Origin of the sequence: Kitasatospora sp. NPDC059795, assembly GCF_042732175.1 — a bacterium.
Taxonomy (GTDB): domain Bacteria; phylum Actinomycetota; class Actinomycetes; order Streptomycetales; family Streptomycetaceae; genus Kitasatospora.
On record NZ_JBHWID010000016.1, the window covers coordinates 57,672 to 167,718 of the forward strand.

115 protein-coding genes and 2 pseudogenes (2 of these 117 only partly in view) are annotated in these 110,047 nt (G+C 73.4%); 51 read left to right on the plus strand and 66 right to left on the minus strand.

Annotation, left to right across the window (positions count from 1 at the left end):
* The 4 genes in view from ACFV4P_RS28245 to ACFV4P_RS28260 are tightly spaced (each overlapping or abutting the next) and all read left to right on the plus strand, a layout consistent with a single transcriptional unit that may run on beyond the window.
* Positions 1–805: the 3' portion of an ABC transporter permease gene (locus ACFV4P_RS28245; RefSeq protein ID WP_380475768.1), read on the plus strand. The gene continues 155 nt to the left of window position 1, outside the view; only the last 805 of its 960 coding nucleotides appear in the window; the start codon falls outside the window, past its left edge; the stop codon is at positions 803–805.
* Positions 792–1,652: an ABC transporter permease gene (locus ACFV4P_RS28250; RefSeq protein WP_380475771.1), complete on the plus strand. Its 861-nt coding sequence runs from the start codon at positions 792–794 to the stop codon at positions 1,650–1,652. Before ACFV4P_RS28245 ends, ACFV4P_RS28250 begins: the two co-directional genes overlap by 14 nt.
* The gene (locus tag ACFV4P_RS28255; RefSeq protein WP_380475773.1) at positions 1,649–2,671 is read left to right on the plus strand and encodes an ABC transporter ATP-binding protein; all 1,023 of its coding nucleotides are present in this window, start codon (positions 1,649–1,651) and stop codon (positions 2,669–2,671) included. The genes ACFV4P_RS28250 and ACFV4P_RS28255 overlap by 4 nt, the downstream gene beginning before the upstream one ends.
* The gene (locus ACFV4P_RS28260) at positions 2,668–3,669 is read left to right on the plus strand and encodes an ABC transporter ATP-binding protein (protein WP_380475776.1); all 1,002 of its coding nucleotides are present in this window, start codon (positions 2,668–2,670) and stop codon (positions 3,667–3,669) included. Before ACFV4P_RS28255 ends, ACFV4P_RS28260 begins: the two co-directional genes overlap by 4 nt.
* 7 nt (positions 3,670–3,676) lie before the next feature.
* Here the strand turns inward: ACFV4P_RS28260 and ACFV4P_RS28265 are convergent, their stop codons facing one another.
* From ACFV4P_RS28265 to ACFV4P_RS28310, 10 genes are all read right to left on the minus strand, one after another.
* Entirely contained in the window at positions 3,677–4,165 is a 489-nt protein-coding gene (locus ACFV4P_RS28265) for a DUF2231 domain-containing protein (protein WP_380475779.1), read from the minus strand.
* A gap of 128 nt (positions 4,166–4,293) precedes the next feature.
* Positions 4,294–5,070, minus strand: coding sequence for an ABC transporter ATP-binding protein (locus tag ACFV4P_RS28270; protein ID WP_380475782.1), 777 nt, complete (start codon positions 5,068–5,070; stop codon positions 4,294–4,296).
* The gene (locus tag ACFV4P_RS28275) at positions 5,067–6,119 is read right to left on the minus strand and encodes a FecCD family ABC transporter permease (protein WP_380475785.1); all 1,053 of its coding nucleotides are present in this window, start codon (positions 6,117–6,119) and stop codon (positions 5,067–5,069) included. Before ACFV4P_RS28275 ends, ACFV4P_RS28270 begins: the two co-directional genes overlap by 4 nt.
* A complete protein-coding gene (locus ACFV4P_RS28280; protein WP_380475788.1) occupies positions 6,119–7,174 on the minus strand; it encodes an ABC transporter substrate-binding protein in 1,056 nt (351 codons plus the stop codon). Before ACFV4P_RS28280 ends, ACFV4P_RS28275 begins: the two co-directional genes overlap by 1 nt.
* A 209-nt stretch (positions 7,175–7,383) precedes the next feature.
* Positions 7,384–7,662, minus strand: coding sequence for a heavy-metal-associated domain-containing protein (locus tag ACFV4P_RS28285; RefSeq protein ID WP_380475790.1), 279 nt, complete (start codon positions 7,660–7,662; stop codon positions 7,384–7,386).
* 229 nt (positions 7,663–7,891) lie between these two features.
* Positions 7,892–8,302 (minus strand): hypothetical protein, encoded by a 411-nt coding sequence (locus tag ACFV4P_RS28290; RefSeq protein WP_380475792.1) that lies wholly within the window; start codon positions 8,300–8,302, stop codon positions 7,892–7,894.
* Between the two features lie 144 nt (positions 8,303–8,446).
* Positions 8,447–9,070, minus strand: coding sequence for a sigma-70 family RNA polymerase sigma factor (locus tag ACFV4P_RS28295; RefSeq protein WP_380475795.1), 624 nt, complete (start codon positions 9,068–9,070; stop codon positions 8,447–8,449).
* A gap of 139 nt (positions 9,071–9,209) precedes the next feature.
* The gene (locus ACFV4P_RS28300) at positions 9,210–10,034 is read right to left on the minus strand and encodes a hypothetical protein (protein ID WP_380475798.1); all 825 of its coding nucleotides are present in this window, start codon (positions 10,032–10,034) and stop codon (positions 9,210–9,212) included.
* Between the two features lie 164 nt (positions 10,035–10,198).
* On the minus strand, positions 10,199–11,695 hold the full coding sequence (locus ACFV4P_RS28305) for an ATP-binding protein (protein WP_380475800.1): 1,497 nt from the start codon (positions 11,693–11,695) through the stop codon (positions 10,199–10,201).
* Positions 11,688–12,365: a response regulator transcription factor gene (locus ACFV4P_RS28310; protein ID WP_073810446.1), complete on the minus strand. Its 678-nt coding sequence runs from the start codon at positions 12,363–12,365 to the stop codon at positions 11,688–11,690. The genes ACFV4P_RS28305 and ACFV4P_RS28310 overlap by 8 nt, the downstream gene beginning before the upstream one ends.
* Positions 12,366–12,564: 199 nt before the next feature.
* Between ACFV4P_RS28310 and ACFV4P_RS28315 the strand changes: the two genes are divergently transcribed.
* Entirely contained in the window at positions 12,565–13,341 is a 777-nt protein-coding gene (locus tag ACFV4P_RS28315) for a hypothetical protein (RefSeq protein WP_380476072.1), read from the plus strand.
* Positions 13,342–13,463: 122 nt separating this feature from the next.
* Here ACFV4P_RS28315 and ACFV4P_RS28320 read toward each other — a convergent pair whose 3' ends face one another.
* The gene (locus tag ACFV4P_RS28320; protein WP_380475803.1) at positions 13,464–13,937 is read right to left on the minus strand and encodes a cysteine/serine endopeptidase inhibitor; all 474 of its coding nucleotides are present in this window, start codon (positions 13,935–13,937) and stop codon (positions 13,464–13,466) included.
* A 254-nt stretch (positions 13,938–14,191) separates the two neighbouring features.
* Positions 14,192–14,686 (minus strand): DUF4188 domain-containing protein, encoded by a 495-nt coding sequence (locus ACFV4P_RS28325; protein WP_073810442.1) that lies wholly within the window; start codon positions 14,684–14,686, stop codon positions 14,192–14,194.
* A 92-nt stretch (positions 14,687–14,778) separates the two neighbouring features.
* Between ACFV4P_RS28325 and ACFV4P_RS28330 the strand changes: the two genes are divergently transcribed.
* Positions 14,779–15,438, plus strand: a complete 660-nt coding sequence (locus tag ACFV4P_RS28330; RefSeq protein ID WP_380475806.1) for a MerR family transcriptional regulator — start codon at positions 14,779–14,781, stop codon at positions 15,436–15,438.
* A gap of 371 nt (positions 15,439–15,809) precedes the next feature.
* A complete protein-coding gene (locus tag ACFV4P_RS28335) occupies positions 15,810–16,262 on the plus strand; it encodes a hypothetical protein (protein WP_380475808.1) in 453 nt (150 codons plus the stop codon).
* Between the two features lie 134 nt (positions 16,263–16,396).
* On the opposite strand, the gene ACFV4P_RS28340 is transcribed toward ACFV4P_RS28335, so the two are convergent.
* Complete coding sequence (locus tag ACFV4P_RS28340) at positions 16,397–17,758, minus strand: collagenase (protein WP_380475811.1); 1,362 nt, start codon at positions 17,756–17,758, stop codon at positions 16,397–16,399.
* Between the two features lie 389 nt (positions 17,759–18,147).
* Positions 18,148–19,053 carry a LysR substrate-binding domain-containing protein gene (locus ACFV4P_RS28345; protein WP_380475813.1) on the minus strand — a complete coding sequence of 302 codons (906 nt, stop codon included), beginning with the start codon at positions 19,051–19,053 and terminating at the stop codon, positions 18,148–18,150.
* A gap of 158 nt (positions 19,054–19,211) precedes the next feature.
* Here ACFV4P_RS28345 and ACFV4P_RS28350 point away from each other — a divergent pair, with 158 nt between their 5' ends.
* The 5 genes from ACFV4P_RS28350 to ACFV4P_RS28370 all read left to right on the plus strand — a co-directional run bounded on the left by ACFV4P_RS28350 (position 19,212) and on the right by ACFV4P_RS28370 (position 22,857).
* On the plus strand, positions 19,212–19,505 hold the full coding sequence (locus ACFV4P_RS28350) for a DUF1330 domain-containing protein (RefSeq protein WP_380475814.1): 294 nt from the start codon (positions 19,212–19,214) through the stop codon (positions 19,503–19,505).
* Positions 19,506–20,008: 503 nt separating this feature from the next.
* Complete coding sequence (locus ACFV4P_RS28355) at positions 20,009–20,212, plus strand: hypothetical protein (RefSeq protein WP_380475817.1); 204 nt, start codon at positions 20,009–20,011, stop codon at positions 20,210–20,212.
* Between the two features lie 42 nt (positions 20,213–20,254).
* Positions 20,255–20,908, plus strand: coding sequence for a restriction endonuclease (locus tag ACFV4P_RS28360; protein WP_380475819.1), 654 nt, complete (start codon positions 20,255–20,257; stop codon positions 20,906–20,908).
* Between the two features lie 93 nt (positions 20,909–21,001).
* Positions 21,002–21,244, plus strand: coding sequence for a hypothetical protein (locus ACFV4P_RS28365; RefSeq protein ID WP_073810432.1), 243 nt, complete (start codon positions 21,002–21,004; stop codon positions 21,242–21,244).
* A 50-nt stretch (positions 21,245–21,294) separates the two neighbouring features.
* Entirely contained in the window at positions 21,295–22,857 is a 1,563-nt protein-coding gene (locus tag ACFV4P_RS28370; protein WP_380475821.1) for a protein kinase, read from the plus strand.
* A 19-nt stretch (positions 22,858–22,876) separates the two neighbouring features.
* Here the strand turns inward: ACFV4P_RS28370 and ACFV4P_RS28375 are convergent, their stop codons facing one another.
* From ACFV4P_RS28375 to ACFV4P_RS28400, 6 genes are all read right to left on the minus strand, one after another.
* The gene (locus ACFV4P_RS28375; RefSeq protein WP_380475824.1) at positions 22,877–23,209 is read right to left on the minus strand and encodes a hypothetical protein; all 333 of its coding nucleotides are present in this window, start codon (positions 23,207–23,209) and stop codon (positions 22,877–22,879) included.
* 521 nt (positions 23,210–23,730) lie between these two features.
* On the minus strand, positions 23,731–24,282 hold the full coding sequence (locus ACFV4P_RS28380) for a hypothetical protein (RefSeq protein WP_380475827.1): 552 nt from the start codon (positions 24,280–24,282) through the stop codon (positions 23,731–23,733).
* An 839-nt stretch (positions 24,283–25,121) separates the two neighbouring features.
* Complete coding sequence (locus ACFV4P_RS28385) at positions 25,122–25,592, minus strand: hypothetical protein (protein WP_380475830.1); 471 nt, start codon at positions 25,590–25,592, stop codon at positions 25,122–25,124.
* Between the two features lie 354 nt (positions 25,593–25,946).
* Positions 25,947–26,744 carry a MerR family transcriptional regulator gene (locus ACFV4P_RS28390; RefSeq protein WP_380475832.1) on the minus strand — a complete coding sequence of 266 codons (798 nt, stop codon included), beginning with the start codon at positions 26,742–26,744 and terminating at the stop codon, positions 25,947–25,949.
* 182 nt (positions 26,745–26,926) lie between these two features.
* Entirely contained in the window at positions 26,927–28,078 is a 1,152-nt protein-coding gene (locus tag ACFV4P_RS28395; protein ID WP_380475834.1) for a serine hydrolase domain-containing protein, read from the minus strand.
* A gap of 403 nt (positions 28,079–28,481) precedes the next feature.
* Complete coding sequence (locus ACFV4P_RS28400; RefSeq protein WP_380475836.1) at positions 28,482–29,711, minus strand: benzoate/H(+) symporter BenE family transporter; 1,230 nt, start codon at positions 29,709–29,711, stop codon at positions 28,482–28,484.
* 210 nt (positions 29,712–29,921) lie between these two features.
* Between ACFV4P_RS28400 and ACFV4P_RS28405 the strand changes: the two genes are divergently transcribed.
* Positions 29,922–31,115: a GDSL-type esterase/lipase family protein gene (locus ACFV4P_RS28405; protein WP_380475838.1), complete on the plus strand. Its 1,194-nt coding sequence runs from the start codon at positions 29,922–29,924 to the stop codon at positions 31,113–31,115.
* A gap of 2 nt (positions 31,116–31,117) precedes the next feature.
* Here the strand turns inward: ACFV4P_RS28405 and ACFV4P_RS28410 are convergent, their stop codons facing one another.
* From ACFV4P_RS28410 to ACFV4P_RS28420, 3 genes are all read right to left on the minus strand, one after another.
* Positions 31,118–31,735: a glyoxalase gene (locus ACFV4P_RS28410; protein WP_380475841.1), complete on the minus strand. Its 618-nt coding sequence runs from the start codon at positions 31,733–31,735 to the stop codon at positions 31,118–31,120.
* 149 nt (positions 31,736–31,884) lie between these two features.
* The gene (locus ACFV4P_RS28415; protein ID WP_380475844.1) at positions 31,885–32,565 is read right to left on the minus strand and encodes a response regulator; all 681 of its coding nucleotides are present in this window, start codon (positions 32,563–32,565) and stop codon (positions 31,885–31,887) included.
* Entirely contained in the window at positions 32,562–33,809 is a 1,248-nt protein-coding gene (locus tag ACFV4P_RS28420; protein ID WP_380475847.1) for a sensor histidine kinase, read from the minus strand. The genes ACFV4P_RS28415 and ACFV4P_RS28420 overlap by 4 nt, the downstream gene beginning before the upstream one ends.
* A gap of 388 nt (positions 33,810–34,197) precedes the next feature.
* Here ACFV4P_RS28420 and ACFV4P_RS28425 point away from each other — a divergent pair, with 388 nt between their 5' ends.
* The 6 genes from ACFV4P_RS28425 (at position 34,198) to tgmC (ending at position 40,919) form a co-directional block, all read left to right on the plus strand.
* Complete coding sequence (locus tag ACFV4P_RS28425; protein ID WP_380475850.1) at positions 34,198–36,432, plus strand: MMPL family transporter; 2,235 nt, start codon at positions 34,198–34,200, stop codon at positions 36,430–36,432.
* A 178-nt stretch (positions 36,433–36,610) separates the two neighbouring features.
* Positions 36,611–36,928 (plus strand): DUF6087 family protein, encoded by a 318-nt coding sequence (locus ACFV4P_RS28430; RefSeq protein ID WP_380475852.1) that lies wholly within the window; start codon positions 36,611–36,613, stop codon positions 36,926–36,928.
* A gap of 202 nt (positions 36,929–37,130) precedes the next feature.
* On the plus strand, positions 37,131–38,351 hold the full coding sequence (locus ACFV4P_RS28435; protein ID WP_380475855.1) for a helix-turn-helix domain-containing protein: 1,221 nt from the start codon (positions 37,131–37,133) through the stop codon (positions 38,349–38,351).
* A 227-nt stretch (positions 38,352–38,578) separates the two neighbouring features.
* Positions 38,579–38,842 (plus strand): putative ATP-grasp-modified RiPP, encoded by a 264-nt coding sequence (gene tgmA, locus ACFV4P_RS28440; protein ID WP_380475858.1) that lies wholly within the window; start codon positions 38,579–38,581, stop codon positions 38,840–38,842.
* A gap of 11 nt (positions 38,843–38,853) precedes the next feature.
* The gene (gene tgmB / locus ACFV4P_RS28445; RefSeq protein ID WP_380475860.1) at positions 38,854–39,807 is read left to right on the plus strand and encodes an ATP-grasp ribosomal peptide maturase; all 954 of its coding nucleotides are present in this window, start codon (positions 38,854–38,856) and stop codon (positions 39,805–39,807) included.
* A gap of 23 nt (positions 39,808–39,830) precedes the next feature.
* Positions 39,831–40,919 (plus strand): ATP-grasp peptide maturase system methyltransferase, encoded by a 1,089-nt coding sequence (tgmC, locus tag ACFV4P_RS28450; protein ID WP_380475863.1) that lies wholly within the window; start codon positions 39,831–39,833, stop codon positions 40,917–40,919.
* A 28-nt stretch (positions 40,920–40,947) separates the two neighbouring features.
* Here the strand turns inward: tgmC and ACFV4P_RS28455 are convergent, their stop codons facing one another.
* The 3 genes from ACFV4P_RS28455 to ACFV4P_RS28465 all read right to left on the minus strand — a co-directional run bounded on the left by ACFV4P_RS28455 (position 40,948) and on the right by ACFV4P_RS28465 (position 42,538).
* Complete coding sequence (locus ACFV4P_RS28455) at positions 40,948–41,322, minus strand: VOC family protein (protein ID WP_380475864.1); 375 nt, start codon at positions 41,320–41,322, stop codon at positions 40,948–40,950.
* A 76-nt stretch (positions 41,323–41,398) separates the two neighbouring features.
* Entirely contained in the window at positions 41,399–41,923 is a 525-nt protein-coding gene (locus ACFV4P_RS28460; protein ID WP_380475867.1) for a ricin-type beta-trefoil lectin domain protein, read from the minus strand.
* Between the two features lie 210 nt (positions 41,924–42,133).
* Positions 42,134–42,538, minus strand: a complete 405-nt coding sequence (locus ACFV4P_RS28465; protein ID WP_380475869.1) for an SsgA family sporulation/cell division regulator — start codon at positions 42,536–42,538, stop codon at positions 42,134–42,136.
* Between the two features lie 299 nt (positions 42,539–42,837).
* On the opposite strand from ACFV4P_RS28465, the gene ACFV4P_RS28470 reads away from it, so the two are divergent.
* Entirely contained in the window at positions 42,838–43,887 is a 1,050-nt protein-coding gene (locus tag ACFV4P_RS28470; RefSeq protein WP_380475871.1) for an aldo/keto reductase, read from the plus strand.
* Positions 43,888–44,031: 144 nt separating this feature from the next.
* On the opposite strand, the gene ACFV4P_RS28475 is transcribed toward ACFV4P_RS28470, so the two are convergent.
* Both ACFV4P_RS28475 and ACFV4P_RS28480 read right to left on the minus strand, forming a co-directional pair.
* On the minus strand, positions 44,032–45,114 hold the full coding sequence (locus tag ACFV4P_RS28475) for a hypothetical protein (RefSeq protein WP_380475873.1): 1,083 nt from the start codon (positions 45,112–45,114) through the stop codon (positions 44,032–44,034).
* Between the two features lie 1,049 nt (positions 45,115–46,163).
* On the minus strand, positions 46,164–47,270 hold the full coding sequence (locus tag ACFV4P_RS28480; RefSeq protein WP_380475876.1) for a PucR family transcriptional regulator: 1,107 nt from the start codon (positions 47,268–47,270) through the stop codon (positions 46,164–46,166).
* Positions 47,271–47,413: 143 nt separating this feature from the next.
* Between ACFV4P_RS28480 and ACFV4P_RS28485 the strand changes: the two genes are divergently transcribed.
* Genes ACFV4P_RS28485 through ACFV4P_RS28495 form a run of 3 tightly spaced genes read left to right on the plus strand, consistent with a single transcriptional unit; the run spans position 47,414 to position 49,880 of the window.
* Complete coding sequence (locus ACFV4P_RS28485; protein WP_380475878.1) at positions 47,414–48,136, plus strand: phosphatase PAP2 family protein; 723 nt, start codon at positions 47,414–47,416, stop codon at positions 48,134–48,136.
* Between the two features lie 29 nt (positions 48,137–48,165).
* Complete coding sequence (locus ACFV4P_RS28490; protein WP_073810366.1) at positions 48,166–49,251, plus strand: S-(hydroxymethyl)mycothiol dehydrogenase; 1,086 nt, start codon at positions 48,166–48,168, stop codon at positions 49,249–49,251.
* Positions 49,251–49,880, plus strand: coding sequence for an MBL fold metallo-hydrolase (locus ACFV4P_RS28495; protein WP_073810364.1), 630 nt, complete (start codon positions 49,251–49,253; stop codon positions 49,878–49,880). The genes ACFV4P_RS28490 and ACFV4P_RS28495 overlap by 1 nt, the downstream gene beginning before the upstream one ends.
* Here ACFV4P_RS28495 and ACFV4P_RS28500 read toward each other — a convergent pair.
* The 8 genes from ACFV4P_RS28500 to ACFV4P_RS28535 all read right to left on the minus strand — a co-directional run bounded on the left by ACFV4P_RS28500 (position 49,874) and on the right by ACFV4P_RS28535 (position 55,537).
* Complete coding sequence (locus ACFV4P_RS28500) at positions 49,874–50,464, minus strand: AAA family ATPase (protein ID WP_380475880.1); 591 nt, start codon at positions 50,462–50,464, stop codon at positions 49,874–49,876. The two genes, ACFV4P_RS28495 and ACFV4P_RS28500, sit on opposite strands and share 7 nt — an antisense overlap.
* Before the next feature lie 79 nt (positions 50,465–50,543).
* Positions 50,544–50,741 carry a ferredoxin gene (locus ACFV4P_RS28505; RefSeq protein ID WP_380475883.1) on the minus strand — a complete coding sequence of 66 codons (198 nt, stop codon included), beginning with the start codon at positions 50,739–50,741 and terminating at the stop codon, positions 50,544–50,546.
* A 47-nt stretch (positions 50,742–50,788) separates the two neighbouring features.
* Complete coding sequence (locus ACFV4P_RS28510) at positions 50,789–51,988, minus strand: cytochrome P450 (protein WP_380475885.1); 1,200 nt, start codon at positions 51,986–51,988, stop codon at positions 50,789–50,791.
* Between the two features lie 307 nt (positions 51,989–52,295).
* The gene (gene crcB / locus ACFV4P_RS28515) at positions 52,296–52,670 is read right to left on the minus strand and encodes a fluoride efflux transporter CrcB (protein ID WP_380475888.1); all 375 of its coding nucleotides are present in this window, start codon (positions 52,668–52,670) and stop codon (positions 52,296–52,298) included.
* Positions 52,667–53,017, minus strand: a complete 351-nt coding sequence (locus ACFV4P_RS28520) for a DUF190 domain-containing protein (RefSeq protein ID WP_380475890.1) — start codon at positions 53,015–53,017, stop codon at positions 52,667–52,669. Before ACFV4P_RS28520 ends, crcB (ACFV4P_RS28515) begins: the two co-directional genes overlap by 4 nt.
* Positions 53,014–53,463, minus strand: coding sequence for a fluoride efflux transporter CrcB (gene crcB / locus ACFV4P_RS28525; protein WP_380476073.1), 450 nt, complete (start codon positions 53,461–53,463; stop codon positions 53,014–53,016). The genes ACFV4P_RS28520 and crcB (ACFV4P_RS28525) overlap by 4 nt, the downstream gene beginning before the upstream one ends.
* An 89-nt stretch (positions 53,464–53,552) precedes the next feature.
* On the minus strand, positions 53,553–53,906 hold the full coding sequence (locus ACFV4P_RS28530; RefSeq protein WP_380475892.1) for a zinc ribbon domain-containing protein YjdM: 354 nt from the start codon (positions 53,904–53,906) through the stop codon (positions 53,553–53,555).
* A gap of 35 nt (positions 53,907–53,941) precedes the next feature.
* Positions 53,942–55,537 (minus strand): M4 family metallopeptidase, encoded by a 1,596-nt coding sequence (locus ACFV4P_RS28535; RefSeq protein ID WP_380475893.1) that lies wholly within the window; start codon positions 55,535–55,537, stop codon positions 53,942–53,944.
* 200 nt (positions 55,538–55,737) lie between these two features.
* On the opposite strand from ACFV4P_RS28535, the gene ACFV4P_RS28540 reads away from it, so the two are divergent.
* The 3 genes from ACFV4P_RS28540 to ACFV4P_RS28550 all read left to right on the plus strand — a co-directional run bounded on the left by ACFV4P_RS28540 (position 55,738) and on the right by ACFV4P_RS28550 (position 57,642).
* Positions 55,738–56,262, plus strand: a complete 525-nt coding sequence (locus ACFV4P_RS28540; protein WP_380475895.1) for a pyridoxamine 5'-phosphate oxidase family protein — start codon at positions 55,738–55,740, stop codon at positions 56,260–56,262.
* Positions 56,259–56,870: a CBS domain-containing protein gene (locus ACFV4P_RS28545; RefSeq protein ID WP_380475898.1), complete on the plus strand. Its 612-nt coding sequence runs from the start codon at positions 56,259–56,261 to the stop codon at positions 56,868–56,870. Before ACFV4P_RS28540 ends, ACFV4P_RS28545 begins: the two co-directional genes overlap by 4 nt.
* Before the next feature lie 370 nt (positions 56,871–57,240).
* Entirely contained in the window at positions 57,241–57,642 is a 402-nt protein-coding gene (locus ACFV4P_RS28550) for a hypothetical protein (protein ID WP_380475900.1), read from the plus strand.
* A gap of 18 nt (positions 57,643–57,660) precedes the next feature.
* Here ACFV4P_RS28550 and ACFV4P_RS28555 read toward each other — a convergent pair whose 3' ends face one another.
* Positions 57,661–57,864 carry a hypothetical protein gene (locus ACFV4P_RS28555; protein ID WP_380475901.1) on the minus strand — a complete coding sequence of 68 codons (204 nt, stop codon included), beginning with the start codon at positions 57,862–57,864 and terminating at the stop codon, positions 57,661–57,663.
* Between the two features lie 83 nt (positions 57,865–57,947).
* Entirely contained in the window at positions 57,948–59,933 is a 1,986-nt protein-coding gene (locus ACFV4P_RS28560; protein WP_380475904.1) for a VWA domain-containing protein, read from the minus strand.
* Between the two features lie 106 nt (positions 59,934–60,039).
* Between ACFV4P_RS28560 and ACFV4P_RS28565 the strand changes: the two genes are divergently transcribed.
* The 3 genes from ACFV4P_RS28565 (at position 60,040) to ACFV4P_RS28575 (ending at position 64,343) form a co-directional block, all read left to right on the plus strand.
* Positions 60,040–60,702 (plus strand): DedA family protein, encoded by a 663-nt coding sequence (locus ACFV4P_RS28565; protein WP_380475907.1) that lies wholly within the window; start codon positions 60,040–60,042, stop codon positions 60,700–60,702.
* A 212-nt stretch (positions 60,703–60,914) separates the two neighbouring features.
* Positions 60,915–61,685 carry a sigma 54 modulation/S30EA ribosomal C-terminal domain-containing protein gene (locus ACFV4P_RS28570; protein ID WP_380475909.1) on the plus strand — a complete coding sequence of 257 codons (771 nt, stop codon included), beginning with the start codon at positions 60,915–60,917 and terminating at the stop codon, positions 61,683–61,685.
* A gap of 456 nt (positions 61,686–62,141) precedes the next feature.
* The gene (locus tag ACFV4P_RS28575; RefSeq protein ID WP_380476075.1) at positions 62,142–64,343 is read left to right on the plus strand and encodes a M4 family metallopeptidase; all 2,202 of its coding nucleotides are present in this window, start codon (positions 62,142–62,144) and stop codon (positions 64,341–64,343) included.
* 144 nt (positions 64,344–64,487) lie between these two features.
* Here the strand turns inward: ACFV4P_RS28575 and ACFV4P_RS28580 are convergent, their stop codons facing one another.
* Together ACFV4P_RS28580 and ACFV4P_RS28585 are read right to left on the minus strand one after the other, a co-directional pair.
* Positions 64,488–65,354 carry a DMT family transporter gene (locus ACFV4P_RS28580; protein ID WP_073810336.1) on the minus strand — a complete coding sequence of 289 codons (867 nt, stop codon included), beginning with the start codon at positions 65,352–65,354 and terminating at the stop codon, positions 64,488–64,490.
* A gap of 40 nt (positions 65,355–65,394) precedes the next feature.
* Positions 65,395–67,095: an AMP-binding protein gene (locus ACFV4P_RS28585; RefSeq protein ID WP_380476077.1), complete on the minus strand. Its 1,701-nt coding sequence runs from the start codon at positions 67,093–67,095 to the stop codon at positions 65,395–65,397.
* A 200-nt stretch (positions 67,096–67,295) separates the two neighbouring features.
* Here ACFV4P_RS28585 and ACFV4P_RS28590 point away from each other — a divergent pair, with 200 nt between their 5' ends.
* Positions 67,296–70,793 (plus strand): right-handed parallel beta-helix repeat-containing protein, encoded by a 3,498-nt coding sequence (locus tag ACFV4P_RS28590; protein ID WP_380475911.1) that lies wholly within the window; start codon positions 67,296–67,298, stop codon positions 70,791–70,793.
* Positions 70,790–75,694 (plus strand): CHAT domain-containing protein, encoded by a 4,905-nt coding sequence (locus ACFV4P_RS28595; RefSeq protein ID WP_380475914.1) that lies wholly within the window; start codon positions 70,790–70,792, stop codon positions 75,692–75,694. Before ACFV4P_RS28590 ends, ACFV4P_RS28595 begins: the two co-directional genes overlap by 4 nt.
* A 12-nt stretch (positions 75,695–75,706) precedes the next feature.
* Here the strand turns inward: ACFV4P_RS28595 and ACFV4P_RS28600 are convergent, their stop codons facing one another.
* The 4 genes from ACFV4P_RS28600 to ACFV4P_RS28615 form a co-directional block, all read right to left on the minus strand.
* Positions 75,707–75,958 carry a hypothetical protein gene (locus tag ACFV4P_RS28600; protein WP_380475916.1) on the minus strand — a complete coding sequence of 84 codons (252 nt, stop codon included), beginning with the start codon at positions 75,956–75,958 and terminating at the stop codon, positions 75,707–75,709.
* Positions 75,894–76,616, minus strand: coding sequence for a DUF6338 family protein (locus tag ACFV4P_RS28605; RefSeq protein WP_380475919.1), 723 nt, complete (start codon positions 76,614–76,616; stop codon positions 75,894–75,896). The genes ACFV4P_RS28600 and ACFV4P_RS28605 overlap by 65 nt, the downstream gene beginning before the upstream one ends.
* 64 nt (positions 76,617–76,680) lie before the next feature.
* On the minus strand, positions 76,681–77,064 hold the full coding sequence (locus ACFV4P_RS28610; RefSeq protein ID WP_380475921.1) for a hypothetical protein: 384 nt from the start codon (positions 77,062–77,064) through the stop codon (positions 76,681–76,683).
* A 118-nt stretch (positions 77,065–77,182) separates the two neighbouring features.
* A complete protein-coding gene (locus tag ACFV4P_RS28615; RefSeq protein ID WP_380475923.1) occupies positions 77,183–77,740 on the minus strand; it encodes a hypothetical protein in 558 nt (185 codons plus the stop codon).
* Positions 77,741–77,824: 84 nt separating this feature from the next.
* Here ACFV4P_RS28615 and ACFV4P_RS28620 point away from each other — a divergent pair, with 84 nt between their 5' ends.
* Positions 77,825–78,394 (plus strand): histidine phosphatase family protein, encoded by a 570-nt coding sequence (locus ACFV4P_RS28620; protein ID WP_380475925.1) that lies wholly within the window; start codon positions 77,825–77,827, stop codon positions 78,392–78,394.
* Between the two features lie 34 nt (positions 78,395–78,428).
* Here ACFV4P_RS28620 and ACFV4P_RS28625 read toward each other — a convergent pair whose 3' ends face one another.
* Positions 78,429–79,829, minus strand: a complete 1,401-nt coding sequence (locus ACFV4P_RS28625; protein ID WP_380475928.1) for an NAD(P)/FAD-dependent oxidoreductase — start codon at positions 79,827–79,829, stop codon at positions 78,429–78,431.
* 239 nt (positions 79,830–80,068) lie between these two features.
* Between ACFV4P_RS28625 and ACFV4P_RS28630 the strand changes: the two genes are divergently transcribed.
* Positions 80,069–81,340: a ricin-type beta-trefoil lectin domain protein gene (locus ACFV4P_RS28630; RefSeq protein WP_380475930.1), complete on the plus strand. Its 1,272-nt coding sequence runs from the start codon at positions 80,069–80,071 to the stop codon at positions 81,338–81,340.
* 7 nt (positions 81,341–81,347) lie between these two features.
* Here the strand turns inward: ACFV4P_RS28630 and ACFV4P_RS28635 are convergent, their stop codons facing one another.
* The 7 genes from ACFV4P_RS28635 to ACFV4P_RS28665 form a co-directional block, all read right to left on the minus strand.
* On the minus strand, positions 81,348–82,004 hold the full coding sequence (locus ACFV4P_RS28635) for a hypothetical protein (protein ID WP_380475933.1): 657 nt from the start codon (positions 82,002–82,004) through the stop codon (positions 81,348–81,350).
* A gap of 66 nt (positions 82,005–82,070) precedes the next feature.
* Positions 82,071–82,502, minus strand: a complete 432-nt coding sequence (locus ACFV4P_RS28640; RefSeq protein ID WP_380475935.1) for a hypothetical protein — start codon at positions 82,500–82,502, stop codon at positions 82,071–82,073.
* Positions 82,503–82,577: 75 nt separating this feature from the next.
* On the minus strand, positions 82,578–84,044 hold the full coding sequence (locus ACFV4P_RS28645) for an MFS transporter (protein ID WP_380475938.1): 1,467 nt from the start codon (positions 84,042–84,044) through the stop codon (positions 82,578–82,580).
* A gap of 185 nt (positions 84,045–84,229) precedes the next feature.
* A complete protein-coding gene (locus ACFV4P_RS28650; protein WP_380475941.1) occupies positions 84,230–85,093 on the minus strand; it encodes a Rieske 2Fe-2S domain-containing protein in 864 nt (287 codons plus the stop codon).
* Between the two features lie 95 nt (positions 85,094–85,188).
* Positions 85,189–85,665 carry an ATP-binding protein gene (locus tag ACFV4P_RS28655; protein ID WP_380475944.1) on the minus strand — a complete coding sequence of 159 codons (477 nt, stop codon included), beginning with the start codon at positions 85,663–85,665 and terminating at the stop codon, positions 85,189–85,191.
* Positions 85,662–85,787 carry a hypothetical protein gene (locus tag ACFV4P_RS28660; RefSeq protein ID WP_380475946.1) on the minus strand — a complete coding sequence of 42 codons (126 nt, stop codon included), beginning with the start codon at positions 85,785–85,787 and terminating at the stop codon, positions 85,662–85,664. Before ACFV4P_RS28660 ends, ACFV4P_RS28655 begins: the two co-directional genes overlap by 4 nt.
* Positions 85,788–85,869: 82 nt before the next feature.
* The gene (locus tag ACFV4P_RS28665) at positions 85,870–86,829 is read right to left on the minus strand and encodes a SigB/SigF/SigG family RNA polymerase sigma factor (RefSeq protein ID WP_380476079.1); all 960 of its coding nucleotides are present in this window, start codon (positions 86,827–86,829) and stop codon (positions 85,870–85,872) included.
* 171 nt (positions 86,830–87,000) lie between these two features.
* Between ACFV4P_RS28665 and ACFV4P_RS28670 the strand changes: the two are divergent.
* Positions 87,001–87,072: pseudogene (locus ACFV4P_RS28670) on the plus strand (plasmid stabilization protein); the annotation flags it as partial.
* Between the two features lie 446 nt (positions 87,073–87,518).
* Complete coding sequence (locus ACFV4P_RS28675) at positions 87,519–87,830, plus strand: hypothetical protein (RefSeq protein ID WP_380475949.1); 312 nt, start codon at positions 87,519–87,521, stop codon at positions 87,828–87,830.
* Positions 87,831–87,878: 48 nt separating this feature from the next.
* Here the strand turns inward: ACFV4P_RS28675 and ACFV4P_RS28680 are convergent, their stop codons facing one another.
* The 3 genes from ACFV4P_RS28680 to ACFV4P_RS28690 all read right to left on the minus strand — a co-directional run bounded on the left by ACFV4P_RS28680 (position 87,879) and on the right by ACFV4P_RS28690 (position 90,753).
* Positions 87,879–89,066: an MFS transporter gene (locus ACFV4P_RS28680; RefSeq protein WP_380475952.1), complete on the minus strand. Its 1,188-nt coding sequence runs from the start codon at positions 89,064–89,066 to the stop codon at positions 87,879–87,881.
* A gap of 137 nt (positions 89,067–89,203) precedes the next feature.
* Positions 89,204–89,797 (minus strand): TetR/AcrR family transcriptional regulator, encoded by a 594-nt coding sequence (locus ACFV4P_RS28685; RefSeq protein ID WP_380475955.1) that lies wholly within the window; start codon positions 89,795–89,797, stop codon positions 89,204–89,206.
* Positions 89,798–89,847: 50 nt separating this feature from the next.
* The gene (locus tag ACFV4P_RS28690) at positions 89,848–90,753 is read right to left on the minus strand and encodes an alpha/beta fold hydrolase (protein WP_380475958.1); all 906 of its coding nucleotides are present in this window, start codon (positions 90,751–90,753) and stop codon (positions 89,848–89,850) included.
* A 68-nt stretch (positions 90,754–90,821) separates the two neighbouring features.
* Here ACFV4P_RS28690 and ACFV4P_RS28695 point away from each other — a divergent pair, with 68 nt between their 5' ends.
* The 6 genes from ACFV4P_RS28695 (at position 90,822) to ACFV4P_RS28720 (ending at position 95,288) form a co-directional block, all read left to right on the plus strand.
* Positions 90,822–91,421 carry a TetR/AcrR family transcriptional regulator gene (locus ACFV4P_RS28695; protein ID WP_380475961.1) on the plus strand — a complete coding sequence of 200 codons (600 nt, stop codon included), beginning with the start codon at positions 90,822–90,824 and terminating at the stop codon, positions 91,419–91,421.
* A gap of 55 nt (positions 91,422–91,476) precedes the next feature.
* Positions 91,477–92,169, plus strand: coding sequence for a class I SAM-dependent methyltransferase (locus ACFV4P_RS28700; protein WP_380475963.1), 693 nt, complete (start codon positions 91,477–91,479; stop codon positions 92,167–92,169).
* Positions 92,170–92,190: 21 nt separating this feature from the next.
* The gene (locus ACFV4P_RS28705; protein ID WP_380475965.1) at positions 92,191–93,915 is read left to right on the plus strand and encodes an FUSC family protein; all 1,725 of its coding nucleotides are present in this window, start codon (positions 92,191–92,193) and stop codon (positions 93,913–93,915) included.
* 110 nt (positions 93,916–94,025) lie between these two features.
* Positions 94,026–94,529, plus strand: coding sequence for a MarR family winged helix-turn-helix transcriptional regulator (locus tag ACFV4P_RS28710; RefSeq protein ID WP_380475968.1), 504 nt, complete (start codon positions 94,026–94,028; stop codon positions 94,527–94,529).
* Positions 94,530–94,695: 166 nt separating this feature from the next.
* A complete protein-coding gene (locus ACFV4P_RS28715; protein ID WP_380475970.1) occupies positions 94,696–95,055 on the plus strand; it encodes a hypothetical protein in 360 nt (119 codons plus the stop codon).
* A gap of 23 nt (positions 95,056–95,078) precedes the next feature.
* Positions 95,079–95,288: a CsbD family protein gene (locus ACFV4P_RS28720; protein ID WP_073810301.1), complete on the plus strand. Its 210-nt coding sequence runs from the start codon at positions 95,079–95,081 to the stop codon at positions 95,286–95,288.
* 244 nt (positions 95,289–95,532) lie between these two features.
* On the opposite strand, the gene ACFV4P_RS28725 is transcribed toward ACFV4P_RS28720, so the two are convergent.
* Positions 95,533–96,684 (minus strand): AI-2E family transporter, encoded by a 1,152-nt coding sequence (locus ACFV4P_RS28725; protein ID WP_380475972.1) that lies wholly within the window; start codon positions 96,682–96,684, stop codon positions 95,533–95,535.
* Positions 96,685–97,165: 481 nt separating this feature from the next.
* Here ACFV4P_RS28725 and ACFV4P_RS28730 point away from each other — a divergent pair, with 481 nt between their 5' ends.
* The 3 genes from ACFV4P_RS28730 to ACFV4P_RS28740 all read left to right on the plus strand — a co-directional run bounded on the left by ACFV4P_RS28730 (position 97,166) and on the right by ACFV4P_RS28740 (position 98,774).
* A complete protein-coding gene (locus ACFV4P_RS28730) occupies positions 97,166–97,393 on the plus strand; it encodes a DUF6213 family protein (protein WP_380475975.1) in 228 nt (75 codons plus the stop codon).
* 206 nt (positions 97,394–97,599) lie between these two features.
* Positions 97,600–98,061 carry a pyridoxamine 5'-phosphate oxidase family protein gene (locus ACFV4P_RS28735; protein ID WP_380475977.1) on the plus strand — a complete coding sequence of 154 codons (462 nt, stop codon included), beginning with the start codon at positions 97,600–97,602 and terminating at the stop codon, positions 98,059–98,061.
* Between the two features lie 143 nt (positions 98,062–98,204).
* Positions 98,205–98,774 (plus strand): dihydrofolate reductase family protein, encoded by a 570-nt coding sequence (locus tag ACFV4P_RS28740; RefSeq protein ID WP_380475978.1) that lies wholly within the window; start codon positions 98,205–98,207, stop codon positions 98,772–98,774.
* Positions 98,775–98,852: 78 nt separating this feature from the next.
* Here the strand turns inward: ACFV4P_RS28740 and ACFV4P_RS28745 are convergent, their stop codons facing one another.
* From ACFV4P_RS28745 to ACFV4P_RS28755, 3 genes are read right to left on the minus strand one after another with little or no spacing between them, the layout of a single operon-like run.
* A complete protein-coding gene (locus tag ACFV4P_RS28745) occupies positions 98,853–99,305 on the minus strand; it encodes a serine hydrolase (RefSeq protein ID WP_380475980.1) in 453 nt (150 codons plus the stop codon).
* A complete protein-coding gene (locus ACFV4P_RS28750; protein ID WP_380475983.1) occupies positions 99,242–99,709 on the minus strand; it encodes a serine hydrolase in 468 nt (155 codons plus the stop codon). The genes ACFV4P_RS28745 and ACFV4P_RS28750 overlap by 64 nt, the downstream gene beginning before the upstream one ends.
* Complete coding sequence (locus tag ACFV4P_RS28755) at positions 99,706–99,987, minus strand: serine hydrolase (protein ID WP_380475985.1); 282 nt, start codon at positions 99,985–99,987, stop codon at positions 99,706–99,708. Before ACFV4P_RS28755 ends, ACFV4P_RS28750 begins: the two co-directional genes overlap by 4 nt.
* 166 nt (positions 99,988–100,153) lie before the next feature.
* On the opposite strand from ACFV4P_RS28755, the gene ACFV4P_RS28760 reads away from it, so the two are divergent.
* Both ACFV4P_RS28760 and ACFV4P_RS28765 read left to right on the plus strand, forming a co-directional pair.
* The gene (locus ACFV4P_RS28760; RefSeq protein ID WP_380475988.1) at positions 100,154–101,002 is read left to right on the plus strand and encodes an LLM class F420-dependent oxidoreductase; all 849 of its coding nucleotides are present in this window, start codon (positions 100,154–100,156) and stop codon (positions 101,000–101,002) included.
* A 133-nt stretch (positions 101,003–101,135) separates the two neighbouring features.
* Positions 101,136–101,636 (plus strand): YfbM family protein, encoded by a 501-nt coding sequence (locus tag ACFV4P_RS28765; RefSeq protein WP_380475990.1) that lies wholly within the window; start codon positions 101,136–101,138, stop codon positions 101,634–101,636.
* Here the strand turns inward: ACFV4P_RS28765 and ACFV4P_RS28770 are convergent.
* Both ACFV4P_RS28770 and ACFV4P_RS28775 read right to left on the minus strand, forming a co-directional pair.
* On the minus strand, positions 101,541–102,203 hold the full coding sequence (locus ACFV4P_RS28770; protein WP_380475992.1) for a hypothetical protein: 663 nt from the start codon (positions 102,201–102,203) through the stop codon (positions 101,541–101,543). The two genes, ACFV4P_RS28765 and ACFV4P_RS28770, sit on opposite strands and share 96 nt — an antisense overlap.
* Positions 102,204–102,315: 112 nt before the next feature.
* Positions 102,316–102,714 (minus strand): DUF3788 family protein, encoded by a 399-nt coding sequence (locus ACFV4P_RS28775; RefSeq protein WP_380475995.1) that lies wholly within the window; start codon positions 102,712–102,714, stop codon positions 102,316–102,318.
* Between the two features lie 254 nt (positions 102,715–102,968).
* On the opposite strand from ACFV4P_RS28775, the gene ACFV4P_RS28780 reads away from it, so the two are divergent.
* On the plus strand, positions 102,969–103,544 hold the full coding sequence (locus ACFV4P_RS28780) for a hemerythrin domain-containing protein (protein WP_380475997.1): 576 nt from the start codon (positions 102,969–102,971) through the stop codon (positions 103,542–103,544).
* Between the two features lie 114 nt (positions 103,545–103,658).
* Here the strand turns inward: ACFV4P_RS28780 and ACFV4P_RS28785 are convergent, their stop codons facing one another.
* Complete coding sequence (locus ACFV4P_RS28785) at positions 103,659–104,375, minus strand: TetR/AcrR family transcriptional regulator (protein ID WP_380476000.1); 717 nt, start codon at positions 104,373–104,375, stop codon at positions 103,659–103,661.
* 97 nt (positions 104,376–104,472) lie between these two features.
* On the opposite strand from ACFV4P_RS28785, the gene ACFV4P_RS28790 reads away from it, so the two are divergent.
* From ACFV4P_RS28790 to ACFV4P_RS28800, 3 genes are all read left to right on the plus strand, one after another.
* A complete protein-coding gene (locus ACFV4P_RS28790; protein ID WP_380476002.1) occupies positions 104,473–105,363 on the plus strand; it encodes an alpha/beta fold hydrolase in 891 nt (296 codons plus the stop codon).
* A 210-nt stretch (positions 105,364–105,573) separates the two neighbouring features.
* Positions 105,574–105,729 carry a hypothetical protein gene (locus tag ACFV4P_RS28795; protein WP_380476005.1) on the plus strand — a complete coding sequence of 52 codons (156 nt, stop codon included), beginning with the start codon at positions 105,574–105,576 and terminating at the stop codon, positions 105,727–105,729.
* 86 nt (positions 105,730–105,815) lie between these two features.
* Positions 105,816–105,947 carry a hypothetical protein gene (locus ACFV4P_RS28800; protein ID WP_380476007.1) on the plus strand — a complete coding sequence of 44 codons (132 nt, stop codon included), beginning with the start codon at positions 105,816–105,818 and terminating at the stop codon, positions 105,945–105,947.
* Here ACFV4P_RS28800 and ACFV4P_RS28805 read toward each other — a convergent pair.
* Together ACFV4P_RS28805 and ACFV4P_RS28810 are read right to left on the minus strand one after the other, a co-directional pair.
* Positions 105,931–106,473, minus strand: a complete 543-nt coding sequence (locus tag ACFV4P_RS28805) for an AAA family ATPase (protein WP_380476009.1) — start codon at positions 106,471–106,473, stop codon at positions 105,931–105,933. The two genes, ACFV4P_RS28800 and ACFV4P_RS28805, sit on opposite strands and share 17 nt — an antisense overlap.
* Positions 106,474–106,527: 54 nt before the next feature.
* The gene (locus tag ACFV4P_RS28810; protein ID WP_380476081.1) at positions 106,528–106,968 is read right to left on the minus strand and encodes a phage tail protein; all 441 of its coding nucleotides are present in this window, start codon (positions 106,966–106,968) and stop codon (positions 106,528–106,530) included.
* A 321-nt stretch (positions 106,969–107,289) separates the two neighbouring features.
* On the opposite strand from ACFV4P_RS28810, the gene ACFV4P_RS28815 reads away from it, so the two are divergent.
* Positions 107,290–108,258, plus strand: coding sequence for a hypothetical protein (locus ACFV4P_RS28815; RefSeq protein ID WP_380476012.1), 969 nt, complete (start codon positions 107,290–107,292; stop codon positions 108,256–108,258).
* A 4-nt stretch (positions 108,259–108,262) separates the two neighbouring features.
* Here the strand turns inward: ACFV4P_RS28815 and ACFV4P_RS28820 are convergent.
* Positions 108,263–108,727 (minus strand): annotated as a pseudogene (locus ACFV4P_RS28820) (HD family hydrolase); the annotation flags it as partial.
* 276 nt (positions 108,728–109,003) lie between these two features.
* Positions 109,004–110,047, minus strand: partial view of a hypothetical protein gene (locus ACFV4P_RS28825; protein ID WP_380476014.1) — the 3' portion only. It continues 42 nt past the right edge of the window; 1,044 of the gene's 1,086 nt are visible here — the last part of the coding sequence; its start codon lies off the right edge, out of view; the stop codon is at positions 109,004–109,006.

Genomic DNA, 110,047 nt, shown 5'->3' on the forward strand with positions numbered 1-110,047 from the left:
CGCGTTCGAGGCCGGGCTCGGCCTGGACCGCAACGTGCTGGCCGCCACCTTCGACTGGATCGGCGCGGCGCTGCACGGCGACCTCGGGCACTCGCTCGCCAACGGCGCGGCCGTCACCACCGAGCTCGCGAACCGCATCCCCGTCACGCTCGAACTGTTCGTCGCCGCCCAGCTGGTGGCGCTTGCCGTCGCGGTGCCGGTCGCGCTGGTGTCGGCGTGGCGGCCGGGCGGCGTGGTCGACCGGATCGCCACCGCCGGGGCGTTCCTCTGGCTGGCGGTGCCCGGTTTCGTGCTCGGCCTGCTGCTGATCTGGCTCACCGCCGTGCAGCTGCGGCTGCTGCCCGCCACCGGCTGGGTGCCGTTCACCGAGGACCCGGTGGAGAACCTGCGCCACCTGCTGCTGCCCGCGCTCACCCTGGGCCTGCCGGAGGCCGCCGTGTTCACCCGCACCCTGCGCGGGCAACTGCTGGACACCCTCGACCAGACCCACGTCGCCGCCGCCCGCAGCCGCGGCATGGGCGCCGCGCGGCTGCTGCTGCGCCGGGCCCTGCGGCCCTCCTCGCTGCCGCTGGTCACCCTGATCGGGATCGGGATCGGCACCTCGCTGGGCGGCTCGGTCCTGGTGGAGTCGCTGTTCGCGGTGCCGGGGGTCGGCACACTCGCCTCCGGCGCCATCAACGGCCGCGACTTCCCCGTCATCCAGGCGGTGATGGTGGTCAGCGCCGTCGGCGTGGTGCTCGCCACGCTCACGGTGGACCTGCTGTACCGCACGCTCGACCCGAGGATCGCCCATGGCCACCGTTGAGACCACCGCCGCCCGCCCGGCGCGCACCGCCCGCCGCCGCCCGCCGGCGGGTGTGCTCGCCGCGGTCGCCTGGCTGGCCGTCGTGCTGCTCGCGGCGCTGCTGCTGCCGCTGCTGCCCGGGTTCGACCCGCTGCACGGCGACTTCTCCGCGCCGTCCGCGCCGCCCGGGCCCGGGCACTGGCTGGGCACCGACGCCGGCGGGCGGGACGTGCTGCAACGCACCGTCGCCGGGGCCCGCGCCTCGTTCGCCGTCGCCGGACTGACCGTCGCGGTCGGCCTGCTGGGGGGCGGGGTGCTGGGCCTGGCCGCGGGCTGGTTCCGCGGCCCGGTGGACAAGGCCATCGGGTTCGCCACCGATCTGCTGATGTCCGTGCCCACGCTGATCCTGGTGATGATCGCGGTGTCGCTGCGCGGCCCGAGCCTGACCGTGATCGGCGCCCTGATCGGCCTGTTCACCGTCCCGGCGTTCACCCGGGTGGTGCGGGCCGTGGTCCTGGCGCTCGGCGAGCGAGGCTTCGTGCAGGCCGCCCGGATGATCGGCACCGCGCCGCTGCGGATCCTGCGCCGCGAGGTGGTGCCGCACGTCGCGCCCGCCGCGCTGACCTTCGCGTTCACCGCGACCACCGTCGCCATCGTCGCCGAGGGCTCGCTCAGCTTCCTCGGCTTCGGGCTGCGCCCGCCGCAGCCGTCCTGGGGCGGGATCATCGCCGAGGGCCGCACCACCCTGGGCAGCGCGCCGTGGATCTCGCTGGCCCCGGCCGCCGTGCTGTGCCTGACCGTCCTCGCCCTCAACTACCTCGGCGAGCACCTGCGTTCGCCCTCCCGGAAGGCAACGGTGAACCGATGACCACCCCGGTCCTGGACGTCCGCTCCTTGAACACGGCGATCCACCCGCCCGACGGCCGGCGGCTGCACATCCTGCACGACGTCGACCTGCACATCGACGCCGGGGAGTGCCTCGGCGTGGTCGGCGAGTCCGGCTCCGGCAAGTCCGTGCTCGCCCGGACGGTGCTCGGCGTGCACGCCCGCACCGTCCGCGCCGAGTCCACCGGGCAGGTGCTGCTGAACGGCGAGGACCTGCTCACCGCCGCCCCCGCCCGCCGCGCCGAACTGCTCGGCACCGGCATCGCCATGGTCCACCAGGACCCGATGACCTCGCTCAACCCGGTGGTGCGGATCGCCGACCAGGTCACCGAGTCCCTCACCAACCGCCGCCGGATGCCGCGTCGCGAACGCCTGCGCACCGCCGCCGCACTGCTCGCCGCCGTCGACGTCCCCGACCCGGCCCGCCGGGCCCGCGGCTATCCGCACGAGCTCTCCGGCGGCCTGCGCCAGCGGGTCGGCATCGCCGCCGCGCTGGCCGGCGACCCCGTTCTGCTGCTCGCCGACGAGCCCACCACCGCCCTGGACGTCACCGTCCAACGGACCGTGCTCGACCTGTTGGACCGTCACCGCGCCACCCGCGGCCTGGCCACCCTGCTGATCACCCACGACATCGGCCTGCTGTACGGGCGGGCCCGCCGGATCGCCGTCATGTACGGCGGCCGGGTGGTCGAGACCGGCCCCACCGAGGAGGTCACCGAGCGCCCCGCCCACCCCTACACGGCCGCGCTGCTGCGCTCGGTGCCCCGCGTCACCGGCCCGCTGCGCCGGGAGCTGCCGGCCATTCCCGGCTCGCCCCCGGACCTGTCCCGGCCCGTCGCCGGCTGCCCGTTCGCGCCGCGCTGCGACCGCGCCGGGTCCGTCTGCGCCACCGTCGCCCCGCCCGTCCGTGCCGCCGGGCCGGCGCACACCGCGTCCTGCCACTTCCCGCTCACCGCCGAGGCCGCCCCGGCCTCGCCGACCTCCCTGGAGCGCACCCCGTGAGCGCCACGCCCGTCGAGACCGCCCCCTCCCCCGCCGTCCTGCGGGCGACCGGCCTGGAGGTCGTCCACCGCACCCGCTCCGGCCCGCTGCACGCCGTCAGCGGCATCGACCTGGTCCTGCACGAGCGGCGCACCCTGGCCCTGGTCGGCGAGTCCGGCTCCGGGAAGAGCAGCATCGCCAAGGCCCTGCTGCGGCTGCCCGCGCCCACGGCCGGCGCCGTCACCCTGGACGGAACCGACCTGGCGTCCCTGACGACCCGTCGACTCCGGTCGATGCGGCCAAGGTTGCAGATGGTGCCGCAGGACCCGATGTCCTCGCTCAACCCGCGCCGCACCGTCCGCGGCCTGGTCGCCGAACCCCTCGACGCCCACCCGGGCCTGCTGCGCGGACGCGACCGACGCGCCGTCGTCGACGAGCAGTTGACCGCCGTCGGACTGGCCCCGGAGCTGTTCGGCGACCGCAGGCCCGACCAGCTCTCCGGCGGACAGGCCCAACGGGTGGCCGTCGCCCGCGCACTGGCCGCCGAGCCGCGGGTGCTGATCGCCGACGAGGCGGTCTCCGCGCTCGACGTCTCCGCCCAGGCCACCGTGCTCAACCTGCTGCGCCGGCTGACCGAGGAACGCGGCCTGGCGAGCCTGTTCATCACCCACGACCTGGGCGTGGTGCGGGCCGTGAGCGACGACATCGCGGTGCTCCAGCTCGGCCGGCTGTGCGAACGCGGCCCCACGGAGGCGGTGCTGGCCGCGCCCGCGCACCCGTACACGGCCGCGCTGCTGGCCGCGGTGCCCGAACCGGGCCGCCCGCTGGGCGACACCGGCCTGCTTCCGGCCGACCCGCCCTCGCCGCTCGACCCGCCGTCGGGCTGCCGGTTCCGCACCCGCTGCCCGCTGGCCGACGAGCGCTGCGCCGCCGAGCCGCCCGCCGCCCGCCCGGTCGGCCCGGGCCGCACCGTCGCCTGCCACCGGCCACTGCTCCCGGTCCGGCCGGACGCCGCCTGAGCCCGGCTCAGTGCCCGTCGCCGCCCTCGGTGCTGCCGCCGGTCAGGGCGTCCTGCCAGGCGGCCTTCGCCCCGGAGTCGCCGATCCGGTACACGTCGACGACCGCGCCGACGGCGACCGCGGCGCACAGCACGCCGGCGCCGATCCGTACGGCGGTGGAGATCCGGCGGGTGTTGGCGGTGCGGGCGGACCACCAGACAGCGACGGCGAGCAGGAACAGTCCGCCCGCCCAGGGCAGCAGGCCGTCGCCGAGTTCGGCGTGCCGGCGCACCAGCTCGTCGGACCCGACCTTGCCTTCGAGCCATTCGCCGAAGTGGCTGGTCAGCGGAACGGTGGCCAGGGTGACGAAGGCGAGCACCGGCAGCAGCAGGCCCGCGCGGCGGGCGACGGCCGGGCTGAGCGCGCACACGATCAGCGCGAGTGCGGTCAGCGGGACGAACACCACCACCAGATGAACCAGCAGTATGTGCGTGGGCAGGCCGTTGATCGTGTTCACCGGTGCAGCTCCTTCCGGCCGGCGGGCCCGGCAGCCTCCCGAGCGGGAGGCCGCCGGGCGCGCACCATAGTGGCAGCCCAACCTCTCAGTTCCCCATGAACGTCAGTTCCCCTTGAACGGCCCGGCGTTCACGCCGCCGGCGCCCGGTGGTCGAAGGCGATCAGCGGATCGCCGGTGAGCGGGTGCGCCGTGACGGCGGCCCGCACGCCGAACACCTCGGCGAGCAGCTCCGGGGTGAGCACCTCGCGCGGCGGCCCGGAGGCGACCAGGACGCCGCCGGCCAGCACGTGCAGGCGGTCGCAGACGGACGCGGCGGCGTTCAGGTCGTGCAGCGCGACCAGGGTGGTGGCGCGTTGGGCGCGCAGCAGGGCGAGCAGTTCGACCTGGTGGCGGATGTCGAGGTGGTTGGTGGGTTCGTCCAGCACCAGGACGTCGGGCTGCTGGGCGAGCGCCCGGGCCAGCAGGACGCGTTGGCGCTCGCCGCCGGAGAGTTCCGCGAAGCGACGCCCGGCGTGCCCGGCCATGCCCACCCGGTCGAGGGCTGCGGCGGTCTGCGCCCGGTCCTCGGCGCTGTCGGCGGCGAACGCCCGCTGGTGCGGAATCCGCCCCAGCGCCACCATCTGACGGACCGTCAACTCGAAGGCCTCGCCGCGCTCCTGGGGCAGCGCCGCGAGGTGGCGGGCGGCCGCGGCGCGCGGCAGGGCGGTCAGGTCGCGGTCGTCGAGCAGGACCCGGCCGGCCTTCGGCGCGAGGTGCCGGTAGACGGCGCGCAGCAGGGTGGACTTGCCGCTGCCGTTGGGCCCGATCAGGCCGGCGATCTCCCCGGCCTCGGCGACCAGGTGGACGCCCGCCACCACGTCCCGTCCGGCGAGGGCGACGTGCAGATCGTCGAGGGCGAGTCTCACCGGTTCTCCTGGCGTCGGTCGAGCAGGAACAGCAGGACGGGCGCGCCGAGCAGCGCGGTGACCACGCCGATCGGCACCTCCTGGGCGTCGAGCGCGGTGCGGGCGACGGTGTCGACGGCGGTCAGCAGCACGGCGCCGGTGAGCGCGGACAGCGGCAGCAGCCGCCGGTGGTCGCCGCCGACGAGCAGCCGGCACAGGTGCGGCACCAGCAGGCCGACGAAGCCGATCGCCCCCGACACGGCGACCAGCACGCCCGTCAACAGGCTGGTGGCGACGAAGAGTTCGCGTCGCAGCCGGTCAGGGTCGAGGCCGAGTCCGGCGGCGGTCTCGTCGCCGAGGACGAGCGCGTTCAGCGCCCGGGCGCGGGCCTGGAGGGCGATCCCGCCGAGCGCCACCGCGGCGGCCGGGACGGCGAGTTGGCTCCAGGTCGCGCCGCCGAGGCTGCCCATCAGCCAGAACAGCACGCCGCGGGTCTGCTGTTCGTCGCCGGTCTGCAGCACCAGGTAGCTGCACAGCCCGCCGAGGAACTGGCCGACGGCGATGCCCGACAGCACCAGCCGCAGCGGGGAGAACCCGCCGCCGCGCCGGGCGACCAGCCACACCAGCGCGAACGACCCCAGCGCCCCGCCGAACGCCGCCGCGGAGACGGTCAGCCCGAGCGCCCCGCCGACGCCGATGCCCAGCACGATCGCCCCGAGCGCGCCGAGCGAGGCCCCCGAGGAGACGCCGAGCAGGTACGGGTCGGCCAGCGGGTTGCGCACCAGCGCCTGGACGGCGGTGCCGACCAGCCCGAGTCCGGCCCCGACCAGCGCGGCGAGCAGGGCGCGCGGGACGCGCAGCTGCCAGACGATCAGGTCATGGGTGCTCCCCGCCCCGCCGCCCGTCAGGTGGCGGCCGACGATGCTCCACACCTCGCGGGCCGGGACGTCGACGCTGCCGAGGCAGACCGCGAGGGTGAGCGCGACCCCCAACGCGAGCAGCAGCGCCGCCGTCAGAACTCCCGCCCGGGTACGGCGGGTTCGTATGCCTCCGCCCGTCAGGACCGCCATCACCGACCGCCCCCGACCAGCTCCGGGTGGACGGTGCGGGCGATCTGCTGCACGGTGTCGGCGTTGCGGACGCCGGCGGTGGTGGTCGCCTCGGAGCCGATCCGCACGAACCGGCCCTGCTGGACGGCGGCGAGGTTCCGGGTCGCCGGGTTGGTGCGCAGGAACTGCTCGGCCTCGTCGAACGCCTTGCGGTCGGCGTCCGCGCTGCCCCGGCTGCGGACGCCGAGCTGGATCCAGTCCGGGTTCCTGGCGATCACGTCCTCCCAGCCGACCTGCTTGAAGTCGGCGTCGCAGTCGGCGAAGACGTTGCGCGCCCCGGCGAGGGCGATGATCGCGTTGGCGATCTGCTTGCGGCAGACGGCGGTCGGCTGCTTGGCGCCGGCGTCGTAGTCGAAGAAGAAGTAGCCGGGCCGCTGCGCCTCGGGCAGCCGGCCGAGCCCGACGGCGACCTCGGCGAGCTTGCTGTCCATGGCGGCGACCAGCCGGTCGGCGGCGGGGAGGGTGCCGGTGACGGCGCCGAGGCGCTTGATGTCCTGCTGGACCTCGGCGAGGTCGGTCTGCTCGTTCTTCGCGCAGGCGGTGGACAGCAGGTACATGTGCTTGATGCCGGCGGCGGCGAACTCCTGCTCGCTCGGCGGCCCGCCGGTGCCGCCCGCCCCGGCCATGGCGGCGAAACTGTCGATGTACAGGTCCGCGCCGGACCCGAGCAGCTTCTCCTTGGCGATCACGGTCTCCCCGAGCACCGGTATCGCCGTTCCCCGCTCGGCCACCTCGGCGGGCAACTGCCCTGCCCCGGGCGGGAATCCGGTCCCGATCACCCGATCGCCTGCCCCCAGTTCGAGCAGCATCTCCAACGCCGCCGCGTTGCTGGTGACGATCCGCCCGGGCGCGGCGTCGAAGCTCGTCGCCCGCCGCTGACAGTCCATCACCTTCACCGGGAACCCGGCCGTCGTCACCGCCGCCACCGACCCCCCGGGCCCGTCGCCGCCGCTCGCACAACCGGACACCAACAGGGACACGCCGGCGGCCAGACCGCACAGGACGCGTGTTCGCATGGGCCAACTCTCCTGAATCTCGACACGGGTGGTGGGGAGGTGGGGTTCACCGGTGACCGGGCCCACGTCACTCGCCCGACGGCCCGCCGCACGCACCTGGGGTGTCGGTGCGGTGGGCGGGCCCGGGGCGCGGGTTGCGGTCACATGTCAGCAGTCGTGGCGCACCGGGCCCGGGTTCCCGCGATCTTCCGGGTTCCGCGTTCCGGCGGTCAGATCCGTCCGGTGAGGGTGAACCCGGCCTCGTCGACGGCCGTGCGGACCCGGTGTTCGTCGACGTCCCCGGCGGCGGTGACGGTGACGCGCCCGGCCTTGGCGTCGGCGGTGACGGCGGTGATGCCGGGCAGTGCGGAGAGTCCGGTGCTGACGGTCCGTTCGCAGTGGCCGCAGCTCATTCCCTCGACGGCGAAGACGGCGGTGACGGCGGTGCCGGCAGTGACGGTGGCGCTGGCGGTGTTGGCGGTGCTGGTGGTGCTGGCGGCGCTGGACATGCGTGCTCCCAGGGGTGTGATCGACGATGTGCCCCCACGACACCGCACCCCGGGGCCGCGCACACCGGGACACGCGGCCGAATGCCCCCTTCGGATGGACCCGGGAACCGCACGCCCCGCCCGACCGACCCCGCCCCGGGCAGGCCGAGCCCCGGGCCCCGGGCGGGCCGAGCCCTGACATGGCGAACCCCGGCCGGGCAGCCCTGCCCGGCCGGGGTCGTGTGTCGGGTCAGCCGCAGTGCGTCCAGCCGGAGGCCCAGCGGATGCCTTCCGCGGAGCCGCCCCAGGAGATGCAGGTGTTCGCGGCGCTGATCTTCACCGGGCCGGCGTAGTACTTGTAGAAGCCGCCGTCGGGCGCGACCACCAGGTCGCTCTTGCGCTCGATCTGGACCCGGAGGTCGTACGTCCGGGTGCCGTTCGGGCTCCGGACCCAGGTGACGGCGCAGTTCGACGAGCCGTTGTAGAACAGGTAGATGTCGGCGACCGAGCCGAGGGCGTGCTGGTCGATCAGGTAGTAGCCGCTGCCGCACGCGCCGCTCGGGGTGGAGGCCGCTTCGGCCGGTGCGGCGACGGTGACCATGCCCGCGGCCATGCCCAGGACGCTGAGCGCGAGGGCCGTCGCCCGCTGTCGGATACCCATGAATCTCCTTGTCGGACAAGCCTGTTCGGATTTGCCGCAGGCACGATAGCAGCGACCAAGATCGTTCGGCCATGGCTCCGACAACGCGAAGAGGAAGAACAGGGGCGCCGGACCACCCGGCCCGGCGCCCCTGCCCGGGCCCGCTCAGGCCGCGCAGCCGGCCAGCGGGCGGTCCGCCGCCTCCGCGTCGGCGAGCTTGCGGATCAGCACGGCGCGGGCCCGGTTGACCCGGGAGCGGACGGTGCCGACCGGGCAACCCGTCAGTTCGGCGACCTCCTCGTAGGGCAGGCCGAGCAGCGCGGTCAGCACGAAGGCGTCGCGGCGTTCGGCGGGCAGCGCGTCGAGCAGTTCACCGAGCGCGATGCCCTCGTCGAAGCCGGGCTGGTGGTGGCGCTGGACCTGTTCGGCGGCGCTCTGCCAGTCGTCGGTGTCGAGCAGCCGGGGCCGGCGGGCGGCGAAGCGGAAGCGGTCGACGACGGTCCGGCGGGCGATCGACAGCAGCCAGGTCCGGGCCGAGGAGCGGCCCTCGAAGCGCGGCAGGCTGCGCAGGGCCCGCAGGTAGGTCTCCTGCGTGAGGTCGTCGGCGGCCTGGGGTTCACCGCTCAGGTGGATGACGAACCGGCGGACGTCGGGGCGGGTGGCACGCACGAACCGTTCGACGGCGGCGGGGTCGCCGGCCCGGGCGGCCAGCGCCCAGGCGGTGACGGTGGGGTCGTCGACGCGTGTCCGCGCGGTGACGGAGCGTGGCGCGGGCGGGGCAGTGAGCATCTCCGGGTGTCCTTGCTCGGGAGACGGATGCGGCCGGGTCGGGCCGCGAGGCCGGCCGGGGGCGCGCGGACGGCGCCGTCCGCGCCCGGGCGGGCGTGGCGGCGGCGAGCAGGGAGGCGTCCCCGGATGTGACGGGCCGTCAGCGGGTGACGGCGGCCACCACCGGCGGTCCCCGCGTGGCGAGGGAGTGGACGAGCAGCCGCGACCGGGGTCGGCGGGCCGTACGGCGGGGCCGGCGCCGGCGCAGCGGCGGCCGGGCGGGCCGGACGGCGTCGAGCAGCAGCAGGACGGGCGCGAACAGGCGGGCGGCGACGGTGCGGGCCAGCCCGTGCACGGCGCGTTCGCCGGCCGCCAGCCACAGGCCGAGCAGCAGCGCGGCCAGCAGGTGGGCGGCGAGCATGCCGGTGCCGCCGTGCTGCCCGGACGCCATCGCCATCCCGTGGTGCGCCGTCCCGGGCATCCCCGGCATCCCGGCCATGCCGGCCATCGTGTGCATCCCGTGCATCGCCGCTGTCGCGGGCTGGTCGGCGAGCACCACGGTCAGCCCGTCGCCGGGGACGGTCCCCGGGTCGAGGCCGGCCGCTTCGACCAGCCTGGCGGCCTGTTCGTCGGTCAGCGGCCCGGCGTTGCACAGCAGCAGCCGGGCCCACCGGGCGGCAAGCCCGTCGGTGGCGAGCCCGGCGGTGGCGGATGCGGCGGTGGCGGCCGTCGCAGCCTGGCCGAGCGAGAACAGCGCGTGCAGCGCGGCCTGGACGCCGACGGTCAGCGCGGTGACCAGCAGCGGCCCGCGTTCCCGCCGGGCGGTGAACCAGCCGAGCAGGGCCGCGCCGCCGAGCGCGCCGGCCAGGACGGGAGTGCCGACGGAGCGGCCGGACATCAGGACGTGCGCGACGGCGGCGAGCAGCACGCACCCGGCCGCGAACACCGCGGCCCGGCCTGCCCGTACTGCGCGCCCTGACTCCATGACGGGCCCATCATCACACCCTTAACACCCGCCGTATGCCACCCTCCCGTCCCTTTCCACCCGCCGGCCGGGCATGACGAGCGTCACACCCGCCACCCGGGAACCCGACGGCCCCACCGGACGACCACTGGTACGCGGAAGCCCTGCCGGACGGCTTCACAGCCTCACGACGAGAGAGCAGCCGGCAGCCGGATGCGGAACGTGGCGCCGACGGCAGCCTCCTCGATGCGGAGGGTGCCGCCGTGCAGGGTGGCGATGTCGCGGGCGATCGGCAGGCCGAGGCCCGCGCCGCCGTCGTTGCGGCTGCGGGCGTCGTCGAGGCGGGTGAAGCGTTCGAAGACCCGGTCGCGGTCGGCGGGCGGGATGCCGGGGCCGTCGTCGGTGACGTCCACGACGGCCTCGCCGGTGGCGGCGTCGCTCCGCAGCCGGACGGAGATCCGGGCGGTGGCGTGCCGTTGCGCGTTGTCGAGGAGGTTGGTGAGCAGGCGGCCGAGCCACAGCGGGTTGCCGTCGACGGTGAACGTGCCGTCGGGGGCGTCGAGTTCGACGGGGTGCGGTTGCGGGCCGCGGCCGGCGACGGTGTCGCGCAGGAGCGCGGCGAGGTCGACGGGCCCGGCCGGTCCGGGTCCGCCGGTGGTGTCGAGGCGGGCGAGCAGCAGCAGGTCGGCGGCCAGGGCCTGGAGCCGGTCGGTGTCCTGGAGCGCACCGGCCACCAGGTCGGCGCGGACGGCGGGGTCGGGGTGGGTGTGGGCGACCTCCAGTTGGGTGCGCAGCACGGCCAGTGGGCTGCGCAGTTCGTGCGAGGCGTCGGCGATGAAGCGGCGCTGGCGGGTGCCGGCGGCCTCCAGGCGGTCGAGCATGGCGTTCATGGTGCGGGCGAGGTCGGCGATCTCGTCGTCGCCGCGGGGCGCGGGGACGCGGCGTTGCAGGCCGCCTTCGCCGATCGCGGCGACTTCGGCGCGGATCGCCTCGACGGGCCGCAGGGCGCGGCCGGTGGCCCGCCAGGTGAGCAGGCCGACGGTGGCGACGAGGACGGCGCTGAGCCCGGCGAGTCCGGCGGTGGTGAGGTCCTCGGCGGTGTCGGCGGTGTGCAGCGAGGCCCCGACCCGGACGGTGACGGGGCCGGCGGGCGTCCCGGCGGTGACGGTGGTGACGCGCTGGCGGTGCTGGAGTCCCCAGGCGGCCAGGTCGGTGCTGTCAGTACTGGCGGTGCTGTCGGTCCGGTCGGCGCTGTCGGTCCGGTCGGCGCTGTCGGTCCGGTCGCCGGTGCCGGGCAGCGCGGGTCGGCCGGGCAGCGCGGGTCGGCCGGCCAGGTTGGGGCTGGCGGCGAGGACCCGCCCGGCGGCGTCGGTGACCTGGACGAAGTCGGTGCCCTGGCCGAGCGTCACCTGCGCGGGCAGCCGGCCGTCCTCGGCGAGCCGGGCGACGGCGCGGGCCTGTTCGCGGGCCTCGGCCTCGACGGTGTGCTCCAGGTTGACCCGCAGGACCAGCAGCACGGCGGCGGAGGCGACGGCCATCACGACGGCGACGCCGACGCAGGCGGCGAGCGTGGTGCGGGTGCGGACGGTGCGCGGCGCGAGTCGGGCGGCGATCCGCCCGACCGGGCGCCCGACCCGCCGCACCGGACGCCGGCCGGCCACCGTCGGCCGCCCGTCAGCCACCGTCGGCCGCCAGCCGGTAGCCCGCGCCGCGCACGGTCTGCACGGCGGCCCGGCCGAACGGGGCGTCGATCTTCCGGCGCAGCGCGCTGATGTGCACCTCGACGGTGTTGGGGTCGCTGTCCGGTCCGCTGTCCCAGACCTGTTCGAGGATCTCCCGCTTGGAGACGGCGTCGCCGGGCCGCCGGGCGAGGTGGTCGAGCAGTGCGAACTCGCGGGGCGTCAGGGCGACGGCGGTGCCGGCCCGGGTGCAGGTGCGGGCGGCGGAGTCGACGACCAGGTCGCCTAGGACGGTGCGCTGCGGGGCGCGGCTGCCGATCCGGCGGGCGAGGGCGCGCAGGCGGGCGACCAGGACGACGAACGAGAACGGCTTCGACAGGTAGTCGTCGGCACCGGTGTCGAGCGCCTCGGCCTCGTCCCACTCGCCGTCCTTGGCGGTCAGCATCAGGATTCCGGCGTCGCTGCCGGCGGCCCGCAGCCGCGCGCAGACCCGGTAGCCGTTCAGGCCCGGCAGCATGATGTCGAGGATGATCACGTCGTAGGAGTGTTCGGTCGCCCGCGCCAGGCCGGTCAGGCCGTCGTGGACGATCTCGACGTCGAAGCCCTCGACCTCCAGGCCGTGCTTGATCGCCAGGGCGAGCCGCTGTTCGTCCTCCACCACCAGTACGCGCATGCCCCCAGCCTCGCAGGTCCGCCGGGCGCGAAGCTGAAGGGGTCTTCAGGTCTTCAGCAACCCTTCAGCTCGGCCCGGCCATGCTGCTGACCGGCCGCGCCGCCGACCGGCCGCGCGTGCCGTGCTGCTGCCGACAGAGAGGGGTGCCGCCGCTGTGGGCGCCACGACGACGACCGGGACCGAGCCGCTGGGCGGACCGTTGGGCGGGCCGCCGGGCGGGCCGTTGGGCGGGCCGCGCTCCGTGCAGCTGTGGAGCAAGGTGCCGCAGGTGACGGCCGGTTTCTGGGTGGTGAAGGTGCTGACCACCGGGATGGGCGAGACCACCTCCGACTACCTGGCGCGCACGCTCGGCCCGGTCCCGGCGGTGGCGGGTGCGACGGTGCTGCTCGCGGCGGCGCTGTTCGCGCAGGCCCGGGCGGGCCGCTACCGGCCCGCCGTGTACTGGGCGGCCGTGGTGATGGTCAGCGTGTTCGGCACGATGGCGGCCGACGTGGCGCACGTGGCGCTGGGCGTGCCGTACGCCGTGTCGGCCGGGGCGTTCACGCTGGCGCTGGCGGCGGTGTTCTGGGTGTGGCGCCGCACGGAGGGGACGCTCGCGGTGGAGACGGTGCGCGGCGGGCGCCGGGAGGTCTTCTACTGGGCGGCGGTGATGGCGACCTTCGCCCTGGGCACGGCCGTCGGCGACCTGACGGCGGCCACCCTCGGCTGGGGGTACCTGCCGTCGGGTCTGCTCTTCGCCGCCCTGATCGCGGTGCCCGCGCTCGGCCACCGGCTGCTGCGGCTGCCGCCGGTCCTGGCGTTCTGGTGGGCGTACGTGCTGACCCGGCCGCTCGGCGCGTGCTTCGCGGACTGGGCCGGCGTCGGCCGGGAGCGCGGCGGCCTGGACCTGGGCACTGGCCCGGTCAGCCTGGTGCTGGCCGGACTGATCGTGCTGGCGGTCCTCGCCCTGGCGGCCGGCGAGCGCAGGCGCGGCTGACGGGCCGTCACCCGCCGGCCCGGCCGGTGCCCGCGTCCGCCGTTCCGGACGACGGGCACCGGCCGGGCGGGTGCCGGGCGGGCAGCGGCGGGCCAACCGGTGACAGGCCAGCCGGTGACGGGTCAGCCGGTGACAGGCGCGCCGAGCGGGACGGTCTGGCCGGTGACGGTGGTCTGCACGAACTGCCAGGTGATGCCGTTGATGATGCCCTGGTCGAGCGGGGCGAACTTGGCGAAGGCGGGCTGGCTGAGGTCGAGGTGGGTGGAGGCGCAGGTCGGGCACTTGTCCTTGACCGGCACCGTCAGGGTCTTGCCCTGGTAGCTGACCTTGACCGAAATGCCCTTGCAGAGCGGGTCGTTGTTCGGGTTGGCGGTGGTCCACCAGCTGGCGGGGACGGCCACCAGCAGCTGGGTGCCGGCGTTGATCTGGGTGCCACAGGCGCCGTAGCCGGTGTCGTTGAAGTAGGTGGCCATGCCGGTCATCGGCTGGTTGATCGGTATCGCGGCGCTGGCGGAGCCGGCGCTCAGGGCGAGCAGGGCGGCCGCGGCGAGCGGGACGCCCGCCAGCAGCCTCGGGTTCCTTCGGGTGGCACGCATGGTTCCTCCGCTTCGGAGCACTCGGGCACTCGGGCACTCGGCGTAGCAGCGGCAAGTCGCCCAGCCCGAAGGGGAGTTCGGCGATCGCGCTGTCACCGGAAGGCACCGAAGCTACGGAAGCGGCCGTTCGTGGTCCACACTTTTGACGCGTTGTCATGGACACAAGTCGGTAAACTTTACCCGCCCTGCACCACCCGCCCTGCACCACCCGCCCCCGCACCGCCCTCCCCCGGAGCGGCTGCGACGGGGAGCCTTCAGCCCTTCTTGCGGTACGCCAGGCGCTGGCGGGCGGTGGCGCCGCGCCGCTCGATCGGGAGGGTTCCGGTGGCGGCGGCTAGGCCGTACGGGGGCATGTCGCCGTAGATGGTTTCGTACGAGCCGGGCGGGACGATGTACGTCTCGTGCCAAATACCCACGTGCTGGCGGGACTTCCGCTCGAATCGGTTGATCATCCCCCAGGCCTTGCGGTGCAGCTGCTGCGGCGCGGCCGCGTACGTCAGGAGCTTCTCCTCGGACTCCCAGTACTGGACCACGTAGTAGGTGCGCGGCGAGCCGCTGAGCAGTTGGTGGCCGAGCAGACCGCTCTCCGGGTCGCGGGAGAGTTCGCGCAGCATCCGCGGCATCGCGACGAACACCGGCAGCCAGTGGTGCACCGCCCAGAAGTGGTTGATCCGCATGCCGATGAGGAACAGGACGACCTTGTCCTCGGCGGCGGCGGTGGTTCGGCCAGGTATTGGCTTGGCGAACACGACGTCCCCCTTTCGTCGGGCCGTCCATGATTGGATAGCCCCACTCATCAATGCTTTGGATAGTGACACTCACCTACGGAGGGCACAAGGGGATGCGCTTGGCAGATCTCAGCGAACGGAGCGGCGTCTCCCCCGCCACCATCAAGTACTACCTGCGCGAGGGGCTGCTCCCGCCCGGCCGCCTGATCAACACCACCCAGGCCGAGTACGACGAGTCGCACCTGCGCCGGCTGCGGCTGGTACGGGCGATGATCCAGATCGGCCGCATCCCGGTGGCCACCGTCCGCGAGGTGCTCGGCCACGTCGACGACGACTCCCTCGGCCTCACCATCCGCCTCGGCGCGGCCCTCTGGGTCCTGCCCCACCCCGGCGAGCCCGCCCCCGACGCCCCCGACGCCTCCGACGACCCGTCGACCGACGTCGCCCGCAAGCGCGTCGACGACCTCCTCGCCCGCCTCGGCTGGACCACCGCCCGCGAGGTCGGCGACCTCTCCCCCGCCTACCGCGCCCTGGTCTCCACCCTCGCCACCCTCGACCGCCTCGGCCACTCCCTCGACGCCGACGACATGCTCCCCTACGCCCACTCCATGGAACAGGCCGCCACCTACGACCTCGACCGGATGGAAATCCTCCCCACCCCCGCCGAACAGACCGAGTACGCCGTCACCGCCGCCGTCCTCTTCGAGCCCATCCTCCTCAACCTCCGCCGCCTGGCCCAGTCCGAGGAATCCGCCCGCCGCTACGGCCTGTAGCCCGCTCCCCTCGGCACGGGCATGGGGACTTCGGACGTCGACATCCCACCCGTTAGCACTCCAGTGCGACTTCGCGATCATGTCGGCCTCCCGCCGATCCGACGAAGCGGGGGCCGCGAGCCGGGCGGCGGGGAGGTGGTTCACCCGGCGTTCGACGCGGGTTCGCCCGAGGTGGTGGCCGCATTGGCCCGGCCGGGCGGATTTACGTCACCCGGGATGCACTTTGAGACGAGCTTCCACTTCGAAGGCAGAAGTGAGCCGGAGCCTTGGAATCGCATGGCAGAGTTTGGGTCATGGCACACGTGAAATGTCACATGACTAAAAGTGCCTGCCTCCGAACGGTTTCTCACATCGCCTGAAGGATGAAGACCATGAACCGCATCACCCGCATCGCGATGGGCGCCGCCGGTGCCGCCGCCCTGCTCACGGCGCCCGTGCCGGCCTTCGCCGCCGCGACCGGCGCTGACACCGCCACCGCCACGGTCACGACCTGCAAGTACGCTCTCCAGGCCGGGTTGGCGACCTACGCCTGCGCAGACGTCACCGGAGACAGCGTCGTGATCTACGGGAGGATCGGCCTTGCCGGCCCGCCCGACGGGCCGGTGTCGTGGCAGACCCTGTACACCAACCTGTCGGCCGAGGTGGTCGGCGGCAACTCGCTCGGCTCCGTGAGCGGGAGCACGGCGTTCCACTCCACCGGGGTGCGGGTGGACGGCTTCACCGCCACCGTCCCGTGCGGTTCGACGGTGCGTGCGACCTTCTCGGTGCAGGGAAGCGGCCCGTTCGGCACTCGGCCGGTGGTGGAAGTTCCGGTGACTTGCTGACGCTTCATCAATGTGCGAGCTGAGCCCGGGAGTTGTCAGCATCCCGGGCTCGGCCGCCGTGGCGGCCTGCATGGACCTCGTCAGCCCGCAGAGGCCCGCAGAGGCCCACATGGATGCCCTGGCTCACGCGCCGGTCAGTACTGGGTGGTGACGGTGACGCCGCTGAAGGCGGTCTTGCCGTAGAGGGTGATGTAGCGGTAGCCGGCCGTGGTGTTGGAGACGGTCACGGTCTGGGTGGTGCCGCTGTTCGTGGAGGAGGCGGCGTAGTCCGTGGTGGAGGCCCAGCGGTCCGGGCTGTAGTAGAGGTAGGCGGTCCCGGCGCCGCCGGTGGTGGAGACGGTCAGCGTGGTGGTGCCGGCCGGCATGTAGATGTACATCTGGTCCGAGCTTCCGGCCTCGGCGGCGCGGCCGCTCCGGAAGCAGTTGTAGTCCAGCTTCCGGGCGTCGGGGGCGGTGCAGGCCGCCGGTGCGGCCGGCGCGGTGACGGTGACGGTCCGGGTCGTGGTGGCCGTCTTGCCGTTGCTGTCGGTGACGGTGAGGGCGACGGTGTAGGTGCCGGCAGCGCGGTAGGACTTCGACGGGGAGGCCGCGGTGCCGGTGGTGCCGTCGCCGAAGTTCCAGGCCCAGCCGGTGATGCTGCCCTTGCCGGCGGTCTCGGTGGAGCGGTCGGTCAGCTGGATGTTCAGGTCCCGCACCGCGACGTCGAAGGCCGCCTTCGGGGTGCCCGCGGTGAGGCAGGTGTCGGTGGCGCAGGTGTCGACCCACCTGGTGAAGTCGGCGTCGTAGGCGGTGCCGACGGAGTTGTAGTACGCGTAGGCGCGGGCGTAGTCGCCGGTGCGGAAGAGGCCGAGCATGGTCTGGACGGCGCCCGGGGAGCGCTCGATCATGTAGCGGGCGGCCAGGTAGCCCCAGTGGTAGGTGCGGACGACGTCGCTGTTCTGGTACGTGCTCTGGAGCAGGGTGCTGAGCCCGTAGGTGTGCTTGGGGGCCTGGTTCACCGCGTTGAGGTCGGTGACGCCGCGGTAGGTGTAGGAGACGTACTCGGCGCTGCCCTCGATCCACCACAGGTCGGGCACGCTGGTCTGCTGGAAGAAGTCGCCCTTCATGTTGTAGCGGGCGTCCAGGACGTGCGCGTACTCGTGGTTGAGGTTCCAGATCCGGGCGGTGAAGCCGTTCTCGTTCGGGTGCCGGTACATGAGGGAGACCGGCTGGTTGGCCGGGTCGCTCGGGGTCCCGGTCAGGGTGACCCCGCCGTTGTTGGTGTTCGCCTCGTACATCGCGCCGGCGTAGGTCTGGTAGTCGCCCTGGCTCGCGAAGACCACGAGCTGCACGGACGATTCGTACTGGCCGGGGATGGGGCCGTTGTCGCGGACGAGGTTGTGGAAGTACGCGTCCTCGCCCTTGAGGTCGGCGCAGACGGCGGCGAGTTCGGCCGCGGTGAGGTCCTGGGCCAGGACGGTGAGGGTGGCGTTGCAGGTCTGCCTCATCGGCAGCACGGCCTTGCAGCTCGCGGAGCACGCAGGCCACGCCCGCCCCGGACCGATGCAGCGGCAGCGGCGGACTGCCCGCTGGGATGTGGCCGAGGTGCGCGACGAGGTCCGCCGCTACGTCCTGGATCACCTCGGTACCGGTGACCACCGTCACCTGCTGATCCGCCGCAACCCCACCACCGGCGAACTCGCCTTCCACCTGTCCTGGTCACCCCGGATCGTCCCGCTGTCCGAACTCGTACGAGTCGCCGGCACCCGCTGGCGCATCGAAGAATGCTCCCAGGCGGCGGAGCCGCCTCACGCCTCAACCGGCCGTCCAGGAAGCCTCGTTGCTCACCCGCCCCGCCGAACTCGACCCGCCGAACTCGACCGGCCGCACGCGCTCGTCGAACGGGTCACGTCTCCGGCAGCCAGTGCAGCTCGTGCGCCAGGGCTTTGGCGACGGCAAGGATGCGGCGGTGCAGTGGCGACTGCTCGCGCGGGAGGACCAGATGGACCGTCAGGCTGGGCGCGCCCCGCAGCGGACGCCAGGTGAGACCGGCCGGTTGTACCGTGGCCGCGGCTTCGCCGGCCGGGGCGAGGGTGACCCCGTCGCGCAGGTCGCGCTGAGACATGTCGAAAGAGACTGCGGGCGTGTGGAACCGGGGGTGCGGTCGGATGTCCCGGAACAGTGCGGACAACTGATCGTGGATCACGGGATTGGCCGCGCGGTCCGGGAGCCGCAGCGGATACCCGGCCGCGTCGGCGATCTCGATCTCCGGGCGTTCGGCCAGCGGATGGTGCTGCGCCAACTGGACCCCGACGCGCTGACGCCGCAGCAGGAACCGGCGCACACCGCGGCCCGGTTGTTCACCGCGGGTGATCCCGGCATCGATGCGGCCGTCGGCGACCGCGGGGGAGATCTCCGGTGTCGCCATCGGGACCGCGCCGACCTCGAGTCCGCCGGTGCCGCGAATCAGCCTGTCCACCAGGGCCGGCGCCGTCTCCGCCCCGGCGCTGAGGCTGTATCCGATGCGCAGCGTGCCCAGTTCACCGGCCGCCGCGCTCCGGGCGGTGTCCCAGGCCCGGTCCAGCGCGGCCAGCGCGGGCGGTGCGGACTCCGCCAAAGCCGCGCCGGCCGTGGTCAGTTCGACGCTGCGCGTGTTGCGGATCAGGAGGGCCGTACCGAGTTCCGCCTCCAAGCGGCGCATCCGGGCGCTGAGTGCAGGCTGCGCGAGACCGATCCGTGCGGCCGCGCGGGTGAAGTTCAACTCCTGTGCCAGCACCAGGAAGTACCGCAGGCTCACCGTGTCCGGCGCCACGCGCCCTCCCCGCCGATTGATAACGATCCGTTCTGACTCTATCCCGCACCGGTCTTTCCCTCGGCCGCACATCCAGCCCTAACCTGCGGATGCCGGGATCGATCGATCCGAGCGCCGACTCGACGCCGGACGCAGCCGGCACCACACAGGAGATTTCCATGGCCAAGGGCTACTGGGTCAGTGTCTACCCCGCCATTTCCGCCCCCGAGAAGCTGACCGCCTACGACAATCTGGCCGGCCCGGCCGTCCGCGCTGCGGGCGGACGCCTCCTGTCCCGTGGCAGTCGAGTCGTCGCCCACGAGGCCGGAATCACGCAACGCACCGTCGTGGTCGAGTTCGACACCTTCGAACAGGCCGTCGCCGCATACGAGAGCGAGCCCTACCAGAACGCCCTGGTGGCCCTCCCCGACGGCTACCAGCGCGACTTCCGCATCATCGAGGGCACCGCCTGACCGACGGGCCCAACCACCGCTGAGCATCCGTCACCTGACAATCCTGGCCCGGCGATCAAGCTCTGGCCTGCCACAACGGCGATCCACCGACCCAGCAGGGTGGCGAGCCCTCCGAGGCTGATGACGACCGGCCCTGAGGGGATCGCCGAGGGCCTCTCCGCACGCGACATCACCGACGTCAAAGCGCTGGCCAGGTAACCCTGCCGGGTCCGGAATCCGCCAATCTGGTGTCGGGCCTTGGCCGTTCGCCGGGCCCGGGCCGTCGTCCCAGCTCGCCGCCGGTGGCCGCGGCGCGGCTTCACCTGTATACGACGGCCGGCCCCGGGATCGGGGCAGGTCGGGGCCGGGGTGTGCTGCGGCGTGCGCCCCCGGCGTGCGTGGCCTGATCATGGCCGTCGTCCCCTTCGAGTGCGGAGGATCGGCCGCTCGGCGTCGCTCTCCGCTGCTACACCAACGGTCAGGCAGGCGCAGCGGGCGCCGGGCCGACGAGTGGGAGGATCACCGTGGCGGGCAGCGGAGACCGGATCTGGGTACGCGGGCACTTCCGGCGCAGGGCGGGTGCGGGTGCCGGCAGCGCGAGGCGGTGGGGGCTGGGGACGGTCGTCGCGATCGGCGTGGTCCTGCTCTTCCTGAACAGCACCGTCAACGACTCGAAGCCGCCGCAGCCCGCCCCCACCGTCACCGTCACCCCGGCCGATCAGCGGTGAGCCGGGCAGGCCTTCCAACCCCCGGCACCGCTCGGAGCGGCGATGAGTGACGACGCGGTCAAGGCCGTGCTGGGGATACTCGCCCTCGGCGCTGCCGTCGTGGTGCTAAGGGCGGCCTGGGCCTGGGCCGCCGCGCACGTGCTGGTCCTGGGCCTCGGCCTCGGTGGGCTCGCCCTGCTGATCGTCGTCACGGTCGGTGTCGCCTCCGTCGGCCGGGCGGCGCCGCGCGGCGAGCTGTACGACTCCCCCGGGCAGGGGACCGTCGCGGCCGGGTGGGCCGGTGCCGCCGGCTGCACCCTCGACGACTTCACGGCCGCCTCGCCCCGCGGCTTCGAGGAGATGTGCCGGGCGCTGCTGGAGCGCGACGGGTTCTCCGACGCGCTGCGGGTCGGCGGTTCCGGCGATCTCGGGGCCGATGTGATCGCGTACGACGTGGACGGCCGGAAGGTCGTCGTCCAGTGCAAGCGCCACAGCCGTCCGGTGGGCAGCCGTGACCTGCAGACCTTCAACGGCACCGCCCGGCCGGTCCACCGGGCGAAGATCGCCGTGTTCGTCGGCCTGAACGGCTTCACCGCCCCCGCCGTGACGTTCGCCCGCCAGCAGCGCATCCACCTGGTCGACCGGGCCGCGCTGGAGCGCTGGGGTGCCGGTGAGCACCTGTACGACGTCCTCGACATCGCGGCGGCCGCCGCCTGACCGGGCCGGGCCCGACCGGGCGCGTGATTGGGAATCGTCCGGCCGGGCAGGCGCAGGGTGTACCCGTCCGACGGCGAGAAGGGAGCCGGGGCCATGGACGAGACGCCGCAGGGTGGTGCGGGCGGTGTGCCCACGCCGGAGCAGGACCGGGCGGAGCAGCGGGAGGCGCACCGGGCGGAGGGGCGGCCGCCGACCGTCGGGCACGACTGGCCGAACAGCGAGGACGTGCCCGTGAACGACGTGCGCGAGGTGCCCCGGGAGGCGCACCGGGCGGAGGGGCGACCGCCGACGGTCGCACACGACTGGCCGAGCGAGGAGAAGCACCGCCGGAGGTAGCGGGTCCTGCCGGTGCGGGGGTGTCCGCCGCTGCCCCTACGATGACCGCCATGATGACAGGGGGTCCGGGTGCCCAACTCGTTGACGGCCGTTTCGAGTTGCTGGGGCGGCTCGGCGGCGGGGGCATGGGTCTGGTGTGGCGGGCCCGGGACACCGTGCTGGAGCGCGAGGTCGCGCTGAAGGAGGTGCGGCCGCCGGACCCGGCGGTGCTCGCCGCCGACCCGGCGGCGGCGTTCGAGCTGCGCGAACGGGTGCTGCGCGAGGCCCGGGCGCTGGCCCGGCTCCAGCACCCGCACGTGGTGACCATCCACCACATCGTCGACACGCCCGAACTCCCGCACCCGTGGCTGGTGATGGAGCTGGTCGCCGGCGGCTCGCTGCAGGACCGCCTCGCCCGCGGCCCGCTCTCGCCGCAGGAGGCGGCCCGGGTCGGCCGCGGCGTCCTGGCCGCGCTGCGCGCCGCGCACGCCGCCGGCATCCAGCACCGGGACGTCAAACCCGCGAACGTCCTGCTGCGCGCCGACGGCACTCCGGTGCTGACCGACTTCGGCATCGCCGCGCTCAGCGAGTCGACCAGCCTGACCGCGACCGGCGCACTGATCGGCTCGCCCGAGTTCATCGCCCCCGAACGGATCCGCGGCCACGAGGGCGACCCGTCCTCCGACCTGTGGTCGCTCGGCATGACGCTGTACGTCGCCGTCGAGGGCCACCATCCGCTGCGCCGCGCGACCAGCCTCGCCACCCTGGCCGCCGTCCTGGACGAGCCGCTCCCGCCGCCGGTCCGCTCCGGACCGCTCGCCGCCACCCTCACCGCCCTGCTCGCCCGCGACCCGGCCGACCGCCCCGACGCCGACCGGCTCGACCGGCTCTTCGCCGCCGCCGAGCACGGCCACGACGGCACCCTGGGCGGCGGGACGTTCGCCCCCACCGAGGTGAACGCCGCGCCGTACTCCCCCACCGAGCCGAACGTCCCCGTCCCCCGCCGCCGCCGGCGACGACGCACCGGCCCGCTCCTCGCCACGACGGCGGCCGTCCTCGCGGTGGCCGGGCTGCTGGCCTGGTCACTCAACGGGGGGCTGCGCGCCGCCGGCTCCCCCAGGACCGTCGGCACCCCCGCATCCGCGTCCGCCCCCGCTTCCACCCCCGCTGGAGCCCCCGCTCCCGCTCCCGCGACGGACCTGCTGACCCCGGAGGGCGCCCGCAGCCTGGTCGACGCGATCGGCTCGGCGACCGGCAACGCCACCATCACCCAGCTGCTGATCTACCCCGAGTACGCCTCCGCCCGCGCCGTCACCAAGGACAACCCCAAGCACTACGACGACGTCACCTACCGCGACGGCAGGATCACCACCAAGCCCGGCGGCACCCTCGGCCCCAAGGACAAGCCCGTCGACCTCGCCAGGATCGACTGGACCCAGCTCCCCGCCGGCCTCACCAAGGCCCAGTCCGAACTGGGCGTCACCACCCCCAAGTCCCGCTACCTGCTGGTGGATTACGGCTGGTTCGCCGACGAGATCACCATCCGCTACTACCTGTCGAACGACTACGGCGGTGGCGGCTACCTCTCCACCGGCGCCACCGGCAAGGTCCTCAAGGTCGCCAAGTCCGGCTGAAGCCTGGGCAGTTCTCGGTTCAGTCGCCGATGAACCAGAGGTAGCTGCCCGGCGTCGCCGCGCACGCCTCCAGCATCGCGGCGAGGTCGAGCAGCGCCGACCGCTGGTGCTCGGTGGCGGCGTTCTCGATCAGCACCGCGACCTCGCGGCGGGCCACCTCGGCCTCCTGCTCGTTGATCACCGTGTCCCGGTACGGATCGACCCGCCCGAGCACCCCCGAGTTGTGCAGGTCGAGCCCGCTCAACGCCGACGCCAGCCCTTCGCCGTACTCGTACGACGACCGCAGCAGGGTGTCCCGCGCAGACTTCTTCCGCGTGGGCCGCCCCGAGTGCAACTCAAGCTCGATACCCATGGCCTCCACCTCCGTCGCCCCGACCGCCGTCGCCCCGGGCCCGCGTCAGCACCGGAACGCCGACCACCGCGACCGCACCCGCCCCGATCAGCAGCCCCGCCGTCCAGCGCATCCCCTCCCGCTTGCCGGGACACGCCGGATTGAACGCCGCCGAATACCCCGCCCCACCGAACCCGGCCCCGCAGTAGAGCGTGCTGTGCCCGTCGTTGCCGTACGGATTCGGGTACAGCCCCACCCCCGCCCCCACCAACACCGTCAGAACCCCGACCCCCACGACCCGCCGCATCCCGCGCCCCGTCCACTCCACCACCCACACGCCTCCCACACACCGACCACACACCGACCACACTCACAACGGCCCCATCAAGTCCCATGATCACGGACGACCACCCGCCCCGATCGGTTGCGGCAAGCTGCTCATCCGGAACGAGTGGTCCCGTTCGCCGGCTGTCAGTGTTGGACCGCTCCGATTCGGTATGACCGTCGACGAAGTGGTCGAGGCGGCCGAGGCCCTCGGCGCGTCACACGACTGTTTCTCCGCGGCGGCGCCTGTAGTACGCGTACGTCACGGCCAGGAGAAGGGGACCCCACACGGTCAGCGGGAGCGTGGCCACTGCGGCAAGCGCCTTCCACCAACCGCTGGAGTACTCGATCATGTGCACCCCACCGATGTGGAGAAAACCGAGAGGCAGGGGACCCCACAGCACGATCAGGGCCAGACCGCCCAACGTGGCCGGGACGATCGCAGCGAACGGGGGAATGCGCTTGCCGCCGATGACCGGGAGCCACGAGGGTGCCACTTCGCCCCACCGGGCCACCAGGCCGAAGGAGAGATAGGCCAGTCCCTCCGAGAGGAGGCTGAGTCCGCATACGTACAGGATCACCCACCAGTGCCATGTCTTGTGGACTGCGTAGACCTGGCCCATCTCGTAGTCGAGTGCGAACGGTAAACGCCACAGGCACGACGGGAGGACGACGAGGGGTATGAGTTGGGCGCAGCGGACGGCCCACCTCGGGACGGGCCGCGCGGTGTCGCCGACCGACGGGGAGGGATGAAGTGCCTTGATTCTCATGGGTCGATCCTCATTGCCCGGTGAACGTCACGGATCCGACTCAAGAGGTGTTCGGCGGTCATCCTCGCGGTGGGCACCGCGTCCCCCGCGCGAAGGACCTCGGGCGAACCGTTTCACATCACCGCTGGTCGCACGTGCGCCCCGCCGCCAGGTCGGAGAGCCGCCGCTTGTCGACACCCTCGACGGCATACTGAGGGGATGAACTTCGGGGCGGGGCCTGGTGGGAGCAACTGGGGCCGCGGGGTACTGCGGGAGCTGCTGAGGCACACGGCGGAGGGGCTCGGGCCTTCACGTTGACCCCGCTCGGCGCACCAGCTCGTCCGGCGCAGCGTCGCGCCGCGGCGGGCGTTCCTCATGCCGGCGTGCCCGCTCCGTAGTTGGCGGTCAGCTCGGCGGTGTACGCCACCGGTGTGGGCCGTCCGCGGACCATCGGCAGCCAGGGCTTCCCACGTATGCCACGTCGAAGGTCTTTCCGGCCAGGTCGCACCAGGTGCGGTGGGCGGTCAGGGTCGGGAAGCCTCGGACGACGGCGAGTTCCGGGTCGCGGTCGGCCCAGCAACCCCAGCGGCGGGAGGGGCCGGTGAGGGCGACGCGGTCGGCGACGGTGATGGACGCTGCGAACTCCCGCCCGCCGTCGTCAGGGTTCGGCCCGGCCCCCGTCCGCAGCGATCCAGGGGTTGTGGGCCTCCGCGACGAGGCCTCGTCCGGCGAGCCGCTCGCGCGGTCCGGCGTCCGGCGGGTGTACGCGGCGGCGGGCGGACCGTTCGTCAGCCGTGCGCGGGAGCCGGACCGGGCGGGGGCGGGGTGTCCCGGTGTGCGTGCCGGCGGATCGTGGTCGGTCAGCGGGTCGGCGTCCAGCGGAGTGCGGCGGCCAGGCGTGCGGCGCGGCGCGGTGGCGGGATCTCTCGCATCCAGGGCGGGGGTCGGACGCCCGTCGCCGCGCTCCAGGCCCGGCAGTAGGCGCGGGACGCGGGGCCGACGGACCGCCAGGCCGCTTCCAGGTCGAAGCCCTTGGTCCAGGCGTTCAGCAGGGTGTCGAGGAAGCCGACGGCGACGGCGTTGGATTCGTCGCCGTCCGCCGCCATGACGTGTTCCAGCAGCAGGAACATCCGCCGGGTCTGCTCGTCCGTGAACTCGCCGGCGCGGCGCGCGTACTGCGCGCCGAGGACGGCCAGTCGGAGCGTCAGGGGCGGCCCTTCGGGACGGCTGTGGCCGGACAGGTCATGCCAGTACTCGACCTCGGCACGGTCGGCCGCCGCCAGAATCTCGCTGACGCCGGTGAACTCGTCCCACCACTTCGGTGTCCCCACCTTCCGTCTCCTCGCAGGTCACAGGGGTTGTTGGAGGATTTGACCACGAACTGATGCCAGGTGGCGAGACTTTTCGACGGGCGATCGCCGAGGCGTGCGACACAGCGCGAAGCGCACGCGGGGGGCAGCAAGCAGGCAGGGTCGCCGAAACGGTGGTGCGCCCCGGGGATCATGGCGGATCGACCGCCCGCCGTCCACCGGAATGGCACGACCTGCCGACAGCTCAGGCCGACGGCCGCACGGATTCGTCAACTCCCGCCATCCGTCCGGGAGTCGGGACGGCCCAGAAGGCGTTACGGGGCCGGCCTGCCGCGTGGCGCAGCAGGTCCGCACCGGCGTGCCGCAAGGCCCCCGTCATCGGGGCGGGGCGGGTGGGGCGGGTACGCCTGCGGAGCGGAGCCTGGCCTCGGTGAGTGCGGTCAGGCGGGCTGCGACCGGGGCCTGGTCCCCGCGATGGTTGTCGATCAGCCGGTACTGGGCAGCGGCCCTTCTCCAGGCCCGCAGGCTGGCGGGGTCTCCCAGCAGTGCGGGGTTGGCGAGGTAGCGGTCGGCCATGGCGTTCGCGAGTTCCTCGATCCTCGGGTCGTCCGGCTCCCAGGTCTCGGCCTCCTGGCCGCGTTTGGCCAGCTCGATGTAGGCGGGATCGTCCAGTTGGTGTTCGAGTTGGGCCAGAAAGCCGTCGAAGCCCTCCGGCACCAGCACCCGGGCCAGCACCAGGGCCTCGCGCTGCGCGGCCACGTAGTCGGGGCCGAGGCCGAGGCCGGGCATCCGGCTGAGGACCGCACAGGCGCGCTCGGGCAGCAGGGCCCGGTCGCCCTCGGCGAGCCGGTGCAGCATGTCGAGGCGGGCGGACAGCTCCGCGATCCGTTCGGTGAGCTGCTGGGCAACACCCGCGAGGGCGTCGGCGAACCGGCCGGCGTCGGCGTCGAGCAGCGGCCCGATCTCGGCGAGTGGCACCCCGGCGACGGCCAGCGTCCGGACCTGCACCAGTCGGAGCAACTCCGGTGATCCGTAGCGCCGGTAGCCGGAGGTGTCGCGTTGTGGCTCGTCGACCAGCCCGTTCCGGTGGTAGTGCCGCACGGTCTTCACCGTGACGCCGACGAACGCCGCCGCCTGCCCGATCGTGACCCCGCCCGTGACTCCGCTCGCCATCCCCGCTCAGCCTGCCTCGTGCTCGGGCCCGGCCGCCACGCGGAGCACGGCCGGGCTGGTGAAGGAACCGCACCGAGCCGTCGGGCCCGGAGCGGCCCCGGTTCGCGTTCGGTCCGACGTACGGTCGGAACGGTCGGAACGGCCGGAACGGCCGGCCCTCGAAGCCTACGGGCCCCGGGAGTTCAGCCCGCCGACGGTGCCGTACCGGCCTGCCCCGCGCCGAAGACCGCGCCGAACACCGCGCCGACGAGCCGCTGCTGGGCGGTCCGGAACGCTGCCGCCACGGACATGTCGGCGTCGTCCACACACGTCAGCCCGGCAGTCAGGGTGGTGCTCCCGTCGGACGAGCTGTACATCAGCGCCGCCGAACCGATGGTGGCGCCGTTGTGGTGGTAGACGGTGCCGGTGCCGGTGCCGGTGCCGGCACCCGCGCCCAAGTCCTGCGCGAACACCCCCAGGCCGTAGCCGATGGTCGCCTCCGGGGTGCGCATCTCGGCCAGCAGTTCGGCCGGTAGCAGCCTGCCGCCCATCAGTGCGGAGAAGTAGGTGTGCAGGTCCTTGGTGGTCGAGATCATGTCACCGCCGGCCGCGACCCAGGAGGGGTTGTGGCGGGTGACATCGATCGTCTTCTCCTGCCCGGCGTCCTCGTAGCGGTAGTAGCCGTGGTTGTGAGGCTCGGGGACCTCCGGCGAGGCGCCCGGCGCGACGGTGCCGGTCATCCCCAGCGGCCGCAGGATCAGCCGCTGCAACTCCTCGGCGAACGACCGGCCGGTGACGCTCTCGATCACCAGCCGGGCCAGCACGTAGTTGGTGTTGGAGTAGCTCCAGCCCGACCCCGGGGCGAACCGGGCCGGCTTGGACAACGACAGCCGCACCAGTTCGTCGGGCAGGTAGGTGTGGAATCGCCGGTCCACCCACTCCTTGCCCCGCCACGGGACCCCGAGCACGATCGTCCCGTCCTCGTAGAGCTCGCCGGTGTGGCTGAAGACCCCGCTGGTGTGTTGCAGCAGCATCCGCACGGTGATCCGGCCGTCCAGCCCGAACCCGGGCAGGTGGTCGGCGGCCGGAGCGTCCAGGCCGATCCTGCCCTCGGCCACCAGCAGGAGCACCGCGGTCGCGATGAAGTTCTTGGTGCTGCTGCCGATGCGGAAGTACCCGTCGGTCAGCGGCTTTGCGCTCCGACCCAGCTCGCGCGCCCCGGCGCTGCCGACCCACTCGCCCCGCTCGTCGTTCACCCGCAGCTGCACTCCGAGCAGGCCGGACTCGACGATGTCGTCGAGCGCCTTCTGCAACTCCGGGCGGTCCTGATTCCGGTCGGCGAGGATGGTGGACATGGTTGCTCCTTCAGCTCTGCTCGCCCGCTTCGGCGTCGGGCCGTTGCAGCGAGCTTCCAGCCTGACCCGAGGTCAACCTCAACTGTGTTCCAGCTCACAGCCTGACGGTGTCCGGAAAGCTGCCTCACCCTCGATCTACGGTGGCCGGAGCCCCCCAGGGACCGCAGGCCCCCGGGGGGCTCCGGCCACTGTCTTCCCGCCGAGCCCGGCCACCTGATCGCTGATCAGGTTCAACCATGCGGTGCCGCCCCAGGTCCGCGCGAGCGGGATCGACCCCCGGACGGCGATCGAGTCAGCTTGATCAACCTCCATTGTTGATAGGGAAGTTCGGTAAAGCCGGAGGCGTTCCGGGCCCAGCACTGGCACGACCCGAACCCCGCCCCGCCCGCCCGCCCCTCGCCGGTCACGGCTTGCGGCGGTGCAGGGTGAGGATCGCGTGGGTGGCGAGGCCGAAGAGCAGGCCCCAGAAGGCGGAGCCGATGCCGAGGAGGGTGGCGCCGGAGGCGGTGGCGAGGAGGGTGACGAGGGCGGCGTCGCGGCCGGGTTCGGGGGTGAGGGCGGCGGCGAGGCTGTTCTGCAGGGAGGCGAGCAGGGCGACGCCGGCGATCACCGCGATCAGCTCCTTGGGCAGGCCGGTGAAGAGTCCGACCAGGACGCCGCCGAAGCTGCCGACCACGACGTACAGGACGCCGGAGGACATGCCCGCGATGTAGCGGCGACGCGGGTCCGGGTGGGCCTCGGGACCGGAGCAGATCGCGGCGGTGATGGCGGCCAGGTTGACGCCCGGCGACCCGAACGGGGCGAGCAGCACGGACGCGGCGCCGGTGGCGCCGATCAGCAGGCGGTCGTCGGCGCGGTAGCCGAACGCGCGCAGCACGCCGAGGCCGGGGGCGTTCTGCGAGGCGAGGGCGACGATGGTGAGCGGGAGGGCGAGGCCGACCAGCGCCGGCCAGGAGAACGCGGGGACGGTGAGGACCGGCACGGTGGGACCCCCGGCGCCGGGGTGCAGCGGGAGTCCGACGGTCGTCGCGGCGAGCAGTCCGCCGACGGCGAGAGCGATCACCACGGCGTAGCGCGGCGCGAGGCGCTTGGCGAGCAGGAACGCGGCGAAGCTGCCGACCACCAGGACGGGTGCGCCGTGCACGGCGCCGAAGATGCCCGCCCCGAAGGAGAACAGGATGCCGGCCAGCATGGCGTGCACGATGCCCTCGGGGACGGCGGCGATCAGGCGTCCGAACCAGCCGGTGACGCCGAGCAGGGTGACGGCGACGGAGCTCACCAGGAACGCGCCGACGGCCTCCCGGTAGGGGTAGTGGCCGAGGCTGGTGACCAGCAACGCCGCGCCGGGGGTGGACCAGGCGGTGACCACGGGGGTGCGGGTCCACCAGCTCAGTGCGAAGCCGGTGACGCCGCTGCCGATCGCCACCGCCCAGATCCACGACGCGGTGTGCGCGGCGTCCAGCCGTCCGGCGCCGGCAGCGGCGAGCACGACCACCAGCGGCCCGGAGAACGACACCGCGACGCACACCAGCCCGGCCAACAACGCGGGCCCGGACACATCACGGCGCAGGCTTCGCCGCACCGGGTCCTCGCCCACGGGAGCAGCTGGTCGGACCGTCAGATCGTCTGTCATTCGGGCAGTATCCCGACCCCCCGAACGGACCATGACGCCGGGTCAGCCCCACCCGACGCACCTACCTCACCCGACGCACCGGCCGCAGCCACCGCAGCCACCGCACCGGCCGTTTCCGACATCATCAAGCCCAATCCCATCACCCCACCCCCACTTGCCTAAACCACTTAGGAAACTGCATCATTCACGTAGGCAATCGAGGGAGACACCATGGCCGCCGAGACCGACCCCCACTGGACCACCACCCCCGTCACCGCCCAGCTGCTGCGCGGCCAGCTCGATCTGGAGGTGACGCCGCGCGGCCTGCTGCCGCACCGCTTGCCTGCCTGGGCGCGGCGGCAGGTCTCGGACGGGCAGTTGGCGATGGCGGAGGCGCAGCCGTCGGGGGTGCGGGTGGTGTTTCGGACGGCGGCGACCCGGATCGAGTTGGATGCGCTGCCGACCAGGCGGGCCTACCGGGGGCTCCCGTCGCCGGCGGACGGGGTGTACGACCTGCTGATCGACGGGCGGTTGGCGGCGCAGACGACGGTCCCGGGCGGCAACGTCCGCACGGTGACGGATCTGGTGTCGCAGACCGCCGAGTGGACGGAGGGCCCGGTCGGCACGGCGCGCTTCGCCGGTCTGCCCGCCAGGGCGAAGGACGTGGAGATCTGGCTGCCGCACGCCGAGCACACCGAGCTGGTCGCGCTGCGCACGGACGCTCCGGTCGAGCCGTTGCCGGAGCGCGGGAGGCCGGTGTGGCTGCATCACGGCAGTTCGATCAGCCACGGCTCGAACGCGACCAGCCCGACCGGGACGTGGCCGGCGGTCGCGGCGGCGAAGGGCCGCGTGGAGCTGGTCAATCTGGGCTTCGGCGGCGGCGCGCTGCTCGACCCGTTCACGGCCCGCGCGGTCCGTGACGCCCCGGCCGACCTGATCAGTCTGAAGATCGGCATCAACATCGTGAACACCGACGCGATGCGCCTGCGCGCCTTCGGCCCGGCGGTGCACGGGTTCCTGGACACCGTCCGCGAGGGCCATCCGCACACCCCGCTGCTGGTGGTCTCCCCGGTGCTGTGTCCGATGCACGAGGACACGCCGGGCCCGCTGATGCCGGACTTCTCCGACGGCACGCTGCGGTTCCGGGCCACCGGCGACCCGGCCGAGCGCGCCGCCGGCCGGTTGACGCTGACGGTGATCCGCGAGGAGCTGGCCCGGATCGTCGGGCTGCGGGCGGTGGACGACCCGCACCTGCACTACCTGGACGGCCGCGAGCTGTACGGCGAACGCGAGTTCGCCGAACTCCCGCTCCCGGACGGCCTCCACCCGGACGCGGCGGCGCACCGCCGGATCGGCGAACTCTTCGCCGGGCACGCGTTCGGCCCCGCCGGGCCGTTCAACCACGCCTCACTGCCGGTGGGTTGAGCTCAGGCCGCCGCGTCCCACCGGAACCCGTCGAGGTCGGTGAAGGCCGCCGTGCCGGTGCTGTTGACGGTGAGCCGGTGCGAGCCGTTGCCGTCGGGGGCGACGCCGAGGTCCTTGGCGAGGGCGCGGCGGCGGTAGAGGGCGAGCTTGACGGGGCCGGTCCCGGCGTCGAACTCGGCGTAGGTGCGGCCGAAGCTCTTGGCGACGGTGAGGCCCTGGTCGACGTAGAAGCGCTTGGTGGCGGCGAAGTCGGCGACGCCGAGCAGCAGCACGAAGTCGTCGATGCGGCGGGTGGCGGGGCCGGGGTCCTTCTTGGCGGAGGTGGCGATCTTCCAGATCGCGCCGTCGGGGGCCTGGACGACTGCGCCGTAGCCCCACAGCGACTTCGCGGCGGGCTTGAGCACGGTCGCGCCGGCGGCCGTCGCGGACGTCGCGAAGCTGTCCACGTCGGCGGGCCGGGGGACGGTGAGCGCCAGGGTGAAGCCGCGGAAGCCGGTGGACGGCTCGGTGGCGGCGCGCAGCCGCAGCCGGGTCTCGTCCAGGTCGAAGGCGTCGGCGTAGAAGCGGGCGGCGGCCTCGGGGTCGGCCACGTCGAGGGTGAGGGTGTCGATGGTTGCCATGCCCTCGACGGTAGGCGCGGCCGCCCGCCGAGGGCTTCTCGATTCCTGACCGAAGCCGAACCGGACCGAACCGCCCGCCGCCCGCCGCCCGCCGCCCGCCCGCGCTCGGACCGGCAGGCTCAGGACCGGCAGGCTCAGGACCGGCAGGCTCAGGACCGGCTGGGCGTGATCAGCCCAGTCTCGTAGGCGGCGATGACGGCCTGGGCGCGGTCGCGGACGTCGAGCTTGGCGAACAGTCCGGTGATGTGGTTCTTCACCGTGGACGGGCTGATCTCCATGGCGTCGGCGATCGCGGCATTGTCGAGGCCGGTGGCCATCAGCCGCCAGACCTCGCGTTCGCGCGGCGTGAGGTCGACGGCGGCCGGCGCGACGGCCGCCGCGGGGGCGGGCTGCGTGGCGCGGACGTGGGTGGCGATGAGGCGGGTGAGCAGGCGGGGCGCGACCACGGCCTCGCCGGCGTGCACGGTGCGGATCGCGGCGGCGAGGTCCTCCGGGGAGACGTCCTTGGGCAGAAAGCCGTGCGCGCCGGCCCGCAGCGCGGCGACCACGTACTCGTCCAGGTCGAAGGTGGACAGCGCCAGCACCCGGCAGTCGGGGAGGGTCGCGGCGAGCTGTTCGGTGGCGGCGACGCCGTCCAGGACGGGCATGCGGAGGTCCATCACCACCACGTCGGGCCGCAGGCGGTGGGCGAGGGCGACGGCCTGTTCGCCGTTCTCGGCCTCGCCGACCACCTCCAGGGACGGGTTCGGGGCGAGGATCAGCGTCAGTCCGCGGCGGACCAGGGGCTGGTCGTCGACGACGAGGACGCGGATCGCGGGGGTGGCGCTCATGCGGGTACCTCTCCGTGGTGGAGTTCGGCCTCGGCCGTCTCCTCGGCGGTCAGGGGGAGTTCGGCGAGGACGGCGAAGCCGCCGTCGGGGTGCGGGCCGCAGGTCAGGGTGCCGCCGTGCAGGGCGACGCGTTCGCGCATGCCGATCAGCCCGTGCCCCCCGCTGTCACCGCCCACGGAACCGGCCCCCGAACCGGCCCCCGAACCGCCCACCGAGCTCCCGCCGCCCGAGCCGCCCGCACCACCCCCGCCGCCCGAGCCGTCGTCGCGGACCGACACCACGACGGCGTCCGGCCCGTACGTCAGGCGGACGGTCGCGGTGGCCGCCGGGCCGGCGTACTTGCGGGCGTTGGTCAGGGCCTCCTGGACGATCCGGAAGACCGTCAGGCCGAGGGTCGGCGGCAGCGGGCGCGGGGCGCCGTGGACGGTGAGCCCGGTGGGCAGGCCGGCCCGGCGGGAGTCGTCGACCAGGCGGGCGAGGTCGTCCGTGCCGGGCTGGGGGGCGGGCGGCGCGGCGTCGGGTTCGTCGCCGGCCCGCAGGACGTCCAGGAGTTGGCGCATCTCGCGCAGCGCGAGCCGGCCGGAGGACTCCAGCGTGACCAGGGCCTCCCGGACGATGTCGGGGTCGGCGAGGTTGGCGCGGGCACCGCCGGCCATCAGCTGCATGGTGGTGATGTGGTGGGCCACGATGTCGTGCAACTCCCGGGCGATGCGCCGCCGTTCCTCGGCGACCGCCCGGTCGGCGAGGAGTTGGCGGTTGGCGGCGACCTCGCGCTGCCAGCGGGCGACCGCCAGTCCCGCGCCCGCGACCAGCACGCCGGAGGCCGGGGCGGCGACCACGGCGTCCCAGCCGGGCATCCTGAAGTGGCTCTGGGTCACCACCGTCACCACCGCGGTGACGAGGACGGCCACGGCGGTCACCCGGATCCGGCACTGCCGGGCGAGCGAGTACAGCGCCACCGTCAGGACGGCGCCGAAGTGGATGGCGACCGGCTCGGTCAGGTTGGCGCCCACCTGGAACACCAGGACGGCGGCGAACATCGCCACCGGGTGGGTGCGGCGTACCAGCAGCGGCAGCCCGGAGCACAGGGCGAACAGGAAGCCGAGCACACTGCTGCCGCCGTCGACGACCGCCGTGAACAGCAGGTGGCCGACCAGGTCCAGCAGGCCCGCACCGACGGCCACCAGGGCGTCGGCCTGGCTCCACGGCAGGCCGTCCGATCCGCGACGCCGAACCGCTCCCATGCCCGTGCCCGTGCCCGTGCCTCCCCGATCCGCGCCTTCCCGATCCGTGCCTTCCCGGTCGCCGCCCGTGGCCGCGTCTCCCCGGTGCCCGCCCATGTCCCGTCTCCCCGTTGCCCGGTCGGCCCCGGGTCGCTGATCAGCAGTGATGCCGCCATTCTCGCATCGCGCCGAGGGCCCGGACATGGTCCCCGGGGGCTGCGCGCACTGGGAGCAGGGTCCCGGGTCGGGGCGGGCGGCGGGAGCCGGGGCCCCGGTGCGGATCGTCCGCCGCCCCGACGCCCCGGCCCCTTCTCGCCTGATGAGCTGTGAGCAGGCCGGGAACTTCCGGCACCAGCATCGACGTTCGCGGCCGACGACGGCCCGGACGTCCGTCCGCGGGAGGGGTTTCGTGATCCGCGCACTGACCGGTTTCGCCACCAGACACGCCTGGAAGGTCATCGCCCTGTGGGCAGTGGTCGGGCTCGGGCTGACGGCGCTCGCCCCGATGATGTTCGCCCGGGTCACCCAGTCGCAGTCCGGCGACTTCCTGCCCCGCAGCTACGACTCGGCGGCCGCGCTGCGGATCGCCGAGGACCACTTCGGCCTGGACCCGAACGCCACCGTGGTCACCGTCCTGGTCGCCCGCACCGACGGGCGGGCGCTCTCCGAGGCCGACCAGCAGCGGGTCGAGGCGGGGGCGGCCCGGCTGGGCGAGACCCGCGTCGCCATGCCGAGGCTGCCCGACGAGCCGGCGTTCCTGGTGCCCGACCACTCGCAGACGCCGCGGGTCGCCCCGGCGATGCTCGCCCCCGACCGCAGCTTCGAGCTGCTGGCCGTGGAGATGACCGGCGACGCCGGCGACCAGGGCGTGCAGAAGGTCTACAAGGCGTTCCGGGACTCCGCCCGCGCCGAGTTCGCCCAGGCCGGGATGCGCACCGGGTTCACCGGCGGCCTGGCCGACGCCACCGACACGGCGGACGCCAACCGGACGGCCGCGACGGTCGGCAGCGCGCTGCTCATGGGTCTGATCGTGCTGCTCAACGTGCTGGTGTTCCGCAGCGTGCTGGCGGCGGTGCTGCCGCTGCTCGCCGTGGCGATCGTCGGCGGCGCGGCCGGCGGGGCGGTGGCCGGGGCGGCGGCGCTCACCGGTCTGAAGCTGGCGCCGTCCACGCAGAGCCTGATCTCGGTGGTGCTGCTCGGCATCGGCATCGACTACCTGCTGTTCCTGCTGTTCCGGTTCCGCGAGCAGCTGCGGGTGGCCAGGCCCGGGCAGCCCGTCCGGGAGGTCGCCGCCGAGGTGTCGGCCCGGGTCGGCACCGCGATCACCTCGGCCGCGCTGACCATCGTCGCCGCGTTCGCCACCCTGGGCGTGGCGAGCTTCGGGCAGTTCCGTTCGCTCGGCCCGGCCGTCGCCGTCGCCGTGCTGGTCATGCTGCTGGGCAGCCTCACCCTGATGCCCGCCCTGCTCGCCGCCTGCGGCCGCGGCATGTTCTGGCCGTCCCGGGCGCTGCGCCGCACCCCCCGGGAGGGCGTCGCGGGCCGGTACGGCGAACTGGTCGCCCGGCGGCCGATGGTGCTGCTGGTCGCGTCCGTCGCGCTCCTCGGCGCGCTGACGGCGGGCGTCGCCGGCATCCGGATGGACTACGGCCAGGGCGCGCCGTCCACCGACACCCCGGCCGCCGCCACCGCGGCGGAGATCTCCCGGGCGCTCCCTGCGGGCGTCTCCGACCCGACCTCCGTGTACCTCGTCGCGAACGGCGGCGGAGCCGTCAAGGCCGAGCAATTCTCCGAACTCGCAGACCGGTTGGGACGGGTGGACGGCATCGGCCAGGTCGGCCGGACGGTCGTCAGCCCCGACGGCCTGGCCGCGCGGATCGACCTGTACCCGACCGTCGACCCGCAGAGCAAGCAGGCCCGCGACCTGGTCGCCGGACCCGTCCGCGCCGCCGTCGCCGCGCACACGCCCACCGGGACGAGCGCCCACGTCGGCGGCACGGCGGCGATCTTCGCGGACGTCTCCACGGCCGTCGACCACGACCTGCGGCTGGTCTTCCCGGTCGCGGCCGGGCTCATCGCGCTCATCCTGCTGCTGCTCCTGCGCAGCCTGCTGGCGCCGATGGTGCTGATGCTCGCGGTCGGCGCGGGCTTCGCGGCCACGCTGGGCGCGGCCACCCTGGTCTTCCAGCACGTGCGGAACGAACCCGGCGTCAACTTCACCCTGCCGCTGGTGCTGTTCCTGTTCGTGGTGGCGCTCGGCACCGACTACAACATCCTGATCACCGACCGGATCCGCGAGGAGATGCACCGCCCCGGCCCGGCCCGCGCCGCCGTGGCCCGCGCCGTCCGCCACACCACCCCCACCATCGCCACCGCGGGCCTGGTGCTGGCCGGCTCCTTCGCCACCCTCGCCGCGACACCCGGCAGCGAACAGATCGCCTTCGCCCTCACCCTCGGCATCCTGCTCTCCGCCTGCGTCCTCTCCCTGGCCCTCGTCCCCGCCGTCGCCGCCGTCCTCGGCCGCGCCCTGTGGTGGCCCCTGCGCACCACCCCCCGCCGCGGAACGGGCACTGCCCCCGAGGAACCGCCCTACGCCCCGGAAAGGACCGACGCCTTCCAGGAACTCGGCTCCCACCCCAGGAATTGACGGACCACCAGAACCACCCGCTGACACAACGCCCTGCCCTGTCCTCCCTCGTCGGAGGCCAGGGCGGGGCTCTTCTGCACTTCGAAGATCAGCCCGCCGTCGGGGCAGGTCCCGCAGCATCACCGCGCACCGCCTGCGGGTGGCACACTGGGCGGGTCGTCGCAGGAAAGGGACCGGCATGGCTGACGAACCGCTCGACGAATGGGCGGCCCGCCGCGCGGCCCGGAAGCGAGCCCCCGGCACCCGACGCGCAGTCCCGCTCACCGACGGCCCGCAACGCGGTGCGCACGTCCACCCCGAGGCCCCAAGGGCCCTGGCAGAGTGGGACGGCATCCAATGGAGTGCCACCGGGGTCGCATCGGACTACGCGTCGGCCCAGCGCGCCCTGACTCCACCCCGGCCCGAATCAGTGGAGCTCCCACCCACGGGCAACCTGCCCCCGGCACCCGAGCAGCCGTTCCGGCCCACCGTGCCGTTCTACCGGCCCGAGACCTGACGCACGGTAGGGCCTTCGACAGGCGGTTCCCACCACCGTGCCACCCACGCCACGGCGCGATGTGTTCAAGGACTCGCCGGCCGCCGAGATTCACGAGGGCATTGTGGCGTTCCCCGCTCGCCGCCCTGCCGTCACTTGTCCCTTACCGCATGCTCAGCCCGAACCGGTATGGGCTCGGCAACTCCGGTCCTACTCTTGCCCCATGGCTATGGCTGTTGATCCGGCGCTGTCTGTTGGTCGGCGCATCAAGCTTTTCAGGGAGCGTGCGGGCAAGTCCCGTGCCGTGCTGGCCGGGTTGGTGGGCCGTTCAGAGGGATGGTTGAAGGCTGTGGAGAACGGTCGGCTCCTTCCACCGCGACTGCCCATGCTGGTGAAGATCGCAGAACACCTGGGCATCGAAGACCTGTCGGCCCTGACGGGAGACGTGTCGATGCCCCGAGCACTGTTCTCCGGGGCGGAGCATCCGGCACTGTCGGTGGTCCGGCGGGCGGTTGACTCGGCACCGCTGGGCCTGGCCGACGGTCCCGTCCCGAGTGTCGATCACGTTGCGGCTCGGGTCGCTGCGGCCTGGCAGGCTCGGGACTCCCGCGGCGACCACCGCACGGCCCTCGGTGACCTGCTCCCGGCGCTGGTATCGGCCGCCTCGGCCGCCGCATCGCACCCTGACTGCCCGGACCGCCGGCGAGCCGAGGTGCTGTATGCCTCGACACTGAATCTCGTCCAGATGTTCGCCGCCTATCAGGGGGATGGAAACCTGGTCTGGCGCGTGGCTGAGCGTTCGCTGGCGACCGCCCGCGCGTCCGATGATGCCATCGCAGTGGTGCAGGCGTGCTGGTTCCTGGTGGAGGCGTTCCGGAAGTCCGGGCAGTGGGACAGCGCCCAGACGCTCACCGAGGAAGCTCTGCGACTGCTGGGACCGGTCAGGGGCGAGTCCCCGTCGCTTGCTGCGGCATGGGCGGACATGGCGTTCCACGCCGCCATTACGCATGCCCGCGCGGGAGAGTCGGGCGAGGCCTGGGGCTGGTTCGATCGGGCCGAGGAGGTCGCCAGGACGCTGCCGGCCGACTTCTGGCACTCGCCGACCTCCGCATCCGCGCGGGTGGTCCCGGTGCACGCCGTGACGGTCGCTGTCGAGCTGCGACAGGTCGGCACCGCCTTGCGCTGGGCCGACCGACTGGCACCGGCAGAACTTCCCGCACGGCCGAGGCGGGCACGGCACTTGATCGAGGTCGCACGGGCATACGCGCTGCGGGGCGAACCGGATCGGGTGGCGTCGCTACTCGGCGATGCAGTGACGGCGGCGCCCGACACACCCCGGTGGAACCACGAAACTCACGCCCTGGTCAGGGACCTGCTGGCCGGCCCGCCGTCTGTGCGAACTGCCGCCCGCGACCTCGAAGCCGCCACCGGGCTTGCCGCCTGACTGGCAGTCAGGGGCACAAACTGTGCCTTTCGGCCGCATTGAATGCCCGTACCGTTCATGGGACGTGACGGGCATTCAGCGTCTTGGAGTCCGAATGAGCGGCATGCCGACCATTCTGCCTGGGGCCGGGCGCAACCCCACACTGCCTGTTCCCACCCGCCAACAGGCCGGACCAGGCAAAGCGGGTCCGTCGCACCTCTGACCAACGCCAAGACGCAGGAGGAAAGTTGAGCACCACTACCGAACTCGCTCCAGTTGCCCCGTGGGGCATGGGTCGTATGGTGCCGCTGCGCAACGGTGAGCCCTCGCAGTGGCAGTACGCGGGGCTGGACCCCGCTACGCAGACCGGCCGGTGGTTCGGCGAGGACGGGGCCATGACCCCCGCCGAGTTGGGCAAGCACGGCACGTCGGTGAACACCTACCCGCCCACCCAGGTCGGCAAGGACGGCAAGGTTGACGGCGACTCCGGCCACGACGCGACGCAGGACTAGGAGGTAGCGCCATGGACGGACGCCCGGTGCTGGTCTCCACCGAAGCCGAGGACCCAACCGCCGATCTGGTCATAGCGGAGTTGAACCGGCGCCGGGTGCCCGTCCTCCGGTTCGACCCCGGACGCGACTTCCCGACCCGCGCGACGTTGGTCGCTTCGATCACGGCTGACGGCTGGTCGGGAAGTCTCACGGTAGGCAAGCGCGCTGCCGATCTCTCCCGTGTCCGCGCGCTCTACCAGCGGCGGCCGAACCCGTACGCTCCACAGAGCGACCACCAGGCCGACCGGTTCGCCGCCCAGGAGAACCGCCGGGGGCTCAATGGCGTGCTCGGCGCACTTCCGGGCTGCCTCTACCTGAGCCACCCGCAGGCCATCGCCCGCGCCGAGTACAAGCCCGCGCAGCTGGCCGTCGCGTCCCGGCTCGGACTGTCGGTCCCGGCGACACTGATCACCAACAGCCCGGCCGAAGCGAAGCTGTTCGCCGCTACGCAACCCACGATCTACAAGCCCCTGCATGCCGGGGCCTACCAGGTGGATGGCGAACCCGCCGGGATCTGGGCGGCACCGGTCGAGCCCGGGGAGATCACCGACGCCGTGAGTAGCTGCGCCCATCTCTTTCAGGCGCAGGTACCGAAGTCCGGCGACGTGCGCGCCGTGGTGGTCGGGGAGCAGGTGTTCTGCGCGCTGATCACTGCCCCTCCCGGGGTGCTCGACTGGCGCAGCGAGTACCGGAACCTGACGTACGAAGCCGTGGACTGCCCCGAGCCGGTCCGGGCCGCCCTACTGCAGTTCCTCGGTGAGTTCGGCCTGCGCTTCGGCGCGTTCGACTTCGCCGTGACCCCCGAGGGTGAATGGCGGTTTCTGGAGTGCAACCCGAACGGTCAATGGGCGTGGCTGGAGCACGCGGCGGGCCTGCCGATCACGTCCGCAATCGCCGATCTTCTGGAGAACGGAGCAAGCGAGTGAACGAGTCCGAAGGGCTGCGGGCGGTGCTGGCCGCACAGCTGAAGGAAGCGGGCGTGATCCGGTCCTCCGAGTGGGAAGCAGCCGTGCTGGCCGTCCCCCGTGAGGCGTTCCTGCGCGACGGCTGGTTCGAGTACGACGGCGACGGGTGGTACCGGCCCGTGTCGTTGGAGAAGTCGCCCGAGCTGATCGGCCGCGTGTACGAGGATGACACCTTGGTGACGCAGCTCGCCGGCTGCGTGGTACCTCGGCAGGTCGAGGGCCGGTTGGCGCAGGTGCCCACGTCGTCCTCGACGCTGCCCGGCCTGGTGGTCCGGATGCTCGAAGACCTGCGGGTGCGGTCCGGTATGTCGGTGCTGGAGGTTGGCACTGGCACCGGCTATTCAACTGCCCTGCTGACACACGTCCTTGGCGACGACCAGGTGACCTCGATCGAGGTGGACGCGGACGTGTCGGCTCGGGCGTCCGTGGCGCTCGGCGGACTCGGCTACTGGCCAGAGCTGGTGGCCGGTGACGGGCTCGCCGGGTACGCCAAGGGCGCGCCCTACGACCGGATCATCGCCACCTGCGGGGTCCGAACCGTTCCGGCCGAGTGGATCGCACAGACTCGGCCGGGCGGCGAAATCCTGGTGCCCGTGGGCGGTTGGATGAACGCTTCCGAGCTGGTAAGGCTCACGGTGGCCGAGGACGGCACGGCAGTCGGTCCGGTGCTCGCCGGCGGTGTGTCGTTCATGCTCGCCCGCCCGCACATGCCACCGCCGCTCGGTATGCTGCCGGCGCTCGACCAGGGCGAGGCCCGTCCGGCCGGCATCGGCGCTGACGTGCTCGACCAGTGGGCGGCCCGGTTCGTGGCGCAGTTCGCGGCGCCCACGGCGCAGTACTTCGCCATGCCTCGAAACGGACGCACCGAGCATGTGTTGGTGGACGTGGGCAGCGGGTCATGGGCCGTGGTGTTCGAGGACGGGGGCCGCTGGTTGGTTCGGCAGGGCGGGCCGGTACGCCTCTGGGACGCGGTGGCCGAGCTGATCACCCGGTGGCGCGTCGCGGGTGAGCCGACGGGCGAGCGGCTGCGGATGGTGGTCAGCGCCGAGGGCCAGCGGATCGAATGGGACTGAGCCCGCGATCACCGTCGAGCTCGAAGGCTCAGGCTCGTTCGGCGGTGCTGCGCAGGACGCAGAATTCGTTGCCCTCCGGGTCGGCGAGGACCGCCCAGCCGGTGCCGTCGGTGTTGCGGTGGTCGCCGACCAGGGTGGCGCCGAGGGCCAGTAGTCGCTGCACTTCGGTGTCCCGGGCGGTGTCGGGGCGCAGGCAGAGGTGGACGCGGTTCTTGACGGTCTTCGGTTCGGGCACCTGGTTGAAGTACAGCGTCAACCCGCCGTCGGCCAGCTCCACTTGGGTCTCCCGGTCGCCCGGCGTCGCGTCCGGGTCGAGCGGGCGGCCCGTCGCCTCGGCCCAGAACCGGGCCAGTTTGTACGCGTCGGCGCAGTCGATCGCCACGTTCTGCACTACCGAGACCATGCGGGCGAGTCTGTCACACGGCGCCCGGCCGGGCGCATTCGCGTCCCGGCCGGGCGTCGTTGGGGGCTCCGAGGGGTCAGATGGTGTCCTTGACCTTGATCTGGCCGCTGTCGATCACGAAGTCCTGGTTGCCGAACGCGGGGTTCAGGCACTGCCAGATCTTCACCCGGTCGCCGTTGTTGCGGGCGCCGCCGACGTCCACGCACATCACGCGGCCGCTGCCGATGGTGTCCTTGACCTTGATCTGGCCCCGGTCGATCACGAAGTCCTGGTTCCCGAACCCGGGGCTGAGACACTGCCAGATCTTGACCCGGTCGCCGTCGTTGCGGCCGCCGCCCACGTCGAGGCACATCTCCCGGCCGGAGCCGATGGTGTCCTTGACCTTGATCTGGCCCCGGTCGATCACGAAGTCCTGGTTCCCGAACCCGGGGCTGAGACACTGCCAGATCTTCGTCCAGTCGCCGTTGTTCCGCGAGCCGCCCACGTCCACGCACATCGTGTGGGCGGCCGCGCGGGGCGTGGTGACGGCGGTCGCGGGCGCCGCCAGGGCGAGCAGCCCGGCGGCGGCCAGGGCCGTGAACGCGGTGGTGGAACGGGACATGACGTACCTCCGTGAGTGCACCGGTGGATGCCGGCGGATCGAACGAGGCTGCCGGTGGGTGCGGGGTGCGCACCTGCCCGGCTGTCGGCAAGGTTGGCAGCGGGCGGGCCCGACACGCCCGGGCAGGGGCGACAGCCATCCGATGGAGTGTCATGCGGTTTGAGAACCGTCCGGACCTGCGTGATCAGCAGGCGCCGCGGTCGGCCGTGCTCAGTCGCGCAGGCGGGCGAGTTCGCCGTCGAGGTCGAGGTGCGCGGTCTCCGTCCCGGCCGGGATCAGCGCGAAGGAGTCGAGCAGGAACCCGGTGACGGCCTCGCCGGGGACGCTGATCACGGCCTGCGCGGTGCGGCTGCGCAGCGTGATGTGCACGGTGCCGTCGGGGCCGGGCGCGACGGCCACGTCGCCCTTGCCGACGGGGGCGTGCCGTCCCTCGTTGAGCAGCTCGCGGGCGAAGCACCACTCGACGGGCTCGTCGCCGGGCTGCATCGGCGGAAAGACCAGGCAGACGGCGTACGGCTCGGTGGAATCGAAGCGCAGCCGGGCTTCGACGGCGGTCTCGGGGTAGGGGCTGTGCGGCAGGGTGACCCGGGTGGTCCAGGCGGCGGAGACGGGCATGCGGGGCGCACTCCTTGTCCTCGGCGACGCTTCGGCACTGGCTGCGGACGGTTACCCCGCGGAGCCGCTCCCAGCGCCTCGCACCCCAAACCTTCACAAGCCGCCGGTCCTTTCAGGCCTGCTGTTCGAGGTGGTCCTCGTAGACCGCGACCCTGTACCGGACGATGTCCAACGACCGTTGTCCGGGCCAGCCGTCATGTCCATCGGATCAGCGCAGGAGTTGCTCTGGAGCGCACTCCAACTCCTACAGTGACCACCGCACCACGCCAGAACATCCGACGGGGACAAGGGGATTGACCATGCGTTACCGCACGCTCGGCGGCACCGGCATCGAGGTCAGCGCGCACTGCCTGGGCACCATGATGCTGGGCTCGGTCGGCAACCCGGACCACCAGGAGGGCATCCGCCTGATCCATGCCGCGCTGGACCACGGCATCAACTTCGTGGACACCGCCGACATGTACTCGGCGGGCGAGTCGGAGGAGATCGTCGGCAAGGCGCTGGAGGGCCGGCGCGAGGACGTGGTGCTGGCCACCAAGGTGCACTTCCCGATGGGCCCGGGCCCCAACCGGGGCGGCAACTCGCGGCGGTGGATCGTGCAGGAGGTGGAGAACAGTCTGCGGCGGCTCCGCACCGACTGGATCGACCTGTACCAGGTGCACCGGCCGGACGGCCGCACCGACGTCGAGGAGACGCTGTCGGCGCTGGGCGACCTGGTGCGGCAGGGCAAGATCCGGGCGTTCGGCTGCTCGACCTTCCCGGCGGAGGAGATCGTCGAGTCGCACTGGGTGGCGGAGCGCCGGGCGCTGCCGCGCTTCCGCACCGAGCAGCCGCCGTACTCGATCCTGGCACGCGGCATCGAGTCCTCGGTGCTGCCGGTGGCGCAGCGCTACCACATGGGCGTGCTGACCTGGAGCCCGTTGGCGTCCGGCTTCCTGACCGGCCGTTACCGCAAGGGCGGGGCGATCGACCTGTCCTCGGGCCGGGCGGCGCTGACGCCGCACCGCTTCGACCCGGCGCTGCCCGTGACCGTCCGCAAGCTCGAAGCGGTCGAGCAACTCGTCGTGCTGGCCGAGGAGTTGGGCTGCACGCTGCCGGAGCTGGCGGTGGCCTTCCCGCTGGCCCACCCGGCGGTGACCTCCGTGATCATCGGCCCGCGCACCGTCGAGCAGCTGGAGGGCCTGCTGAAGGGCGCTTCGCTGACCCTGGACGACGCGGCCCTCGACCGCATCGACGCGATCGTCCCGCCCGGCACCAACCTGTACCACCCGGACGGCGCCTGGACCTCCCCCACCCTCGCCCCGTCCGCCCTGCGCCGCCCGGCGGCCGACCGCGCGGCGGCGGAGTGACGACCGACCGCCCTGCGGCGGAGTGACGACCGACCGCCCGGCGGAGTGACGCACGGCGCCCCGCCCCCGAGGACTCGGAGCGGGACGCCGACGGCCCGTCAGCACGCGGACGCGTAGGCCGTCAGAACACGGGTGTGCAGGCCGTCAGAACGCGGACGTGTACGCCGTCAGGAACGGCGCGGCCACGGGCGACCCGCCGGGGCCGAAGCAGATCGGGTTCAGCTGCACGGTGCCGGAGCTCCGCGCCCACGGCAGGGCGAGCTGGCACCAGCCGGGGCCGCTGCCGTACGCGGTGACCTGCGCGTGGTCGGAGGGCACGGCGATGGCCGGCAGGGTGACGTTGAACGGGATGCCGACGGCCAGGCCGTTGCTGCCGCCCGCCGAGTTGAAGTTGGTGCCGCCCGGCACCGAGCCGTTGTACCAGAGGTAGCCGAACGACTTCGGCGGGATCGCCGGCCCGTGCACGGCGCGCTTGACCGAGTAGCTGAGTGTCCACTGGGTGTCGTAGGGGGCGTTGGACGCGTCGAAGCAGGCCACCACGAAGGTCTGCCCGGTGCCGGACGGCGCCCAGTCGGCGACCTTGCAGCGCGCGCCCCGGATCGGGTCGACGGCGGTGACCTCGACGTTGCCGAGGTTGCCGGAGCCGCCGACGCCGGGCAGCCACGCCTTCCAGATGCCGGTGGAGCCGTGGCCGGAGACGTTGCTGCCGCCGGAGGAGTTGTACTGGGTGACCAGCGCGCCGCTCACGGTGGAGTGCAGGTACGCGTAGTCCCCGCCGGGCGGCGCGGGCGTGCCGCTGCTGCTGGTGTACAGCACCGTGAACGGCGAGTTGTCGGGCGAGCCGGTCGGCCGGTAGCAGGCCACCTTGACGTCGATCCCGCTGCCGACGGAGCCCCAGCCGGTCAGCTGGCACCAGGTGCCGGTCCGGTTCACGGCGGTGACGTGCGCGACGCCCCCGGGCCCGGCGATCAGCGGGAAGTGCGCCACGTACGCCCCCGGCCCGGTCTGGTCCACGGTGACCGGGTTGCTCGCCGGGGACGCCCAACTCCCCCACTGCCGCGACGGATCGGGCACGTACCCGGTCGGCGGCGTCGGGTTGTCCAGGAACGCGAACCCCCACCGGTCGGGCACCGCGGCCTGCGCGGGCCCCGCGGCCGGAACGGCGGCGGCGAGCAGCCCGACCAGCATCGCCAGCACCAGCAGCACGGCCCGGGCGGGCTTCTTCACATCGGATCTTTCCTTCACGGGCGATCAACCCCCAGAGTGGTGAGGACATGTGGTGTCGCCGGGAATCCGGTGGCCACAAACCCTAGGCGCGCCACCGACCACCGGCCCAGCACCTCGACCCGAACCCGTACCTCCGCCCGACACCCCCCAGCCGTTCGCACAACACCCGGCCGAGCCAACCGACGGAGCGCCCCCTACCGGTTGTGACGTAGCCGTGCCCGATCCCCGGGGCTGGTGCGCTCCCCGTTCCCGGTGGGGCCCGGACGAACCGGCGTGGCGGGAGAGGTCAAGTCCGGGTGTGGTTCAGGCCGTTGGGGCCGCGCCCGCCCGCAGCGCCTCGTTCAGGCGGTCCAGGGCGGCGGTGAGGTCGCCGCGCTCCATCAGGTGCTTGCCGAGGTACTGGAGTGCGAGGGTTCCGCAAAGGGTCGCGCCGCCTTCCTCGAAGTGGGCCCCACGAAGGCCGGCCCCCCGCGACCTGCCCTCGCTTCGCCCGTTCGAACAAGGCGGCGTCCTTCCCCCTCGGGTGCCGACGCCCGCATCCCCCGACTCCGGGCGTCGACACCTTCCCCCCTCCTGTCAACGCCCCTCACCCCCCGGCTCGGCACGTCGACTTCCCCCTCGGGCGCCGACACCCTTCACCCCCCGGTTCGGGACATCGGCTCCCCTCACTGTCAACGCCCCTCACCCCCCGGCTCAGGACGTCAACTCCCCCTCGTGTCAACGTCCTTCACCCCCCGGCCAAGGACGTCGACCTCCCCCCTCCTGTCAACGCCCGCCACCCCCCGGCTCGGCACGTCGACTTCCCCCCTCGGGTACCGACTCCCTCACCCCCCGGTTCGGGACATCGGCACCCGGGCCATCGGGAGGCGTTCCCCCCGTTCCCGGTGGCCCTGCTGCGCCGGTCTCCCGGCGACAGGAAGATCGTCGCAGGTCGCGGGGGGTGTGCACATTGCCAGGATCCGGCAATCTTGTCGCCCTCTTGACGCCCGATCCGTACACCGCGTGCACCGCGCACACCGCGCACACCGCGCGAGCCGCGCGAGCCGCGCCTACAGCGGCTGCCCCGGCCAGCCCAGCAGGCGGGCGCCCATCGCGGCGGTCTCAAGGGTGTAGCGGTGCAGCGCGTCCGCCGGGTCGTACCCGGTGAGGGCCTTGATGCGGTCGGTGCGGTAGCCGAGGGTGCGGACGCTCACGCCGAGGCGGCGGGCGGCCTCCGCGTTGACGTAGCCGGCCTGGGCCTGGACGGCGATGGTGTCCAGGAGCGGTCCGGCCCCGCCGCGCGCGGCGGCCAGCGGGCCGAGGACGGTGCGGACCAGGTCCGCCATCGCGGCGCGGTCGCGCATCAGGACGGGGAAGACGAGCAGTTCCTCGGCGTTCAGGAGTTCGGCGGGCAGGTCGAGCCGGTCGGCGAAGTCGAGCGCGTCGAGTGCTTCCTCGTAGCTGCGGACGACGCCGCCCGCGCCGGAGTGCCGCCGCCCGATGGCGACCCGGCGGGCGGGCGGGTAGCCGGCGCCGGGGTGCAGGGCGAGGCGGGCGAAGGCGTCGAGGACGGCGTGTTCGCTCTCGGGGGCGACGCAGACCAGCCGGCCGTCCTTGGTGGTGAGCAGGACGTCGCGTTCGCCGAAGCGGCCGGTGAGTTCGCGTTCGACGCGCCGCACGACGGGGTCGACGTGCCCGTAGGGCTGCGGGGCGACGGCGACCGCGACGGCGTGGGTGCGGGCGAGGCGCAGGCCGAAGCGTTCGGCGCGGGCGGCGAGGGTGCCGAGGTCGCTGCGGCCGTACAGCAGGTCGTCGATGAACTCGCGGCGCGCGGCCTCCTCCTGGCGGACGGCCAGTCGTTGGGCTCGTTCGTGGCCTTCGCCGACGGCGGCGAGGGCGGTCTCGACGGCGAGCAGCAACGCTTCGCCGACCTGCCGGAGTTCGCCTGTGCTGTCGGCCCCGGCGACGCCGGGGAGTCGGGCCCAGGATTTGCGTCCGGCCCCCATGCAGTGGGCTATCAGTTCGCGCAGCCCGTGCCCGGCCTCGGCGCCGCGTTCGCCGAGTTCCCGCAGTGATTCGACCTCGACCCGGGTCAGCCGCCGTCCGGAGCGAGACACTTCGGCAAGCATGCCGACGTACTGCTCGGCGAGTTCCGCGGCCGCTGCCTGCTCGGCCATTGTTGACACTCCTTCACCTGCTGTTCGACCGCCGCATCCTATTACCGCGAGCGTTTTTGCGGCGGCCGTTGTTCGGGCCCGTACGATGTCTGCTGCGGCGCGCGTGTCCCGGGTGGCGCCGCCGCTGCGAGGGAGGTTCCGCGATGACGCCTGGCCGTGCCACCAGGAGTTGGAGGGCGCTGCTGGGCTGCTGGGCCGTCTTCGGCGTGCTGGCGGGGCTGCTGGCCGCGCACGGCTGGGGCCCGTTCGCGTTCGAACAGGCCGTGCTGGACTGGTGCACGAGCCACCGGCCGGGCTTCGCGGTCCCGGTGGCGACGGTGGTGACGGCCTGCGGCTCGGCGCCGCTGCCGTACCTGCTGACGCTGGCGGCGGGCGCGCTGGCGGTGCGCCGGCTGCGCCGGGCGCGCCAGGACCGGCAGCTGCGCCGGCCGGTGGCGCTGGTGCTGTTCGCGCCGACGGTGTGGCTGCTGCTGGGCCAGGGGCTGCGTCAGCTGCTGATGCACGGCTTCGGGCGGCCCCGGCCGCCGGTGGCCGACCGGGCGGTGCACGCGTCGGGGTTCTCGTTCCCGTCGGGTCACGCGTTCACGGCGGCGGCCGCCGCGGGGCTGCTGGCGCTCGCGGTGGCGCTGGCCCGTCCGGCTGCGGCCCGCGCCGCCGCGGTGGGCGCGCTGGTGTTCGCGGGGATGGTCGGTGCGAGCCGGGTGTATCTGGGGGTGCACTGGGCACTCGACGTGCTGGGCGGCTGGCTGCTGGCGGCGGGGTGGCTGGCGCTGGGTACGCTGCTGGCACGTCAGGATGGCGAAAGTGGCGCTGTGCTGCTGGAACGCCGACCGGGCGGGCGCCGGGACCGACCGTCCGCGCCGTGACATTTGCGTTCAGGGAGAAGGGTTTCGGAATGGCTCAGGTTGTGCGGGGTGTGATCGCGCGGGCGAAGGGTGCGCCGGTGGAGGTGGTGCCGATCGTGGTGCCCGATCCGGGGCCGGGCGAGGCCGTGGTGCGGGTGCAGGCGTGCGGCGTGTGCCACACCGACCTGCACTACCGGGAGGGCGGGATCAACGACGAGTTCCCGTTCCTGCTGGGCCACGAGGCGGCGGGTGTGGTGGAGTCCGTCGGCGAGGGCGTCGACAATGTCGTGCCGGGCGACTTCGTGATCCTCAACTGGCGTGCGGTGTGCGGCCGTTGCCGGGCGTGTCGGCGCGGCCGGCCGCAGTACTGCTTCGCCACTCACAACGCGAAGCAGAAGATGACGCTGGAGGACGGCACCGAGCTGTCGCCGGCCCTGGGCATCGGCGCGTTCGCCGAGAAGACCCTGGTCGCGGCGGGCCAGTGCACCAAGGTGGACCCGGCGGCCTCGCCGGCCGCGGCGGGCCTGCTGGGCTGCGGCGTGATGGCCGGCCTGGGCGCGGCGATCAACACCGGCCAGGTGGGCCGCGGCGACAGCGTCGCGGTGATCGGCTGCGGCGGCGTCGGCAACGCCGCGGTGGTGGGCTCCCTGCTGGCGGGCGCGTCGCGGATCATCGCGGTGGACGTGGACGACCGCAAGCTGGTCACGGCCCGCAGTCTGGGCGCCACCCACACCGTCAACTCGCGCGAGACCGACCCGGTCGAGGCGATCCGCGAGCTGACCGGCGGCAACGGCGCCGACGTGGTGATCGACGCGGTCGGCCGTCCGGAGACGTACAAGCAGGCGTTCTACGCCCGCGACCTGGCGGGCACCGTCGTCCTGGTCGGCGTGCCGACCCCGGAGATGACCATTGAACTGCCGCTGCTGGACGTGTTCGGCCGGGGCGGGTCGCTGAAGTCCTCCTGGTACGGCGACTGCCTGCCGGAGCGGGACTTCCCGATGCTGATCGACCTGTACCGGCAGGGCCGGCTCGACCTGGACGCGTTCGTCAGCGAGACCATCCCGCTGGACGGCGTCGAGGAGGCGTTCGCCCGGATGCACCGCGGCGAGGTGCTCCGCTCGGTGGTGGTGTTCTGATGGCGGCCCGCATCGAACTCCTGGTCACCTCGGGCGAGTTCAGCCTGGACGGCGGCACCTGGCAGGTCGACAACAACGTGTGGCTGGTCGGCGACGACCGCGAGGTGGTCGTGATCGACGCCGCGCACGACGCGGACGCGATCGCCTCGGCGGTGGCCGGGCGCACGCTGGTGGCGATCGTCTCCACGCACGCGCACAACGACCACATCGACGCCGCGCCGGAGTTGGCCGCCCGCACCGGCGCGCCGATCCTGCTGCACCCGGACGACCAGGTGCTGTGGCAGCAGACCCACCCGGACCGCAAGCCCGACGGGGCGCTCGCCGACGGGCAGCGGCTGACCGTCGCGGGCGTCGAGTTGACGGTGTTGCACACGCCGGGCCACAGCCCGGGCGCGGTCAGCCTGTACGCGCCGGCGCTGGGCACCGTCTTCACCGGCGACACCCTGTTCGCGGGCGGCCCGGGCGCGACCGGGCGGTCGTTCTCCGACTTCCCGACCATCGTCGACTCGATCCGCGACCGGCTGCTGACGCTCCCTGCGGAGACGGTGGTGCGCACCGGCCACGGCGACACCACGACGATCGGCGCGGAGGCCCCGCACCTGGCGGAGTGGATCGCCCGCGGTCACTGAAAGCGGACGCCGGCCAGCCGCCCGCGCGAGGTTCCGTCGGCGAGCAGCACCGACGCCGCGCCCGGGAACGCCGCGAGGCCCTCGCGTTCGACGGCCGTGACCAGCGAGGTCAGGCCGCGCACGTGGTGGCGGAAGACGCCGGGCGCGGCGGTGCGGGCGCGGGCGTGCTGGCCGGCCAGGGCCTGTTCGGGGCGGACGGCGAGCAGCACCACGTGCAGCTCGCGTCCGCCCTGCCGGGCCCAGCGGGCGAGGGCGCGGCGCATCCAGCGGCGGCTGCCGCAGTCGTGCACCAGCAGCGGCCCGGGCCGGCGCAGCGCGGCGCGGATGCGCAGCAGGTGCAGGGTGCGCACGACGGGCCGGTAGACGGGGTACGGGACCCGGTCGGGCACGGTTGCCTGGGCGGCGAGTCGGCTGGTGCGCGGGTCGAGGACGGGGGCGCGGCCGTCCCAGCGGTGCAGCAGGGTGCTCTTGCCGCTGCCGGGCAGTCCGGCCACCACCACGGCGGCGTCCGGTCCGTAGCGGACCGTCAGCGGCGGTCCGTCCTGCCCGCGCAGGTCGTGCACGCCGCGCGCGACGAGCTCCATGTCCCCTCCTCGACGCGAAACCGTCCCGCCGTGGGTCACGGCGGGACGGTTCGGGAGCTTAGCCGGGGTGTTGTCGGGGTCAGTCCTCGACGATCCGGACGGCGCCCGAGGGGCAGGCCACCACGGCGTCCTCGACGGCGGAGCGCAGCTCGGCCGGCGGGCGGGGGTCGAGCAGCAGGACGATGCCGTCCTCGTCGCGCTGGTCGAACACCTCGGGGGCGTTGCGGACGCACTGCCCGGCGCCGCAGCAGCGGTCCTGGTCGACGGTGACGGTCACGGTTCCTTCTTTCACGGGGGCGCCGGCGGGGGCGGGCGGGGCGGCGGTCACCAGGCGACCTGGAGTTCGTGGACGCCGTAAATCAGCATGTCGTCCCGGAACGGCACGTCCTCGAACGGCATGGCGAGCTTCAGGTCCGGCAGCCGGCGCAGCAGGGTCTCCAGGGCGATCTCCAGTTCCAGCCGGGCGAGCGGCTGGCCGAGGCACTGGTGGACGCCGAAGCCGAACGCGAGGTGCTGGCGGGTGTCGCGGGTGAGGTCGAGGGTGTCGGCGCCGGGGTAGCGGTCGTCGTCCCAGTTGGCGGTGTTGATCTGGAGGACGACGCCCTCGCCGGCCCGGATCTTGGTGCCGCCGATCTCGGCGTCGGCGACGGCGGTGCGGACCAGGCCGGTCTGGACGATGGAGAGGTAGCGCAGCAGTTCCTCGACGGCGGCGGGCACGGCCTCGGGGTGGGCGCGCAGGTGGGCGAGCTGCTCGGGGTTGCGCAGCAGGGCGAGCACCGACAGCGAGGTCATGTTGGCGGTGGTCTCGTGTCCGGCGATCAGCAGCAGTCGGCCCATCGCGCCGATGTCCTCGATGGCGAGTTCGCCGCGGGCGACCAGACGGCTGAGGATGCCGTCGTCGGGGTTGTCGCGCTTGGACTCGGCCAGGGCGTCGATGTATTCGGTGAGGCGGGCGTTGGCGTCGACGACGGCCTCGGTGGTGGAGCCGCGGTGCAGCAGGACGCGGCTGCACTCCTGGAAGAAGTCGTGGTCCTCGTAGGGCACGCCGAGCAGCAGGCAGATCACCAGGGAGGGCAGCGGCAGTGCGAACTCGCTGACCAGGTCGGCCTGTTGGCGTCCGTCGATCATCTTGTCGATGAGTTCGTCGGTGATCCGCTGGATCTCGGGCCGCATGGTGGCGGTGCGGCGGACGGTGAAGTCGCCGGTGAGCATGCGGCGCAGCCGGCCGTGCTCGGGGTCGTCGAGCCGGATGAAGGTGGGCCGGACGGTGACGAACTCGCGGGCGGCCTCGGTGAGGAACGGGAAGCCGGGGTTCTCGGGGTCGGAGCTGAACCGGTTGTCGGCGAGGACGGCGCGGACGTCCTCGTGCCGGGTGATCAGCCAGGCGGGGGTGCCGTCGTAGAGGGCGATGCGGCTGATCGGTTCTTCGTGCCGGGCCTGTTGGTAGACGGGCGGCGGGGAGAAGGGGCAGGTTCCGCGCGGGGCGGGGTGGCTGCTGGGGGAGGTGTCGGCGACGGTGGCCATCTGGTGCTCCCTTCCGGAGCTGGGCCGGCGGTGGCGTCGGCGGTGGCGTCGGCGGTGGCGTCGGCGGGTGGGCCTGCGACTGCGCGCGGCCCGGGCAATTGAATGCCTCGGGCAACTAACTCAACGTCACGCTAACTCGCGGTCCGTGGCCACGGAAAGGCGATCCGGCCCGGCGCGGGCATTCTGTCCGGATTCCGGCGACGCACGTGCGTTCCCATGGGGGTCGGCAGGCCCGCCCACCAGCCATGTCCATGCCCCTCAGGGTCGAGGGATCATCCTTACGGCCGATCGAGAACGGGCCACGACCTCACACCCACAGCGCCTGGGCGATCGCCCACCCGGTGAACGCCGACCCGAGCCCGGCCACCACGCTGCCCGCCACGTTCACCACCGCGTAGAACCGGGCCCCGCTCTCGGCCAGCCGCAGCGTCTCGTACGAGAACGTCGAGTACGTGGTCAGCGCGCCGCAGAAGCCGGTGCCGAGCAGCAGTTGGAGCTGCGAGGAGGCCGCGCCGACGGCGACCGCGCCGGTCAGCAGTCCGAGTACCAGGGAGCCGGCCACGTTGACGGCGAACGTCCCCCACGGGAAGACCGTGTCGTGCCTGGCCTGCACCGCCCGGTCCGTCAGGTAGCGCAGCGGCGCGCCGACGGCCGCGCCGACGATCACCAGCAGCCAGTTCACCGTTTCTCCTGCGGCGGGTCGGCGGGCCGCAGCACCTCGCAGGCGTCCAGCGTCACCAGGCAGCGATCGAGCAGCTCGTCCAGTTGCGGCAGGAACGACCGGATCCGGTCCTCGCGGTCGACGACCACGATCGCGACCGGCAGGTCGTCGCCGACCGACAGCAGCCGGGAGGTGTGCACCAGCGCGGACGCGCCGAAGCCCTCGATGCCGCGGAACACGCTGGCGCCGGCCAGCCCGGCGGCGTGCGCGCGGTGCACGATCTCGGCGTACAGCGGGCGGTGGCGCCAGCGCTGGTCCTCGCCGGTCAGCGCCGTCAGCCGCAGCGCGGGTACGGTGTGCGGGGTCATCGCGTCCTCCGTCCGATCACCCGGCGGGCGGTGGCCGCGCCGGCCCAGACCGCGACCATCGCGGCGAACAGGGTGGCGGCCAGGTAGCCGAGGGCCGCCGGGGCGTGGCCGGCCAGCACCAGGCGCTGGATGTCGACCGCGTAGGTGGAGAAGGTGGTGAACCCGCCGAGCACGCCGGTGCCGAAGAACGGGCGCACCAGGCGGTGGGCGCGCCAGGCTTCGGTGAGCACCGTCATGAACGCCCCGATGACCGCGCAGCCGACCACGTTGATCAGCAGCGTCGCCCAGGGGAAGCCGTCGGGGGCCGGCGGCCACGCCAGCGTGATCGCGTACCGGGCGCAGGCGCCGAGCACGCCGCCGAGGGCCACCACGCCGATCACGGACGCCAGTTCGCGGTCCGGCCCGCGCCTCGGCCGGCGCGGGGCGGGCGCGGGGTCGGCCGTCATCGACGGCCGGGAGCTCTCCACGGGCACACGTCTCCCACTCGCACGGCGCCCGAGCGATCCGGGCGCGTCACTGTACGGGACGGCGCGGGTCAGGCCTTCTTGACCACGCTCGACTTGAGCTGCATGGCGCCGAATCCCTCGATCCGGCAGTCGATGTCGTGGCCGTCGACGCCGTCGACCAGACGGATGTTGCGCACCTTGGTGCCGGCCTTGATGCCGGAGACGCTGCCCTTCACCTTCAGGGCCTTGACCACGGTGACGGTGTCGCCGTCGGCCAGCACGTTGCCGACGGCGTCCCGGATCTCCCGCTCCCCCGCCTGCTCCGCCGGGGCCTCCTCGGCGGGGGCCCACTCGTGGCCGCACTCGGGGCAGACCATCAGGGCGTCCAGCTCGTAGGTGTACTGGCCGGCGCAGCTGGGGCAGGGGGGCAGGTTGTCGCTCATTGCGCCAGGATATCGGCCTCCGAACGCGTGCGTGATCAGCTGACGCTGACCGCGCTCCACGCGGCGGCGACCGCGTTGTACTCGGTGGAGCCCGCGCCGTACAGGTCCTTCGCCGCGTTCAGCGAGGCGGTGCGGGCGCCGGCGTAGTTGGTGGTGGAGGTCATGTAGACGGTCAGCGCCCGGTACCAGACGGCGGCGACCTTCTGGTTGCCGATGCCGGTGACGGTGGAGTTGTTGCAGGTCGGGCTGTTGTAGGTGTAGCCGTTGATCGTCTTGCTGCCGCTGCCCTCACTGGCCAGGTAGAACCAGTGGTTGGCGACGCCCGAGGAGTAGTGCACGTCCAGCTTGCCGACCGACTTGCTCCAGCAGTCGGCGGAGGCGCCGTCCAGCGAGGGCTTGTCGAAGCGGCGCAGCCACGGCGGGGTGGACTGGTCGCTGAACAGGTAGTCGGGGGTGTCGACGGCGTTGTTGGCGTACCACTCGACCATGGTGCCGAAGATGTCGCTGGTGGCCTCGTTGAGGCCGCCGGACTCGCCGCTGTAGCGCAGGTTGGCGGTGGCGCTGGTGACGCCGTGGGTCATCTCGTGGCCCATGGTGTCGAGGTCGACCTGCTCGGGGTCGGTGCTGCCGTTGCCGTCGCCGGTCATCATGCAGAAGCAACTGTCGACCCACTGGGCGTTGTCCCAGTTGGTGCCGACGTGGACGAAGACGGTGGCGCCCTTGCCGTCGTTCTTGATGCCGTTCCGGCCGAAGGTGTTCTTGTAGTAGTCGTACGTCCAGGCGGTGTTGGAGTGTGCGTCGACGGCGGCGGTGGCCCGGTCCTTGGAGAACTTCTTGCCGTCGCCCCAGATGTTGTCGGCGTCGGTGACCAGCGTCCCGGAGGTGGCCTTGACGCTGCTCGCACCGATGTTCTTGGCGTCCCGGGTGCTGTGGCCGCGGACGGGGTCGATCAGCGCGTAGCTGCCGTCGGACTGCTGGGTGGTGTCGATCCGGACGTCGCCGGTGTACTCGGAGTGGCCGGTGCCGGCGACGGACTGCTCGGAGTCCCAACTCTCGATCGCCGCACCGGTGGTGGCGTCGGTGACGACGACCCGGCCGGCCGGCTGGCCCTGCTTGCCCTCGCCGCTGACGGTGGTCTGCCAGGCCAGCCGGGGGGTGCCGTCGGCGGCCCAGACGACCAGTTCGGGGGTGGCGACCGCGCCGGAGATGCCCTGCACCTGGCCGAGCGCGGCGGCGGCGCCGTGCTGCGCGGGCACGGCGGGCACCACGGACGTCACCGCGGCGTCGTGGCCCTTGGCGCGTGAGGAGTCGGTGAGCTTGCCGCGGGCGTCCTGGTGGACCACCAGGTCGCCGCCGACCACGGGCAGTCCGCGGTAGGTGCGGTCGAAGCGGACGTGCTGCGCGCCGTTCGCGTCGATGATCACGTCCTTGACCTTCAGGCCCTGGCCGGGGCCGAAGCCGAACAGGTCGGCGTGCCGGGAGACGTTGGCCTCCGCGCGGGCGATCGCCGCGTCGCGGCCCGGTGCGGCGGAGGCGGTGTCGACCTGGACGGCGGCGACGAGCAGGGCGGCACTCGCCGCGAGGGCGCCGGCGGTGAGGGTACGGCGGCGGGCGGAGGAGGAGGGGCTCACTCGTGACTCCAGTCGGGTAGCTGGGGGCTGGCCGACTGACAGCCTGACGGTGAACACACAAACAGTTCTATGAACAGTTAATGACCGTGACCTGTTCGTATCCCGGCGGCCGGAACCACCCGTGCGGGGGGCCGCTCGACCGGGGCGGGAACGACCAAAGGCCCTCCCGCCACGCGGCCCGGACCGCCCAGGATCGGAGCATGACCATCGAACCCGTTCCCGCCGCCGACGGCGTCAGCCTCGACCACCACCAGTGCCTGCGCCTGATGGCCCGCCACTCGGTGGGCCGACTCGTCTACACCCGGCACGCGCTGCCCGCTGTCCTGCCCGTCCGGTACCGCCTGGTCGACGACGGCAACGTGCTGGTCGAGCGGCCCGACGAGGAACTGCTGCGCGCCGTCGCCGGCACCGTCGTCGCCTTCCAGGCCGACGAGGTCGACCCGGCCGACGGCAGCGGCTGGACGGTCACCGTGCTCGGCCACGCCGACGCCGTGCACCCGGCCGCCGCGACCGGGCCGCCCGCGGTGTCCGTCCGGATCCGCCCCGAATGGGTGTCCGGCCTGCGGCTGCTGCCGCCCCGGCCCGCCGAGCGGCCCCGCCGAACGGGACCTCCGGCCCTCGCGCCCGACGGCGCCCGCCCCACAGAGTGGGACCGCACCCGGCACCGGACCGGCGCGGACCGAGGAGGCGAAGGGCGATGCGGCACTGCACCGTCGGAGCGATGATGACCCGTCACGTGGTCACCGTCAGCCCCGGCACGGGCTTCCGCGAGATCGTCGCACTGCTCGCCGAGTACGACATCACCGCCGTGCCGGTGGTCGACACCGACCACCGGCCGCTCGGCGTGGTCTCCGAGGCCGACCTGCTGCGCACCCAACTCGCCCAGTACGACCCGGCGTCCCTGCTGCCCGCCCCCGTACACCTGCGCGGCACCGGCACCACCGCCGCCGACCTGATGACCTCGCCCGCGGTGTGCACCACCCCCGAGTCCACCGTGGTCGCCGCCGCCCGCCTGATGACCCGCCGCCGGGTCAAACGCCTGCCCGTGGTCTCCCCCGAGGACGGCCGCCTGATCGGCACCGTCAGCCGCGGCGACCTGCTCCGCGTCTTCCTCCGCGACGACCTGGCGATCCGCCGCGAAATCGTCGAGGACGTCCTGACCACCCTCCAGGACGCCAGCCCCGCATCCATCGCCGTCGACGTCGTCCAGGGCGAAGTCACCCTCAGCGGCACCACCGGCCCCCACTGCCCCACCGGCACCCTGCGCCGCCTCTGCGCCGCCGTCGACGGCGTGGTCTCGGTCACCGACCGCACCACGCGCGCCGCGGCTTAGCTCGGTCGATTACGAGGCACGACCTAACGCCGCCCACCCGGCCCGGCAAGCACCGAACCGGCCATCGCACCCTCCCCCGCGGCGCCCGGGGTCGAACGCTCCGCCAGCATCGCATCTACACGAAGGAAACCTTCGAAACACAGCGCCCCGAATCGCCAACTACCCCTTGAACAGCGCTTTCTGAGTGTACGAAGTTGCAGCTGTTCGTCCGGTTCGAGCGGCCTTCCGGGCGGTCGCCGCCCACTAGATTCCTCACCACGCGGTGGACGCCCCACCAATGGCGGTGAATGGGCGACGACGGGGGGATGTTCGGCCGGCGAGTAGCGGCCAGGGCTGCCCCGTTCTCCACTTTCGACGAAGGGGAATGGTGATGGCCACGACCACGATTCGACGCCTGGCCGGGCTCGGTGCGGCGGCGGCGATGAGCTCTGCGCTGCTGCTGGGTCTGCCGACCGCAGCCCACGCGGCCGGGTACTGCGATGGGACCGTTCTTCGCGCGAATAGCTACAACGGCATGAGCTCCCGTCTGATCCGGTCCTACGACGGCAACAGCCTCTGCGTCAACACCTGGAACCAGACCGGCGGCTATGCCTGGACGGAGGCGGTCATCACGAAGCAGGTCGGCGGTCCCGACGCGGCGAAGGATTACGGCTGGTACTCCCAGTACGCCTCGACCGGCTGGGTCGCCAAGGGCAACGGCTGCTGGTGGTGGGGCGGCACCCCGGTCTCCCCGGGGGCGAACACCTTCAGCCTCTGGTACGACTGCGTCTGATGAGTTCTGTCCGCCCGATCATGAACGGCGCTGGATGACGAGGGCCGCGGCCGTGACGGTGCCGAGGACGACGGAGGCACGCCTGTCGGAGCGTGTCGCGACAGCCCGATAGTCCTTCCACGTGCTGATCGCTCGCTCGATGACATTGCGCTTCTCGTACCGGCCCTTGTCGATCCCGGGTGGCCGACCACCGCACTTGCCCCGTTCGCGATGGTCGGCCACCTGGTCGCACTTCCGAAATATGTGCAGTCCGCGCGCCGCCTCCCCCTCCCGGATTCCGCCGGACGAGAGGGCCCGAGCCGTCGTCAGCCCTGGCGGAGGATTCCGGCGCGGCGGGCGGCTGTGATCCACTGCGGGAACTCGGACAGCAGGCGGTCGTACAGCTCCGGGTCGGGCAGGGTGCTGATGTCGTCCACCGCGAAGAAGCCGACGTTGTCGACCCGGCGGCCCGGCAACTGGTCGAAGCGTTCCAGCACGCCGTAGTTGGAGCGGCCCAGACCCACGAACTGCCAGAAGATCGGCTCCTCGACGGAGGCCCGCAGCTGCGCCTCGATCTCGGAGTTGCGGTAGATGCCGCCGTCGGAGAAGAACAGCACCAGGGTGGGCAGCGGAGACGGATACGCGTGGACGAAGGCGCGCACCTCGGCGATCACCTTCTGCTCCTCGTTCTGGATGCCCACCGCCTTCATGTCCACCCGCCCGTCCGTCGTCGGCGGCCGCAGCTTCCGGCGGCCGAACAGCGACAGGTTCGCCTCGCCCGGCCGGACGTGCAGCCGCAGCCACTCGGGCAGGTGCGGCAGGCCGAGGTCCGGCAGCCGGGCGGGGCGGGTGGCGAACGTCCACGCCTGCATCACCCCGTCGTCGTCCAACTGCGCGGCGACGGCGGCCATCCGCTCCACCACGTCCGCGACCACGCCCCGCTCGTACAGCTTCGTCATCGACCCGGACGCGTCCAGCACCAGCAGGATCCGCGCCACCACGCCCTGCGCACCGTGCTTGCGCAGGCTGACGGCGACCTGCTCCTTGCGCAGCGAGAGGCGCTTGCGCATGTCGACCGGCAGCGCCTGCTCGGCGGCGGAGCCCCCGGGCGCGTGGGCGGGCCGCGGCGGGACCGGGGGCGGGGCCAACGGCATGGGGGGAAGCGGGAGTTGAGTGGTCTCCGGGAGAGGCGGCCCGGGCAGCGGGCGCAGCCGCAGCTCGCGAGTCGCGTCGGCCCTGGGTTCGAGCGAGGGCGCGGGCGCGGACGGCGGGCGCAGCTCGTACTCGGGCTCGGGCGACGGCGGCGAGGACGGCGACGGCTCGGCCGGAAGCCGCAGCCGGAGCTCCCGGGTGGCGTCCGGCGGCACAGGGGTGAACTCCGGTGCGGGCAACGGCTCTTGCGGCGCGGGCGCGAATTCGGCCGCGGACACCGGCTGTTCCGGCGGCGCGGGCGCGAAGTCGGCTGCGGGCAGCGGACGTTCCGGCTCGGGCGTCAACTCCGGTGCAGGCAAAGGCGCTTCCCGCGCGGGCTGGAACTCCGCTGCGGGCAACGGCTCTTGCGGCAGCTCCGGCAGCACGGCCTCCGGCGGCGACTCCGGCTCGGGCTCCGGCTCAAGCTCGGGCTCGGGCTCGGGCTCGGGCGCCGGCTCCTGGGCGCGCCTCGGCTCCGGCAGGAACCCGGCGGCCGGCTCGCTCGCGACCTCCTCCGCCTCCGCCGCACCCTGCTCGTCGGCGGCGTCCGCCTCGGGCCCGGTGGGCAGCTCGAACCCGTACGCCTCTGCCAGTCCCGCGAGGCCGTTGGCCCAGCCCTGGGCGACGGCGCGGAACTTCCACTGGCCGTTGCGGCGGTAGAGCTCGCCGCCGATCAGCGCGGTCTCGCGGCCGGCCTCGACGGGGAAGCGGGCGAGCGGCAGCCCGGTGCGGGCGTCGGAGATCACCAGCGTCAGGTCGGGGACCTGGGCGAAGAGGCCGTCGCCGTCGATGAGGGCGAGCAGCAGGATGCGGTGCACGGCGTCGTCGCGGACGTCGAGCGCCGCGAGGTCGGCCTCGATCCGTTCGACGGGCGTCTCGGGCCCGCCGGTGCGGGCGCGGTGCAGGACGGCGCCGCTGCGGTGCGGCGGCCGGTGACCCCGGATCAGGTCGTGCACGTCGCGGGCCTGCCCGTCGGCGGTCAGCAGCAGTGCGGCCGCGGTGAGGTCGGGGACGCCGGGTGCGGGTGTCCAGCTGAGGTCGGCGTGCACGGCGGGCACGTCGATCGGGAGGTTGCTGCCTTTGGCCAGGGATCTCGCGGTCACTGCCACAGTCTGGCCCATCGGGGGCGTGCGACGCGCCCCCCTGGGGGCGGGTTCTGCGGGCGGCGGCCGGCCCGGCGCTACGGTGGGGGCCGGACGCGGGCGAGCCGGGAGCGAGGTGGTCCGGGTGCACGCGGTCACCGACTGGCTGCGCGGGCTGTCCGGCCCGGTGGTGTACGCGGTGGTGGGGGCCCTGGTGTTCGCCGAGGACGCGCTGTTCTTCGGGTTCGTGCTGCCGGGCGAGACGGCGGCGGTGCTGGGCGGGCTGCTGGCCCATCAGGGCAAGGTGTCGCTGGGCCTGATGGTGCTGGTGGTGGTGGCCGCGGCGATCCTCGGCGACTCGACGGGGTACGAGGTGGGGCGGCGGTTCGGTCCTTCGGTGCTGCGGACGAAGGCGTTGCGCCGGCACGCGGACCGGATCGAGGGGGCGCAGGATCTGATCCGCCGTCGGGGTCCGGTGGCGGTGCTGCTGGGGCGTTTCGTGGCGTTCTTCCGGGCGTTGATGCCGGCGCTGGCGGGGGTGTCGCGGATGCCGTATCCGCGGTTCCTGCTGTTCAACGCGATCGGCGGGGTGCTGTGGGGCGTGGGGTTCACCCTGCTCGGGTACTTCGCGGGCTCCGCGTACTCGCGCGTCGAGGGGGCGGTGGGGCGTTCGCTGGCGATCGCGGTGGCGGCGCTGGTGGTCGTGGGCCTGCTGGTGTGGCACTTCCGCAGGCGCCGGGACGGCCGTCGCCGGAACGGCCAGCGCGATCGGCACGACGACGACGGCGGGCCTCCGTCCGCAGCCTGAGCCGACCGCCCCGACCACAGCCTGCGCCGACCGTCCCGTCCACAGCCTGAGCCGACCGCCCCGACCGCGCGCTGAGCCGACCGTCCCGGCCACAGGCTGCGCCGACCGTCCCGGCCGCGGGAGGGCCCGTCGGGCCTCGGACGTGGACCGTTCGGCCCTCGGTTCGGCGGGGCGGCCGGAGCAGGCTGGAGTCATCGGGAAAGGAGTTTCTGATGAATCGTCTGCAGACCCGTAGGGACGCCGAGGTGCTGGTCGAGACCCGCGGCGAGGTTTCGGCCGGTGCCCCCGACTATGCGCGGGTGAAGATCGCGGCCGTGCTGGACCGGCTGGAGGAGCCGGTGCTGGCGGTCCGGGTGCGGCTGGTGCAGGAGCCCAACCACGCGGTGGCGCGGCCCTCGATGGCCCAGGTCACCGTGGACGTCAACGGACGTCCGGTGCGGGCGCACGTCGCCGCGGCGACCATGCGCGAGGCGATCGACCTGCTCCAGGACCGGCTGGTGTCGCGCATCGCCCGGCTGCGTCACCACCGCCGTCCGGCGCGGACGCCGCTGGGCTGGGCGGACGGCCTGGACCCGGAGCACCGCCCGCAGCGCCGCCACCGCGCGCCGGAGGACCGCCGGCTGGTGCGGCACCGCAGCTACAGCGGGGCGCGGCTGGGCGCGCTGGACGCGGTGTTCGAACTGGAGGCGATGGACTACGACTTCCAGTTGTTCACGGACGCCGGGACCGGCTGCGACAGCCTGGTGTACCGGGGCGCGGCGGGCGGCTACCGCCTGGCCTCGACCGGCCCGGTCCCGTTGCCGGTGCCGGGCCTGGTGGCCAGCCGGCTGACGGTGCCGTGCCTGACGGCCGCTCAGGCCCGGGCGCGGCTGGATCTGACCGGGTTGCCGTTCGTGTTCTACACCGATGCCGCGACCGGCCGCGGCAACGTCCTGTACCACCGCTACGACGGGCACTACGGGCTGATCACGCCCGCCGCGTAGCGGTTGCGAGCCTCCGGAACAGGCGTGGGGGTCTGGCCGGAGGTGGGAAGAGCTCTCGGCGGGCGTGGGGGTCCGTCCGGGAGCGCGGGAAGAGGAGCCGGGGACGGTGTGGGGCCGTCCCCGGCTCCCGTCTTTTTTTGGTAATGGGTCGGTTTATTCATCGACGACGAATCATTTCGGCCAAGTTGACGCAGCCTAGGTGACGCGTCCCTATCAAAGCTGGCACTGTACCGTCCCATCGCCGCAGAGGTCCTTGCAGACGCACACGCACCACCCGCTTCGGCGTGCACGTGAAGTCCGTTCCACCCCTCGAACCACCAGCTCTACCGGGCGGCACCATCCCTGCCCTCCCGGCTGGCTCCGGCCGTACCCACGCGGCCGCCGCAGAAGGAGTTCAGTGTGACTCGATCCCCCCGAAAGTCCACCGCCGCAGGCGCGTTGATCGCCAGCGCCGCAATGATCGTGGCTGCTCTGACGTCCGGCGTCGCCACCGCCGAGGACACCCCCACCGGCTCCCCCGCCGAGATCCGGGCCATCGCCGGCGCGCTGCCGGTCGAACTGTCGGCGACCCAGCGCGGCGAGCTGCTGTCCGCCGCGGACGCGACCAAGGCGGAGACCGCCAGGGCGCTGAACCTGGGCTCGCAGGAGGAGCTGGTCGTCAAGGCCGTCACCAAGGACGCGGACGGCAGCCTGCACACCCGCTACGAGCGCACCTTCGACGGGCTGCCCGTGCTGGGCGGCGACCTGGTCGTGCACACCGCCGCGGACGGCACCAGGACGGGCGTCACCAAGGCCACCGACGCGGACATCGCCGTCGACACCAGCGCCAAGGAGAGCTCGGACGCGGCGAAGGGCCTCGCGCTGGACAGCGCCGGGGAGGCGAAGGTCGCGGAGCCCGCGGCCGACAACACCCGCAAGGTGGTCTGGGCGGCGTCCGGCGCCCCGCGCCTCGCCTGGGAGACGATCGTCACCGGCACGCAGGAGGACGGCACGCCGTCCGAGCTGCACGTCATCACCGACGCCAACACCGGCAAGAAGATCTTCGAGTACCAGGGCATCGAGACCGGTGTCGGCAACAGCCGGTACTCCGGCCAGGTCACCATCGGCACCTCGCCGGCCGCCGGCGGCGGCTTCGCGATGACCGACACCACGCGTGGCGGCCACAGCACGTACGACCTGAACGGCACCAGCTCCACCAAGTCGCTGTTCACCAACCCGACCGACACCTGGGGCGACGGCACCGTCGGCAACCGGCAGACCGCCGCCGTGGACGCCGCCTACGGCGCCCAACTCACCTGGGACTACTACAAGACCGTCCACGGCCGCAACGGCATCAAGGACGACGGCGTCGGCGCCTACACCCGCGTCCACTACGGCAAGAACTACGTCAACGCCTTCTGGGACGACAGCTGCTTCTGCATGACGTACGGCGACGGCGCGGGCAACGTCAAGCCGCTGACCTCGATCGACGTCGGCGCGCACGAGATGACCCACGGCGTCACCTCCGCCACCGCCGACCTGATCTACAGCGGCGAGTCGGGCGGTCTGAACGAGGCCACCTCCGACATCATGGCCGCCGCCATCGAGTTCTGGGCGAACAACCCCGAGGACAAGGGCGACTACCTGGTCGGCGAGAAGATCGACATCAACAGCAACGGCACCCCGCTGCGCTACATGGACAAGCCCTCCAAGGACACCCGTTCCAGGGACAGTTGGTCGCCCGACCTGGGGAGCATCGACGTCCACTACTCCTCCGGCCCGGCCAACCACTGGTTCTACCTGGCCTCCGAGGGCAGCGGCGCCAAGACCGTCAACGGCGTGAACTACGACTCCCCGACCTCCGACGGCCTGCCGGTCACCGGGATCGGCCGGGAGGCCGCCGCCAAGATCTGGTACCGCGCCCTCACCACCTACATGACCTCCTCGACGAACTACGCGGCCGCCCGGGTCGCCACCCTGCAGGCCGCCGCCGACCTGTACGGGAAGACCAGCACGACGTACATGAACACCGCCAACGCCTGGGCCGCGATCAACGTCGGCGCCCGCGTCGTCGACGGCATCATGGTGACCCCGATCGCCAACCAGCTCACCGCGGTGAACGCGCCGGCCGAACTCCAGTTGGAGGCCGCCAACTTCAACCCCGGCCAGCTCACCTTCCACGCGACCGGCCTGCCCGACGGCCTGAAGCTGCACCCGGTCACCGGCCGCATCACCGGCACCCCGACCACGCCGGGCACCTACACGGTGAGCGTCCTCGCGAAGGCCTCGCACCACAGCAGCGTCACCACGACCTTCACCTGGAAGGTCGCCCGGGCGATCCTGACGAACACCACCAAGACGCCGATCCCCGACAAGGGCGACGCGATCTTCTCGGACATCCAGGTCACCGGCCTGGACGGCAAGGCGCCGAGCGACCTCAAGGTCGGCGTGGACATCAAGCACACCTGGCGCGGCGACGTCGTCCTCGACCTGGTCGGCCCCGACGGCACGGTGTACTCGCTGAAGAAGTCCAACCTCGGCGACTCGGCCGACAACATCATCGAGACCTACACGGTGGACGCCTCCGCCCAGCCCGCGAACGGCCTCTGGCGGCTCCGGGCCCAGGACATGTACCGGGGCGACACCGGCTACATCGACAACTGGAAGATCGTCTTCTGACAGCGCCGGCACGCTGGGCGCCGAACGCTGAGCACTGACCGCTGAGCACTGACCGCTGAGGTGATCCGGTCGGCGAGGGAACTCCCTCCGCCGGCCGGATCACCTCTTTCCGGGTGCGGGACGTTTCGGCCGAGCCCACCGCGCTCACTTCGCCGGCCGGATCACCTCCTGGACGTGCGGGACGGCCCGCACCAGGGTGAGCACGCCGCCCACCACCACGGCGACGGCGAGCAGTTCGGGCAGCAGCCACCAGCCGGTGCGCACACTCTCGTCGAACAGCACCACGCCGAGCAGCAGGCTCACCCCGGCGTCGCCGATGGTGAGGGCGGGCTGCGAGGCGGCCAGCGAACCGGCCTGCAGGGCGTTCTCCAGCAGCAGGACGGCGGCGATGCCGGTGAGCGCGAAGCCGTAGGTCTGCCAGGCGGAGAAGAAGGCGGCGGGGCCGTGGTCGGCGAAGGTGCCGGTGGCGGACTTCAGCAGAGCGGCCGTCAGCGCGTTGCCGACAGCGGCGGCGCTGCCCAGCGCGGCGGCCCGGAACAGCGACGAGCGCCGGCGCCGGGCGACCAGCACGCAGGCCGCCATCGCGCCGAGGCAGCCGACCAGCACGGGCAGCCAACGGCTCATCGGGGCATGGTCGGTGGCCCCGGTGGGCGCGGCGCTGCCGAGGAACAGCGCCAGCCCGCCGACCACGGCCGCCACCCCCGCCCAGCCGGCCGCGGGCAGGCGGCGGTGCAGCAGCGGCGCGGCGATCAGCAGCGCGAACGGCAGTTCCAGGACGAACACCGGCTGCACCAGGGCGAGCGGACCGAAGGTCAGCGCCAGCGCCTGGAACAGCGCCGCCCCGGTCACGCCGGCGATGCCGGCCAGCCAGGCCGGGTCGTGCGCCAGGGTGAGCAGGAAACGCAGGCCGCCGCCGCTGCGGACGGCGGAGGCGGCCTTGCGCTGGAAGGCGGTTCCGGCGGCGTTGGAGGCGGCGCCGAGCACGGCGAGCAGGACGGCGAGGGCGGGCACTCCCCCATGCTGCCCCGCCGCCGGTGCGTCGGACGGCGCGTCAGCCGGTGTGTCGGTCAGTGTGTCGGTCGGCGGTGTGCAGCAGTTCGGCGGCCTGTTCGCGCATCTCGACCTTGCGGATCTTGCCGGTGACGGTCATCGGGAACTCGTCGACCACGTGCACGTAGCGCGGGATCTTGAAGTGGGCGAGCCGGCCGGCGCAGTACTCGCGCACCGCCTCGGCGGTGAGCGGGCGGGCGCCCTCGCGCATCCGGACCCAGGCCATCAGCTCCTCGCCGTACTTCTCGTCGGGGACGCCGATCACCTGGACGTCGAGCACGTCGGGGTGGGTGTACAGGAACTCCTCGATCTCCCGGGGGTACACGTTCTCGCCGCCGCGGATCACCATGTCCTTGCTGCGGCCGGTGATGCTCAGGTAGCCGTCCCGGTCCATCACGGCGAGGTCGCCGGTGTGTATCCAGCCGTCGGCGTCGATCGCCTCCGCGGTGTGCTCGGGCTGCCCCCAGTAGCCGATCATCACCGAGTAGCCGCGGGTGCACAGTTCGCCGGTCCCGCCGCGCGGGACGGTGGCGCCGGTGGCCGGGTCGACGACCTTGACCTCCAGGTGCGGGCCGACCCGGCCGACGGTGGAGGTGCGGCGTTCGATCGAGTCGTCGGCGCGGGTCTGGGTGGAGACCGGGGAGGTCTCCGTCATGCCGTAGCAGATGGACACCTCGGTCATGCCCATCCGACCGATGACGTCCTTCATCACCTCGATCGGGCAGGGCGCGCCCGCCATGATGCCGGTGCGCAGGCTGCTCAGGTCGTACTGGTCGAAGCGCGGGTCGGCGAGTTCGGCGATGAACATGGTGGGCACCCCGTACAGCGAGGTGCAGGACTCGGCGGCGACGGCGGCCAGGGTGGCGGCGGCGTCGAACGCGGGGGCGGGGATGACGGTGCACGCGCCGTGCGAGGTGGCGGCGAGGTTGCCCATCACCATGCCGAAACAGTGGTAGAACGGCACCGGCAGACAGATCCGGTCCTGCTCGGTGTAGCCGCACAACTCCCCGACGAAATAACCGTTGTTGAGGATGTTGCGGTGCGAGAGGGTGGCGCCCTTGGGGAAGCCGGTGGTGCCGGAGGTGTACTGGATGTTGATCGGGTCGTCGGCGGCCAGCTCGCTCTCGATGCCGTCCAGCACCGCCGGGTCGGCCGACCGGCCGTCCGTCAGCAGCCCGTCCCAGTCCGGGCCGTCGAGCAGCACCACGTCGGTGAGCGCGGCGCAGCGCGGCCGGACCTCCTCGATCATGGCCGCGTAGTCGGAGCTCTTGAACTGCCGGGCGGCGACCAGCAGTCGGACGCCGGCCTGGTTGAGGACGTACTCGAGTTCGTGCGAGCGGTAGGCGGGGTTGACGGTGACCAGGATCGCGCCGAGCCGGGCGGTGGCGTACTGGGTGAGCGTCCATTCGGCGCGGTTGGGGGCCCAGATGCCGACCCGGTCGCCCCGGCCGACGCCACGGGCGCGCAGGCCGAGCGCTGCCGCGTCGACGTCGGCGAGGAGTTGGGCGTACGTCCAGCGCCGGCCGGTGATGCACTCGACCATGGCCTCGCGTTCCGGGAACGCCCGGACGGTCCGGGCGAGGTTGGCTCCGACGGTGTCGCCGAGCAGCGGGGTGTCGGTCGGGCCGGTGGCGTGGCTCGGCTGGCTCGGGGCGTGCGGCACGGGGGCCTCCTGGGCGCGGCGGTGCGGGGCGGTACCCATGCTGGCCACTCGGGCGGAGGTTGACCAGTCTCCAAGTGGGGGTGGCGCCGGGTGCGGGCGGTGGGTTCGGGCGGTCTGGCGGCTCCCGCGCGAATATCGTCAAACCGACTGCCCGGTCGGTGAGTTCGCTGATTTGATGGGAGCTTCGGGGAATCAGCCGTGGGTCGCTTGGGGGCGCGATGGTGCAGGCGGGTGGGCAGGTGCGTTTGCGGCCGTCGCCGCAGTTCCGGCGGCGGCGGGCGTCCGTCGCGGTGTTCGCGGCGGGCGCGTTCGTCGGCTGCGGGCTGCCGGTGCTCGGCGGGGCGGTGACGCGGCCGGCGTCGGTGCTGATCGAGGGCCTGGCGGCCGTGGTGTGGGCGGTGGTGCTGGTCCATCAGGCGCTGGCGGCGTTCGCGCCGGTGACGGTGCTGGTCGACCCCGGTTTCCTGGAGCTGCGCGGCGGCCTGCGCAGGGTCCGGCTGCCGTGGGAGGCGGTCGAGGCGATGTGCGTGCTTCCGGTGCGCGGCGGCCCGCCGGTCTACCGGGCGCCGCAGTTCCGGGGCACGCTGCTGGTGCGGACCTCGCAGGGCAGCCCGGCCGGGTTGACGGGGCGCGGCTCGCCGCGCTGGTCGCCGTCCTGGCAGGGCATCCTGCTGGACCTGGCCCCGCTGGCGGCTTCGGTGGAGCGCCTGGACCAGGTGTTCGCGCCGTGGGCGGCGGACCGCTGGCGCGGCGTCGACCGGCTGCCGGACGGTCCGGGCGGGGCCTCGGTGTTCGCCTCGGGCGCGCTGCTGTCCTGGCCGGGCCGGGTGCTGCTGCGGATCCACGGCTTCCTGCTGCTGGTGACGACCGTCGCCGCGCTGTTCGCCATCCACCTCTTCGACGAGTTCGCGGGCCAGCCGGTGCTGGTGGTCCTCGCGCTGGTCGTGTCCGGCACGGTCGGTTTCCGCCGGGCGCTCCTCGGGCTGTCGCGGGCCTGCGAGCTGCGGGTGGAGATCCGGGGCGTGGTGGTGACGGTCGGCGGCCGGGAGCGGACGGTGCCCTGGTCGGACGTCGCCTCGCTCGGGGTCGAGCAGCGCGTCGTGTCGGCCGCCGCGCAGCGTTTCCCCGTGGTGACGGTGCTGGCCCGGCTCAACGCGGGCGCGAGCCGCCCGGCGCCGCTGCCGCACTGGCCGTTCCACGCCGACGGGGAGACCGTCACGCTGCTGCCGGTGCACTCCCCGGCGTACGGCCTGCTGCACGGACTGACCGTGTTCCCCGCCCAGTTGGCGGACGCGCTGGCCCCGTACGGCGCGGATCTGCTCGCCGGGCACACCCGGCGCGCCGAGTCCGTCGCGGGCGAGGCCGTCACCCTGCGGGTGGGACCGGGCCGGGGGGCCGCGCACCGGAGCCTGGCGTCCGCGCTGCGCGCCGCGCCGCCCGACCGGCCGCTGCGCCTGCTGATCGAGCCGGGCCGCTACCGGGAGCCGGGGCCGCTGGTGCTGTCCGGCACCGTCGAGCTGGCGGCGGCGGACGGCGAGGGGCAGGTGGTGATCGAGACTCCCGAGCAGTCCCCGCTGGAGTGCGAGGGCGACGTCACGCTCGACTCGCTGACGGTGCAGGGCCGCGGCGCGGTCACCGTCCTCGCCACCGGTCGACTGGAGCTGCGCCGGTGCCGGATCGACGGGCTCGGGGAGCACGCGCTGCTCGCCGGGCAGGGCGCCGAACTGATCGTGCGGGACTGCGAGATCACCGCGGGTCGGACCGAACTCGTCGGCGCGACCGGCACGTTGGAGCGCACCGCGTTCCGCGGGGCGAGCGGGCACGCGCTGGTGCTGCGGGAGCGGGCGAAGGCCGTCGTCACCGACTGCACGGTGACGGACAGCCGGGGGCGCGGCATCGACGTGACCGCGTCGACGGCGGAGATCCGCGGCTGCGAGTTCCGGGGCACCGGCGACGCCGCCGTCGCGGCCGGCGACCACGCCGAGGTGCAGGTGCTGGGCTGCCGGATCGACGAGGTGCACGCCACCGGCCTGGCCTTCGACCGGCAGGCCCGCGGCACCGTCCAGGACACCACCGTCTCCGGTGCCACCACCGGCCTGTACGTGGCGCGCGGCGCCGAACCCAAGGTCCGGGACTGCCTGTTCGCGCACTGCCGGGACACCGGCGTGCTGGTCGAGGACCAGGGGCGCGGGCGGCTGGAGAAGTGCCGGATCGAGAACGCCGGCCGGCACGGCATCAGTGTCGCGTCCGGCGGCGTCCCCGTGGTCGAGGACTGCGCGGTGGCGTTCGGCGGCACCGGCGTCTCCGTGCACAAGGCGCGCGGCGACTTCACCCGGCTGCGGGTCCACGACCAGGCCGAGAGCGCCGTCGAGGTGCAGGAGGGCTCGGTGGTGGAACTCGCCGAACTGCGCCTGGAACGCTGCCAGTACGGGGTGAACGGCCGCGGCACCGGGGTGACGATCCGGCTGGTCGGCGCGGTGATGGCCGACATGGTCGAGTCCGGGCTGCTGCTGCAGAACACCGCGCGCGCCACCGTCGAGCACATCACCGTCGAACGGGCCGGCCTGTTCGGCCTGAACTGCCGCGACGACAGCCGGCTGACGGCCCGCGACTGCACGGTGACGAAGGCCGGCGAGGCCGGGCTGCTGGCCATCGGCAGCACCAGCGTGGAGATCGACCGGCTGGAGGTCACCGCCAGCCGCGACAAGGCCCTGTGGGTGCGCAACAACAGCCAGGTGGTCCTCACCGCGGTCCGCGTGCACGGCGCGGGCAGCGACGGCGTCCGCTTCGAGGACAACGTGTACGGCAGCCTGACCGACTGCGAGGTCACCGGCTGCGAGGGCGAGCCGGTGGTCTCCAACGACCGGGTGCAGCTGGAGGACGTCCGCACCGGCGCCACCGTCGAGGACATCCTGCAGCCCGAGGCCGGCCCGATCACCGAACTCCAGCGCATGATCGGCCTCGCCGAGGCCAAGCGCCAGGTCGACGTCCAGGTCGACCTGCTGCGGCTCGCCCGCTGGCGCTCCGACGCCGGCCTCCCGCCGCCGCCGCGCGCCCACCACCTGGTCTTCTCCGGCCCGCCCGGCACCGGCAAGACCACCGTCGCCCGGTTGTACGGCCAGATCCTGGCGGCGCTCGGCGCGCTGAAGAAGGGCCACCTGGTGGAGGTCGCGCGCGGCGACCTGGTCGGCGAGTACCTCGGCCACACCGCGCAGAAGACCCGCCAGGCCTTCGAACGCGCCTCCGGCGGCGTGCTGTTCATCGACGAGGCGTACAGCCTGGCGCGGCGCTTCGGCGCGAACAGCGACTTCGGCCAGGAGGCCATCGACGTCCTCACCAAGCTGATGGAGGACCACCGGGACGACATCGTGGTCATCGCGGCCGGCTACACCGAGGAGATGCGCGCCTTCCTCGACTCCAACCCCGGCCTGCGCTCCCGGTTCTCCCGCATCCTCGAATTCGACCCGTACGAGCCCGCCGAGCTCACCGAGATCGTCGCCCGCGAGGCCGAACGCCACACCTACCGACTCGCGCCCGACGTCACCGACCGGCTCCTCGAACGGTTCACCCGCCGCGAGCTGCGCGGCGACCCGGCGAACGCGCGCGACGCCCGCACGCTGCTGGAGGAGATGGTCGAACGCCAGGCCACCCGGCTGGCCGGCTCCGGCACGCCCAGCCGCGAGGAGCTGATCCTGCTGCTGGCCGACGACATCCCCGACGAAACCGCCCGCCTGTGACCCCCGACGAGGCCCTCGACCTGCTCCTCTCCCACCTCGACCCGGCGGTCGAGGACCCGGCCCTGATGGCCTGGTACCTCACCCCCGAGGCCACCGCCGCCGCCACCGTCCTCCGCGCCGGCGGCGTCCCGCCCGCCACCGACCTCCCCGTCGACCACGCCGTCGTCCTCGGCTACAGCGACCTGTTCGCCTGCATCGTCGGCGCCGGACAGGACCGGGCCCTCCTCGGCGAGGCCCTGCTCTGCATGCTCGTCGTCCGCCGCGAGCTCCCGGAACGGGTCCCTCCGGGGTTCCTCCCGGCGCTGGCGGTGGCCGCGGGCGAGGACGCCCCGCATGACGAGCGGGCCCCGGCCGGCGAGCACCCCGCCGGGCCGCACGCGGCGCAGGCCCCGGCCCCGGCCCCGGCCCCCGACGGCCTGTCCGCCCAGGACGCGTGTCAGGCCGGGGAGGCGATGGTGCTGGCGTTCCAGCGGTGGGAGCACACCGGGGCGCCCGCCGTCGCGGTGCGGCTGCTGCGGCGGGCGGCGGCCGACTGCCCGGCCGAATCGCCGTTGCGGGGCAGGGTGTTGTCCTCGCTCGGGGTGGCGTTGCTGTCCGACCATCTCGACCGCACCGACCTGGTCTCGCTCGCCGAGTCCGTGCGGGCCGGCCGGGAGGCCGTCGCCGCCGTGCCGGACGTGGACGGCGAGCAGGCCCGCAGGCACGCGAACCTGGGGAAGGCACTGCGGTTCTGGGCGGAGACGACGGCATCCGTCGAGGCGAACCGGGAGGCCGTCGCCGAGGCCCGCGCCGCGTTGCGACTCGGCCCGCCGGGCGACCCTCAACATGCCTTGTACGCCGTCGAGTTGGGGATGTACCTGGCCCAGGCCGCCGTCCTGTTCGGCGACCTCCGTGCGGTGCCCGAGGCCGCCGGGCTGCTCCGCGAGGCGGTTCGCACCGCCGACCCCGCAGACCCCGACGGGTACGCCGAGCGGCTCTGCCACCTGGGCCTGGTGCTGATCGCCCAGGCCCGGGCGGAGGACCGGCCCGCGCTGCACGACGAGGGCGTCGCGCGGTGCCGGCAGGCCGTCGCGGCCGCGCCCACCCCCGCGGCCCGGCTCCAGCACCTCTGCAATATGAGCGTCGCCCTCCTCGACTCGCCGGACGACGACACCGCGGCCACGGCCCTCGTGCTCGCCGCCGCCCGCGAGGCCGCCGACGGCGCCCCGCCCGGCAGCGCGCTGTTCGCCGACGCCCGGATCCTGCTGGCCCTCGCGCTGAACAGGCGTTATCTCGCGGACGGCCGCCCGGAGGACCTCGCGGAGGCGATCGCCCGCGCCACCGAGAGCTTCGAGGCGACCCCGCCCGGCCTCCCGACGCGCCGCCTCCAGCGGGGCGCCACGCTGGCGAACCTGCTGGGCCTGCGCGCCGCCGCCGGGGGCGGCGACGACCCGTCGGCGGAGCCGCTCGCCCTGCTGCGGAGCCTGGTCGACGAGCTGCCGGACCCCACCCCCGACCGCGCGCTGGCGCTGCGCCAGCTGGCCGAGGCCCTGCACGGGTCCGCGCCGGACGAGGCCCTGGAGCACTACCGCGAGTGCCTCGAACTCCCGTCCCCCGGAACGGAGTTCGAGGCCGAGGTGCGCGCCCTCCTGGGCACGGCGCTGGCCGGCCGGACCGGCGGGGACAGCTGGCAGCAGGCCCTCGCCTCGCTGGGCCGGTCCGCCGACCTGCTGCCGCCGGGCGACCCGCGGCGGCTGGAGGTCGAGTGCCGGATCGGCGCCCTCTGGGTGCGGCGCGGCGAGGAGACCGGCGATCCCGCCGCCTGCCGCAGGGGCGTCGCGCTGCTGGAAGCGGTCGTCGCGGCGGACGAGGGGTGCGCGTCCGCAGACCGGGTGGACCACCGTCTGCTGCTGGGCGACGCCGTGCTGCGCCTGTCCGATCACAGCGGCGAGCAGGACCTGGTGGACGACGCGGTCGCACCCCTCGAACAGGCCCTCGCCATGCTGCCGCCGGGCAACCCGCGACGGCTCGGCCCGGCCGGCCTGCTGGCCGGCGCACTCAACTCGACGGCCTGGGCGCGCTCCGACACCGCCGCCCTCGACCGCGCCTCCGCCCTGCTCACCGAGGCGCTGGCCGTGCCCGGCGGGGACGACGCGTACCGGGCCGAGTGCCTGGCGTCCCTCGGCCGCAACCTCCGGCTGCGCTACCACCTCACCGGGGATCCGGCGCACCTGGAGCAGGCCGTCGTCCGCCACCAGGAGGCCCTCGACCTGACCGGACCGACGCCCGACCCGGCGACCCTCGCCGGCCTCGCCACCTGCCTGTCCAACCTGTACGGCCTCCGGCCGGACCGGCAGCGGCGCGAGGAGGCGATGCGGTGCTGCCGCACCGCGCTGGACCGCCTGCCGAAGCACCATCCCGAGCGCGCCTCGCTCCAGGCCGACCTGGGCTACCTGGAGTGGTCGGCGGCCGGCGAGTCCGGTTCGGCCGAGCAACTGGACGCCGCACTGGGCACGTTGTGGGCGGCCGTGGACGCCGCGCCGGAGGGCCACGACAACCGGGGCCTGGCGCTGACCAACCTCGGCGTCGCCCTGCTCGACCGGGCGGGCCGGACCGGCGACCGCAGCTGGGAGATCCAGGCGACCTCGGTGTTCCGCACGGCCCTCGACCACACCGGGCCGTCCTCGGCCCAGCGTCCGGTGGTGCTGAACAACCTCGCGACGGCCCTGATCGACCTGGCCGCGACCACGAACGAGCCGGCGCTGCGCGCGCAGGCGCTCGACCTGCTCGAAACGGCGTCCGCCCCGGGCCCGGGGATGTCGCTGGCGCGGGAGCGGGCCGCGTTGAACCTGGCGGTGCTGCGGTTCGGGCAGGCCCGCGAGAGCGGCGACCCGGCCGCGCTGACCGAGGCGTTCCGCCGGTTCGAGGACCTGGTGGACGAGTTCGGCGCACCGCACCCGCTGCGCGCCCTCGCGCTGGCGCGGCTGGCCAACGCGGCGCTGCGGCTGGCCGAGCTGCCGACCGGGCGCCCGGTGCGGTCGGCGCGGTCCGCGCGGTCCGCGCGGTCGGCGCAGTGGGCGTTGCGGCAGGCCGCCGCGGCCGCCCGGGAGGCGCTGGCCGTCGAGGCGCTCAGCTCGGACCCGGTGCATGCGCTGGCCCGGCGGACGCTCGCGACGGTCCAGCTTCGGCGGGCCGCGGACGGCGAGCAGGTCGATCTGGCGGAGGCGGTGCGGCTGATCCGGCGCACCGCCGAGGATCCGGCGTTCCCGCCGCACAACCGGCTGGAGGCGGCCCGGTTGTGGGGCGCCATCGCGGCGCGCACCGGCCGGTACGCGGAGGCGCTGGAGGGTTTCTCGCACGCGGTGGGTCTGCTGCCGGTGGTGGCGCCGCGCCACCTGGCGCGGCTGGACCAGGAGGACCGGCTGAGTTTCGGCCAGGGGTTGGCGAGCGCGGCGGCGGCGCTGGCGCTCCGGGCGGGCGATCCGGCGCGGGCGCTGGCCCTGCTGGAGCAGGGCCGGGGCGTGCTGCTGGCGCAGGGCCTGGACAACCGGGGCGACCTGTCGCGGCTGCGGGAGCTGGACCCGGCGCGGGCGGCGGAGTTCGAGCGGATCCGGGACCGGCTGAGCCGGGAACATCCGCTCGCGTCGTCGGCGGCGTCCGACGCGTTCTTCGCGCAGGGCGCGGCGGGCGCGACCGCGGGCGCGCTGCGGGACGCCGAGGAGCGCCACGCGCTGTCCCGCCGCTGGGACGAACTCCTGGACGAGATCCGCACGTTGCCGGAGCTGGACGACTTCCTGCGGCCGCCGACCACGGAGCAGCTGCTGTCGGTGGCGGAGCGCGGGCCGGTGGTGGTGGTCAACGTCAGCGAATTCGGTTCGCACGCGCTGCTGCTGGCCGACCGGACCGGACGCGGGCCGCGCATCGAGGTGCTGCCGCTGCCGGACCTCACGCCGTCCGAGGTGGCGGTGGCCGCGCAGGCGTTCACCGAGAAATGGGTCGATCTCGCCTACGGGGACGAGGGCCTGGCGCGGGCCAGGCAGGTCATGGACGCGCACAAGGGCTTCCTGGCGTGGCTGTGGGAGGTCGTGGCCGCGCCCGTGCTGGACCGGCTGGGCCTGCGCCACACCCCGCTGGACGGCGAGGAGTGGCCGCGGCTGTGGTGGTGCCCGACCGGCCGGCTGGCGTTCCTGCCGCTGCACGCCGCGGGCAAGGGCCAGGCCCTTCCCGGCACCTGGGTGATGGACCGGGCAGTCTCCTCGTACACGCCGACCGTGCGTTCGCTGCTGCGCTCCCGCCGCCGCACGGCCGCGCCCGACGCGCCCCGCCGGCGGCCCGCGCCGCTGGTGGTCGCGCTCGCGCACACGCCGGGCGGCCCGCCGCTGCCCGGCGCGGGCCCGGAGGCCGACCTGGTGGCCGGGCTGTTCCCGGACGGGCTGCGGCTGGACGGGGAGCAGGCCACCGTCGAACGGGTGCGCCGGGCGCTGTACGGCCACGCGTGGGTGCACTTCAGCTGCCACGGCGTCACCGACCCGGACAGCCCGTCGAACAGCGGGCTGATCCTCCACGACGGCCGGCTCAGCGCCCTCGACCTGTCGGCGCGCCGCCCGGTCGACGCCGAACTCGCCTACCTGTCGGCCTGTTCGACCTCGCAGGGCGGCCTCGACCTGCCGGACGAGGCGGTGCACCTCGCGCCGTCGTTCCAGCTCGCCGGGTTCCGCCACGTCATCGGCACGCTGTGGAGCGTCTCCGACCGGATCGCCCGCCACGTCACCGGCGAGTTCTACACCGCGCTGAGCGAGGACGCCGCCCGGGGCCTGCCGTTCGACCCGGCACTGGCCCTGCACCACGCCGTCCGCCCACTGCGCGAACGCCTGCTGCCCGCACCGCACTTGTGGGCAGCACACGTCCACATCGGGCCCTGACCCGGAGAGGCCCTAACGCCCTTCCTGCGGGCCGCCGTTCTCGGGGGCCGCCGAGGTGTCGGGTTCGCTCTGCGCGGTGCCGGAGCCGCCCTCGGGGCCCTGTTCGGGCTCGGATGCTCCGCCGCCGCCGATCCGGAAGATCCGCCGGGGGCGGTGCTCCTCGATCAGGCTCTCCAGCGACAGCCCGTCATCGCTGTCCTTACCGTCCTTGCCGTCCTTGCCGTCCTTGCCGTCCTTCTCGTTCCGACCGCTCCGTGCTGTCATCGTCCTGCTCCCTCCGTGCCACCGGCACCGGCGCCGGCGCCGGCGCCGCCAGCAGTTCCAGCACCTCGATCTCGCTGCCCTTGACGTACACGCCGGTGGTGCCCGGCATCCGGCCGAGGAACGTCCCGTCGCTGCCGAGGCGCCACTGCGATTCCAGATAGATGTCCTGCGGCTGCGGGAACGCCGACACCGCCGACCGCGATCCCAGCCAACCGCCCACCCACAGGCCGCCCTTGAGCCTGATCCGGACGAAGCACGGCTCGCGGTCGGCGAACAGGAAGTCCCACGCCGTCGGCGTCGGCTCGTAGTGCGCCCGCTCCCTGCGGCGGCGCACCACCGCCGCCGCCCACGCCGCCCAGGACGGCACCACGACGACCAGCAGCAGCACCGCCAGCCCCGCCTGCCGCGGGTGCCGCAGCACCCCGGCGAGCGGTCCGCCCTCGCCGCCGTCCAGCAGCCGCGCCAGCCACGGCCCCGCGGCCACCGCGTACACGGCGTCCAGCAGCCCGCTGATCGCGATCGCCCGCAGCGCCCGGTTCTGCGGCTCCTGCTCGGCGGCCTGCGGCCCGCGTAGCCGGTCGGAGACGGCCTGGTAGAAGATCCCCGGCAGCACCAGCGCCACCAGGACGGCCAACTGCTGCACCGTACTCGGAACCACCGTCGCCCCTCCCCACCCCGCGTCCCCCCACCCTAGCCGAGCGGTCCGCCACCTCGGGTGCGCTTCAACGGAGTTGACGCTGCGGCATGCCCCCGAGCGGGTTGTCGACGACCAGCGGCAGCGAACCCTCGGCCAGCCACGGGTGCCCCGGCCAGTGGTCGAGGTGCGTGTGCCCGCCGTCCGTCGTGGACGCGATGTCCCGCAGCACCTCCGCCAGCACCTGCCGCCCGGCCGCGTCCCCGCCGATCACCAGCACCCGCCGCTCGCCGTCGACGCTCACCAGCACCCCGGGGCCGTCCGTCGCGGCCACCTCGATCGCCGCCAACACCCCTGCGGAGAAGGTGAGATGTCCTTCCCCGGCCACCACCGCGTCCGCGAGCGCGGCGAGTTCCTCCGCCGTCGCCCCGACCTCGACCTCCCCGGACTTCGGGTCGCCGCTCAGTTCCATTCCGCTCCTCCCCCGCCCGAACCTGCCCGACCCTGCTCTCCCTCGCCCTCGCCCTCGGATTCCGCCTGCGGGATCGTCCAGCGCAACACCGTCCCGCCGGAGCCGTCGGGCTCCAGCGTCACCGGGTGGCGGCGAGCGCCTCCGCCTCCGGCACCGGCAGGTCGAGCCGGCCCCAGACGCTCTGGCCGTGCGTCCCGACCTGCTCGCCGCCGAAGGGCGGGTGGGCGTCGTCCGCGTGGAGCCCCCAGTAGGTGACGTCGGCGAGGCCGTCGGCCGGTTCGCCGTTCAGCCCGATCCAGGCGTCGAGCGCCACGCCGTCCCCGACCACCATGCCGCACCGGTCCACCGGAAGGTCCCCGAGCCGGACCGGCTCGTCGCTCTCCCCCGCCCAGGGCACGCCGAGTTCGACCTCCAGCACCGCGATCACCGGCTCCTCGGTGTACCAGGAGAGCCCGGTCCGCGCTGTCACCCCCAACGCCCGGCCCCCCGCCGCCGGAACGGCCACCGCCTCGCACTCCCCGTCCGCCAGATGCCCGCCATCGGCCGCCGCCGCCACCCGGGCCCGCTCCGACGGCAGCCCCGACTCCGGCCGACGGTCGGCCCACGACACCATCCCGAGCACCAGCACCCCGGACGGCACCGTCACGAACCCCAGCTCCAGACGTTCTCCACTCACCCCCCGATCATTCCCCACCCCCCGGGCCCGCCGGTCCTGCCCCGCACCCGACGTCCGACCTGCCATCGGCTACTCTGCACGCCCATGGGTGAGTTGATCGTGATCAGGCACGGCCAGACCGAGTGGAGCCTGTCGGGCCGTCACGCCGGTCGCACCGACGTTCCGCTGACCGCCGCCGGCGAGGCCTCGGCCAGGGCGCTCGCCCCGCGCCTCGCCGAACGCCGACCGGTCGCCGTCTTCAGCAGCCCGCTGAGCCGCGCCCTGCGCACCGCCGAACTGGCCGGCCTGACCGGCGTCATGCCCGATCCCGACCTGCTGGAGTGGGACTACGGGGCCTACGAGGGCCTGACCGCCGAGCAGATCCAACAGTCCTGCCCCGAATGGGACTTGTGGCGCGACGGCGTCGTCGGCGGTGAGCAGCTCCAGCAGGTCGCCGCCCGCACCGACGCCGCCCTGGACCGCATCCGGCCCCTTCTCGCCGGCGGCGACGTCGCCGTCGTCGCCCACGGCCACCTGGCCCGTATCCTCACCGTCCGCTGGCTCGGCCTCCCCCCGTCCGCCGCGGGCCTCCTCGGCCACCCCCACCCCGGCACCCTCGCCACCCTCTCCACCGAGGACGGCCGCCCGGTCCTCGCCGCCTGGAACGTCCCGTAGCAGCGGACAGGCCCGAACCTCCGTCCCGGCGGCGTCAGTTGTCGTCGGCCGCCCTGCGCGGCCAGTGGCGCAGGGTCGCGGCGACGACGCGGGGGTGGGCCAGTCCGGCCGGGGAGCCGGTGAGGCTGACGGCGTTCCAGACGGCGGCGGCGACCTTGGCGTCGGTGGCGGCGGCGGCCATGGTGGCGCGGAAGGACTTCGCCAGCAGGGCGGCCAATGCCGGGTGGGTGCCCGGGACTTGGGGCATGGAACGGTCGGCGAGGGTGGCGAACAGCCAGGACAGGTGCAGGGCTTTCGCGGCGGACCGGTAGAAGCGCCGGGGCAGGTCCCGGGTGCCGGCGCCGAGGCAGTCGCGCAGGGCGGCGGCCTCCAGTGCGGCAACGGTCATGCCGGCGCCGTAGATCGGGTTGAGGCTGCAGATCGCGTCGCCGGTGGAGATCAGGCCGTCGGGGAGGCGGCGGAGGCGCTGGAAGTGCCGGCGCAGCGCGTGCGGGTAGGCGAACGCGGCGACGCCGGTGACCGGTTCGGCCCGCCGGAGTGTCTCCCCCACCTCGAAGGGGGCCAACTCCCGCGCGAAGGACAGGAATTCGTCCGGTGCGGTGGGCGGGTGGTCGGCGCTGCCGAAGCCGTACAGGGAGAGCACCCAGAGGTCGCGCTCCTGCTGGGTGAGGACCAGGCCGCGTGGGCGGGCGGGCGTCGCGCCGACGAGCAGCGCACGGTCCGGGCCGAGTGCGTCCGGCGGGAGCCGGTAGCGGCGGCTCGCGTAGGCCACGTCGACGCGCATCCGCTGCTCAACGGGCTTGTCGTAGCCGAGAGTTCGCAGCCAGGCGGCACCTCGTCCGGCCCGTCCCATGGCGTCGACGACGAGGTCGGCCTCGATGTCTTCGGCGGTGTCGGGCGCGCCGGGCCGGGCCACTCCGGCCCCGGTGACCCTGGTGCGGTCCGGGCTCGCGAGGGGTGCGATCGCCTCCCGCCCGTCCAGCACGCGGACGTTGGGCGCGGCGCAGACCTTGGCCCGCAGCCGGTCCTCCAGGAACGGCCGTCCGGCCTGGAGGACCGTTCCGAGCGGCACTTTGTGCAGCAGGGAGCCGAAGAACACGATGTCGACCTCGCTGAGCGCGGTGACCAACGTGGCTCCCTCGGCGGCGAGTTCGTCGACGAATCCCGGGAAGAACTCCTCCAGGACGTTCGCCCCGCGCACCGTCAGCGAGTGCACGTGCGCCCCTTGCGGCACGCCCCGCCGCACAGCACCGCCGCCACCGCCGACGCCGACGCCGACGCCGACGCCGCTGTCCGCGAACGCGTCCCGCTCGACGATCGTCACCCGGTCGAACACCTCGGACAGCACCCGGGCGGCGCAGAGCCCGCCGATGCCTGCACCCAGCACCAGCGCGTGGCCGGTGCTCGTCCCGCCGCCACGTGCCGTCTTCACCATGCGATCCGATCTGCGAGGAACCACCGCTGCCTGCGCACTGCCCAGGGCCCGTTCCCCGCCCCGCGCCGTCCACACCCGGCAGGCGGCGGCGCGCAGTTGGCCGTCGGGGGCGCGCGGCGCGGCGTCCACCACCGCAAGACGGGTTTTGACGTTGCCATGACGATTTCGCATCCGTACCATTCAGGCCTACCGGCGGCGGCACACCGTCGCGCAGAGCGCTCTCGGGAAGCGGGTCTTCCATGGCTGCTGCACCGTCCACCCGTCGTCGCCGCCCTTTCGGCGCCCTCGGCCTCCTCCTGTCCGGCGGCCTGCTGGCCGCCGCCCTGCTGGGCACCGCCCCGGCCGCCCCCACCCCTCTCAGCGCCCGGTCGCTCGTCGCGCAGAGCTGGGGCGACGACTTCGACGGTCCGGCCGGCGCTGCCGCCGATCCCGCCAAGTGGACGGTGGAGACCGGCGGTTCGGGCAACGGGAACCACGAACTCCAGTACTACACGGCCGGTGCGGCCAACGCCGCGCTGGACGGCCAGGGCCACCTGGTGATCACGGCGAAGCGCAGCACCGACCCCAACCTCTCCTGCTGGTACGGGACGTGCCAGTACACCTCGGCACGGCTGAACACCTCCCGCACCTTCACCCAGGCGTACGGCCACTTCGAGTCCCGCATCAAGATCCCGCGCGGGCAGGGGATCTGGCCCGCCTTCTGGATGCTCGGCAACGACATCGGCACGGCGGGCTGGCCGACCAGCGGCGAGATCGACGTGATGGAGAACATCGGCCGCGAGCCGGGCACCGTGCACGGCACCATCCACGGCCCGGGCTACTCGGGCGCGGGCGGCATCGGCGCGCCGTACTCGCTGCCGGCCGGGCAGTCCTTCGCGGACGACTTCCACACCTTCGCGGTGGACTGGAGCCCGTCCGCCCTCACCTGGTCCGTGGACGGCCACGCCTACCAGACCCGCACCCCGGCCGACCTCGGCGGCAACCGCTGGGTGTTCGACCACCCGTTCTTCGTGATCCTCAACCTGGCCGTCGGCGGCGACTGGCCCGGCAGCCCGGACGGTTCCTCGACGTACCCGCAGACCATGGTCGTCGACTACGTCCACGTCACCACCTCGGGCTCCGGCCCGCTGCCGTACACCGGCCGGATCACCGGCCCGGGCGGCATGTGCGTGGACGTGGCGGGCGCCTCCGGCGCCGACCGCACCCCGATCCAGCTGCACAACTGCACCGGCAACGCCGCCCAGCAGTGGACGGTCGGCACCGACGGCACCGTCCGCGCCCTCGGCAAGTGCCTGGACGTGGACGCCGCCTCCCACAACGACGGCGCGGCCATCCAGCTCTACACCTGCAACGGCACCCCCGCCCAGCAGTGGTCGTACAGCGCCCGCGCCCTCGTCAACACCGGCTCCGCCAAGTGCCTCGACTCCCCGAACGGCTCCTCCGCCGACGGCACCCGCCTCCAACTCTGGACCTGCAACGGCACCCCGGCCCAGCAGTGGACGCTGGGCTGACGCCAGGTCAGTCGGTCACCGGCCCGAGCGGGGTGACCGTGACGGTCAGCCGGCCGACGGTGCCGATGCTCGCGTTGTCGAAGGTCTGGTCGACGACGGTGAGCTGCACCAACTGCCGGCCGTCCGTCACCACGCAGATGCTGCTGCCCCGCTGGAGGCCGTCGTGGGCCAGTGCGGAACGGTCAGCGGTGCCGATCCTGAACTTCTTCATCAGGGAGCCGTTGCCGGCCGCCCGCTGACAGGTCTCCCGGGTGGCGGCCCCGAAGGGCGCCAGCACCCCGCCGGTCCGCCCGGCGCCGGGCTGAACCTCGAACTCGGCCGTCGAGGCGTCGGTCATCAGCAGGTCGACGCGCGCCCGGTCGGCGTCGTCGCGCTGCCGCCACTCGTCCTCGGTCACCCGCCGCGACCGGCCCGACGGCAGGTCCAGGTCGATCACCTGCAACTCGCCCGCCGGAGCCCGCTCCAGCACGATCCGCTCCGGCCCCGAAGGGACGGGGGTGGCCGGCGCCGGGCTGCTCACCGGCGCGGTCGGAAACAGCACCGGGGCCGGCCGCGCGGTGCGCTCCTCGTCGTGGCCGCTGACGAGGTACGCCCCGCTCCCCATCAGCACCAGGCCCACCACAAGCCCTGCGCGTCTGCGCCCCGAGAGCTCCGCCCGTTCCATCTGCACTCCCCCGTTCGTCGGAAGCGCACATGGTAGCGACGATCTTGCACCGGCCGCCCTGCGATTTCACCCGTGGAAGTTCTGGTCCCGCCCGGCCTGGTACACGTTGCCGTCGGTGACGGTGGCGTGGAAGACCGTGCCCCCGGCGGTGCGCTGCTCCGGCGGGAGGGCGGGCGTCAGTTCCTCGTCCAGGACGCGGCGGATCTCGGCGGCGAGCGCCGGGTTGTCGCCGATCAGTCGGCGGAAGCGCCGCTCCCAGTCGCCCGCGAGGGCCGTCAGCGTCGCGTCCTCGGTGCCGTCCGCGCGGGCGCGCAGCACGTCCTCGCGGGTGTCGTCGAGTTCCTGCTCGATGGACTCCGCGCGTTCGGGGCGCAGCCGTCGCCATGCCCCGGCGACGGCGGCCCTGGCGCCTTCCCAGGCGTCGGTGGCCAGCAGGGTGACCACGGTGGTGGCCGCCTGCCCGGCGAGCACGGCCGTCGTGACCTGGTCCGGTTCCATCTGCACTCCCCCGTTCGTCCGACGTGCTCATGATAGCCACGATCTCCCGTGTCCCTCACGGTGATTGACGTGCCGTCACGGTTCGGACGGCACCTGGCTGAGCGGAGCGGCCAGCGACTCCAGGCTGCGGCGTTCGGCCTTGACGCCGATCACCGCCTCGACCAGGCCCGCCAGCACCATCAGCGTCGCCCCGATGCAGAACGCCAGTGTGGCGTCGGCGACTTCGCCGCTGGAGACCAGGCCGTTGAAGAGCAGCGGTCCGGAGATGCCGCCGGCGGCGGTGCCGACGGCGTAGAAGAACGCGATGCACAGCGCGCGGGTCTCCAGCGGGAAGATCTCGCTGACGGTGAGGTAGGCGGCGCTGGCCCCGGCGGAGGCGAGGAACAGCACGGCCGTCCAGCAGGCGGTCATGGTGGTGGCGTCGAGCGAGCCGCGGTGGAACAGCCAGGCGGTGCCGAACAGCAGGACGCCGGAGCCGATGTAGGTGCCGGCGATCATCGGTTTGCGGCCGACGGAGTCGAAGAGGTGGCCGAGCAGCAGCGGGCCGAGGAAGTTGCCGACGGCGATCACCGCGAAGTAGTAGCCGGTGCGGCCGGTGGGGACGTCGAAGAACGTGGTGAGGATCGCGGCGTAGCCGAAGGTGACGGAGTTGTACAGGAAGGCCTGGCCGATGAAGAGCGCCAGCCCGAGGACCGTGCGGCGCGGGTAGTGCGAGACGAGGGTGCGGGCGATGGTGACGAAGCCGACCGGGCCGCGTGCGCGGATCCGGATCGGCGGTTCGTCCACCGGCGGGAGGGGCTTGCCGGTCTCGCGTTCGACGATCCGTTCGGCCTCGGCGACGATCTCCTCGGCCTCCCGGCGGCGTCCGTGGGTGAACAGCCAGCGCGGGCTCTCGGGGACGTGCCGGCGCACCAGCAGGATGACCAGGCCGAGCACCAGGCCGATGCCGAAGGCGAGTCGCCAGCCGACGTCGGTGGCGAACAGCGAGGTGTCGAGCAGCGCGATGGACGCGAACGCGCCGATCGCCGCGCCGATCCAGAAGCTGCCGTTGACGATCAGGTCGATCCGGCCGCGCACCCGGGCGGGGATCAGTTCGTCGATCGCGGAGTTGATCGCCGCGTACTCGCCGCCGATGCCGAAGCCGGTGAAGAACCGGCACAGGAAGAAGAACCAGGCGGTCCAGGACAGCGCGGTGACGGCGGTCGCGGCGAGGTACACCGCGAGGGTGATCATGAACAGTTTCTTCCGGCCGAGCCGGTCGGTGAGCCAGCCGAAGAACAGCGCGCCGCAGCACGCGCCGGCCACGTACAGCGCGGCGGCGACTGTGGTGACCTGGGCGGTGCTGATGGCGATGCCGCTGCCGGGTTCGGCGAGCCGGCCGGCCAGGTTGCCGACGATGGTGACTTCCAGGCCGTCCAGGATCCACACGGTGCCGAGGCCGATCAGGATCCGCCAGTGCCAGGGCGACCACGGCAACCGGTCCAGCCTGCCGGGGACGTCGGTCTCCACGGCCTGGTCCCCCGCGCGTTGCGGTGCGGACATCTCGACCCTCCCTCGCTGCGGTCTCCCGCGCACCCGGCGTTTTCCGGACGCACCGTCAGCGCGTCTGCCCACCGCTCCCCCCGGCACACACCTGGCCGCCCGCCGATCGGCTCAACCGTGCAGCGGGGCGCGGACCGGCGCGGCGCACCTGACGCGGGGGCGTTCGAGCAGGTCGGCGAGGGCGGTCATCGGGGCGGTCGGGCTTCCAGGCGGTCGGCGTGGATGCGGGTCTCGAAGCGGGGCTGCGGGGCGGTGGCGGGGCCCTGCACGGGGTGGCCGTCGCTGAGCCGGAAGCGGGACTGGTGCACCGGGCACTGCACGCAGCCGTCGACGAGTTCGCCCTCGGCGAGCGAGCCGGCCATGTGGGTGCAGCGGTCGGCGAGGACGGTCCAGCTGCCGTCGGAGCGGTGCACGACGAGGACGGCGACCTCGCCGAGGCGGCGGCGCACGGGGACGTCGGCGGGGAAGTCGCCGGTCGTACCGAGCGGGCGCCAGTCGGGTGGGGCGAGCCGGAACTCGGCCTCGGCGTGGGCGGCGCCGGCGGCGTACCGGTAGGCGAGGTGTCCGCCGAGCGCGGCGGCCAGGCCGACGACGGTGGTGCCGCTCAGCCCGAGCAGGCGGCCGCGCAGGCCGTGGCCGCGGCGGCGGGCCCGCAGCGAGCACAGGTGGAACGCGGCGCCGGTGGCGGCGCTCGCGGCGTGCACCAGCCCGGTGCGGCGCTGGACGGGCGGCAGCCGGGACCAGTCGACCCAGCCGGACCAGAACACCGGCGGCAGGCTGATCAGCCCGGCGGCGGTCAACCGGCGGGCGGCGAGATCGTCCGTGCGGGTGAGATCGAGCAGTCCGGCGGCCAGCCAGCAGCCGATCGGGGTCTCCACCAGCACCGGGTGCAGGGGGTGGCCGAGCGGGACGCCGTGCAGCAGGTCGCGGGCGCGGCCGAGCGGCAGGGCCTGGACGAAGGAGGCGAGGCGCTCCGCCACGGGGTCGAGGAACGTCCAGTGCCCGGGGACGTCCAGCCAGTCGGCGGGGCCTGCGTGCAGTTGTTCCATGCCGGGGCGGCTGTCCACTCCCCCGGACCCCAAACACCGGCCGGGGGCGGCCGGAGAACGGCAGAAAGGCGGCGGACGGGGCGGGCCGCGGCCGTTCAGTGCGGCACTTCTTCGCTGCGGCACTGTCCCGCGCGGGGCTGCGCCGGAGGGCGGAGCGTCTCCAGCCAGACGCGTTTGCCGCCGCCGGGCACCGGTTCGCTGCCCCAGACGGCGGCGAGCCGGTCGACCACCCGCAGCCCGTGGCCGCCCGGCCGGACGAGGGCGTGCGGGGCGCGCAGCACCGGCATCCGGTCGTCACTGTCACACACCGCGACCCGCAACAGCGGTCCGCACCTGGTCAGTTCGAGCGCGTAGGGGCCGGCCGCGTGCTGGCAGGCGTTGGCGACGAGTTCGCCGGTCATCAGCAGGACGTCCTCGGCGGCGGCGCGGCCGTCGGCGTCGTGTGCGGGCAGCCAACCCCAGGCGTGCAGGGCGCGGCGGGTGAACTCGCGGCAGCGTGCGACGGCCCCGGGCACGGCGTCCAGCGGCAGGGTGCGGCGCTCGGTGCGCCCCTGGACCGGCAGACCGTTCATCGATGCTCGCCGGGCCCCTGCACATCCGCGCCGGTGAGCTCCGGCATCCGCACCACCGGGGCGCCGGGGGGACGGCGCAGGGTGACGGCGAGGGGGGCGCCGACGACAGGTCGCGGGTCCACGGTGCGAACACCTCCTGCCGAGCGCTGTGACTCTCCGCCGCGGGGCGGCTCGGTCCGCGCGGGTACCCGGTGCGGCGGGGGCTCAATCACCGCCGGTGTCGGAGGCGGGCCCGGTGCGGCCCTCGATCTGTTCGCGCAGGCCGGTCAGGGTGGCGGCGAGGATCCGGGAGACGTGCATCTGGGAGACGCCGATCTCGTGGGCGATCTCGCTCTGGGTGAGTCCGCCCCAGAACCGCAGCAGCAGCACGGTGCGTTCGCGTTCGGGCAGGCGGCTGATGAACGGCCGTGCCACCACGCGCAGTTCGGCGACTTCGAGGGCGGGGTCGCAGCAGCCGAGCCGGTTGATCAGGGCGGTGCCGGTGTCGTCGGAGTCCTCGTCGCGCAGCGAGTCCAGCGAGTCGCAGCGGCAGAGCCGTCCGGCGTCCAGCCCTTCGGCGGCCTCGGCCTCGGTGACGTGCAGTTCCTCGGCGAGTTCGGCGGTGTCGGGCAGCCGGCCGAGGTCCTGTTCGAGACGGTCGGAGGCGCGGGCGGCGGCCAGGTAGCGTTCCTGGACGCTCCGCGGGACCCGCAGCGGCCAGGACGTGTCGCGGAAGAACCGTTTGATCTCGCCGGAGATGGTCGGGATGGCGTAGGTGACGAACTCGACGCCGCGGTCCGGGTCGAACCCGTCGACGGCCTTGATCAGGCCGATGGTGCCGACCTGCAGGATGTCGTCGAGCTCCTCGGGACGGTGCCGGAACCGGCCGGCGACGAACCGCACCAGCGGCATGTTGAGCTCGATCACGGTGCCGCGCACGTAGCTGGACTTCGGCTCCTCGGGCGGCAGTTCGGCCAGCCGCCGGAACAGCGCGTCACTGAGTTCGCGGGCCTCGCCCTTGCCCATGGCGCGCATCTCGCGCCGGGTCGGCCGGTACATCGGGTCGATGTCACGCATCGGGTCGGTGTCGCGCATCGCGTCGGTGTCGCGGCCGGCCGTGGCGCGGTGGTGGTCGTGTCTCCGGTCGGGGCCGTTGCGGCGCACCGCCGGTTCGCGGTCGGTCATGGTGGTCACGGGGAGTCACCTCCCGGGGACGGCGCGGCGCGCTCCGGCGCGTCGAACGCCCCACTTCTGCCGATCGAGCCCTTACCCGATCGAGTGAGTTTGAACCTGATTCGTCCTGATTCACCAGGGTATGCGCGACATGACCCGCCCGGCGACGGAAGGAGAGCGGTCATGCCTGCCGGATCGAGCCCCAAGCGGGAGCGCCAGTACGAGCACGTCAAGGTGAGCCGGCCGAAGCGCGGTGTCGAGAGCCGGTCGACGATGAACGAGCACCGGCGCGAAAACGCCCTGGGGCGGTGAGCACGATGACGATGCCGATCCCCGGCGACCCCGACATCCGGCCGCCCGATCCGCCCGACAGCCCGCCCAGGCCGACCGACCCGCCCGGCCCGTGGGCCCCGACCCGGCCCCTGCCGGACCCGGACCCGCCGCTGTCGCCGCCCGTCCCCGAGCCCGGCGGACCCGGCCCCGGCCCCGGCCCCGGCCCCGGCGGACCAGACCCCGGCGGACCCGAGCCTGAGCCCTCGCCTTCGCCCGAACCACAGCCGGCCGCTCCCCACGCCCGGCGGGTAGCCACCCGGCCGCCCCGCCGCCCCGCCACTGCTCCGATCGGGTGAGGCCCGGCGCGGAGGCGGGCGGCCCGGGCCGTCCGCCGCTAGCGTCCTGCGGAATCGGACCGGGAGAGACGCATGCGGTGGACGACAGTGGCGGAGGCAGCCGTGTGGTGGGCGGCACTGTGCGCGCTCTACCTCGTCCTGATCTCCGCCGTCGGCCCCCTGGAGTTCGCCCTCGGCGCCCTGGCCGCCCTGCTGGGCACCCTCGTCGTCCGGACGGCCGCCGCGACCCTGCGGCACCTGCCGCTCACCGCCGCCCCGCGCCCACCGCTCCCCGAACACACCGCCCCCGCCCGCCCGTTGCCCCTGCACCCGGCAACCCCCTGCGGCTACCCGCCCTCCCCCCAATCCGCCCTGCTGGAACGCGCCTTGACGCCGACCCGGTGACCACCCGCCCGGACTCCCGCCCGGACGAACCGGCTGCTCGGCGCCACCTCAGGGGGCAGCCTCGACGCACTCCCGCACCGGGCTCTCCGTCGACAACTGCGCCTTGCCGCAGCCGAGTTCGGGCAGCAGGGACAGCACCCCGAGCGCCGCGAGCCCGGCGCCCAGCCACAGCGCGGCCCGCAGCCCGAAGCGTTCGATGGCCAGGCCTCCGACCGAGGAGCCGATGATCACGCCGAGGGTGATGAAGGAGGCGTGGACGGTGTTGACCAGCGGGCCCGGGTTGCCCACGCGCTGGATGCGGACGGTCATCGCCGGGTTCATGGTCACTCCGACCAGCCCGACGCCCAGCATGGCGATCACCGCGGGGACGCGGAGGTGCGCGAACGTCGCGAAGGCGGCCAGGAAGAGCGTGTTGAGGATCAGTCCGGCCAGCAGAACGCCGATGGTGTGCCGGTCGGCCAGCCGCCCGACCACCGCATTCCCGACCACGGTGGCCGCGCCGTACGCAACGAGAAGGAACGGCACGGCCCCCGAGGCGAACCCGGTGACCTCGGTGAGGATCGGGCTGAGGTAGCTGAACGCCGAAAAGGTCGCGCCGATGATCAGGCTGCTGGTCGGCAGCGCCAGCCACAGCCGGCGGTTCCGGAAGACCGCCAGCTCCTTCCGGAAGTCACTGCCGCCGTCGGCGAGCGCAAGTCCGGGAACGCCTGCCGTCGTTGCCGCTGCGGCGAGGACGGTCAGTCCGCCGACCGTCCAGAACGCGGCGCGCCAGCCGAACTGCCCGCCGATCAGCGTGGACAGCGGCAGCCCGAGCAGCGTGCCGAGCATCAGTCCGTTCAGGACGACGGCGATGGCGCGGCCCCGCACCTCCGGGCGGCTCAGCTGGACCGCCACCGCGATGGCGACTCCGAAGAACGCCTGGGAGGCGACGCCGCTGACGACCCGCGCGACCACCATGACCGGGTAGGAGGGCGCGAGGGCCGCGAGCACGTTGCCCGCCAGGAAAATCGCGAACAGCAGCATGAGCGCGGGCTTCGGTCGCACGCGGACCAGCGCGACGGTCATCAACGGCCCGCCCACCGCCATGGCCACCGCGAACGCCGTGATCAGGTAGCCGACTTGGGAGACGGTCACCCCGAGCCCGCCCGCCAGCTCGGGCATCAGCCCTCCGACGGCGAACTCGCTGGTCACCATGGCGAAGATGCCTGCCGCCAGGACATAGATGGCTCGGGGCACGGAAACTCCCTCTTTCTGCATCGATCGGTGTAGAACTCGCCCACGAAAAAGCCCTCGGGCGCCGAGCCGCCCTCGGGCAGGGCACAGCAGGGGGCACAGTAGGAAAACGTGAGACAGCGGGTCGCGGCAGCGGCGGTTCAGCCCAGGGCGTCCAGAGCCGTGGCCGCGATCGCCGCGACCGTGGCGTCGTCCGCGCCGCCCTGGGCCGACACCCGGATGCCGGCGATCACCGCATTGACGAACCTGGCCAGCTCGACGGGATCGCGCGTGGAGCCGATGTCGCCGCCCCGCTGCCCGCTCGCGATGACGGCGCTCAGACTGGCGAGCCGCCGCTGCGTGTCGCGGTCGAGCATCAGCGCGATCTCGGGGTCGCGGCCGGCGAGCTCCATCGTGGTGTTGACGGTCAGGCAGCCGAGGCCGTGGCCGTCGCGCCGGTTCTCCGCCTCGGTTTCGAGGATCCTGGCGAACAGTGCACGAATCCGCTCGATCGCCGACGACTCGTGATCGTCGAGGATGCGCAGCTGATCGGCCGTGGTCGAATCCATGTACCGGGTGAGCGCCCGCTTGAACAGCTCGCGCTTGTTGGTGAAGGCGTTGTACACGCTGCTGCGGTCCAGGCCGAGCGCCTCGCACAGGTCCCTGGTCGAGGTCGACTCGTAGCCGTTCGCCCAGAACGTGCGCATCGCGGTGTCCAGGACCCGGTCCTCGTCGAACGATCTCGGTCTCGCCATGTCGCCACGCTAACCGTTCTGCACCGGTCGGTGCAATACGGCACGGCCCGTCACTTCGCGTCCACGGCCCGCGCCTCCGCGGCGGCGAAGAACTCCAGCAGCCGGGCGTTGACCACCTCCGGCCGCTCCAGCGTCAGGCCGTGGCCCGCGCCCGGAACGATCTCCGCCCGGACGCCCGGGATCAGTGCCTCGACCCTGCGCAGCACCCGGCCCGGGCGCAGCAGGGCGCTGCGGGCACCGATCAGGACGAGCGCGGGGACGGCGATGCGGCGCAGGTCGTCGTCCGGGAACGGGGGTGCGGCCGGCCGGCTCGCCGGCTTCCAGGTGCGCATGGCGAGCATCAGCGGCGCGAGCATCTCGGGCGGCGCGGCCAGCGCGGGGTTGGCGAGCAGCCGGGCGAGGGCGGGGCGAAGTCGCCGGGGGGCCAGCATGCCGAACAGGCCCGCGATCATGTGGACGTAGAACCGCGCCGGGACCTTCTCGATGCCGCCCGGGTCCAGCGGCGCTACGGAGGCCAGCCGGCCGGGCCCGCGGACGGCCTGGTTGAGGGCGAGCCAGCCGCCGTACGAGACGCCGACCAGGTGCACCCGCTCCAGTCCGAGCCCGTCCAGCACCTCGCCGAGCCATCCGGCGTTCTCCTCCGGCCCGGCGGCGACGGCGCGCTGCACACTGCGGCCGGGGTCGTCGAGGGTGGAGACGGCGTACACGGGGCGGTGGGCGCCGAGGGCGGCGATCTGCGGGTGCCAGTTGGCGGGGTGGCCGGCGTGGCCGTGCAGCAGGACGACGGGGTTGCCGGTGCTCGGGCCGTAGTGGTGGACGTGGACGGTGCCGTAGGAGGTCTCGACGTCGAGGGCGCGGTGCGGGGTGGGCCACAGGTCCATGGCCCGGTCGTAGGCGGCGAGGAACGCGGTGCGCGCCTCCTCGTTGACGAAGTGTCCGACGCTGGTCCTGGTCATGGGCGGGCCCCTCCCCGATCGACTTTTGGTGGTATGGTTGTACCATAAAAATGTTCGAAGGGGTTCGGATGCCGAAGCTGGTCGACCACGAGGAACGGCGGGCCCTGATCATCGACGCCCTGCTGCGCGACGCCGCCCGGACGGGCCTGCACGCCGTCACGATGCGCTCCGTCGCGCTGGAGGCGGGCGTCTCGGTGCGCCTGGTGCAGTACTACTTCGACACCAAGGAACAGCTCCTCCTCGCCACCCTCGCCCGCCTCGGCGTGCGCATGGGCGAACGCGTCCGCACCCGGGTCCGGGCCGCCACCGCCGGCTCGGCCACGCCGCCCACCCCGCGCGAGATCGTCGAGGCGGTGCTGCTGGAGGCCGTCCCCACCGACGAGGAGAGCCGCACCTTCCACCTCGTCTACACCGCGTACGCCGTCCTCTCCGTCACCGACCCGGCGCTCGCCGGCCAGTCCTTCATGGCCGCCCCCGACGAGATGGAGGCCTTCCTGGTCGCCCAACTCACCGCCGCCGCCGTCCCCGACCCGGCCCTCGAAGCCGTCGCCCTGCTCGCCCTCTCCGCCGGCCTCGGCCTCAGCGTCCTGCTCGGCCAGCGCACCCCCGACGCCGCCACCGCCGTCCTGCACCACCACCTCGGCCGACTGTTCCGGCAGGGCTGCTGACCCACCCTCAACATCCCGCTCGCAGCAGGCCGTTGGCCCGTGCCAGGATCACTCTGTGCCCTTCGACCACAACGACCACTACCACCGCCTGCTGCTGCGACAGGTGCCGCGAGGCGCCCGCACCGCTCTCGACGTCGGCTGCGGGACCGGCCGTTTCGCCCGCCGACTCGCCGGGCTGGGCCTGCGGGTCGACGCGATCGACCGGTCCGCGGAGGCCGTCGCGCAGGCCCGCGCGTTCCTGCCGGCCACCGGCGACCGGGTGCCGCGGTTCCGCGTTGCGGACGTCACCGACCTCCAACTCGCCGACGGGCAGTACGACTTCATCTCCTGCCTGGCCTCCCTCCACCACATGCCGTTCGACACCGTCGCCGCCCTGCGTGACGCCCTGGCCCCCGGCGGGGTGCTGGTGATCCTGGGCTGCTACCCGGAGCGGACCCTCCCCGACTGGGCCTGGAGCCTGGCGGCCGTCCCCGTCAACGCCGCTGCCCGGCTCGCCGTTTCCGCAGCCGACCGGGTCCGCCCGACCCCGCCGGACGGCTCGGCCGGGGCACCGGTGATGCCGCCGACCGTACCGCTGGACGAGATCCGCCGCGAGGCGGCCGTCCTGCTGCCCGGCTGCCGCATCCGCAGGCTGCTGTTCTGGCGCTACCTGCTCGTCCACCGCAGGCCCGGCCAGCGACACAGACCGGGCGTCACCGCCCCGAGCGGATCGACGATCCGGCAGGTGAGCGACTTATTTTACGAGTAAATCACCTGTTAATCTCTTCTGGTGAGCACACGACCCCCGACCGCCCCAGCTGTTCGCCGCATCCCCTTGCCGCCGCTGCGCCAGGTGCTCCGGCTGGGAACCCCGGCGGACATCTGGCACAAGCCCGCCGTCAGCGCCGTCGTCGCCGTGGGGGCCGTGAACCTCACCCTGCTCGCGCTCGGCCGCCTCGACCTCGCGCTCTACACGATGGCGGGCTGCCTGTGCGCCCTCTACGGCCACGGGCTCCCGTACCCCGCCCGGGCCCGCACCCTCGCCGCAGTGGCCGCCGGCACCGTCCTCAGCACGGCCGTCGCGCTCACCGCCGCCTCGCTCACCCACTCCGCCGCCGTCCTGGTCGCGGTCTGCGCCGTCCTCGCCGCGCTCCACAAGCTCGCCTGCGAGGCGGGCCGGGTCGGCCCGCCCGGCGCCCTCATCGTGACCTTCACCAGCACCACCTGCGCCTTCGTTCCCCAGCGCCTCGCCGATCTGCCCGCACACCTGGCGCTCACCACCCTCGGCGCCGCCGTGGCCTGGCTGGTCTGCATGGCCCCGGCCCTGGTCCGGCCTCTCGGACCCGAACGGATCCTGACGGCACGAGCCCTCGAAGCCGCCGCCCGCCTCCTGTCCGGCGAACCCGACCGGCGCCCCGCCGCCCGCACGGCGCTCGCCGCCGCCGTCAACGCCGCACGCCACACCCTCGCGCCGGACTCGGCGCCCGCCGTCGCAGAACCGCGCCGCCGCACCGTGGCCGTCCTGGAACGCCTGCTCGTCCGCAGCGAGTCCGCTCTGGCCTCGACACCGGCACACCAGGACACCGACGCCGACACCGACGCCGACACCGCCAGGCGGTACCAGCGCTGGGCCCGCGACCTGCGGCGCAACCGGCCGCTGCCCGCCATCGAGCTCACCGCCGCCGAAGCCGCCGAACTGCGCGACGCCGCCGAAGCGGCAGCGGCGACCGCGCGCCGGCCGTCGCGGTGGCACGCGCTGCGCCCCGGCTCGCCGCTGCTGCCGATCACGCTGCGGGTCGCGCTGGGCTGCGCGGCTGCCGGATGGGCGTCGATGGCGCTGGGGGTCGGACGGCCCGGCTGGGCGGTGGTCACCGCCGCCTCGATCTACCAGGCGAGCGCCGGCCTGTCCTGGCAACGCGCACTCCAGCGCGTGCTCGGCAACCTGCTCGGACTGCTCGTGTTCACCGCGCTGCTGCCCGTCTCCAGGACCGGCCAGCTCGCCCTGGTCCTGATCGCGCTGGCCTGCAACTTCGCGACCGAGGCGACGATCGCCCGCAGCTACTGGCTGGCAAGCGCCTTCGTGACACCGATGGCACTGCTGATGACCGAGTTCGCCGGCCACCAGGACGCCCGGACCATGGTGGCCGACCGCTGGCTGGACACCTGCCTGGGCGCCCTGTTCGGCCTCGCCGCCTGCCTGGTGGTCACCAACCGCCGCACCAGCACCCGCCTCGACCGCGCCCTCGCCGCACTCCTCGCGGCCACCGAATCGGCCCGCACCGCCGTTGGCGACGCACCGACCGCCGTCGCCGACGCACCGACCGCCGTCGCGGCCCGCCGCCGGCTCTCCCACGCACTGGTGGAACTGCGCGAGGCCACCGACATCGCCTCCGGCGAGTGGTGGCAGCGCGTCCTGCCCCAGCGCCGGATCGCCCAGGCCGAGCGGGAAGGCCACGGGCAACTGGCCGCCATGCTCGACCGCCGCGGCCACGAGCCGTCTCCGGCCTGCCCCTAGGATCGAAGCCCGGCCACCGGACCCGACGCACCCGCGCGGCCGGCCGACCCGGCGCCGAACACCCGGTTCGGACAGCGATCGCCCGAAGCGGCAGAGATGGAGCACCGTCAGTGGAGGACGCCGTCGCGGGCGTGCTGCGGCAGTGGCACCAGGCCTACCCCGACCTGGACCCCGAACCGATCGCCGTCCTCGGCCGGATCAACCGCATCGCCGCCCTGCTGCAACAGGGCCGAACCGGCCCGCTGCCCCACGAAGGCCTCACCCGATCCGAGTTCGACATCCTCGGCGCCCTGCGCCGTACCGATCGCGAGCTGACCCCGTCCCAACTGGCCAGGGAGACCTTCGCCTCGGGCGCCGCGGTCACCAAGCGCCTGCGGCAACTGGAGGATCGCGGCCTGGTCGCCCGCCGCGCCGACGACCGCGACCGCCGGGTCTCCCACCTCTCCCTCACCACCGCGGGAACCGAGCTGGTCGACCGGGTCTACCCCGACCTCCTCGCCTACGACCGGACCCTGCTCTCCGGCCTCACCTCCGGCGAACGCGAGGACCTGTCCAGGGACCTCGGCCGCCTGCTGCTCGTCCTGGAGGGCAGCAGCGGCCGCACTCAGCTCTGACTCTGCTCCGGCTCCGGCTCTGACCCTGATCCGGCTCCGGCTCTGCGAACGCGCCCGTTGGTCGAGCCCCGACCGGCGGTCAGTATCCGGCTCCTGATTGAGTCCGGCGGGGCCGGGCAGACGTGGCACGACACGGAGCAACGGAGCAAGCGAAAGGACGTGGACCATGCTGCTGCTCGGACTCCTCCTGTTCGCCGCGTCCGGCGCCTTCGCCGGGCTGCTGATCGCCGACAACCTGGGCGGCGGGCCCGAGACGGGTGTCACGGTGCTCGGCCACAACATCGGCACCGTCAACACCCTCGGCGCGTTCCTCGCCGGAATCGCCCTGACGCTGATGGCCTGCGCCGGCATCGCCCTGATGAGCGCAGGCCTTCGCTGGCACCGCCGCCGCCGCGCCGAGCGGGTCGTCGCGGACGAGCACACGGCCGTCGACCCCACCGTCGACCCCGCCACCGGCTCGACCGCCGACCCGACCCGCACCGCACAGCGGCCGCCCAGCCACCCGCGCCACCGTTTCACCCACTGACGACCTCCTGAAAGGAAACCCCCATGAGTGACGCCTCCGACAGGATCAAGCACCGGGCCGAGGAAGCCGTCGGCGCCGCCAAGGAGAAGACCGGCGCCGCCACCGGCAACGAACGCCTGGAGGACGAGGGCCGCGGCGACCAGGCCGAAGCCCAGGCCAAGCAGACCGCCGACCACGCGAAGGACAAGCTCAAGGAGGGCGTCGACAAGCTCAAGGGCGCCTTCAAGCGCTGACCGGCCCACGCCCCCACCACCGGGCCCCGCCCCGCCGAACGCGCCGAGGGCGGGGCCCGGTCGGCAGCGCGGACGCGGGCCTCACTGCCACAGTGGCCGTCGGCACGTCTGACCGCCGGGCGCGCAGCGACACCACTCTCGTGCGCCCGGCGCACTTAACAGCCAAGAATGCGCCCCCTGCGCCACCCGCCGCCGATCGCGCCGCGACGCACCTCCCTCAGCGTCTCTCAGCCGACAGCGTCCCTCAGCCCGCACCCGGACCGCCGCCCGCCGGGCGCAGCTCGCGGAAGACCGCCCAGCCCACCGACAGCACCGGCACCGCGACCGCCGCGCCCACGATGCCGCCGAGGGTGCCGCCGGCGGCGACGGCGAGGGCGACGGCGACGGGGTGCAGGCGGACGGCCCAGCTCATCACGAGCGGGTGCAGGACGTGACCCTCCAGTTGGCCGATCACCACGATGAGGGCGAGCACGACCAGGGCGGTGACCGGGCCCCGGGTCGCGAGGGCCACCAGCGAGGCGATCGCCAGCGCGATCGGGGAGCCGATCAGCGGGACCAGGGCCGCCACGAACTCCAGGCAGGCCAGCGGAACGGCGAGCGGCACGCCGAGCGCGGCCAGGACGACGCCGACCACGACGGCGTTGGTCCCCGCGACCAGGAACAGGCCACGGATGTAGCCGGCGAAGGCGTGCCAGGCCGCGCGGCCGGCCCGCTGCCACAGGATGCGGGGGCGGGCGGGCAGCAGGGAGGTTCCCCAGCCCCACATCCGTTCGCCGGAGTGCGTGAAGAACACCGCGCAGAACAGCGCGAGCGCGGCGGCGGCCACCGCCTCGACCACCAGGCCGGCGCCGGTGACGGCGGTGGACAGCACGGTCTGCCGGTGGGTGCTGAGCAGCTGACCGAGGCGGTGGCGCAGGTCGCCGAGGGTGCCGGCCCGGGCGTGGAACGGCGAGCCCTCCAGCCAGTGTTCGAGCCGGTCGAGTCCGCCGCGCACCTGTCCGCCGAGCTCTCCGGCCTGGGACTCGATGACCACCGCGATCAGTGTCCCCAGCCCGGCGAGCAGCACCAGCGAGCCCAGGACGGTGAGCAGCACGGCGACCACGCGCGGCATCCGGCGGGCCAGCAGGTCGACGGGCGGCCGGAGCACAGCGGTCACGACCAGTGCGACGAACACCGCCACCACCGGCAGCAGCAGTCGGCTGACGATCAGGTAACCGGCGTACCCGGTGACCGCGACGGCGAGCAGCCGCCACGCCCGCCCGGCGAGCCAGTCCAGCCCGGTCCGCCGCACCGGAGCGGCCGGGCCGCGCACCGTCGGGTCGGGCCGCCGCGCCGGACGGCTGCCGAGCGGTGCACGAACCCTGTCCTCGTCCCGCCCGCCCGCACGTCCGGACATCGCGACCCCAGCCTCCCGCCGTCCCGTCTGCCCACCCCGCGCGACCGCCACCGGGCGTCTCCGCCGAAGCACATTCCACCCCCGCCCGCCCGGCCCGCACCGCCGCCCCGCCGGTGTCCCGCCCCGTTTTCCCGCGCATGCAGGACACGCCGCTCCCCCGAGCGCCTCCCCGACGTCCCGCTCCGGGCAACGCCGGAGGGGCGTGGCACCACACGCGTCACCGGCCGCCCCGGCGTCCGTCACGTCGGCGCGTGCGCGCAGCCTCGTTCGAAGCGGATCGGCTCCACTCCCGACCACGCGGCCGGCGGCCCCGCTCGAATCGCCAACTCCTGTCCGGCCTCGTGGAGTTCATCACCTCGGCGGGCACCCTCACTCTCCGTTCCGTATCGACCGCCGGCCGTGCACGGTTTCCATGTCCCACTGCCGGGCAGACGCGAGGGACCATGGGGGTGGAAGCGCGCGTCAGAAGGAGGTGGACACCATGGGGCGGCTCAGCGTTCCGGTGATCTGCGGACTCTCCGGCGATCTGGCCATTCCCGCCCTGCAGGTGGTCGCACTGCTGCGGGCACTGCCCGAGGAGTGGCAGGAATGGGCGAACCGCGACGACAACGGGCTCGACCCCGCGACCGCCGCGGCGCTCGCCGACCTCGTCCGCCAACTCGCCGACCAGATCGACCTCGCCTGCATCGAGATCGCCAGCAGCAGATGAACTTCACTACCCCACAGCCGAGTTGAACAATCCAACCGGCCGGACCCCCACCTCCCGGGGCCCGGCCGTTCGCCGGCAACCGCCCCTGGCAGTCGAGGAACTCCTCGACGGGGCCGCCGAGTTGCCCGCCGCGTCCGGCCGGCCCGCGCGGGAACCCGACCCACCGAATATGAAATTGCCGGGCCCCCAAGGACGTTGAGCACGTCATGACGCAACGACCAACACCTCGCACGCTGTCCGACGAAGCCCTCTCCGACCTGCTCGGCACGCAGCAGTTCGGCACGCTGGCCACCGTCAAACGCAGTGGCCACCCCCACCTGACCACCATGGTCTACAGCTGGGACGCCGAAGCCCGCACACTTCGGTTCTCGACGACGGCCGACCGGGTCAAGGTCGGACATCTGCGACGCAACCCGCGTGCGGCGCTTCATGTGCAGGGCGGCGACGTGTGGTCCTTCGCCGTCGCCGAGGGCGAGGCCGAGATCTCCGAGAGCACGACCGTTCCCGGCGACGCCGTCGGGCGGGAGCTGCTGGAAATGATTCCGCAGGCCGCGAGACCGGACGACGAAGGCGAGCTCCTGGAGCAGCTGGTGGCCGAGCGCCGGGTGGTCATCCGGTTGAAGGTGGACCGCCTGTACGGCACGGCGCTCGACATCGAGAGCCAGTGACCTGAGTCGGGGAGCCGACGGCTTGCCCGGGCCGTCCCGGTGCACCACGCTGAGCCCCGGGCACCAGGACGGCCGGGCGGGCCCGGATCGCGAACCGGCGAGTTCCGGGCCGCGCCGGGCGTCCGTGAACGGAAGGCTGGGCCATGCGGAAACTGATCTACGGCATGAACCTGACCGTGGACGGCTACATCGCCGCCGCCGGCGACGACATCGGCTGGAGCGGACCGCCGAGCCCCGAGCTGTTCCAGTGGTGGCTCGACCACGAGCGGGCGAGTGGCCTGTCGCTGTACGGACGGAAGCTGTGGGAGACGATGAGCTCCTACTGGCCGACCGGCGACCGGCGGCCCGACGCCACCCCGGCGGAGATCGCGTTCGCGCGGAACTGGCGGGACACGCCGAAGGTGGTGTTCTCCTCGACGATCGACGAGGTCGGCTGGAACGCCCGCCTGGTCACCGGCAACGCGATCGCCGAGATCACCCGGCTCAAGGCCGAGGGGGACGGCAGCCCGATGACCATCGGCGGCGCAACGCTGGCCGGGGCGGTCATGCGTGCCGGGCTGATCGACGAGTACGTGATCGCCACCCATCCGGTCCTGGTGGGCGGCGGCACGCCGTTCTTCACCGCGCTGGACAGCTGGGTGAACCTGAACCTGCTGGAGACGCGGACGTTCCCCGGCGGCGTGGTCCTGAACAGGTACGAGACCAGGCGCTGATCAGCCTCCCGACGCATCCCCCGGATTCCCCGGATTCCCCGGATTCCCCGGGGTGAGTGCCGCGAGCTACCGCAGGGCCTACGTGATCTGCTGCCAGTAGCACAGGTGCAGGCGCGACGGCGTGTGGGTCAGGAACACCACGCCCAGGTCCTCCGCCGGGTCGGCCCACCAGAACGCGCCGGAGGCTCCCGACCAGGTGACCTCGCCTGCGGAGCCGCGTGTCGTCGCCCCGCCGCCCGCCGCGCGGCGGACGGCCACCCTGAGGCCGAAGCCGTGGCCGAAGCCGTGGCCGAAGCCGTGGCCGGGGTTCCAGCCGGGGCGTTCGAGCAGCCGGGTATCGGGGCCGGGTTCCAGCGCGTCGGCGAGCATGAGTTCGACGGTCTTGCGTGCCAGCACCCGTCCCCCGTCGCTGTCGCCCTCGGCCAGCAGCATCCGGACGAAGGCCAGGTAGTCACCGGCGGTGCCGATCAGCCCGGTGCCGCCGGAGTCGAAGCGGGCGTGGGCGAAGGTCGGGCAGCTGCTGGGGCGCACCGGTCAGGGGGTCGCGCGCCGACGGCACGGCGAAGCGGTCCGCGTCCGGTCCTGGGGCGCCGAAGCGGGTGTCGGTCATGCCGAGCGGGGCGAACAGCCGCCGCGCCAGAAAAACGCCCAGGGTGCCACTGGGTGCCGGGGTCGGTGAGCAGCGGGAGCGCGGCGAGGTATGCGACGAACTCCGGGCCGGCGAGCGCCGTCATGCCGTCGTCGACCGCTTCGGCGTCACGCGCGTGCAGCGCGGTCCGGCCGAGCAGGCCCTCGGGGATGCCGGCGGTGTGGCGCATCAGGTCGAGGACGGTGGGTTCGCGTGCCGCCGGGCGTTCCGCGAGCGTCAGCGGGTCCGCGACCCGGCGGTCCCGGAACTGCGGCAGGTGGTCGCCGACGGCCTCTTCGAGGATCAACTCCCCGCTCTCGACGAGCAGGAGCGCCCCGGCGGCGCGGCGGTGAGGGGCTTGGTCATGGACGCCGGCCAGAACAGGGTGTCGGTCGTCATCGGTGCCCCGGTCCGCGGGTCCCGCGTCCCGAACGCGTCGAGCCGCACCGACGCACCCCCTCGGACGATGCCCAGCGCCGCCCCGGGCAGCCGCCGGGCGGCGACCTCCGCCTCGATGAAGGCGTCGAGACGGGCGAGACGTTCGGCATCGAAACCGGCTCCGCAGGGATCGGTTCGTCGCGCCACACGGTCATTCAACTACGCCTGGCGGCAAGGACGGTGGGCCGATCCGACGGTGCGCGCACCGACCTGCGGCCGATTCCCCGGAAGGCGTGTGCGAACCGGCTCGCTCGGCTAGCGTTCGAGGGGTTCGGGCACGGCGTACGGCCGGCGGGATCGAAGGCAGGGGATCATGGACCTGGGTGTGTACGGGCTGAGCGCCAAGGCGACGCTGGGGCCTACCGAGACGGCGCAACTCGCGCGGCGGGCTGAGGAGTTGGGCTACCGGTCGTGGTGGGTCGGCGACCATGTGGTGCTGCCCAGCCCGCGGGTGCCCGATTCGCCGATGGCGCCCACCGATCCGATCCTCGATCCGCTGGTGCACCTGTCCTTCGTGGCGGCGCTGACCGAACACCTCGAACTGGGCACCGGGATCCTGATCCTGCCGCAGCGCAACCCGGTGGTGCTGGCCAAGCAGGCCGCCAGCCTCGACGTCGTCTCCGGCGGCCGGCTGCTCCTCGGCGTCGCCCCCGGATACCTGGAACCGGAGCTGGCCGCGGTGGGCGTCCGGCTCGCCGAACGCGCCGGGCGCACCGACGAATACCTGGACGCCATGCGGCAGTTGTGGAGCTCACCCGAACCGGAGTTCCACGGCCGCTACACCGACTTCGCCCACGTCGACGCGCACCCGCGCCCCGTCCGACCGGACGGCCCGCGGATCATGATCGGCGGCCACAGCCCGGCCGCCTACCGCCGGGCAGTGGCCAAGGGACACGGCTGGATCGGCACCGGCCACAGCCCGCAGGACCTGGTCCGCCACCTCGACGGCCTCCGCAAGGCCGAGGCCGAAGTGTCCCGCCCCGCCCAACTGGGCCGCCTCCAGATCAACTTCATGCAGATCGACCCCGTCGAGATCACCCCGGACGACGCCCGCCGCTACGCCGACCTCGGCGTCGACCGTCTTCTCGTCTACCCGCTGCCCTTGGAGAACCCCGCCGACGTCGAGACCTTCCTGGTCCGCCAAGCCGCCCTCCCCCACTGACCACCGCCCGCCGACCACCAACCGCTGACGGCTGACGGCTGACGGCTGACGGCTGACGGCTGACGGCTGACGGCCCGGAAGCCCCGACGACCTGCGGGTATGCCCGTCGGAGCCCGTCGCTATGCTCCCGCCCATGAGCATGAACGGCGAGTACCTGCGCCTCACCACCGAAGAACTGGCCCGCGCCCTCGAAAACCCGGAGTGGGCCTGGGAGTTCGCCGACGAGGTCCAGGAGCGGGAGGACGAGGAGGAGCCCGCGCCGGCCGAGGCGCGGTGCTTCTCCACCTTCCAGACCTGGAACCTGCTCGACTTCCTGCTGCGGCGGGCGTCCTTCCCGGTCGACGTCGTACACGGCGAGGAGCCGATACCGGACGCCGACGACTGGGGCTACGGCCCGCCGCAGTACCTCACCGCCGACCGCGTGCGCCTGGCCGCCGACCGCCTCGACGAACTCACCTACGACGCGCTGATCCGCGGCGTCGACCACACCGAACTCGCCACGGCCGGCGTCTACCCCCGTATCTGGGACTCCCCGACCTCACTGGAGTGGGCCCGGGACACCCTCGCCTCGCTGACGGAGTTCTTCCGCGCCGCCGCCTCCGCCGACCACGCCGTCCTGGTCTGGCTCGACTGACGCCCCGCCCTGCACGCTCCTGCCCCGCACGCTCCTTCCCTGGAGGTACCCGCCCTCGATGTGCCCGCCCTGGATGTGCCCGCAGTACTGGGCCAGTCGGTGCGCCTCGGCCGTGACCTCGACGTCGATCTCCGAGGCGGCCCTGCTGCCCCCCGAATCGACCATGCCGTACTCCACGTCGAGCTCGGCGAGCCGCACCGCAAGGGGAAGGTCGAACCCGAACCGCTGGTGGACGCGGAACGCGAGCTCCCAAGGCGCCAGTTCACCGGCCTCCACCCGGCCCGCGAGTGCCCGCACGGCGGCTTCCCGGCCGGCCAAGCTGTCGGCCGGAGGGAGGGTGAGGCCCAACTCCTCGAACACGGCGGGGAGAATCTCGGGCACCTCGTAGTCCGCCTCAGCGCGCGTGCACGCCGCGAGGACCCGCAGCGTCGGGCTGTCGAGTCCGGCGACGAGCGCCTCGCACGCGGCATCGACCACCGCGCCCGCCCGCACCTCGCCGATGCTCCACAGCGCGGCGTGGTCGTACAGACGGCGAAGACTGCTGGCTGCTGATCGGAACGACGACATCCACCTATGATTCCGGCCCGGGACGCCCCGATCGAACAGGTTTCCGCACCACGGGAGACACCACCCCGGGCCCGTCCGAACCGTCGCCCCCACCCCGGGCGTCGGCACCGCACTACCGCAGTGCGATCCGCGCCTTCAGGACCGGCCGCAGGCGCTCGACATCGGCCACCGTCGAAATGGTGAACGGCACCCGGAACAGTGTGCCGCTGCGGGGCTCGTCCCGGATCTGCCGGGCCAGTTCGGGGGTGATGTCCGGCAGCCCGGCAACGGCCTCGCGAAGCCGTTCCGCGAAGTGGAAGTTGCAGGTCACAGCGTTGCCGTCGATCGCGATCCAGGTCACCGTCCGCACACGGTTGGCCGCCTTGACCAGCCACCCGCCGTCCCGGTACCACCGCCAGGGCGCCTCGACCCCGGCATCCGCCAGCTCGTGCATCAACGCGTCCCACCCCTCGTCCGCCGCCCCCAGCGCATCGGCGATCAGCTCGCGCGTCGGCTCGACCTCGGGGTCCACGAACGGATTCGCCACACCGCGAGGCTACGCCCGTGAAGGCGGAGGCGGAGGCGGCGGAGACGGCGACGGAGACGGAGACGGAAAGCGCTTACCGACTCCACCCTCCCCGACCTGCACGAACAAGCAGCCACAGTCACAGACGCAACGGGAAAGCGCTTTCCGCATCCCGTTTCCGCTTCACGGTTTCCGGTGTGGCGGGGCGGGCAGGCGCGAGGGTGAGGGGGTGGGACCGCGGACGAAGAGGGTGCTTGACGATGGCGACCGTTCCGGAGCTCGACCTGTTGGAGCAGCTGACGACCGATCACGAGGTGCTGCGGGTGCGCTTCAGTGAGTTGGCGGGTCTGCCGCTGGGCGATCCCCGTCGGGAGCGGCTGGCGTTCCTGACGGCGGACACATTGGTGCGACACCTGGCGGCGGAGGACGAGTACCTGTACCCGATCGCCCGTCTCGACCGACCGAACGGGGACGACGCGGTGGCGCACGGCATGCAGTCGCATGCGGCGCTGTACGGGCTGGTGCGGGAACTGGAGGCGGCGGCACCCGGTACGGCCGAGTTCGACCGGTTGTTGGCGCGGCTGGTCGAGCAGGCGACGGGGCACTTCGGACAGGAGGAGGCCCAGCTGTTCCCGACGGTCCGCGCGCACGCGGCCGCCCCCCGGCTGACGACGCTGGGCGAGCAGGCCCGTGAGACCGAACGGACCGCCTCGACTCACCCCCGCGCCGCCGGACCGCGCGACATGCTGCCCCCGGACGACCTGGTTGCACCCGAGCTGACCTGGCACGAACGGATGCACCGCCGCTTCCGCTTCGGCGACACCCGCGAGGACTGACAACCGCGAGGACTGACAACCGTCCAGCGAACTGACAACCGTCCCACAGGCGGGGCGCGCCGCGAGGAGCCACCGAGCGACCCCGCGAAGGGTCAGCACGAACGAGCAGGCCCGTCAGCCGAGCACGCCCGCCAGCGCCCGCACCAGCACGTCCTCGAACAGATCGCGCGGCGCCCCGTCCCCTCCGCCTCCCCCGCCCCCTCCCCCGCCGGCGAAGAGCGCGGCGATCCGGGGGTGCCCGCCGTCGGCGGCGAGGTGGCGCAGGTAGGCGGTGCGGTGGGCGACGTCGGTGGCGGTCGCGGCGGCCTCGTTCTGCGCGAACAGCGCGGTGAGGCCGCCGAGCAGCGCGAACGCCTCGACCTTGCGGGCCGGTTCGGCGGGGTGGTCGGCCAGCACGGCGAGGACGTGTTCGAGCAGGTCGGCGCCGTGCGGGCCGAGCACGGGGCGGCCGATGACCAGGGCGGGCAGCCAGGGGTGGCGGCGCATGATCTGCCGGGCCTGGCGGGCGACGGCGAGCAGGTCGGCCTGCCAGTCACCGCCGGGCGCGGGGAGGTCGTACTCGGCGGCGACGCTGTCGGTCATCAGGTCGAGCAGTTCGTCGCGGGTGGCGACGTACCGGTAGAGCGAGGCCGCGCCGGTGCCGAGCGCGGTGGCGACGCGGCGCATCGAGACGGCGTCCAGGCCTTCGCGGTCGGCGAGTTCGACGGCCGCGGCGGTGATCTCGGCCCGGCTGCGTTCGGCCGGGCGTCCGGCCCTGGCCTGTTCGGGCCGGAGCCAGATCGGGCCGTCCTGCCGCTGCGTCACATGCGCCTCCGGGGTGGGTGTGGCCACCAGCCTACCTATCGCGTACGGTGTTCGCGAACGACGTACGCAATCCCGTCGGACGCAATCCTGCGCACGGCGCGGCCCGGGTTCGGGGAGGACACGGATGACGACGACACGTTGGACGCACAACGGCGAGGTGCCGCTCGCGTACGAAGACCTCGGCGGGGCGGGCGGCGAGCCGCTGCTTCTGGTGATCGGCCTCGGCACCTCGCGCTTCTGGTGGCCGGCCGGGCTGGTGCGCGAACTGGTCGCGCGCGGCTTCCACGTGGCCGCCTACGACCAGCGCGACGCCGGCGAGTCGGGCCGGGTGTCCGCGCCGCCCGCCGGGCACCCGGTCTCCGCGCTGCTGCGCCGCACCGCGCCCGCGTACCGGGCCGAGGACCTGACGGACGACGCGGTCGCCGTCCTGGACGCGCTGGGCTGGCCGCGCGCCCACCTGTTCGGGCACTCGCTGGGCGGGCTGGTCGCCCAGCGCATCGCGATCCGCCATCCGGACCGGGTGCGCACCCTCACCTCGTCCGCCGCGATGCCCAGCGACGCCGGCCCGCTCGGTGCCCTGCGCCACGTCCGCCCGGGGCCGGTGCTCCGGATGGCCCGCCTGCACTTCCCGGACACCCCCGACGGCAACCTGGCGCTGGCGGTGGCCCTCGCCCGCATCCTCGCCGCGCCCGAACGCGCCGTCGGGCCGGAGGACGTCCGGGAGTTCGTCGAGCGGGAGGCCGCGCACGGCGTGGCGAGCTTCCGCGACGCGCAGGCGCAGAGCCGGCAGATCGGCGCGAAGTGGTCCGGCGGCCCGCTGTCCCGGATCGCCGCGCCCACCCTCGCCCTGCACGCCGAACGCGACCCCCTGCTCCGCCCGTCCACCGCCCGCGCGCTCGCCGCCGCCGTCCCGCACGCCCGCCTGCGCGTGATGCGAGGGGCGGGCCACCTGCTCACCAGCGAACACTGGGCGCCCTACGCGGACGCGCTGCAAGTACACGCCACCAACACCTGACGATCCGTCAATCACCTTCCGCCCAATGGGGATTCAATCCCCGGAAGACCGCGACGCCGATCGGCGGGGGCGGCTCGGAACTCACATCGGAGTGTTCGTTTCGAGCCGACAAGATCCACCGGTGTCTCGTAATCGTCTCGATCCGCAGTCGTCCCGGGTGGGACCATGCCGGACGACGGACGTATCGAACACGGCAGAAGGAGTGGGGACATGGCCGAGGGGCAGCAGAGGCTGGAGACCAAGCAGATCAGCGGGCAGGTCATTACGCACACCATCGTCAAGCCGACCAACGACTATGCACTCTCCAAGGCCGAGGAGGAGAGGCGCGCTGCTGCGCTGGACGAGGCGGACACTGCCTCGGAGTGACGGCGGGTGAGGCCCGACGCCGCACGGCCGCCCGACTCGCGGGTCGGATGCCGTAGCGGCGCCGGCGCAGCTTCTCGACGGAGCCCTTGTCCGGGTCGGGCTCGAGGTGCGGGATCAACCGCCTGAAGCGCCACCGCGCCGCGGCCGCCAGGTCCGACAAGCTCGCCGTCCGCTACGAGGTCACCGTGCTCGTCGCCGCCATCAACGAGTGGCTGTGAGGGCAGCCGCCAGCGCCGGAACATCAACCGGGCGCGTGGTGTCCACACGATGGACGATCCCCAGTCCGAGCGGTTCGGCGCCCCGGGACCACAGCTCCCAGTCCCCGCCGAAGGCGCCCGGGCGCTCAGGATGAACGGCGTGCCGCGAGGCCGTACGCGCGGCGAACCGACTGCGCGCCACAGCCGGCGGCACATCGCACCAGACCTCGTACACAGTGTCGACGCCCGCGCGTTCGAGCCCCGCTTCCACGATCGGCCGCATGTGAGCCAACCACGGACTCTCCAGAACAGCCTCGCCGCGCGCATCGGCCAGCAGAGTCCACAAGGTCTCGCCGGCGGCCATGCCGAGGATCCGACTCCACTCTCGGTCCGGACACCCTGAGGGACGAAGGCTCTCAAGGGTGTCGGCCAGGGTCTCCTTCACCGAGTCCTTGCTGAAGAGCGGAAGGCTCATCTCAGTCGCCAAAGCCCGCGCCAGCGTTGTCTTCCCCGCCCCGGGCAGCCCATTGACCAGAACTGTAGCCACCGAGCGACCCTAACCCCGGACACCGTCACCGCGCCGATCTTCGGGCGAGATCCGCTACTCGACGGTGACGTCTTCGTAGGTGATCGTCACCGTCTCCGTCGCCGGCGCGGACTCGGAGGCTCCCAGCGACGGCCCCTCCCAGCGGGATGCCCAGGCGTTGCTGAGGTGAATGCGGCGGACTGTCTGCTTGTTCGCATCCTTCATCGCGATCGTGATGTTCTGGCGCGCGGCGTCGAGGTCGGCATTGACCAGCGTGGCCTTGATCCAGTCGGTGAACGCGGTGCTCTTGTCCATGCCACGGGTGATCGTGACCTCCCCGCTCTTGCGCGCGCCCGGCTGCTTGCGCACGAGCAGCTCGCCGGTCGGCGAGACCTGCCGGACCTCTACGACGTCCTGCTCCAGTTGCAGCCCCGATACGGACTGAACGGTCTCCACCTGGAACTTGCCCAACTCGATGGCAAAAGTGCTGCTGCTGAACGAGTCACCGGTCAACACCATGTACGCCTCCCACGGCTCGCGACAGATGGGCCGGCGATCTGTTCCTCCGGCCCGCAATGTGGCTAACGCCACAGCCACGCGGAGGTCACATGATCGGCCGGACAATTCCACGCCGCACGGCTCTCACGAGGAACTGAATCCGCAGCCGGTGAACAGAGCCACTCAGCCTCTGGCGGTCAATCACCCCACAGGGGGAGGTGGATCATCCGGGCGGTCGACGCCGCACCTGGCGACCGCTGCGACATTCGGAGTATGGCTGGTGATGGACGGACATCGAGGACCCGTTGGCGTACGTGGTGGCAGGGCTGGCCGCGCTGGGTGGGTCGGGCGGCAGCGCTGTGGGCGGCGGTCTACGGCGCCTTCGGTCTCGCCTGCGCGCTGCACGGGACGCCGTTGTTCCACGACGGCGACATTCGCGGAGCCGCCGCGCTCGACTGGTTCGTCGTGGCGGTGGGCGCAGTGGCGGCGCTGGTCTGCGGGGTGGTGGTGCGCCACGGGCTGCGGCCGACGCTGCGCGTGCTGCTCTGGGTGCTGTGCGGGCTGACCGGGATCGCGGCGTTCAGTCTGCTGATGGACGTGATCACACTGATGGTCGGTCAGGGGCTGGACAGTCCGGTGGCCACCGCGAACCGTTCACTGGCGGCCGCCGGGGCGTTCCTGCTGGCGGCGACCGCCCGAGCAGACCGTCGCCCGACCACGGGCGCCACTGCACCGCCCCCCTCTCCCGCCCCCGGCCCGGTCCAACGTGCCGCCTGCGCAGGCACCGTGGCGTTCCTCCCGTACGCCGCGATGAAGCTGGTCTGGGTGTCGGGCGGCACCTTCGCCGGGATCGGCTACGAGGAGATGATCGCGACGTCCGAACGCAACGGCGCTTCGGGGATCTGGCTCACCCTCGAATCCTGGGGCCTGGACGTCACCGTTCTGCTGGCCGCGCTCGGCACCTTCCTCCTGTGGGGCCTGGTCCGCCCGTGGGGTCAGGTCTTCCCGTGCTGGACGCTCTTCCTGCACGGCCGCCGCGTCCCCCGCTGGCTCCCGCTGACCCCGGCCCTGATCGGCGCCGCCACCCTCGCCCCCTACGGACTGCTCGGCCTCGGCTACTGCACCCTGGCCTCGGTCGGCGTCATGACAATGCGTCAGGGCGACGCCCCCTCCTCGCAGGACGCACTGCTGATGGGCTGGATCGGCATGGTCGCGTTCGCCGGCTACGGCGTCGCCCTGACCGTCGCCACCCGCTCGTACTGGCTCCGGACCCGCCCGGTCGACCGGCCGCCCGTCCACACCGAGTGACAGTCATGGTCAGCGCGGCCTCGGCGAGGGTGCGCGCCGACTCGGTCTTGAGGCTGCCGAGGCTGCTGTCGATCCACGGCTGGACGTTCTGGTAGCCCTGCTCGCGGTACTCCACGGCCTGGATCAGGCACTCCAACTCGTCCGCGTCATGGGCGACGACGACTTCCAGGCTCTCGGCGTTCTCGTACTCCTCCACGATGGCCTGCACTCCGGCGACGACAGCCGGATGAGCGGCGCTGACCTGATCGGCGGTCACGCGTTCGTTCGAGGCGGCGGTGAGGTAACGCCGGCTGATGTGGGGGATGTCGCTGACCCGGGTCTCCTGGGGGTCGTGGAAGAGGCACAGCAGCGCGACCTTGGCCGGGTCGGCCCCCTCCATCATCGCGAGCACTGCGCCCACGATGCCCGTCCGGAAGGAGTGTTCGGCGATCGTCTCGGGGTCCTTGACTCCGGCGATCCACGAGCCAGTGAGCCCAGTAGTTCAGGTTCGCGGCTTCGAAGTCGTCGTTGTCGGTGGTCGAGCGGGTAATGAAGTCCCGGAGTAGTTCTGGATCTCCTTTCCCGGCCAGTGCCGCTGCGACCGAACGCGCCTCGGCCCAGCGGGGCGACCACCCCGAGCCCGCCGAACCACTCCGCCACATCGCGGGCCCGGTCGCCTACGGACCTCGGCTGTCAACACGCACGTTCCCGCCGTTCACAGCAGCGGCCGGCAGGCGGCAGCCGACCGGGTGTGCCGTGGCGGGGGTCAGCGCCGGTGTTCCCAGTCCGGTGCGAACAGGCGGACGCCGCTGATCGTGCGGTCGCCGGCGCGGGCGGGCAGGACGTACAGGTGGGCGTCCTGCGGGCCGAACTCGTCCGGGCCGTCGTAGAGCAGGCCGAGGTCGCGTTCGTCGGCGTGCCCGGTCAGGTCCGCCTCGACCTCGGTGATGGGACGGCCGACCAGCGGGATGCCGGCGAAGTGCAGTTGCGGGCCGGTGCGGGCGGCAATGGTGACGGTGCCCAGCACGGGCTGCCCGGGCGCGCGGTGACGGTATTCGGCGGTCACTCCGAGGTCGGCGAAGTGCTCCTCCTCCAGCATCCAGGGGGCCGGCGGGCGCGGCTCCGACTGGTGCGGCCACATCCGGTACGACCGCTGCGTGAGGTTCGGGCGGCCGCGGCGCAGCGTCGGCTCGGCGCCGCCGAGGGCGCGGGTCACCTGTTCGGGGCTCATGCCGTAGCGCAGCAGGCCGATGCTCCGGCCGGGTGTCCAGTTCCAGCGCGGGCGGTCGAGTTCGGCGGCGACCGGCCAGGCGCCGGGGTTGGCGGGCCGGTCCACCAGGTCGCGCCAGTGCCGGACGGGTTCGGCGGCGTACGGGTCGTCGGCCAACTCCGGTGCGACCAGCAGTGGTTCGGAGAGTTGGGCGTCGCCGCGCCGTGGGTGGCCGTACGGGCCGGGTTCCCAGGACGGGGCGGCGCCCATCGACAGTCCCCAGGCGGGGACGTCCGGGTCTCCGACGGGGTTGGTGCGCACCGCGACGCCCGTCCGCTCGGCGAGGCGGCGGACGTCCGCGCCGACCTGCGAGGGGACCAGGCCGACCAGTTCGACTTCGCCGATCCGCACCCGCGGGCCGGAGACGGCGTCGACGGCGATGCCGACCAGCCGGAAGTCCAGGTCGTAGAGGACGGTCACCCCGGTGTCGTCGTGGAACTGCCACCAGGGCGCGCGCATCTCGTCGACCGCGCCGACCGGTCCGGGCTCGCCGATCGCCTCCCGCACCTCGTCCCGGGTCATCCCGAACCGCAGCGGCCC

Bases quoted from the DNA above. Each gene is read 5' to 3' on its own strand.
- ACFV4P_RS28540 (WP_380475895.1), top strand. From the start codon at position 55,738: ATGACCATCGAACCCGTTCCCGCCGCCGACGGCGTCAGCCTCGACCAC.
- ACFV4P_RS28545 (WP_380475898.1), top strand. From the start codon at position 56,259: ATGATGACCCGTCACGTGGTCACCGTCAGCCCCGGCACGGGCTTCCGC.
- ACFV4P_RS28655 (WP_380475944.1), bottom strand. From the start codon at position 85,665: ATGAACGGTCTGCCGGTCCAGGGGCGCACCGAGCGCCGCACCCTGCCG.
- ACFV4P_RS28490 (WP_073810366.1), top strand. From the start codon at position 48,166: ATGGCTCAGGTTGTGCGGGGTGTGATCGCGCGGGCGAAGGGTGCGCCG.
- ACFV4P_RS28395 (WP_380475834.1), bottom strand. From the start codon at position 28,078: ATGTCCACCATCCTCGCCGACCGGAATCAGGACCGCCCGGAGTTGCAG.
- ACFV4P_RS28400 (WP_380475836.1), bottom strand. From the start codon at position 29,711: ATGACAGACGATCTGACGGTCCGACCAGCTGCTCCCGTGGGCGAGGAC.
- ACFV4P_RS28405 (WP_380475838.1), top strand. From the start codon at position 29,922: ATGGCCGCCGAGACCGACCCCCACTGGACCACCACCCCCGTCACCGCC.
- ACFV4P_RS28560 (WP_380475904.1), bottom strand. From the start codon at position 59,933: ATGGGCCAGACTGTGGCAGTGACCGCGAGATCCCTGGCCAAAGGCAGC.
- ACFV4P_RS28780 (WP_380475997.1), top strand. From the start codon at position 102,969: ATGGCGACCGTTCCGGAGCTCGACCTGTTGGAGCAGCTGACGACCGAT.
- ACFV4P_RS28770 (WP_380475992.1), bottom strand. From the start codon at position 102,203: ATGTCGTCGTTCCGATCAGCAGCCAGCAGTCTTCGCCGTCTGTACGAC.
- ACFV4P_RS28330 (WP_380475806.1), top strand. From the start codon at position 14,779: ATGCGCTTGGCAGATCTCAGCGAACGGAGCGGCGTCTCCCCCGCCACC.
- ACFV4P_RS28420 (WP_380475847.1), bottom strand. From the start codon at position 33,809: ATGGGAGCGGTTCGGCGTCGCGGATCGGACGGCCTGCCGTGGAGCCAG.
- ACFV4P_RS28520 (WP_380475890.1), bottom strand. From the start codon at position 53,017: ATGACCCCGCACACCGTACCCGCGCTGCGGCTGACGGCGCTGACCGGC.
- ACFV4P_RS28250 (WP_380475771.1), top strand. From the start codon at position 792: ATGGCCACCGTTGAGACCACCGCCGCCCGCCCGGCGCGCACCGCCCGC.
- ACFV4P_RS28455 (WP_380475864.1), bottom strand. From the start codon at position 41,322: ATGGTCTCGGTAGTGCAGAACGTGGCGATCGACTGCGCCGACGCGTAC.
- ACFV4P_RS28795 (WP_380476005.1), top strand. From the start codon at position 105,574: ATGGCCGAGGGGCAGCAGAGGCTGGAGACCAAGCAGATCAGCGGGCAG.
- tgmB (WP_380475860.1), top strand. From the start codon at position 38,854: ATGGACGGACGCCCGGTGCTGGTCTCCACCGAAGCCGAGGACCCAACC.
- ACFV4P_RS28335 (WP_380475808.1), top strand. From the start codon at position 15,810: ATGAACCGCATCACCCGCATCGCGATGGGCGCCGCCGGTGCCGCCGCC.
- ACFV4P_RS28600 (WP_380475916.1), bottom strand. From the start codon at position 75,958: ATGACAGCACGGAGCGGTCGGAACGAGAAGGACGGCAAGGACGGCAAG.
- ACFV4P_RS28495 (WP_073810364.1), top strand. From the start codon at position 49,251: ATGGCGGCCCGCATCGAACTCCTGGTCACCTCGGGCGAGTTCAGCCTG.
- ACFV4P_RS28640 (WP_380475935.1), bottom strand. From the start codon at position 82,502: ATGGAACCGGACCAGGTCACGACGGCCGTGCTCGCCGGGCAGGCGGCC.
- ACFV4P_RS28390 (WP_380475832.1), bottom strand. From the start codon at position 26,744: ATGGCGAGCGGAGTCACGGGCGGGGTCACGATCGGGCAGGCGGCGGCG.
- ACFV4P_RS28645 (WP_380475938.1), bottom strand. From the start codon at position 84,044: ATGTCCGCACCGCAACGCGCGGGGGACCAGGCCGTGGAGACCGACGTC.
- ACFV4P_RS28465 (WP_380475869.1), bottom strand. From the start codon at position 42,538: ATGCCCGTCTCCGCCGCCTGGACCACCCGGGTCACCCTGCCGCACAGC.
- ACFV4P_RS28685 (WP_380475955.1), bottom strand. From the start codon at position 89,797: ATGGCGAGACCGAGATCGTTCGACGAGGACCGGGTCCTGGACACCGCG.
- ACFV4P_RS28510 (WP_380475885.1), bottom strand. From the start codon at position 51,988: ATGGCCACCGTCGCCGACACCTCCCCCAGCAGCCACCCCGCCCCGCGC.
- ACFV4P_RS28635 (WP_380475933.1), bottom strand. From the start codon at position 82,004: ATGGAACGGGCGGAGCTCTCGGGGCGCAGACGCGCAGGGCTTGTGGTG.
- ACFV4P_RS28765 (WP_380475990.1), top strand. From the start codon at position 101,136: ATGAGCATGAACGGCGAGTACCTGCGCCTCACCACCGAAGAACTGGCC.
- ACFV4P_RS28690 (WP_380475958.1), bottom strand. From the start codon at position 90,753: ATGACCAGGACCAGCGTCGGACACTTCGTCAACGAGGAGGCGCGCACC.
- ACFV4P_RS28470 (WP_380475871.1), top strand. From the start codon at position 42,838: ATGCGTTACCGCACGCTCGGCGGCACCGGCATCGAGGTCAGCGCGCAC.
- ACFV4P_RS28300 (WP_380475798.1), bottom strand. From the start codon at position 10,034: ATGGAGTCAGGGCGCGCAGTACGGGCAGGCCGGGCCGCGGTGTTCGCG.
- ACFV4P_RS28725 (WP_380475972.1), bottom strand. From the start codon at position 96,684: ATGTCCGGACGTGCGGGCGGGCGGGACGAGGACAGGGTTCGTGCACCG.
- ACFV4P_RS28665 (WP_380476079.1), bottom strand. From the start codon at position 86,829: ATGACCGACCGCGAACCGGCGGTGCGCCGCAACGGCCCCGACCGGAGA.
- ACFV4P_RS28790 (WP_380476002.1), top strand. From the start codon at position 104,473: ATGACGACGACACGTTGGACGCACAACGGCGAGGTGCCGCTCGCGTAC.
- ACFV4P_RS28365 (WP_073810432.1), top strand. From the start codon at position 21,002: ATGGACGAGACGCCGCAGGGTGGTGCGGGCGGTGTGCCCACGCCGGAG.
- ACFV4P_RS28675 (WP_380475949.1), top strand. From the start codon at position 87,519: ATGCGGTGGACGACAGTGGCGGAGGCAGCCGTGTGGTGGGCGGCACTG.
- ACFV4P_RS28275 (WP_380475785.1), bottom strand. From the start codon at position 6,119: ATGGCGGTCCTGACGGGCGGAGGCATACGAACCCGCCGTACCCGGGCG.
- ACFV4P_RS28735 (WP_380475977.1), top strand. From the start codon at position 97,600: ATGACGCAACGACCAACACCTCGCACGCTGTCCGACGAAGCCCTCTCC.
- ACFV4P_RS28760 (WP_380475988.1), top strand. From the start codon at position 100,154: ATGGACCTGGGTGTGTACGGGCTGAGCGCCAAGGCGACGCTGGGGCCT.
- ACFV4P_RS28610 (WP_380475921.1), bottom strand. From the start codon at position 77,064: ATGGAACTGAGCGGCGACCCGAAGTCCGGGGAGGTCGAGGTCGGGGCG.
- ACFV4P_RS28290 (WP_380475792.1), bottom strand. From the start codon at position 8,302: ATGGGTATCCGACAGCGGGCGACGGCCCTCGCGCTCAGCGTCCTGGGC.
- crcB (WP_380476073.1), bottom strand. From the start codon at position 53,463: ATGACGGCCGACCCCGCGCCCGCCCCGCGCCGGCCGAGGCGCGGGCCG.
- ACFV4P_RS28650 (WP_380475941.1), bottom strand. From the start codon at position 85,093: ATGGAACAACTGCACGCAGGCCCCGCCGACTGGCTGGACGTCCCCGGG.
- ACFV4P_RS28295 (WP_380475795.1), bottom strand. From the start codon at position 9,070: ATGCTCACTGCCCCGCCCGCGCCACGCTCCGTCACCGCGCGGACACGC.
- ACFV4P_RS28280 (WP_380475788.1), bottom strand. From the start codon at position 7,174: ATGCGAACACGCGTCCTGTGCGGTCTGGCCGCCGGCGTGTCCCTGTTG.
- ACFV4P_RS28375 (WP_380475824.1), bottom strand. From the start codon at position 23,209: ATGGGTATCGAGCTTGAGTTGCACTCGGGGCGGCCCACGCGGAAGAAG.
- ACFV4P_RS28740 (WP_380475978.1), top strand. From the start codon at position 98,205: ATGCGGAAACTGATCTACGGCATGAACCTGACCGTGGACGGCTACATC.
- ACFV4P_RS28570 (WP_380475909.1), top strand. From the start codon at position 60,915: ATGAATCGTCTGCAGACCCGTAGGGACGCCGAGGTGCTGGTCGAGACC.
- ACFV4P_RS28285 (WP_380475790.1), bottom strand. From the start codon at position 7,662: ATGTCCAGCGCCGCCAGCACCACCAGCACCGCCAACACCGCCAGCGCC.
- ACFV4P_RS28480 (WP_380475876.1), bottom strand. From the start codon at position 47,270: ATGGCCGAGCAGGCAGCGGCCGCGGAACTCGCCGAGCAGTACGTCGGC.
- ACFV4P_RS28435 (WP_380475855.1), top strand. From the start codon at position 37,131: ATGGCTATGGCTGTTGATCCGGCGCTGTCTGTTGGTCGGCGCATCAAG.
- ACFV4P_RS28715 (WP_380475970.1), top strand. From the start codon at position 94,696: ATGCTGCTGCTCGGACTCCTCCTGTTCGCCGCGTCCGGCGCCTTCGCC.
- ACFV4P_RS28585 (WP_380476077.1), bottom strand. From the start codon at position 67,095: ATGGGTACCGCCCCGCACCGCCGCGCCCAGGAGGCCCCCGTGCCGCAC.
- ACFV4P_RS28460 (WP_380475867.1), bottom strand. From the start codon at position 41,923: ATGTCCCGTTCCACCACCGCGTTCACGGCCCTGGCCGCCGCCGGGCTG.
- ACFV4P_RS28350 (WP_380475814.1), top strand. From the start codon at position 19,212: ATGGCCAAGGGCTACTGGGTCAGTGTCTACCCCGCCATTTCCGCCCCC.
- ACFV4P_RS28410 (WP_380475841.1), bottom strand. From the start codon at position 31,735: ATGGCAACCATCGACACCCTCACCCTCGACGTGGCCGACCCCGAGGCC.
- ACFV4P_RS28360 (WP_380475819.1), top strand. From the start codon at position 20,255: ATGAGTGACGACGCGGTCAAGGCCGTGCTGGGGATACTCGCCCTCGGC.
- ACFV4P_RS28575 (WP_380476075.1), top strand. From the start codon at position 62,142: ATGATCGTGGCTGCTCTGACGTCCGGCGTCGCCACCGCCGAGGACACC.
- ACFV4P_RS28530 (WP_380475892.1), bottom strand. From the start codon at position 53,906: ATGAGCGACAACCTGCCCCCCTGCCCCAGCTGCGCCGGCCAGTACACC.
- ACFV4P_RS28625 (WP_380475928.1), bottom strand. From the start codon at position 79,829: ATGGTGAAGACGGCACGTGGCGGCGGGACGAGCACCGGCCACGCGCTG.
- ACFV4P_RS28730 (WP_380475975.1), top strand. From the start codon at position 97,166: ATGGGGCGGCTCAGCGTTCCGGTGATCTGCGGACTCTCCGGCGATCTG.
- ACFV4P_RS28370 (WP_380475821.1), top strand. From the start codon at position 21,295: ATGATGACAGGGGGTCCGGGTGCCCAACTCGTTGACGGCCGTTTCGAG.
- ACFV4P_RS28485 (WP_380475878.1), top strand. From the start codon at position 47,414: ATGACGCCTGGCCGTGCCACCAGGAGTTGGAGGGCGCTGCTGGGCTGC.
- ACFV4P_RS28500 (WP_380475880.1), bottom strand. From the start codon at position 50,464: ATGGAGCTCGTCGCGCGCGGCGTGCACGACCTGCGCGGGCAGGACGGA.
- ACFV4P_RS28430 (WP_380475852.1), top strand. From the start codon at position 36,611: ATGGCTGACGAACCGCTCGACGAATGGGCGGCCCGCCGCGCGGCCCGG.
- ACFV4P_RS28695 (WP_380475961.1), top strand. From the start codon at position 90,822: ATGCCGAAGCTGGTCGACCACGAGGAACGGCGGGCCCTGATCATCGAC.
- ACFV4P_RS28415 (WP_380475844.1), bottom strand. From the start codon at position 32,565: ATGAGCGCCACCCCCGCGATCCGCGTCCTCGTCGTCGACGACCAGCCC.
- ACFV4P_RS28380 (WP_380475827.1), bottom strand. From the start codon at position 24,282: ATGAGAATCAAGGCACTTCATCCCTCCCCGTCGGTCGGCGACACCGCG.
- ACFV4P_RS28550 (WP_380475900.1), top strand. From the start codon at position 57,241: ATGGCCACGACCACGATTCGACGCCTGGCCGGGCTCGGTGCGGCGGCG.
- ACFV4P_RS28620 (WP_380475925.1), top strand. From the start codon at position 77,825: ATGGGTGAGTTGATCGTGATCAGGCACGGCCAGACCGAGTGGAGCCTG.
- ACFV4P_RS28320 (WP_380475803.1), bottom strand. From the start codon at position 13,937: ATGCGTGCCACCCGAAGGAACCCGAGGCTGCTGGCGGGCGTCCCGCTC.
- ACFV4P_RS28255 (WP_380475773.1), top strand. From the start codon at position 1,649: ATGACCACCCCGGTCCTGGACGTCCGCTCCTTGAACACGGCGATCCAC.
- ACFV4P_RS28630 (WP_380475930.1), top strand. From the start codon at position 80,069: ATGGCTGCTGCACCGTCCACCCGTCGTCGCCGCCCTTTCGGCGCCCTC.
- ACFV4P_RS28310 (WP_073810446.1), bottom strand. From the start codon at position 12,365: ATGCGCGTACTGGTGGTGGAGGACGAACAGCGGCTCGCCCTGGCGATC.
- ACFV4P_RS28720 (WP_073810301.1), top strand. From the start codon at position 95,079: ATGAGTGACGCCTCCGACAGGATCAAGCACCGGGCCGAGGAAGCCGTC.